Below are 111,465 nucleotides of genomic sequence, written 5' to 3'. Positions count from 1 at the left end.
CAAGCTCGGGCCGGGCGTGGTTCGGCGATCAGAACCTGACCGAAATGTCCGACCGGGCGCTGACGCAATACCGGCGCAGCCATGTCGGTTTCGTCTTCCAGTTCTACAACCTGATGCCCAGCCTCACCGCGCGCGAGAATGTCGATCTGGTGACCGAGATTTCGCACGATCCGATGGACGCGGGCGAAGCGCTGCGGCTGGTCGGGCTGGAGGGACGACTCGACCATTTCCCGGCGCAGATGTCAGGCGGCGAGCAGCAGCGCGTCGCCATTGCGCGGGCCATCGCGAAGCGTCCGGCGGTGCTGTTTTGCGACGAGCCGACCGGGGCGCTCGACAGTGTGACGGGGCGGCGCGTGCTGCAGGTGCTCAACGATGTGAATCGCGAGCTGGGCACGACCGTTCTGATCGTCACCCATGCGGCGGCGACGGCGGCGATGGCGCATCGCGTACTGCATTTCACCGATGGCCAGCTGCGCGAGACGATCGTCAACGAGACCCGCGCCGATCCCGCCGAGATCGAATGGTAAGCCGATGGCCCTGACCGTTCTCCATCGCAAGCTCTTCCGCGACCTCTGGCGAATCCGGGCGCAGGCGCTGGCGATCTCGGCGGTCGTCGCTCTGGGCGTGATGGTACAGGTGATGATGGCGGGGCTGACCGATACGCTCACCGTCACCCGCGACGCCTATTTCGAGCGGCACCGGCTTGCGCAGGTCTTCGAGCCGCTCACCCGCGCGCCCAGCTCGATGATGGAACAAGTCAACGCGATTCCCGGCGTGCTGGCCGCCGAAGGGCGGGTCAGCGGTTTCGGCCGGATCGACGCGGACGGGGGCGAGCCGATACAGGCGCGTGTCCTGTCGCTACCCGGCCCCGCAGGCCTCAACGGTATCCTGATGACGGCGGGGCGGAAGCCGATCGCGGGGCGCAGCGACGAGGTCGTGCTGCTCGACACATTCGCAGCCGCGCGCGGGATCGCGCTTGGCGATACGCTCGGCGTCACCGTCGAGGGCCGTCACCAGCGCTTGCAGGTCGTCGGTTTCGCCCGCGCGCCGGAGTTCCTGTTCATGCCCGCGCCGGGCGAATTCTTTCCCAACGACGGTCGCTTCGCCGTGATCTGGATGGAGCGCAAGGCAGCGGCCGCCGTGCTCGATCTCGACGGGGCGTTCAACGAGGTGCTGGCGCTCACCACGCGCGAGCGGCCGCGCAAGGCGGTGCTCGCCGATCTCGACAGGCTGATGGCGCCCTATGGCGGCGGCGCGGGCTTCGTTCAGGATCAGCAGACCTCTGCGCGCTTCATCGAGGAAGAACTAAAGGGCCTGCGCCAGTCGCGGCTGTTCCTGCCACCGATCTTTCTCGCAGTTGCGGCCTTCCTGCTCAACGTGACGATCACACGTATCGTGCAGGCCGAGCGGCGCGAGATCGGGCTGATGAAAGCCTTCGGTCACAGCGGGGCGGAGATCGCAGGGCATTACCTCGAAATGGCACTGATGATCGCCTTCGCCGGCGCGCTGCTCGGATCGGCTCTGGGCGTGATGCTTGGGCGGTCTCTGACCGGTCTCTACATGGAATTCTACAAATTCCCCTACCTCGTCTTCTCGATGCATCCCGGCCCCTTCGCCGGGGGCCTCGCCTTCTCCCTGATCGCCGCCGCGCTCGGGGCGGCGATCGCGTTGCGCACGGTGTTCCGCCTGACGCCCGCCGAGGCGATGCGCCCCCCGGCCCCGGCCGATTTTACCCATGGCAGGGTCGGCTTCCTCGCGATCGTCACGAAATTCCTCGACCAGCCTGGGCGGATGATCCTGCGTCAGATCACGCGGCAACCTGTACGCAGCCTCGGCACCATCGCGGGCGTGGCCGCGGGCCTCGCGCTGAACATGGCGATGCTGATGATCTATTCGGGCTTCGATCACACGATGGACGTCACCTTCGGCTTTGCCGACCGCTCCGACGCGACGGTGAGCTTCATCCACCCCGTCTCGCGCGATGGGACACATGAGATTGCGCACCTTCCCGGCGTGCTGGAGGCCGAGCCGACGCGCTACGTGCCGGTCCTCTTCCGCAACGGCGTCATCACCCATCGCGGCGAACTGACCGGCCTGTCGGAGGATGCGCAGCTCAATCGCGCGCTGCGGCCCGATCTGGAGCCGATCGCCCTGCCCGCGCAGGGCGTCGTGATCTCGCGGGGGCTCGCGGATGTGCTGAAACTTCAGCCGGGCGAAAACCTCACCGCCGAAGTCACCGAGGGCCGCAAGCGGACCCTCTCGCTGCCCGTCGCTGCGATCTCCGACACATTGCTGGGCGCTCCGGCCTATATGCGCCTCGACTCGCTGACCCGGGCCGTGGGCGAGGCGGACCGGATCACCTCGGTCTCGATCCGCACCGAAGGCGCCCCGTCGCCAGAGCTTCTGCACGAGCTGCGCGAGCGCCCCAAGGTCGCGGGCGTCTCGATAAAATCCGACAGTCTCGCCGCGTTCCGGGAGATTGCCGACGAGGGCGCGGGGCAGATGCGTTTCGTCTTCGGCGCGATCGCCTTCGTGCTGAGCTTCGGCATCGTTTACAACGCCGCGCGCAACGCCTTCTCCGAACGTGCGCATGAGTTGGCGAGCCTGCGAGTGCTGGGCTTCACCCGCGGGGAAGTGACGCTGATCCTCGCCGGAGAGATCACTGTACTCGTGGCCTGTGCGCTCCCGGTCGGGATCTGGTTCGGCTGGACACTCGCCCAGTTGATCGCGCGGGTTTTCTCCAATGAACTCTACCGGGTCAGCGTCAGCTTCGATCTACCCAGCATCGCGACCGCGGTGCTGGTCGTAGTCTCGGCGACGCTGGCCTCGATCCTGATGTTGCGCCGCGCGCTGGATCGGTTGAACATGATCTCGGCGCTCAAGGCGAGGGACTGACCCGTGACACCAAAACCCCGAACCAGATGGCTCATTCTCATCCTGATCGGCCTGATCGCGGCGGGCGCTATCGCCGCGCTGCTCTGGCCGCAGCCGCAGACCGTCGACATGGGCGAGGTTACGCGCGGTCCGATGAAGCTCGTCATTGAAGATGATGGCCGGACCCGCGTCAGCGAAAGCTACACGGTCTCGACCCCGGTCAGCGGCAGGCTACAGCGGCTCGATATCCATGTCGGCGATCATGTCGTCGCGAACGAGACAGTCGTCGCCCGGATGCGCCCCGCCCTACCCGCCGTTCTGGATGCCCGCAGCCGGGCACAGGCAGAGGCCGCGCTCGCCGAAGCGCAGGCCGCGCTCAGCGCGGCTCAAGGCGATTACCGCGCCGCCGTCGCGATGCGCGAACAGGCCGATAGCGATCTCGCGCGGTCACAGAGGCTCGCGCTTTCCGGCACGATCAGCCAGTCCAAGCTGGACCGCGATCAGATCAACGCCGATTACGCCGCCGCACAGGAAGCCGCCGCGAAAGCCGCCATCGCGATGCGCGAGGCGGCGCTGGCCTCCGCAAAATCCGTGCTGCAGAACGATGCCGCCGCGAGCAACAGCGACGGGGCCGAGCCGATCCCCCTTTATGCCCCCGCGACCGGAACCGTGCTGCAAATCCTGCAGGAGAACGAGACCGTGCTCTCGGCCGGCTCCCCGATCATGGAAATCGGCGACATCTCGGAGGGGCTCGAGGTGGTGGCCGATCTTCTGTCGCGCGACGCGGTGCGCGTACGCCTAGGCGATCCGGTGGAGATTACCGATTGGGGCGGGCCGGACGTGCTGGAAGGCAAGGTGGTCCGCATCGACCCGTCAGGCACCACGAAGGTTTCGGCCTTGGGCGTCGAGGAACAGCGGGTGGGCGTGGTCATCGCCTTCACCGGCGATGCCGCGCAACGGGCGGGGCTGGGCCATGGTTTTCAGGTGACCGCGCGGATCGTCGTCTGGCAAAACCCCGATGCGCTGCGGGTGCCGTCGAGCGCGCTATTCCGGCGCGGCACCGGCTGGGCTGTCTTCAAGGTCGAAGACGGGCGCGCGCGGGAAGTGAACGTGGAAGTCGGGACCGATAACGGCACCTATGCCGAGCTTCAGGACGGTCTGAGCGAAGGCGACCGTGTCGTGCTCTATCCGGTCGAAACGCTGGAAGATGGCGCGCCGGTGGAGGCAAGGTCCGGCGGCTGAAGTCTCCGCAGCGGACCATTGATTCCCTCGCGCGACCGACCGGATGGCCGGCCAGCCATTCAACTGCCCTGTCTCATCCCGGCGCCGCGATCCCTGCGAGCTTTCGCATATGCCACGCAAGCGCCTGGTTCGAACTGAGCACCGGCGTCCCGAGCTCCGCTCTCAACCCCGGCAAGATCCCCTGCGTGCGCAGGTTGGTGCAGGACAGGAAAATCCCGTCCAGACGCGCCTGCCCCGCAAGGCTCCGCGCAGCCTCCGCGATAGAGGCCGGGTCGATCCGCGCCACCCGTGCTTCCGCTTCCTCGCCGAAAGACAGCGTCGCGGGGACGGTGATCCCTTCAGCGACGAAGGCCCCCCGCAAAGGCTCCGCGACCGAAGCGACATAGGGCGAGACGATCCCCACCCGCTCCAGCCCCAAATCCGCAATCGCGGCCAACGCGGCGCTCAGCGGATCGGTCACATGCCGCGTCGTGACGCCCGCCATGACATTCGCCCGCACCTCGTCTGAGCCGATCAGCGCCGCGCCAGAGGTGCAGCCATAACCCACCACATCGAACTTCGCCGCAGGTGGCAGCAGCGACGCAGCACCGCTCAGGGCGCGCTCCATCTCTGCAATGCTCGACGGGGTCAGGTCGTCGCCGGAATGAACGCGCGTGACATGCATCCGCGCGTCGTCCGGCGGGATGTAGCGGCGGAACTCGTCCTCGATGGTCTCGTCCACGCGCAGCACGATCAGCCCCATCGTGGGCGTGGCGTCTTCGCGAAGACGATAGGGGAAAACGGCCATCAGCTCAGCTCCGGCAGGGTTTCGGGGGCGCGCGGCGACAGCAGCTCCGCCCCGGTCGCACGCAGGACGATGTTTTCCTCGTGGACCAGCAGGCGGCGCGGACCATCCGCAGTCTCGACCCACGCGCCGGGTTCGAGCGTCAGCACCATGCCCTCGCGCAGTTCGGTGTCGTCGCGCGGGGTGAAGGAGGGCCATTCGGTCAGCGTGATCCCCAGCCCATGGCCCAGGCGTCCGCTGCCCGCCTCAATACCGCGCGCCGCCAGCCCCTCGACCAGCAGACGATGCGCATCATGCGCCCGCATGCCGGGCCGCAGCAGCGCCATCGCCGCCTCGGTCACCTCCCAGAGCGCGGCATGGGTGCGCCGCACCGGATCCGACGCCGGACCGACCGAGAAATTGCGATCGAAATCGCAGAAATACCCGTCGCGCACCGCGCCGGTATCCAGCATCAGCACATCGCCCGCTTGCAGCGGCGCGGGACCGGCGGGCGAGATCACATCCTCATAGCCCGACGGTCCCGACGCCCCGGCGACATAGCTGACCCAATCGGCTCCTTCCTCCAGCAGCGCCGATTGGAAGGCGCGGAAGATACCGTCGAGCGGGTGCCCCTGCCCCGCGAATTCCGGCACCCGCGCGAAAGCGCGACCCGCGATGGCGCAGGCCCTGCGGATCTTCTCGATCTCCGCCGCGCTCTTGATCTCACGCACCCGCTGGATCGCGGCGGTGCCGTCGATGAAGCGGCGCGGCGCGATACGCTCCCCAAGCCGCGCGTAATCCGCGAGCGGCATCCGCAGCTGCGTCTCCAACCCCATCGGAACCCCGATCCGCGCGCTCTCGGGCAGCAGATCACAGAGCGTCTCGGCAAGCAGGCTCACGCCGTCATCCCTCGGATCGGGCGCCTCCCATGTCCGGATCTGCGTCATCCAGGTGCGGCCCATCAGTTCCGCCCCGATCGAGGGGATCACCGCGACCGGCGCACCGCTGGCCGGAACGATCACGAACCACGGGCGCGCGGGGCTTTCCCAGAACCGGGTCAGAAAGCCTGTGACGTAGAAGATATCCGCAGCCGAGGTCAGGAACAGCGCATCCAGATCCTGTGCGCTCATCTCGGCCTGAAGGCGAGCGACGCGGGTGCGAAACTCCTCGGCCGGAAAGATGAGCGAGCGCTCAGCCATCTTCGGGGCCTTCGCTGAGGATCGCGAGAACGCGCGCCTCCGGTCCCAGCGACAGCCCGGCAAGCAGAGCCGCCAGCCCGGCGCCGCCCGAAGGCGTCGTGGCCAGCCCGTGCGCGGCGAGGATATCGACGCCGGACTGCGCCTCGGCTTCGGTGATCGTGGCGAAGCGATCCGCATCGCGCGACAAACCCGCCAGCGCCACCATCGAAGGTGTCTTGCAATCGAGCCGCCCCATCGCCGAGACCGGCCCTTGCGTGGTCACCAGATGGCCTGCGCGAATGCTCTCGATCAGCGCGGGCGCTGCATCAGGTTCGACCACGATGATCTGAGGCGCATCGCCCCAGACAAGCCGCGCATGAGCCGCGACGGCTGCCGCGAGACCACCAACGCCCGCCTGCAGCAGAATATGGGTGGGCGGCGCTTGGATCTGCGCGACGGCCTCCGCCGCAAGCTGGGTGTAACCCTCCATCACCCGCAGCGGCAGATCGACATAGCCCTCCCACGAGCTGTCCGACAAAAGGGTCCAGCCATTCTCGGCAGCCGCCTGCTCGGCGGCTTGCATGCTGGCCTCGTATTCCGCACCCACCCGGACGACCTCCGCCCCGCGTGCCTCCAACCGCGCGGCGAAGGCCTCAGGCACGGTCTCGGCCAGATAGATGATCGCGCGGGCGCCGAATATCCGCGCTCCTGCCGCGACTGACAGGCCATGATTGCCTGCGCTGGCCGCGACATAGGTCTCGCCGGCGAGAGCTGTCTGAAGATCGTCGCCCTCCGCTCGCGCCGCAGCCTCCCGGGCGATCGCATGGACCGCGCCCAGCGCTTTGAAGCTGCCGAGCCCCATGCGCTCACGCTCGTCCTTGATCCAGACCTCACCGACCCCGGCAAGCCGCGCGATCTCGGGCGCCGCGCGCAGCGGGGTCTCGTGATGTGCCGGACAGCGCGCAAGCAGGCTGGCCACGCCCGCCGCATCGGCAATTGGCATGACGCCGTCCGGGTCGAGCCCGTCGCCGCGCCAAGGGTTGTCTATCGTGATCGGCATGTCGGAGCCTCGCTGCGATGGAACCAAGCCCATAAGGCAACGAGACGTCGACGCACGCAATGGCCTTTTCGGAAAGGCCATTGCGCGACATCGTGAGGCGCGTCAGTCGGCCTCTTTCACCGCCGAGAGGAATTGCTGCGTGCGCTCTTTCTGCGGATTGCCGAACAAATCGTCGGGGGCGCCCTGCTCTTCGATCTTGCCGTCGTAGAAGAAGCAGACCCGATCCGAGATGTCCTTCGCGAAGCCCATCTGGTGCGTCACCATCAGCATCGTCAGATTGTGCTTCTCCACCAGCGAGCGGATCACGTTCGTCACCTCGCCGATCACCTCCGGGTCGAGCGCGGAGGTCACCTCGTCGAACAGCATCACCTTGGGCCGCATCGCCAGCGCGCGTGCGATCGCGACGCGCTGCTGTTGACCGCCCGAGAGCCGCGAGGGGTGCTGGTCGCGCTTGTCGGACATGCCCACAAGCTCCAGCAGTTCCTCGGCCCGTTCGCGCGCCTCGGCCTTCTTCATGCCCAGCACCTGCACCGGGCCCTCCATACAGTTCTCCAGCGCGGTCATGTGCGGGAAAAGGTTGAAATGCTGGAAACACATGCCGATCTGGCTGCGCGCCTTGCGCAGATACTTGCGGTCCGCGGGCACCAGCTTCCCGTTCTTCTCCATATGGGTCAGCGGCTTGCCGTCCACGTAGATCACGCCCTCGTTGATCGTCTCGAGCGTCATCAGCATCCGCAGCACGGTCGTCTTGCCCGAGCCGGAGGGGCCGATGATCGTGACCATTTCCCCCTCGGCCACATCGAGATCGAGCTGGTCGAGCACCACCAGATCGCCATAGCGTTTGGTGACTTTCAGGAACCGCACCATCGGCACGTCGTCGCCCGTCAGTTCGAGCGGATAGTTCGAAAGATCTTCCATCATTTCAATCCGAGTTTACGCCGCACGCGATCCTCGAAGACGCGGATCAGGGCAGCGGTGGGAAGCGAGATGGCGAGGAAGATAACCCCCACCAGCGTATAGGGTTCGAGATAGCGATAGCTCGACGAGCCGATCGCGTTCGCTGTGTGCATCAGTTCGGCCACCCCGATCACCGAGAGCATCGGCGTGTCCTTGAAGATCCCCACGAGGTAGTTGCCCATCCCCGCCAGCGCGGGCGGGATGGCCTGTGGGATCACGATCCGCCAATAGGTATCGCGGGTCGACATGTTCAGCGCGGTGCAAGCCTCCCATTGGCCCTTCGGCACCGCGTCGAGACCGCCGCGATAGACCTCCGACAGGTAGGCCGAATAGTGCAGACCGATCGCGATCATGCCCGCCGTCCACGGCCCCAGCTTCAGGCCGAATTGCGGACCGACGTAATAGACGAAGAAGATCTGCAGGATCAGCGGGGTCGAGCGGATGAACTCGATGAATTCGCGAACGACCTTGGTCAGCGCCCAGTAGGGCGTCCGCTGCGCCAGCGCGAAGACCATGCCCAGCACAACCGCGATCGCATAGCCCAGCCCCGCCGCCATCAGCGTGTTGAGCGTCGCATGCATCAGCTTGGGCAGGATTTCCCAAGTGAATTCCCAGTTCCAGTTGAACCCCATGGATCAGGCCCTCCCCAGCTTGCGCCGCATGACCAGCTCGAGCCAGCGCATGAACGGCGTCACGATGAAGCGCGCGAAGATGTAGTACACGATCAGCGCCGTCCCGAAGGTCTGCGCCGAGAGGAAGGTCGAGCCATTGATCTGCTTCGCCTCGAACATCAGGTCCGACACGGAGATCAGCGCGACCAGCGCGGTGTTCTTCAGCAGTTCGATCAGCAGGTTGCCCCACGGCGGCAGCATGTTGACGAACGCCTGCGGCAGGATGATCCGCCACATCCGCTTCATCGGGCTCATCGACAGCGCATAGGCCGCCTCCCATTGCCCTTTCGGCACGGATTGGATGCCGCCGCGCACCAGCTCGGCGCCGTATGCCCCGAGGTTCATCCCCACCGCGACGAAACCCGCGGTGAATTTCGGCAGCGTCAGTCCGAACAGCGGCAGCACGAAGAAGATCCAGTAGAGCTGGACCAGCAGCGAGGTGCCGCGGAAAATTTCGATATAAACGACGGCGATGCCCCGGATCAGCCCGTTGCGCGAGAGCTTCATCAGCCCTGCGACGAGCGCGATGACGATCGCCAGAGCGGAGGCCAGAAAGAACTGCCCCGCCGTTACGAGCGTGCCGTCCCAGAAGCGCGGCCCGTACTCTTTCAAGAATTCTATGTAGCTCATTCCCGTCCCGCCCCGGCGGTGAATGTCAAAATGGACGGGCCATGCACAGGCCCGTCCATGTCTTCAGCATTTGCGCTTAGCGCATCTTGCAGACTTCAGCCGAGGTCTTGTCGCCCGGCAGGTTGCCTTTCGAGTAGCCGTACTCGCCGACCGCTTTCATCATCGCGTCCGAACCGAGATACTTCTTCTGGGCTTCGTTGAACTTGTCGACGAAGTCCTGATCCGCTTTGCGGAAGCCGATGCCGACCCAGTTCTGGGTCCATTCAGGCAGCTGGCTCACGTCCGACACCTCGACCGCGCCGTCCGATTGATCGGCAAGGTTCTGCGCGGTGAAGTAGGTCACGCCACCTGCATCCGCGCGGCCCGCTTTCACGGCGGCGAGGATTTCGGTCGGGCCCGGCACGGTCATCACGTTGCTATCCGGGATACCGCCCTTCTTGGCGGACTCCACCTGGTTATAGCCCGCGCCCGTCACGAAGGTCGCGCCAGCCTTGGCGATCTGTTCGTAGTTGTTCAGGTTCTTCGGGTTGCCCTTGGGCACGATGAACGCATCGCCGACTTTCGCCATCGGCTCGGAGAAGGCAACGTTCTGGCAGCGCGAGTTGAGGATGTAGAGACCGCCGGTGACCATGTCGAAGCGGTTCGCGTTGAGGCCCGGGATCAACCCGCCCCAATCGGTCACGACGGGGGTGATGTTGTCATAGCCCATCTCGTGGAGCACACCCAGAACATAGGCGTTCACGAAGCCCAGCGGCTTGTTGTTTTCGCCCGGGTAGGCCCACGGAACTTCGTTCGCGAAGCCGATGCGGATCGGCTCGCCCGAATTGATACGGTCCATCAGGGGGCCAGCGAGTGCGGCGCTTGCGCTCAGCGCGATGCCGATGCCGGCGGCGGCGACAGATTTCAAGATCGATTTCATGCGTCTCTCCCGTTGGTTCTTGTTGACGGGAAGCCCAAGCCTCCCGTGATTGATGTACACAACACCTATGAGTTTCTCCGGAGTGTCAAGCAGATCGCATTGATTATACTGGGGCAAAAAGCAGATGTCGTAGGCCGATAAAGAGCTAAACGCATATGTTGTGCACCAATGCCGGAGCTTTGAGCATTGAACGCGCATGTGTGTGCGCCGGTTCCGCCGAAGGCCGTCGTTTCGTGCCGATTGCGCCGCCCGGCTCTCCGCAATATCTGCGGCTGAAACGCCCCCTTGGGGGATGACGCGGCCAAGCGGATTGACCTGCGCGCCTCCGCCGCCGATCATGGCTTTGCGCGAACAGACGACAGAACTCTATGGACGACATCTCCATGATCCCCCGGCAAACCGATCCGGAGCGGCTCCGCGCCCGCGACCGCTACGATCTCATTCACGACGAAATTCGCAGCCGCATCTGCCTGCTCGATTACCCGCCGGGAATGCGCTTGTCAGAGACCGCGCTCGCGTCAGAATTCGGCATCTCGCGGACTCCGCTGCGTCGGGTGCTGGCGCGGCTCGAGGACGAGGGGATGCTGCGCTCCATGCATGGGGTCGGCACCTTCGTCACCGATGTTGATTACACCGAGCTTGGGCAGGTCTTCCGGCTGCGGCGCGAACTCGCCGTGCTGCAGACGAGCCTCGATCCGGTGCCGCCCAGCGCCGCGCTGATCGCGCGTTTCGTCACCTTTCAGGAGCGCGGCCGCGAACTGGTCGATGCACCCACCGCCAGGGCCTTCTCGGAGCTCGACCGCGACACCTTCCTCGCCTTGTTGGAGCTGACCGCGAATGCACCGCTCCGGACGATGTCGGCGGCGCTGTATTTCCGCACGGCGCGGATCTGGCTACAGCAGGTCACGGCTTCGCAGATCGACCTGATGCAGGAAATCGAGATCTACAACAACGAGCTGCGCGACATGCTGCGCGCGCTGCGGCTCGGCGATCTCGACGCGCTCGGCCATATGAGGCGCGGCCACATCTCGATGAGCTTCGCGCGGATGCCGGCATTGGTCAAAGCGTCCTGAAGGATTGTCCCCCTTTCACTGCGACGTGACGCGGGCGAAGGAAACCGGGCAGACGCTCCGGGGTTCGGGTTCTGAAGGCCAGCCCGACAGGACCGTCAATGCTGAAACGATTGCTCGAATGCCATCGCGCGCCCCATCGCCTGCCGGAGCTTCCGAGCCTTCGGCAAGTTCTGGCCACGACGGCGGGTAGCTTCCTCGGCATCGCCATCCTTTCCGGGCTCACCCGTCACGCCGGGGTCGACCTGCTGATGGCGCCCTTCGGCGCGACCTGTGTGCTGCTCTTCGCGACGCCCGACACGGCGCTCGCCCAACCGCGCAACGTCATCGGCGGGCATGTTCTCGCAAGCGCCATCGGGCTTACGGCGCAGCACCTTGCCGATCTGCACGGGGCGATCGGTCTGGCAGCCGTGGTGACGATCGCCATCGTCGCGATGCAACTGACCCGCACAGTCCACGCGCCCGCAGGGGCCGATCCGCTGGTGATCCTTCTCAAGGGCCACACGCTCGGCTGGAGCTTTCTTCTGACGCCGGTGCTGACGGGCGCCGTGATCCTCGTGCTTCTGGCCTACCTCGTGAACAATGCGCGCAACACCGAGAAATGGCCCCGCTACTGGATCTGAGCGGCGCGAGAGCACACGCACGCACACGGTTTTTTCAAGGAACTGGGGGGCGGCGCGTCCGTTCGATCCCTGAGAGGGGCGCGATATATCTCCGGGGCGACGCCCGGAAAACCGTCAAAGGACAGGCATTGCATGACCGAACGCACCGATCCCGATTCCGGCACATCCTCGAAGACCCAGCCCGATCCGAACAGCCCGCCGCTGCGCTTTCTGGAGGGCCGGCGCGGCTATCTCCCGATTGCCGATTACGCGGTGATCGGGGATACGCGCACGGCGGCGCTGGTGGCCCGGGACGGCGCGATCGACTGGTTCTGCGGGCCGGATTTCGACGGCGACCCGCTCTTCGGGCGGCTGCTCGACCAGTTTCGCGGCGGGACCTTCTATGTCGGTCCGGTGCCGGATCCAGATCGTCAGACGACCGCCCGACGCGTCTATGAAGATTACGGCCCGATCCTGACCACCACCCACGCGTCCGAGGCGGGCGGCCTCAAGGTCACCGACTTCATGAACCTGCCGGACTCGCTCGAAGAAGCGGCGAGCTTCGGGCGCTCGGTCGTGCGTCTTTTCGAGGCCACCGAAGGCGCGGCAGACGTCGAAATCTGCATCGCACCGCGCTGCAACTACGCGCTGAGCACACCCGAGTTCATCCGGCGCGGCCCGGGCAGCTGGCAGTTTACCCAAGACGGCGACATCATCCTGATCGACAGCTCGATAGAACTGGAGATCGAAGGCTCCGGCCGGTTGAACGGGCGCGGTACCCTCGCCACCGGGGAACGCGGCTATGTTACCCTCACCGTGACGCAAGGCGGGCACGGCCATGTCGGCGGAATGCAGGCGGCGCAAGAGGCGCTCGCCTCAACTCGTGAGGCTTGGCGCAAGCGGCAGTCCAAGACGGATTTCGGCGACGGGCCTTTTTCCGGAGCGCTCAAACGCTCGCTACTGGCGCTGCAGCTTCTGATCCACGCCCCCACCGGCGCAGTGATCGCCTCGCCGACGATGGGGCTGCCGGAAGTGATCGGCGGCATCCGCAATTACGACTACCGCTATTGCTGGCTTCGCGACGCCTATTTCGTGCTCCACGCCTTTCTCGATCAGGGCCTCACCGACGAGGCCGACGCCTTCTTCCGCTGGCTGATGGCAGCAACACGCGAAACGGCGCCGGAACTTGGGACGCTCTACACGGTGCGGGGCGACAGCAACGTCTCGATCTCGAGCTTGCAGACGCTCGAGGGTTATCGCCGCTCGGCCCCGGTGCAGCTGGGTAACGGCGCGGCGACACAGCTGCAACTCGACGCCTATGGCTCGATGATCATGGCCGCGCGCGCCTATGTCGAGGCCGGCGGCGAGCTGCATCCGGGCGAAGGCATCCGGCTCGCGAATTTCGCCGATGTCGTGGTCTCGCAATGGACGCGGCCCGATAACGGAATCTGGGAAATGCCCAATCCGCGCCGACACCACACTTATTCCAAGGCGATGTGCTGGGGCGCGCTGGATGGGGTGATCTCGCTGGCCGAGAACGGCGTGATCAATGCCGACACGCGGCTGTGGAAGGCGGAGCGCGCCGCGATCGAAGCCCTGATCCGGGAAGAGGCCTGGAACGAGGAGATCGGCGCTTTCACCGGTGCGATCGGCGAGGAATGGCTCGATTCGAGCGTTCTGCTGATGCCGCGTATCGGGGTGATCCCCGCAGACGACCCGAAGATGGCGGCGACCTACACTGCCATCCGTGAGCGGCTTGGCACGGGCGTTCATCTGCGGCGCTACGACGCGCAGGAAGACGGGATGCCCGGCGTCGAGGGCCATTTCAACGTCTGCGGGTTCTGGGCCGCCGACTACCTCGTGAGGGCCGGGCGGCTTGATGACGCGCGGACCCAGATCGAGGGGATGCTGAAGGCCACGACCGATCTCGGACTGATGTCGGAAGAGCACGACCCGGAGAGCGGCGCCCAGCTTGGAAACTTCCCGCAAGGGCTGTCCCATGCCGGGATGATCGCGGCGATTACCGCATATCGGGGCGCGGTGAAGGACTGATCTCGCTGCCACCTACACAAGAACAAAAACGCGCGCCACCCGGGCGCGCGTTTCTCGTTTCCTTGTCGCGATCGTCAGGCTCGCTGACGGGAGACCGCGAAGATCGCTCCCAGCATCAGCCCGGCGACGAGCGCCGCGCCGCCGCCCGCGACAAGCCGCGAGCCGCCATGCTCGGACAGCGCCATCGCGGGGGAACTGTCGCTCGCCTCGTCGGAGAAGCGCCCCCGCGCTGCCCAGTCACCGTCGACGCTGTCATAGAGATTGTCGGCCCGATCAGGATCGGCTGCCTCGCCCGTCTGCTGCCCGGACACCGCCGTGCGCGCGAGGTAGAGATCGCCCAGTTCCGGCGCGAGCTTCTCCGACAGGATAGCCTTCACCGCCGAGAAGCCCAGCCAGTATTCCCGCTTCGGATGGTAGGCCGCGTGATGGATGCCGTCTGCGATCAGCTCCGGCTCGAAGACCGGCGCGACCGGGCGCGGGCGGTTCGGCAGCTTGCTGCGGGCCCAGTCGAATTGCGGCGTATTGACCGCCGGCAGATGGCAGACGGTGATCTTCACGTCGGAATTCTCGTGGATCAGCTCGGTGCGCAGGCTGTCGGTGAAGCCCACGATGGCCGCCTTCGCCGCGCAATAGGCCGACTGCAGCGGCACCGCACGATAGGCGAGCGCCGAGCCAGTCTGCACAATCGTGCCCCAGCCCTGCTGGCGGAACCGCTTCAGCGCAGAGAGCGTGCCGTTGACCGTGCCGAGATAAGTCACTTCGGTCACGCGGCGATACTCTTCCGGGGTCATCTGCGACACCGGCGAGAGTACCGTCACCATCGCGACGTTGATCCAGACGTCGATCGGACCGAAGGCACTTTCAGCGGCGACCGCCGCGGCCTCGACCGCATCGGCATCTGCGACGTCGAGCGGCTGCACGAGCGCCTCGCCGCCCTTCTCGCGAATTTCCTGCGCCGCCGTCTCGAGCCGCGCCTTGTTGCGGGCTATCAGGGTGATGCGGTTGCCCTTGGCAGCGAAGCGGCGAGCGACGGCGCGCCCCACGCCCGCGGATGCGCCGGTAATCACGATATTCGTCATGTGCGGCTCCTTCGTTGTGAACGGTTTCGTCAGTCTGTCTCAGAGGAAGAACCGGCACGGGCGAGATCGGGTTGCAGGAGCGCGACTTCACATTCTGGTGCGTTGCGGCGGGCATCGCCTGCGCAATCGCCTGCGCAAAGGCACATGCGGCAAAGGAAAAAGGCGACCCCGTCTGCCGGGGCCGCCTTTCTCGAGAAATAGCTTTGAACGGGCCGTTACGCCGCGAGCGTCTCCGTCGAGGAGAAGAACATCGCCTGGCTGACCGCCGACTGCACCTGGCTCTCGGTGTAGGGCTTGGTGATCAGGAAGGCCGGTTCGGGCCGCTCGCCGGTCAGCAGGCGCTCCGGAAAGGCGGTGATGAAGACCACGGGCAATTCGTTGCCGAACTGCGCGAGAATGTCGTTCACCGCATCGATCCCCGAGGAATTGTCCGCCAGCTGGATGTCGGCGAGGATCAGGTCCGGTTTGTCGGTCGCGGCAAGCTCCACAGCCTCGGTGCGGGTGCGGGCGATGCCGGTGATCTGGTGGCCCATATCCTCGACGATGGCGCGAATATCCATTGCGATGATCGCTTCGTCTTCGATGATCATCACTTTACCCGCGACGGACGTTTCCATCTCGCGGATCGCGATGTCGATCAGTTCTTTCGCCTCTTCGGCATCGACCTGCATGATCGTGCCGATTTCCTCGATGCGGAACCCTTCGATCGAATGCAGCAGAAGCGCCTCACGGGTGTTCGGCGTCAGCGTCGACATGTGGTCCTGCGCGCGGGCCGAAAGCCGGTTGTCCGGCTCCCCCAGCGGCGCCCCCGCGGAGGCCCAGACCAGGTGGAAGGCGTGGAACAATGCGAGCTTCGGATCGTTGTTCTCGAAAGGCGACGTATCTTCGAGTATGGCCTCGAGCGTAGCCGCGGCGTAACGGTCGCCGCTGTCCTGGCTGCCGGTAAGCGCTCGGGCATAACGCCGTAAATACGGCAGGTTGGCTCCGATGGTGCCGGCGATGTCTTCGGACATGAAAACCCCCTTTTGCGTTTTTTCGGGAACCAAACTCTCTGGCCCCGCGTTCGGTTCCGTGCAAAATGAGTGGGATCGAAACCGGATGTATAGTGATATGGCAGACGAAAAGCCTAAGTCCAGTATCAGGGACCAGATCAATCAAAACCTGAAGAAGGTTTACGAGGAGGCGCTTCAGGAAGAAGTGCCGGATCGGTTCAAGGATTTGCTGGCGCAACTCAAGGCGAAGGAGGGCGGAAAATGACTTCGCCCTCCAACACCAATTCGTCCAAAGCCAATGCCTCCAGCGAAGCCCGCGATCCGCGTGAGGAGCTGCCCGATCACCTCGGGGCCCTGCGTGCCTTCGCGCTGTCGCTGACCCGGAACTCGGCCTCGGCCGACGACCTCGTGCAGGACACGATCGTCAAGGCGTGGTCGAATATCGAAAAGTTCGAACGCGGCACCAATCTGCGCGCATGGCTCTTCACGATCCTGCGCAACACCTTCTATTCGGACCGGCGCAAGCGCAAGCGCGAGGTCGCTGACCCTGAAGGGATTCACGCCGCATCGCTCTATGAGAAACCTGCGCATGACGGACGTCTCGCGATGAATGATTTCGTCGAGGCCTTCGATCAGCTCAGCCCGGAACATCGCGAGGTGCTGACCCTCGTCGGCGCATCTGGCTTTTCTTACGAAGAAGCTGCCGGCATGATGGGCGTCGCCGTGGGCACGGTGAAAAGCCGCGCCAACCGCGCACGCGCCCGGCTTGCGGAAATGCTCGGGCTCGAGGAAGGTGAAGATATCCTGTCCGGCACGGATCGAAATTCCCTCGCCGTGATGGGCAAATCCGGAGTTGCCGCCGCATGAATTCGGAAGCCGCGAAAGCGGCAGACGACGAGCACTACAGTGATCACGCCCCGTTCCGAGCCAGGAAACGGGGCGTCATTCCGTTTTTCGACGGGCTTGGCGTGCGCCTCGCCTTCATGTTGGCGGTTGCTCTCTTCCCTCTGCTGATCATCGCCGTGCTGCAATCGACCTCGGTAGTGCGCGAAGCGCAGGCGCGGTCCGAAGCCGCCCTCATGGGCGAGACGATGCGCGCCGTCGCCGGTGAGACGCGGGTGATTCAGCACGCGCAGGACGCCGCGCGCGTCCTCGCCAGCACGGTCCAGCCGCTCGTGGGCAATGCCGAGGCCTGCTCGAACTGGATGCGGCAGATCTCAGGGGCCTTTCCGGAGTTCTCGCTCGTCTCCTTCATCCCAGACAGCGGCAAGATGACCTGCTCGAATTCGGGCAAGAGTTACGACTTCAAGAACCAGGACGTCTTCGAGAAGATGCTGACTGCGGACCGCACCAGCTTCTACGTCAACCGCGATGCGCCGGTGTCGGGTACCTCCGTGCTCGGCGTGGCCCATCCGGTCTACAACGCGGCGGGCGATCATATCGGGATCATCGCGATCTCGATGAGCCACTCCTCGCTCTCGCTGGCCAAGGATGGACCGAAGCTCGCCGATGACCGGCCGCTGGTGATCATGACCTTCGACCGCGAAGGCACGATCCTGACCTCCTCGGACGGGCTTTCGAACACCCAGTCGCACCTGCCGGTGGACCGCTCTCTGAAACTGCTGGCGGGCAATGGCGCGGTGACTTTCTCGGGGGACTCCAACCTCGGAATAGAACGGGTCTATTCCGTCGTCGAACTGGTGCCCAACCAGCTCTACGCGCTTGGCAGCTGGCCCGCACAGGCGGCCTCGGCGCTTAGTCCCTTCGCTGATATTTCGCCTGTGCTGTTCCCGGCCCTGATGTGGATGGCGAGCCTGCTGGTCGCCTACTTCGCAATGCAGAAGCTGGTGATCGGCCATGTCCGCAAACTGTCGAGCGCGATCTCCAGCTTCGCCACCGGCAGCCGGATCGTGGGCAATCTCAATCTGTCGACCGCACCGTCGGAAATCCGCGACCTCGCCGAGGCCTATGACCGGATGACAGAAACCATCCTGCATGACGAGGCCGAGCTCGAGGACATGGTGCACCACAAGGAAGTGCTGCTCCGCGAGGTCCACCATCGGGTGAAGAACAACCTCCAGCTCATCGCCTCGATCATCAACATGCAGATGCGGCAGGCGCGCACGCCCGAAGCCAAGGGGCTTATGAAATCGCTCCAGGAGCGGGTCATCTCGCTCGCCACGATCCACCGCGGACTCTACCAGACCTCAGGCCTCACCGACATTCAGGCGCAGGAACTGCTGCCCGACATCGTGCGCCAGATCACCCGACTCGCGACCGGGCCGGGCCGCCATATCGCGGTCGATTGCAATATCGACGACATCCACCTGACCCCCGATCAGGCTGTGCCCCTCTCGCTTCTGCTGACCGAAGCGATGACAAACGCGATGAAATACGCCTCTGCCCGCGATGGCAAACCGCAACTCGACATCTCGCTGCGCAGGCTCGAAGGGATGCAGGCGCGGCTCTGCGTGCGCAATACCGTCGATAGGGATGCCCCGCCGCTGGAGGCCGTCGAAGGCACCGGGCTCGGTTCGCAACTGCTGAACGCCTTCGTGCAGCAGCTGGGCGGCTCGATCGAGATCCAGACCGACGAAGACGAGTATATGCTCAGCGCCGCGTTCGCACTGCGCCCCCTCGTCGAGAGCGAATTGCGTCACGAAGAACGCTTGAAATCCGAGACGCCCGAAACAGTTTCTGATGAGAGCCATTGAATGAGATACCAGCCGCGGCGACCACAGGTCACCCTCGCGGCCGTTCAACCCAACGAGCCGCATGGAACGTCTTAAACAAGCCGGAGTTCACGCCGAGAGCCGCGTAAAGCTGCTTTTGACCGCAGCAGAGGCCTATCCCGTGCTCGAGGATGCCTTTCTCGACGCGCGTCATTCCATTCATTGCTCATTCCGCGTCTTCGACCTCAACACCACACTGAAATCCGACCGCGGGCGCGCGATCGGCAAGACGTGGTTCGACCTGATCATTCACATGCTGAAGCGCGGCGTGAGGATACAGATCGACCTGACCGATTTCGACCCCTGCGCAAAGCCGGATCTTCACCGGATGACATGGTCGTCGATCCGCATGTTCTGCGCCGCGCGCGAACTGGCGGGCGGTCCCAAGGCGAAGCTGAAATTGCGTGCGCTGATGCACCCGGCGCAATCGGGCATCGTGCCGCGTACGATCTTCTGGCCCTATGTCTATCACAAGCTCGGGCAGCACACGTCGTGGCTCAACGACATGGACGAGGCCAAGCGGCTGACCGCGATGCGCGACATGCCGGGGCTGCGGGAATATCTTGAGGCCGGATCGGATTGCAAAATCCGCCGCAAGTTCGTCGCGACGCCGCCGAAGCTGTTCCCGGCGACACACCACCAGAAGCTCGCCGTGTTCGACGACAAGAAGCTCTATATCGGCGGGCTGGATCTCGACAACCGGCGCTTCGACACCCCCGTGCACGAGCGCGACGGCGAGATGACATGGCACGATGTGCAGCTCATGATGACCGGCCCCGTCGTCGCCGAGGCGAAGGCCCATCTCGAGAGCTTCCACGAAAGCTGCTCCGGCGAAAACCGCGCCAAACCGCCGCGCCGCCTGCTGCGCACCCTGTCGCAGCGGCGCAAATTCGCGACCTTCCGCATCGGGCCGAAGTTCTATCGGACCGAGATCGAGAACGCGCATGAGATGCTGATCGCGCGGGCGCAGAAGCTGATCTATCTCGAGAGCCAGTTCTTCCGCTCGCGCACTCTGGCGCACCACTTGGCCCGGGCGGCGCGGGAGAACCCCAATCTCAACCTGATCCTGATCCTGCCCGCCGCGCCCGAAACGCTGATGCTGGCCGATCGCCCGACCAGCGACGTGCGCTATGGCGAATATCTTCAGGTGCGCGCGCTGGATACGCTCCGCGAAGCCTTCGGCAATCGTCTGTTCATCGGCTGCCCGGCAGAGCCCTGCCTTGCCGACCCCGGTGATGAGGGGGCGCTGCGCACCGGCGGCGCGCCGCTGATCTACGTCCATGCGAAGGTCTCGATTTTCGACGAGGACGCCGCGCTGATCACCTCGGCCAATCTCAACGCGCGGTCGCTGCATTGGGACAGCGAGGCGGGTGTCTATCTGCGCCGCAACGACGGCATCCCGGCCATGCGTCGCCGCCTGATGCGCCATTGGCTGCCGCCCGCGCCCGAAGAGGCCTTCTTCGACCCGACGCGCGCAGTCTCTGCCTGGGCGGAGCTGGCCCGCGCGAATGCCACGAAAGCCCCCGAGGATCGCGAGGGCTTCGTGCTCCCCTATGACGTGGAGGCCGCGCGCAAGATCGCGCGCAAAGTGCCGTTCATTCCGGAAGAAATGGTCTGATCCGTCGCCGCGACCCGCCGGTTCAGTCGGCTTCGAGCTTCTGCTCCGGCTCGGATTTCGGGTCGGGCAAGCTGTTCGTCAGCACCAGCGCCCAGAGCAGCAGCGGGATCGCCACGATCCCGCCCAGCGGCCCCCAGAGCCAGATCCCGAAGGTCAGCGACAGGAACACCAGAAGCGGATTGAGGCGCATCTGCCGCCCGATCGCGGCAGGGGTCACGAACTGGGCTTCGGTCGCGTTCAGCACGATATAGATCAGCGGCGGCAGGATCACGCGCACCCCGTCGAACGTGGCCACGCCTGCGAATCCTAGCGCGATGATGAGCGCCGCGGGGCCGAGATAAAGGATGTAGTTGATGAGGAAGGCCACAAGCCCCCAAAGCGGCGCGTTCGGGAGCCCGATCAGCTGCATCGCGACGCCCACCGCCAGCCCGAGACCGCCATTGACCACTGTGATCGTGAGGAAGTAGCGCGACACCCGTGTCTCCGCCTTGCGCAACCGTGCAGCCGTAGCGCCGCGGCTCGAAGGCTCCGCGAGGTGCTTCGCGATCCAGTTGTAGATTTCGCCGCGCGAAAGCTGGAAGAAGAACAGCGCCCCGACATAGATCAGCGCCTGTGCGATGATGGACGGCGCCAGCATCACGAGATCCTTGGCATCCGGCACGGCGCTCTTGTCGCCATTGCCGCCGCTATCCTTGGCGCCATCCGTCGCCGGCGTGATCGCGTCGCTGACCTCTTTCGAGGCGTCCTGGATGCCTTGGAACATGTGGCGCATATGAATGATGGTGGAGCGCATGTCGTCCATCACCTTCGGCGCCTGTCGCATCAGTTCGGAGACGACCGGCTGGATCACGAGGACCAGCAGCACGGCGATCATCAGCGAGATCACGAGCGAGGTAAGCGCCCCCCAGACAGGCGACAGACCTCTTTTCTCCCATGCATCGGAAATCGGTGAAAGCACGATCCCCACGACGAGCGCGAGCACGACGGGCGCGAGTAGGCTTTCCACCTGGCTCAGCGCAGCCACGACAGCGATTACAGCGATCACGATCATGGCGATGCGCGACAGGGTCTCCAGGCGATGCATTTCGAGAATTACTTCCCTCTTGGTTTCGCGATCTAACGCCGTCGGACGATAGCGGGTTCCCTGTTTTTGTGCTGCCGTGCAGAGGAACATCGCCCCCGGCGAAACGTTGATGAGAGACGCCTGAACCCGCGTCTTCATCTTGAAAGGAGCGACGCCATGAATTGGGATCAAATAAAAGGCAACTGGAACGAAATGAAGGGCAAGGCCCGCGAGAACTGGGGCGAATTGACCGACGACGAACTTCAGGAGGCCGCAGGTCATCGCGAGCAGATGGTCGGCCTGATCCAGAAGAAATACGGTAAGACCAAGGAAGACGCCGAGCGCGAAGTCGACACCTGGTCCAGCTCGATCTGATCTTCAGAAACAGACCCTGTTTCAGCGTAAAACATGTAAACCGGCGCCGTAGAGATCGCGGCGCCGGTTTACTTTTGGGTGTCGGTCTCGCATCCCCACCGATAACCGCGCAAAGAAAAAGGCCGGGCGCGATGCCCGGCCTTTCTGCATACTGCCCCACCGTTCAGTGGGTGGCCTTCGAACTCGACGACGACGCGCTGTCCCCGCCGGTCGAGCCGGCGCCGGACGAGCCGGAACCAGTCGACGAGGTGCTCGACGAAGAGGACGAAGAATGGTTCGCCTTCACCTTCTCGGCCGCTTCGTGGGTCTTCGCCTCGGCCTTGGACGCCACATCCTCGGCTTTTGCCCGCGCGGCATCCTTGGCTTCTTGCGCCCCGGCGCGGACCTCGTCTTCGCCTTTCTGCAGCGACTGACCGACATCGCGCAGCGCGCGATTGGCTTCCTCAGCCAACTGGCGCGAGAGGCGGTCGATCAGCTGCTCTCCGGCAGCCATCGCCTGATCGCCGAAATCGCGTGCGGCGCTGCGCGCCTCGTCACCGGCCGAGCTCATCACCGAGCGGGCGGTCCGCTTCAGTTCATCGGTGAACTGGTCGGCCACCTTGCCCGCACGACGCTTCTCGTCGCGGTACAGACGCTCTGCCTCGTTGAACAGGCGGTTGGCGCGCGGCCCGAAGCTGCGGCGGCTGACATTGACGTCCGGCTTGGGCACCGCGTTGAAGATCGCGGCCCCGACGGCGAAGCCGATGGCGGCAGCGATCAGCGGGTGATCCTTGACCATCTGCTTGCTGGTCGACCCGGCATGGGTCGCCCCGTCCTGCAGGCGAATCCGGGCGGAATAGGCTCTTTCGCGGGCCCGCACCACGCGATCGCGCGCATCCTCGTTGAGGTCGCTCAGACCCGAGGACAGCGTGTTGCGCAGGTCGCTCGCGAATTTCTGCATCACCTCGGAGCGCTCCTTGACGAAGTCGCGCGCCTTGTCGGTCGAGCTGCGCTGCTCGGCTTCGAGATCTTCGAGACGGACCGAGGCGTCATGGCGCAGCGTATCGATCTCGTCGATCCAGCCGTCGGCACCCGCGTCGCTCGGCATCACGAGCGGATCGGCATCGGCCACCAGATCTTCTTCCTCGATGCTCTCCGAGTTGCGCTGGCGCAGCAGGAACCATGCGATACCGGCGCCGGCGAGGGCGAAGGCCACCGGATTCTTGCGCACGGCCTGTTCGGCGCTGCGGGCGGCAGGCGCGGCGTAATCGCGCACGGCCTGCGACACCTGCTCGGAGAGGTAATCCGGCGCGATACGCGCGGTCAGATCGCCGAGCGTCGATGCGAGATCGGCGCGGTCTTGGCGCAGTCGGTTCTCGATGTCCTGAATGGTTCTCTTCTCGGTCATTTGAAGCTCTCCTTTAGCGCCTGCGCGTCAGCAGACAGGTTTTCCTTGAGACGGGTGGGCGGGCTCGACACTTTGCGCAGCTTCGACGCGGCGATCAGCGCCGCGAGGATGGCGAGGATCAGTAGCACCGCGCCGACGATCAGCGTCGCGGGGCCCCGATCGAGGCCGGCCCATTCCAGCCCGTAGATGGCGGATTGCGTCAGGGGGAAGATCGCGCCGAGGGCGAAAACCAGGGCGACCGCACCGAGAATCGCGGCATTGCGTGCCAGACCAGCCCGGTGGGCCGCTTCAGCGCGCACCAATTCTGCTTCGGTCCGTGCGATCTCGCGCGTTTGCTCGATCACGCGGTTCAGCAAATCGCTCACCGTCCCGCGGCCTTCGTGGCCGTCAGAATTCTCGGTATCGTGGTAATTCATCGACCTCTCCCAAACATGTCGCGACTTCTCGCCGCGATTTCTGTGGTTCCAACGCGGGTTGCGGAATGCGGTTCCGTGACGGCCGCTGCCTCCACCACCCCCGATTTCGTCATTTCGAAGCGCGCGGCCCGGCCACCAGCCAGATCAGGAAACCGATCAGAGGCAGGAAGAAGACAAGAAGCGCCCAGAGCACTTTCTTCCCGGTGCTGGAATTCGACCCGATGATCGAAACGAGCGCCCAGATATCGAGTGCCAGTAGGACGATACCCCAAAAGCCACCGAGGCCAGTCATATTCATTTCCATGTCGCCATCTCCCTTTTTCGTGAGCTCATGAATCGCGCCCCAAACGCCGGAAAGCGTTGGATGTTCCTCGGAATCACTGACCCAGGGTAATGGAACTTTCGTGAAATGCGCACGTTTGGATGCCATGAAGGCGCAGCACTCAGCGCTAATGTACGCAACATCCGAAGGAGAATACCCATGCTTGGTTGGGCTCTGACTTTTCTCGTTATTGCGCTGATTGCCGCAGCGCTCGGTTTTGGCGGCATCGCAGGCGCATCTGCCGGGATCGCACAGATCCTCTTCGTGGTTTTCCTGATCCTGTTCGTGGTGGCCATGGTCGCCCGTGCGGTAAAAGGCAAACCGCCGGTGTAAGTGCGAAGACGCTAGGAATATTTCAGGCCGCTCCCACCGGGGGCGGCCTTTTTCATGCGCCGCGCGCCGCGCTCGCGCGCGCCTGCGCCAGCATCGCGTCGAGATTGTCGGCGATGACGCGGGATATCTGCGCGGTTTCCGATTCGCCGATTTCCGTCCAGCCCATCTTTCGGCGCACGATTTCCGCGCCGAGCCGGAAATTGAGGACCTGACCACTCATCGCAAAAACCCTGAGCGCTGCGTCAGCGAGGCCCCGAAAAAGCAAGCCGCACGGGCGACCCATGCGGCTTGGCTTCACGTGACTCGTAGGAAGCTTTGTCCCGATCAGAAGGGATCCGATCAGAACGGGAACGTCACCCGACGGGTCAGCATCAACGAGACCGAACTCTGTTCGCGCGAGCCCTGCTGCACGATCGGGCTGTTCGCCGCATCGCCCTGCAGGCGGTCGTAGTTCAGCTTGCCTTCCACCGCCCAATTATTGCCGAGCTGATAGGTCGCCGACAGTTCCAGACCGGTCGATACGAGGCCGCCATCGGGCGAATAGGCTGCCAGACCGCTCGCCGTCGATTCCGACGGGCTGATGCCGAAATAGGTGCGGTTGTAGAGCCCGGAGCCATAGAAGATGCGCGGGCCGATGCTCAGCTTGAAATTGTCGGTCTTGATCGGCTTCCAATCGGCGCCGATTTCCGCGACGACGGCGTTATGCCCGACCACGCCGTAGCGCATATCCGCGAAAGCGCCCCATTGCGGCGCCTGGTAGCCAAGCCCGAGACCCAGTTCGAGCGAGGTGTCGACATCGTCGAGACCCGCGATTTCGGAATAATCGCTGGAATTGCGCCCGCCGACGAGCCGGAAGGAGCCATGCACGTTCGGGCCCAGCTTTTCGTAATTCGGATCGTCCGAGCCGAACCGCATCCCCTGCAGCGTGAAGCTGTTGAGCTTAACCTTCGCGGTGGGCTTGGTGTCGTAGTGATCCGCGCCGAAATAGGACGGCGCATAGCGCGCGCCCGCACCGATGGTGAAGGTCACGCCACTTTCTGCCTGCGCGCTCGCCGCGGTGCAGACAGCAGCGACCGCGATGGCGGCGCTTGCGGAAAGTTGGCGGATGACTTTTGCCATGGTGGCGCTCCCGAAAAAATGTCCCGATTTGTGCGAACACTGCCAATTGACGGCGAAAAACGCAATCGGCCGGCGCAGATTGCTGCCGATTAGCGGCGCTTATACCACGGCTGGGCGATTTCCTCGATGCCTGTCGGCTGATCCTGCTCCAGTTCACGCCAGACCGTGCCGTCGACCGGGGCGATGGTCGCATCGCGGCCTTGGGTGAAACTCTGGTCGCGCACGATCATCCGGTAGGCTGCGTTCAGCGCATCGGCACGCTCCGGCGAAGGCAGGATCAGCGGGCCGATATCCTCGGCCAAGGCCGCCTCTTTCTCGGGCGGCAACTTGCCCGCTTTCAGCCACGCCTCGATCACTTCGGCATTGGCGCGGAACTCGTCCCCTGCCCCGTTGGTGCGCAGGTAATGGGCGTAATCGCCGCTGCCGTCGGCGCGCGCCCGGTCGGGGGTACCCGCGAGTCCCTTCTGCGTCCAGTGATACCAGCCGCCGCGATAGGCCTCCTTGCCCAGCTTGCGGGCGAAGGCGAAGGTGGAGTCGTCGTTCACGCCCAGCGTGCCGTGACAGCCGACGCAGAACACGGTCTCCTCGAAGCTCTGCGGGCGCAGATCGCCCGTCGCATCCTCGATGAAGCCCTGCAGCCGCCAGCCGAACGTGTTGGGCACGCCGGTCTCGGAACTGCCGAAGAACTGCTTGGTGCGATCCGGAAAGGCGTTGTCTTCCTTCAGCTCGGCCAACGCGGTCTCTTCCAGATCGGCATAGGTTTCCCAATCCGTCTTGACCATGTAGCGGAGCTCTTTCAGCCGCGCGGCCATCTGGATGCCCTCGGGGGTCGGGTCGATATAGCGCACGGAATGCACGAATTCGGTGCCCTCCGGGTAAAGCCCGGCGGCAAGCTCGGCGCCGTCCACGCCCGCGCGCCCCGCCCAATGCATCGTGATCCCGTCGAGCGGCGCGAAGGCGAATTTCACCACCTCCGCCTGCCCCATCTTACCGTCGCGGTCCAGATCGACGCCCATTGCGGCCTCATCTGTCGGCTCGATCGCGACATCCACGCGGGTGATGAGCGCCTGCACGATCGCGAGGTTGGTCTTGTAGGTGGCAATATCCTCGACCCCGTCGGCATTCTGACGGAACACCTCCGGCAGACGGATCATCACGTCGTCTGTCGAGCCGTTGGTCGGCCAGAACGTGCCGGGCAGCGGCTGATAGGCGAAGGCGCGCCAGCCGGTCAGGCTACCGTCGGGCCTGCGGTCAAAGCCCTCGTCGTCGAAGGCGAATTGCACGTCGGGGATATAGCCGTCCCACGCCCCGTTGCCATTCACGTCCCAATCCGCGGGCGGATCGGCGAGCTTGGCGGCCAGGGCGATCCCGCCCGCCGCATCGTGGTAATTGTCCTGCCGCACATAGGCGCGGATTTCCGCGCTGTTCGTCGCGGCCAACTCGGCGCGGCGATCTACGAAGAGGTTGCGCCACGGGTTCTCTAGCGCCGGGCCCGGAAACGCATATTCGGTCTGCAGATCGGCATCGCGCACGTAATTCGGATGGCGGGGATAGGTGTGACAGGTCTGGCACGGGTTATGCACCGCGCCCGCCTTGTCTTCCGTCTTGGTATAGCATTGCGGAGGAATATAGGCTGTCGGATTGCCCAGCACCGTGGTCTTCAGATCGACCGCCCCCGCCATCGTGGTCATGCTCAACAGCGCCAGTATCGAAATCCGCAGCATCCGTCAGTCCTCGGTCTTGAAGGAAAGGCGAGGCCCGGGTTGCCGCCGGGCCTCGCCAGAAGTGTCTCGCGAGCGCCCGTTACTGGGTCTTCACGGTGTCATCCATTTGCGGGAACGGGCCGACATAGCCGACATAGGCACGAGCCTGCGCCGGGTCGGTCAGCTTGTCTTCGTCGCTCTCGCCGTAGGGGTGCTGGATCACCGCCATCAGGTAGCCGTGGCCGTTGACGTTCGGGTACCAGTAGGTGGAGGTGGTTTCCGAACCGTAGGGCGTCGACAGGATGCGGGTAAGCTCCTTGGTGTCGGTGTTCATTGCCCAGATCACGTCGTTCTGGTGGCCCGAGCCGGTGTCCTCACCGATGATCAGCGTGTTGTAGCCCGGCATGTAGGTGATGTTGTCCGGGTTCGCGATGCCGTCGATATCGCAGCTGTTGTTCTCGGTCTTCTTCGGCATGCCCGAGATGAAGCCCGAGATTTTCGTCGCGTCGTAGTTGTCGTCGAGCGACAGCGCGTAGACCGTGCCGCACTTGTTCTGCGGCAGGCGGATCGCGTTCATCCCGCCCATGTCCTGCTTGGCGCCATCTTCCATGCCTTTCTCGACCGAGGACATCGAGAGGTACATCTGGTGCTTGTCGGAGTCGTAGGTGATGCCTTCCATCTTCCGGAACTCGGTCGTGGCACCCTTCATCGAGGCGTAGCGACGGGTTTCCAGACGCGAGGCGATCGCATCCATACCGTCCTTGACCTTCAGGCACTCGGCATTGCCTTCGGCGTTCGCGGCCGAGAAGCCCGCCGGGCAGGAGCCGTCCTCACCGATTTCGGCGGTCTCGAAGAGGTCCGAGAACCGGGTGCCGGCTTCGATCGCCTTCTGGATCGTCGCATCGTCGGCATGGCCCAGATCGACCCATTCCAGATCGGCAGCGCCGCCATCCTGATCCGAGGTCTGGTTCCACTTGGCCGCGTAGAGCGTACCGGCGCTCAGGTCGCCTGCCTTGTCGGCTTCGAAGCGGAACAGGCCGACATTGGTGCCGTCATCCGAGATGTAGGCGGTTTTCTGGTCGGGCATGACATAGGCCAGCTCGACAGCCACGCGGCCCATTGCGAAATGCTTGTCGGCCTTGGCCGACCCGTCTTCCGAGACGGTGATCTCGGTCGGATAGCCGTAGCGATAGGGCTTGTAGGCGTCGCGGAACTGCTCGAGCGACATGCCCTCGGGGTTCACGCCCGCATAGCGCACCATCGGGAAATCGTAGTCGTCGATTTCGTCGAGCGAGGTCGCCGCTTCGATCGCGCGTGCATCGGCCGGGTATTCTTCCGAACCCAGATGCGTCTCCCACGGCGTCACCGAACCCGCGCAGGGCACCCAGAGACCGTGATATTCAGAGAAGTCGATCGGCTTGGTGGAGACCAGCTTCAGGTTGCCATCGGCATCCTGGCTGACTTCGCTGAGATACATCGCACCGGGGCGCGACTCGAAATGCGTCACCGAGTAGAGCTTGTCGCCCTGACGTATGAGCGAGGTGAAATCGGCGGATTCGGAGATGTGCTCGGAGCCGTCGGCCGACTTGACCGGCTTGCCGTCCTTGTCGGTCAGCAGCGCGAAGGTGTTGTCACCGATCTTGTCGCCCGAGCGCGCCATCACGTGATAGCCGATCTTGTAGTCCTTGCCGTTGACGGTGACCGTGTCGGAGGCGATCGCCTCACGCTTGGCGGCGTCGTCCTTGGCGAAAGGAACGGACGAGAAGGAGATATCGCCGGCATGCGCCGCGAGCGGCAGCACGGCAATTGCGGTGGCTTGGAGGAGGGTGGTGCGAAGCGACATGGCTGATCCCTTGGCTAGTTGCGTTCACGACGCTCCTAACGGCGAAGTGATTCCCTTTTGTGACAATGTCGCGTTTGCGTGAACGGGCGCGCCGCCATTCGCCGGGGGCGCGCGGGGCGTCAGCAGCACCGGCGGCCCCGGCACCAAAGCAGACCCTATTCCACCCTGTTTTCCGCATTTCGCCTCCCCCTCGCCCTAGGCATGCCCCGCCCGCGCAACGCCAAGCGCCTGTGGCGCAACAGCTTTCAGCAAAGCGCGGGCCGCGCGTTGCGATCACGCGGGGCTTGCGCGATGGTGGGTGAAACGAGGAGTGGCGCGTGAGAGAAACGGCGAAATTCGCGGTCAGCCTGTTCGGGCGGCTTTTCGAGTCGAATATCACCCTCGTCTCGGCGGGGGTCGCCTTCTATTCCATGCTCGCGATCTTCCCCGGCATCTCCGCAACGATCGCATTGTGGAGCGCCTTTGCCGATCCGACGGTAATCCGCACCTATCTAAACGTGGCCGACGATTTCATACCGCCCGAAGCCTATGGGCTGCTCAACGAGCAGATCCAGAGTTGGCTGATCGGGCCGCGTGCATCAATCGGATTGGGCGTCGTGCTCTCGGCCGCCGTGACCCTGTTCTCCGCCCGCGCGGGCGTCGCGGCTTTGGTGCTTTCGCTCAACGTGATCCACGGCACGCGGCCCCGCGCGACGATCTGGAGCTTCATCATGGGCTACCTGATGACGATCGCGCTTGTCGGCGTGATGCTGGCCGCGATGGCAACGGTCGTCGTCGTGCCCATCGTCATCAATTTCCTGCCGTTCCACGAATATTCAAAGATCCTGCTCTCGGGCTTGCCCTGGGCGGCGATGCTTTTGCTGATGCTCACAGCGCTTGGCATCCTCTATCGCTACGGTCCCAATACGGTGGGCAAGCGCGATCCGATCCTGACGCTCGGCGCGGTGTTGGCAACGGCGCTCTGGGGGCTGAGTTCGATCGGGCTGACCTTCTACCTGTCGAATTTCGGCAATTACAACAAGATCTACGGCTCGATCGGGGCGGTAATCGCCTTGCTCATCTGGCTCTATCTGAGCGCCTTTTCGGTGCTGATGGGGGCTGCGCTGAACGCCGAACTCGCCGCCTTCCGCAAGCGCCGCACGCAGGAAAAATTGCGCGACGCGATCGAAGGCGACGCCGAGCCCGGGGGCGAGTAGTCATGGGTTTCACTTATTTCCCGGGGCGGAAATGAAGCGAAACTTATCGCTCAGTAGTTCTTCTCGAAATAGAGGCCGATCCCGCTCTTGCCGTCGGAGCCGACGGTGCCGCGCGCGGTGAGGCTTTTGGTGACATCGAGATTCAGGTTGATCTGCGAGGTGCCGTCGCCGCCCACCGTGACATCGGTATAGATATTGTCCGACAGGTATTTCCCGACCTTGAGCTGGGTATTGCCCTGCGCATCGGTCGAGACGTCGAAATCGTCCAGCCCGAAATTCTTCCGCAGCTTGCCGATGATCCCCTCGCCACCCTTGCCGGCGAGCGTCGCGACCGCCGAGGCCAGTTGCGCCGCCTGCAGAGGCGAGAGATTGTCGATCGAGCGTCCGAAGATAAGCCGTGCCAGAACCTCATCCTGCGGCAGCTCCGGAGAGGAGGTGAAGGTCACCTTCGGCTCGTTCGCCTGTCCCTGAATGTTGATCGAGATCGTGTAGTCGTTCTGCGTCGTGGTCGCGGTGAAGTCGATATAGGGCACCAGCGCGCCCTGCAGCGCGATCCGGCCCTGATCGAGCGTGAAGCGTTGCCCGAGAATGTCGAGCCGTCCGCGCACGAGCGAGAACTGCCCGATCGGGATCACGTTCGACGTGGTGCCCGAGACCCGCAGCGAGCCGCCAAGTTCCGCATCCAGACCGCGGCCGCGCACGAAGATGCCGCGCTCCGAGGCGATGGTGACGTCGAGCGGATACGACGGGCCCGAAGCCTTGGCGCCGCCGCTCGCATCGCTCTGGCCGTTGTTCAGCAGGTTGGCGCGCTTGAGCGTCTGGCGCACCGCGCCGCTTTCGCCGACATGCTCGATCCCGGCGGGGACCGAGGCGCCGCCGCCGACGCCCGAAGACGGCACCCGCAATTCGGTATCGCTCAGCGTGATGCGCCCGGCGATCTTCGCACCGCCCGCAAGCGGCCCATCCATCGTGATCGTGCCCGAAGCGCGCGTGTCGTAAAGCTCCGGATCCTTCAACCGCGCGCGGTCGAAACGGATCGTCAGGTTGCCGTTGTAGGGCGCCGACAGGTTGATCGGCCCGTTGACCGTGATCTGCCCACCCGTGCCGAGCCGGCCGGTCAAACCGAGCTGCGCGGCGCCGTTCGACAGCTGCACTTGGGTATTCACATCCTCCAGCACCATCCCGAGGTTCGGAGCAACGACCTTCGTGCCATTCGCCGAGACCGTGCCCGACAGCGCCGACAGCCCCGGCTTGCCGTTCAGCCGCAGATCGAAGCTGAGCGGGCCCTGCACCGAGCGCGGCTCGATGAAGCTGTTGGCGAGCGCGGTCTGTGCCTGTCCGGTTATCGAAAGATCGGCATCGCCGAAATTCGACGCCACGCGGCCGGAGACTTTCGCATCGGTGCCACCCGGGCCGGTGCCCGAAAGGTTCAGCTGATAGCCGCTGCCGTCATCGACCACCGTGCCCGACACCGTCACCGGCCCCGGAAAGCCCGGCGCGAACAGGGCCGCATTCGCCAGACGTGCGTTCAGGTCGATCTTGCGCGACCTCTCGCCCGCCGTCCCTTTCGCCGAGACGTCGAGCTGCGGGTTGCTCAGTTTGAGGCTTTGCACCTCGACCGCGCCGTTGGCGTAGCTCGCCTGAAGGTCGAGATTGGTTGTGCCGGCCAGAAGCTTGTCGGCCTCGGGCTGCCCGATCGCGAGGGATTTGCCGGTGCCCTTCAGCGTCACCCCGTAGCGCTCTCCGTTCAGCGTCACCGTCGCATCGGCCGCCAGCGCGCCGCGATAGCCGCCGCCCAGCACCGAAAGATCGTTGGTGTCGAGCGTGGCAGTCAGCTTGCCATCCTGACTGGCCAGCGTGCCCTGCGCCTGAAGCGTGCCCGCCCGCGTCTGCACGTTAAGCGAATCCAGCGTCACCCCGGTCTCGTCGCGCTTGGCCGAGATCGCGATCTCCGACCGGCCCGCCAAGGCCCGATCCGCCTGCGGCTGGTCGATCGAGACGTCCTGACCGACGAGGTTGAGATTGGCGTCGAAGGCGCCGCTGAGGACGGTGTATTTCCCCGCGACCGTCATCCGCGCCGAACCGCCGAGCTTGCGCCCCGCCAGATCGGACAGCATCGCGAGGTTGGAATGGTCGATCTGCGCCGCGCCCTCGACGGTGATACCTTCGCTGATATTGTCGATCGTCAGGTTCGAATTCAGGCTGTAACCGGTGCCTTTCAGCGCCAGTTGCGACAAGCGCAGAGGCTTGTCCTGCTGCCACGAGAACACGGTGCGCAGGGTTACGGCGCTGCCGGCCGCCGCGCTCAGCTTCGGGTCGGAAAGCTCCAGCCCGTTGATTCCCAGCAGAACCGTGCCACCGACCGAGGGTGGCGAGGCCTGCCGGATACGGCCCGAGCCCGAGAGATTCGCGGTCAGCATCTTTGTGCCATCTTCGCGGCGCAGCTGGTTCAGGCGGCCCGAGAGTTTCCAGCCGTCGCCCTCTGCCTTGTCATAGCCGAGGTCCAGCTTGCCCGATTGCACGTAGGTTTTCGGCCCCGAGATCGGAAGCAGCACTTCCTGCCCGTTGCCCAGTCCGAGGTCAGCCTTCAGGTCGAATTTCACCGGCATGTTGGTCGCGCCGATCTGCGCCGAGCCGTTCAGCTGCAGCGCGCGCGATTTAAGATCGAGCGTGCTGAGCGTGGTCTGCCCCGAAGCCGTGCGGGTGCCATCCGCGACCAGCGCAACCTCGTTGCCGAAGAACTCGTGGTAATCGGGTGGCAGAAGCGGGCGGATATCGCCGCCCAACGCGACGGAGAATGTCGTGACCGGCGGACTGCCCGCCGGAGCGCCGTCGGGCGTTTTGCTGCCTATGGAGACCTGCCCCGCCAGACGCTGCTGGCCATCGGTGCTCAGCACGATGTCGGAGGTGAAATCGTCGAGCGGCCCGCTTCCGGACACTGCAAGCGTCATCGCCGGATTGCCCGGCAGGCCGATCTTCTGGACGATGATGCCGTTCTTGCCCTCATCCACCAGCAGATCGAGGCCTAGATCGCGGGTGCCGTTGTCGTAAGACGCGGTGAGGGAGAACTTGCCCTTCTTGGTGTCGATCCGGGTGATATCGAGCTTCGCCTTGCCTTCGCCGCCTGCGAGCGACATCGACCCGGTGACTTTCACCGTCGCCTCCTGCCCGAGGATCGGCTCGCCGAGGATCACCTTCTGCGCGTCGATCTTGCCGATCTTCACCGAGACCGGGAGGTCGGGAAGCTGGAAGGGCTTGGCCTCCGGGCTGGGGGCGGTCGAACTGCTCTGGGATGTCGGCAGGCGTGGCAGGTCGATCTCGGCGGCGGAGAGCTCATCGATCTCGATCTTGCCGGTCAGCAGCGCCGAGCGGTTCCATTGGATCGCGCCATCCTTGATCGTGATCCATGCGCCATCCTTGTCGGAGATCGTCAACTGATCGAAGGTCGCGCGCGAACTCAGCGCGCCCGAAAACCCGTCGAGCCGCACGGTGCGCCCGGCGCCCGAGAGGTTATCCTCGATCAGCCCCGTCAGGTAAGAGCGGTCGCGCTGCGTCTGCTGTTCTGTCGCGGCCCCTGCCCCGTCCGCAGCTTGCGGCGAGTTGTCCTGCGCCGCAGCCATCAGAGGCGTCAGGCAGAAAGCGAGAAGGATGGCGAAACGTTTCATCAGAAGGCCTGCCCAATACCGATATAGAGTTGCGCCCCCGATCCGGTGCCGCCCGAGACCGGGAAGCCGACGTCGAGACGGATCGGGCCGATGCCCGTCTTGTAGCGCAGGCCGAGACCTGCGCCTGCCTGCGAGCCCGATTGCCCGCCGCCTGCGACATAGCCGTAGTCATAGAAGGCGACCGCGCCAATCTTGTCGGTGATGCCGATGCGCGCTTCACCCTGGAAACCCACGAATTCGGTGCCGCCGGTTTTCAGCGTACCGCCTTCGAGCACTTCAACGCCGAGCGACTGGTAGGGCTGGCCGCGCACGGTGCCGCCGCCGCCCGAGTAGAAAAGGTAGTCGCGCGGGGTGTTCTCGAGGTTCGAGCCGTAGACGCCGCCCAGTTGCACGCGGCCCGCCAACACGAAGCGATCGTTCTGCCCGAAGCCCTTATAGGCGCGCAGATCGCCCGTGACCTGTGCCCCGGTGCCGGTATCGCCGCCGATCCCCACGAAAGGCGTCACCCCGGCCTGAATGTAATAGCCTTTGGTCGGGTCGAGCGCGTTGTCGCGATCGTCCCAGGTGAGTTTTGTCGGCAGATAGACCTGCCGGAAATAGGTCTCGCCGGAATCGTCGGTCACCTTGGACCAGCCGTAATTGATCGAGACGTCGCCAGTCAGCTTGTCGTTGAATATCCGTGTCAGACCGAAGCCGATATCGAAGGCGTTCTCGGTGTAATCCTCTTCGTTCTTCTGGCTGATCTCGGTGGTGATGTAGGCGCTGGTTTCCGGGTTGAAGGTGGCCGGGCGGTCGATCCGCGCGCCGATCGAGTAATCCGTGCCGCCCGTCGCGCCGCCGATGCCCGAAATGCCCGCATCCACGCGAAAGCGCTCGCCGCCGCCGAAGAGGTTTCGATGCAGCCAGTAGCCGTTGAGGCCGAGCCCGTCGCTGGAGCTGAGTTCCGCGCCGAGGCCGATCTTGCGCTTCTTCTGCTCGACCACGGCGAGATTCACGTCGAGACTGTCATCGGGGTTGAGCGTCTTCGCCTCGGTAATCGCGACAGAGGAGAAAATCCCGGTGCGCTGCAGCCGCGACTGGACCTGATCGAGCTTCTTCGGATCATAGACCTCGCCCTTGGGGAAGCCCGCTATCTCGCGCAGGCGTTTCGTGCGCAGGCGCTTGTTGCCGGAGGTCTCGAGCCGGCCGAAGGTTACCAGCGGCCCCGGAGCCAGGCGCACATCGGAGGCCAACTGATTGGCGCGATGATCCGCGACGATGTTCTGATAGGAGACTTCGGCCTTCGCGTGACCCGCATCGCGCCAGCCGGTCGTGGCGGCGCTCGCGGCATCGACGATCACGCCCGATTTCGCGACCTTGCCGACCTTGTAGCCCTCGGGCAGATCGGTTTTCGGCGCGACCGGCGCGATATCGGCGCGCGAGAAGGTGAATTCGGGGCCGGGCGTCACGGTTACGACGACGTTGTTCACCGTCGAAGGCGCATCGAGCGGCGGGATCGAGGCCGCCTCGCGCCCGTCAAGCTTGATCGACACGGTGCCGGAATAGCGCCCCTCGCCGAACAGCGCCGAAACGATACGGTTGTAGTCGGCCCGCGCCTCGGCAAGCACGTCCTGCGCGTCCTTGCTCTTGTCGTCTGCGGATTGCGCCAGAAGCAACGCGCCCTTGATCGTGTTGCGCAGATCGTCGGATGCGCCGGGAGTATTGAACTTCAATGAATATGCGAGTGCCGGGGTCGCGAGGATCGCAAGCGCCGCCACGCTCAGATGAAATACTCGGATGGTCTTCGGTCCCATTACTCATGCCCCCGCCCAATCGGAAGCAGAGTTACAGGTAAGCGAAGTGAAAGCTAGGGCAAGCGCGGAATTCCGCGTAGCATCTGAAGGTGATCGGCAGAAATCCCCGCCGCTCAGCAGATCAGTGCGGGCAGAATGCGGGAGACATGTTCTTGCATGTAGAACCGCAGCCAGCGCGAGAACCGCTCGGGATAGCGTTTCACCTCCGCACCGAGATCGTAAAGGCTTAGCCAGCGAGTCTCCGAGACAAGCTCTGGATCGGGGGTCACGGTAAGGCCACGCTGCGCATAGGCGATGTAGATGTCGGTCACCTCGTGCTCGATCAGGCCGTCCCCGATATCCATGCGGTATTCGATACGATCTGCATGAGCGGGATAGAGCCCATCGATGCCCAATTCCTCGCGCAGCCGCCGCCGCGCGCAGGTTTCGGGGCGCTCCCCCCAATCGGGATGGCTGCAGCAGGTATTCGACCAGAGACCGGGGGCTTGCAGGCAATGCGTCGAGCGCTTCTGCAGGAGAAGCTTTTCGCCATCCATGACAAAAATGGAGACCGCCCGGTGGCGGAGCCCCTCGCGATGTGCGTCCATCGCGTCGACGGGGGCGAGCGCGCCCCCGATCCATGCCTGAATCTGGCCCATGAGTCCTCTTTTGCATCCGGTGATCCCGCCCGGCTTGCAGGCGGGTCACGCAGTGCAAAATGGAGCCGTGACCGGACAGAGTCACGGCGTCAGCTTGTCCCTGAGGCACGATGCCGCGCCCCAGGCCTGCTTGACGGATCAGGCCGTCGTCGGCGCCTCGGTCTGCTGACGGCGCGCCAGTTCGTTGCGATAAAGCGCGACGAAATCGACGATCTCGAGGTTGAAGGGCGGGAAGCCACCATCGCGCGTCACGTCCGAGACGATCCGGCGCACGAAGGGGAACAGCTGGCGCGGGCATTCGATCAGCAGGAAGGGATGCAACTGATCTTCCGGCACGCCCTCGACGTGGAAAATGCCGCCGTAATCAAGCTCGAGCAGGTAAAGCGTCGCCCCGTCGGATTTGTTGTTCGCGGTGATCTTGAATTTGGTGATCACCTCGTACTGGTTCTCGACGCTGCGCTTCTTGGCGTCGAGCGAAACCTGCACCTGCATCTCGGGCTGGATGTCGCTGGTTTGCACGCCCTTGGTGGCGACATTGTTCTCGAATGACAGGTCGCGCGTAAATTGCGCGAGGATGTTCATGCGGAGCCCTTGTTGCTCTTGCTGCGGATCCGCGGCGCCGTTGGTCTCGCCATTTGCTTCGTCAGTCATCGACCTCTCCCAAAATTAATTGTGCGAGGTTTAGCACCGGCTGGGAGAAGCCTCAATTCTCAATGACGCGTCCAGCCGGACGGCCCGTCGGAGGGCTTGCCGTTCGGGTGGTCGCGATGGGTCATTTCCTCGACCTCGTCAGCGTCGAGGATCTCCGGATCGCGCGGACGGCGCGGCGCATCGCGGCGGGGGTCGTACTGGTTTGACCGGTAGGCGCCGCCCATCTCGAAGCGCTGCACCTTCACCCGGCTGCCCACGGCCTTCATCAGCGCGTCGCGAATGCCAGGGATCAGCAGCAGGATACCGACCGTATCGGTGAAGAAGCCCGGTGTCAGCAGCAGCACCCCGGCAACGAGAATCATCGCACCATGCGCCAGCGGCCGCGAAGGATCGCGCAATTCATTGAGCGAGCTGCGCAGATCGTCGAGCGCCCGCGCGCCTTCCCGACGCACCAGCGACGTACCGACGATCGCGGTCAGCAACACGATCCCCAGCGTCGGCCAAAGGCCGATCAGCCCGCCCACTTGAATGAACAGACCGATCTCGATCAGCGGCACGGCCACAAAGGCCAGAAAGATCCACATGGCATCCTCTTTTATCGCGTCTTCCGGCAAGCTGCGCCGGTGGACTTGAACTGGTTGACGCCTTACATAAGTAGCGATTGACCTAGAAACAAACACGAAGCCAAACACAGGGGTCTCGATGTCCGGTGCCGTCATTCAGCTTATCGTCCTCGCGGCGATTGCGATCTTCCTGATTTTCAAGCTGAAAAGCGTGCTCGGGACCCGTGAAGGCTATGAAAAGCCGGTCGCGCCGGAAACGCCCGCGACGCCCGCACCGAAGCGTGACTTCGACGTGATCGAGGGCGGGCCTGATCACGACATCATCGATCATGTTCCCGAAGGCTCGACCTCCGCCGTGGCGCTGGCCGCGATGAAGCGCGTCGAGCCCAGCTTCTCGGTGTCGCAGTTCCTGCAAGGCGCACGTGGCGCCTATGAGATGATCCTGATGGCCTTCGAGACCGGCGATCTGGAAAAGGTGCGCCCCTTCCTGTCGCCCGAAGTCTACGAGGCCTTCGAAGGTGCCGTGGAAGCGCGCAAGGAGAAGGGCCTCGACGTTCAGGCGGAATTCCTCGGCCTGCGCGAACTGGTGCTGAGCAATGCCGATTTCGACCATTCCACGAACGAGGCAGAGGTGACCGTGCGCTTCGGTGCGGAGATCATTTCGGTGGCGCGCGATGCCTCGGGTGAGGTCGTCGAGGGCGATCCCAAGACGCCGCGCAAGCAGCGCGACATCTGGACATTCGCACGCAAGATGGGTGCGAAAGACCCGAACTGGCAGCTCGTCGCCACGGGCGGCTGAGGCTAGTGCTGTCCTTCGAAGATATTCCCGGCTGGGCCCGGGACGATCACGCCGCCGCTTGGGCGGCGTTTTGCGTTACGGCCGATCTCTACGGGATGGACACCGCCGGGCTGGACGACGCCCGAGCCGCTTTCGAGACCTATTTCGCCCCCTATGAAATAGCGCCAGAGGGCGCTGCCCATTTCACTGGGTATTACGAACCCGAACTGCCCGGCGCGCGCGAGAAATCCGCCCGCTTCGCCTGGCCGCTTTATGCGAAACCGGCTGAAATAGGGTCTAATTCGCCTTGGTACACCCGCGCCGAGATCGCCGCGGGCGATCTGCTGGCGGGGCGCGAGCTGGTCTGGCTCGAGAGCCCGATCGAGGCCTATCTCGCGCAGGTGCAAGGCTCGCTGCGGGTGCGGTTTGCGGATGGCGACAGCCTGCGGCTCGGCTTCGACGGCAAGAACGGGCATCCCTACCGCTCCATCGGCAAGGAGCTGATCGCGCGCGGCGCGGCCCCGGCCCAGGAGATGACGCCCCAGTTCATCCGACGCTGGGCCGCCGAGAACCCCGATCAGTTGCAGGAGCTGCTGAACCACAATCCGTCTTTCGTGTTCTTCCGGGTGCTGGATATCCCGGGCGATACCGGCCCCCTGGGCGCGATGGGGCGTCCGGTCAACGCTGGACGCAGCCTCGCGGTAGACCCCGAGATCGTACCGCTGGGCAGCCCGGTCTGGATCGACTGCCCCGGCTTCGGGCAGCGGTTGATGGTGGCGCAGGATGTGGGCTCTGCGATCAAGGGCGCGGGACGCGGTGATCTCTTCATCGGCACCGGCGCGGATGCCGGGCGCATCGCAGGCGCGATCAACACCAAGGGCCGGATGATCGGCTTGCGGAGGCGCGCATGAGCCGCAAACGCAAACTCAGCCCCGAGGAGCGCGCGCTTTGGGATCGCGTGGCGGCGACCACCGAGAATTACCGCCCCAAAAAGGCCGATCGAGCCGAATTAGAGTCTTTTCTTGCGCCCAAACCCAAGCCGAAACCGAAGGCCGAAGGTCTACGCAGCTTCGAGCTGGGTCAGCACGCAAAGCCTTCGTCCAGCCGTCACGATCTGGCCCCGGAGCCGGGCGAGCATCTTGCGCGCCAACCGGTCACGATGGACCGCAAGGCGCATAAGGCGATGACCCGCGGCAAGCTGAAACCCGAAGGGGTGCTCGACCTGCACGGGCTGACTCTGGCCGAAGCGCATCCCGAACTGATCCGCTTCATCCTGAATTCGCAAAGCCACGGCAAGCGGCTGGTGCTTGTGATCACGGGCAAGGGCAAGCGGGGCGACGATGACGGCCCGATCCCGCGGCGGGTGGGGGTTCTGCGCCATCAGGTGCCGCACTGGTTGCGGATGATGCCGCTCGCGCCCGCTGTCATGCAGATCAGCGAGGCGCATCTGAAACATGGCGGCGCGGGTGCCTATTACGTCTATCTGCGGCGAATGCGCTAACCGCCCGAAATCGGCGCGAGGATGATCTGCGTCGTGTTTTCGACCGTCAGCACCACCGCATCCCCCAGCCCCGTGCGCCCCAGCTGTTCCACCTCGAGCACCTGCGCCACCTGCTGCGCGCTGTCGAGCAGCCGGATCAGCGCGGGCGACGTGACGACGTTGAAATGGCCGTCCCCGGTATTGAAGGCCGAGACGTTGATCACCGTCACCCTGTAGCGTGCGATGCGGGAGACATCTTCGAGATTGCCGAGCCGGTCACGCTTGCCCGTCAGCCGCGCCGACAGCTGCAGCGCTCTGTCCTTCGAGGAGGTGAAGATTATGAACGGCGTCGGCAACGTGCCGATCGCGTCGGCCTGCGTCTTGAAAACATCCACCGCAATGTCGGGCGAGATCAGGACCACCCCGGAAATCGTCGAAAATCGACCCTGTTTATGCGCAATCGCCTCCTGACGCAGCACCTCCATCACCAATTCCGAGCCCAGAGAATGCGCCACGATCAGGATGCGTTTCGCCCCCGCCGCGTTCAGATCGTCGATCAATTCCTCCAGCCCGTCGCGCGCGAAGAGCACCGAGTCCCGGTCGTAGGCATAGCCCAGCACATTCGCCCGCGACGGCCAGGAGTAATGCACCATCACGCCGGGCAGATCGAAATCCGCGCCCATCTGCGCCATCCGGTACAGGCCTTCGGCGAAGGAGTTGTTGAAACCGTGGACGAACAGCACCGCCTGTCCGTCATGTTTGCGCAGCGCCGTGCGCAGCTCCGACTGGAAGGCGGATCGAGGCATGTCGATCTCGGATTGCGAGACGAGGAACTGCTTGTCAGGGTCGACCGGCGAGGTGTCGGTCATCGGATAGGCGATCTCGGCCACCTTGCGATCCGGCGGCGTGGCCACGTCGAAGCGCGCGAGCCGCAGCTGCTGACTGCGCGCGGTGCCGAAGGGCTGGCCGGTCTGTGGATCGGGCGCCCGTGTCGAGCCCACGAAAATCGCGCGTGCATCGGCGACCGGGTGATCGAGATAGGCAAGCCGCCCGCGCGGTGCGCAGGCGGCCAAGCTCAGCATCAAGATTACGATCAGAAACCGCGCCATCGCCCGTGCCTTGCATCATCCCGCAGGAGGATACCAGAGCGCGCGCGGGGTGCCAGTGCCCTAGAGGACGTAGCGGCTCAGATCGGTGTCGCGGGTCAGATCGCCGAGCTCTTTCTCGACGAAACCCGCGTCGACGGTGACGCTTTGTCCGCCACGGTCGGGCGCGGTGAAGGACAGCTCCTCGAACACGCGTTCCATGACGGTATAGAGCCTTCTGGCGCCGATATTTTCGACCGAGCGATTGACCTCTGCCGCGATCCGGGCGAGCGCCGCGATGCCATCCTCCGTGAAGGCGACCTCGACCTCTTCGGTCTTCATCAGCGCCTGATACTGCCGGGTCAGCGCGTTGTCGGTCTCCGACAGGATGCGGGTGAAGTCCTGCTCGGTCAGCGCCTGCAACTCCACGCGGATCGGCAGACGACCCTGCAATTCAGGCAGCAGGTCGGACGGCTTTGCGATATGGAACGCGCCCGAGGCGATGAACAGGATATGGTCGGTCTTCACCGGGCCGAGCTTGGTCGAAACGGTCGTCCCTTCGATCAGCGGCAGCAGGTCGCGCTGCACGCCTTCGCGCGAGACGTCGGCCCCGCGCGCATCCGAGCGCGCCGTGACCTTGTCGATCTCGTCGATGAAGACCATGCCGGAATGCTGAACGGCTTCGAGTGCCGCGGTCTTCACCGTCTCGTCGTCCAGAAGCTTGTCGGCCTCTTCCGAGATCAGCACCTCGTAGCTTTCCGAGACGGTCATCTTGCGCCGCGTGGTGCGGTTGCCGCCGAAGGCTTTGAACAGGTCCTGAAGCCCCTGCATCTGCTGCTCCATGCCCGGCTGACCGCCCATCATCCCGAGCGGCATCCCACCGGACTGATCGGCCACGTCCAGCTCGATGATCTTGTCGTCGAGCTCGCCGTCGCGCAGCTTCTTGCGGAACATCTCGCGGGTGCTTTCGCGCGCATCGGTGCCGGCAAGCGCGGCGATCACGCGATCCTCGGCGGCTTGATGCGCCTTCGCCTTCACCTCTTCGCGCATATATTCGCGGGTCTGCACCATCGCGACATCGGCCAGGTCGCGGATGATCTGCTCCACGTCCCGGCCGACATAGCCCACTTCGGTGAACTTCGTCGCTTCGACCTTCAGGAACGGCGCGCGGGCCAGTTTCGCCAGACGGCGCGAGATCTCGGTCTTGCCGACGCCGGTCGGGCCGATCATCAGGATGTTCTTCGGATAGACCTCTTCGCGCAGATCGTCGGGCAGTTGCTGACGGCGCCAACGGTTACGTAGCGCAACGGCGACGGCGCGCTTGGCGTCTTTCTGGCCGATGATGAAACGGTCGAGTTCCGAGACGATTTCGCGGGGGGTCAGATCGGTCATGGATTACTCCGTGGCATAGGGCGGCAGGCGATGCTTGCCGGGGAAATTGGGAAGCACGCGCATCAGGCGCGTGCGCAGCTCGGTCCAGAACGAGCCGAGCGCGGTGAGAAAGAGGCCGATCAGGATCAGCGTGATCCACCAGCTGCGCGGATCGGTGGCATTGCCGAAGGCATAGAAGCTGAGAAAGATCATGTAGCCGATCCCGGCCGTGAAGAAGGAGCGCCGGTCGATGATCAGCGCCAACGCGGCGAACACAGCCAGCGTGGCGAGCAGCAGCACATAGCCCGTCCCCGGCCCCATCTTGTAGAAGGTCAGCGCGAGCGTGTTGACCAGCGCGGGGGCTGCCAGAACGTGCAGCCAGAAGCCCGAGGCCGATTGCCGACCCAGCCGATGCGGGTCGCGCATGTCGAACCAGATGCCACCTGCGAGCGCCAAGAGCCCGAAGACCAGCATCGCCAGCGACAGCGCCGAGCCGTTGGACAGATCGAACAGGTCGACCGTTTTTGAGATCGGCGCCTCGGGGTCGAAGCCCTTCGCGAAGGACAGCAGCAGGCCCAGCCCGCAAAGCCCCACGAGGAACATCGAGAACGGCACCCGGTAGCGCAGGAACCACGCGATCAGCGCCACGGCGGTCGCGACCAGTGCGAGATCGAAGTTCGGGTCTTGGGTGACAAAGCGCATCCCGAGGATTGGAATCCCGAGGAAGCTCGCCAGAACTGCCCCGCCCAGCGTGAGCGTCAGCAGGATCGAGGGCAGCACCATCCGGCGCTTGCGGGTGAAATATTCCCCCAGCAACGCAATCAACGGGATCAGCATCGCGTAACCCAGCTTGCCGCCCGCGAAGAGGAGGAAGCCGAACGACCCGAAGATCAGGATGCCGAGGCCGACGGTCACGAAGATTTCGGCAAAGCCTTTGAACAGCTCGAAGGGTTCGTCCTCTGCGGGAAGGGCCGCGCGACCGGCGAGGCGGTTGCTCGCCAGCGCCATCACCGAGGCGGCCTGCGCCTCGCTGATATGGCCAGCCGCGACCGCCGCACGCAGATCGTCGCGCGTCAGCTCAGCCACCGATGCTCTCCACCGTCAGGTTGCCATTGGTGTAGACGCAAATGTCCGACGCGATCTCCATCGCCTTGCGGGCCACCGCCTCGGCGTCGAGATCGGTTTCCATCAGCCCGCGGGCCGCGGCGAGGGCGAAGTTGCCGCCCGAGCCGATCGCGGCGATGCCGTGTTCCGGTTCCAGCACGTCACCCGCGCCGGTCAGGACGTAAAGATCCTTGCCATCGGTCACGATCAGCATCGCTTCGAGATTGCGCAGATATTTGTCCGTGCGCCAATCCTTCGCGAGTTCAACGCAGCCGCGCATCAGCTGACCGGGCGAAGCCTCGAGCTTCTTCTCGAGCCGCTCCAGCAGGGTGAACGCATCTGCGGTCGAGCCCGCGAAGCCCGCGACGATGTCGTGACCGCCGGGGCTCAGGCGGCGCACCTTGCGCGCCGAGCCCTTGATGACGGTCTGGCCAAGGCTGACCTGCCCGTCGCCCGCGACCACCACTTTACCACCCTTGCGGATGCCGATGATCGTCGTGCCGTGCCAGCCCGGGAATTTCTCTTCGGCCATAATAGTCCTCCGTTTGCGCCAAAGATATGTAACCCGCAGGCCGGGGCTGCAACCCCGCTTGCCGGTGCGGGAGCCTGCGGCTAGCGTCCCCGCATGAGCGCGCAGCACCTTTCGATCTATCTCGATGACTGGATTCTGGAGCAGGTCCGGGCTGGCGAACACAATTTCTTCAAGCGGCTGATCGGGGCGGTGGAGGCGGCGGATTGGACCGTTAGCCTGCATCGGACCGGCCCCGAGGCGCGCGCTGCGGCCCCCGCGCGCGAGGGCTATGCGCTCTACCGGATGGAGCCGCCGACCCATGCGCGGGCGCTGACCTGCCGACGGACCTATGTGGGGGCGTTCTGGCACGTCGAGGCGGAGGCGGAGCGGTGGACCTGGCCGGTCGCTCAGGCGGCGTTCGATGCCGATGAGGTGGATGGAGACGCCGCCGCGCAATTCTTCTTTTCCACGCGAAACAGGCTCTATCCCGGCGTAAAACCGTCCGATGAGGAGGATCTGGCCTTCATTCCGCTGCAAGGGCGACTGCTGGACCACCGCTCGTTCCAGTCGGTGAGCCCGGTGCAGATGATCGAGGAGGTGCTGGCCCGTCATTCCGGCCCGGTCGTGGCCACGCTGCACCCGAACGAGGATTACACAGCGCGCGAAATCGAGGCGCTGGAGGCGATCGCGGCCCGTCACCCACACTTTCGCTTCCAGTCCGGCGGTTCCCCCGAACTGCTCCGCCGCTGCCGCTTCGTCGCCACCCAGAATAGCGCGCTCGCGCTGGAGGGGTTCTTCCTGCGCAAACCGGCGATCCTGTTCGGCCTGTCGGATTTCCACCACATCGCCGGATCGGTGCCGCGCGACGGGATCGAGGCCGCTTTCGAGAATCTGCGCGAGAGCCCGCCCGTGGCGCGATACCTCTACTGGTTCCTGCAACTCCAATCGCTCAACGCAGGCCGCCCCGAATTCGAGGACCGTCTGCGCGCAAGGCTGCGCCATTTCGGCTGGCCGATATGAAAAAAGGCGCCCGAGGGCGCCCTTTTCCGTCAAACCTGATCCGCAGATCAGATCGATTCGTTGATCCAGCTTTGCAGCGCCGCTTTCGGGGCTGCGCCGATCTTGTTCGAGACGACCTCGCCGTCCTTGAACAGGAACAGGGCGGGGATGCCGCGCACGCCCAGCGTCGCCGGGCTGTCGGGGTTCTCGTCGACGTTCACTTTCACGACCTTGATCTTGCCGGACATTTCCTCGGCAATCTCTTCGAGCGACGGGCCGATCATGCGGCAGGGGCCGCACCATTCAGCCCAGAAATCCACCACGACGGGAACGTCGGACTTACGCACTTCCTGATCGAAAGTGGCGTCGGTAACAGCAACGGTAGCCATGTCAGCCTCCTGAATATTGGGTCGGCAAGGAAGGTAAGTTCCGCCCCCGGCGGCGTCAAGATACAGTGGGCGTGCGCAAGCTCCCGTCTAGCTGTGCATCTGCGAGCGGCATGATCGTTCCGTCCTGTGTCCACAGGATCGCGCAGGTAATCGTGCGTCCGGGGTGAATCTGGCGTAGCGCCGCGCGATAGGCGGCCATCTGTCGCACGATCCCGTCGGGCACCTGATCGGGCGACGGGGGGACGATGCGGTTGGATTTGTAATCGAGAATGTGAACCCCTTCGGCATCAATCCGCAGACGGTCGAGGAAACCGTGAATCCGCTGGCCGCCGAATTCCTCCAGCGCGGCGGTGATCTCGACCTCCGCCAGACAGTCCGGCCCCAGCCAGGCCGCCATGCCCGGCGCTTCGAGAACGCGGGTCGCTTCGGCCAAAACAGGCTCTATTTCACCCGGAAGCAGCGCATCCTCGCCCTCGGACAGCAAGAGTTCGGCAAGGTCTTCCCACTGGTCGCGCGGCCGTTCCGGCAGATGCTCGAGAAGCCGGTGCAGGTTGCGCCCGTGACGCAGCGCCTCGTCTTCGTCCATCGTCTCGCCATCACCGAACAGAGCCTTGGCTCCGCCCAGATCGGAGGGCGAAAGCGGGCGCGGCGGGGGCTCGATGGCAGCTGCCGGCGTTAGGCTCCATGCGGGTAGATCCAGTCGCGTGACCTCCTCCGCGGCTGCTGGCGCCGCAGCGTTTTCCGGCCATGCGCCGGTCGCGTGGCGTGGAAACTCGCCCAGTTCTTGCAGCGGTTTGGAAAGGCCCGTGACGTCCTCGGTCCCGGCAGCTTCGAGGCCCGATTTCATCCGGCTATACCAGGTCTCGTCGCCCTCGCCGACCTCGCCCGCTGCGGCCACGATCAGCCATTTCTCCGCCCGCGTCATCGCGACGTAGAGAAGTCGCTGCGCCTCTTCCGCGCGGGCGGTCGTCTCTTTTCCTGCGGCGGAAAGCTGGGCCTCCGGCGCGTCCGGTGCGGGCTGCCGCAGCCCCGCGACGCCATTGTCCAAACGCAGGATTTTAGGCGGATTAGGCTCTTTTTTCTTCGCCGTATCGGGCAGGATGACGATCGGTGCCTCCAGCCCTTTCGAGCCGTGGACCGTCATCACCCGGATCGCGCGCCCTGCCCCGTCCAGCTGCCGCTTCACCTGCACGTCATCCGCATCGAGCCAGCCGAGGAAGCCGGTCAGGCTCGGCACTTCATTGCGCTCGAACGCCAGAGCCTGCGAGATCAGCTCGTCGATTCCGTCCTCCGCTTCGGGACCAAGCCGCGCCAGAAGCCGCTCGCGCCCGCCATGCCGGGTCAGCAGGCGTTCGATCAGCTCGAATGGCCGCAGGAAATCCGAGTGATCGCGCAGATCTTTCAGCATCTCCTGCGTATCAGGGCGCATCTCGCCACGGCGGAGCGCCTCCCAGAGATAGCCCTTCCGGGGCTGCGCGAGTTGGTAAAGCTCCTGCTCGGACCAGTTCAGCAGCGGCGAGCGCAACGCCTCCGCCAGCGACAGATCGTCCTCCGGCGTCGCGAGGAAGCTCAGTAGCGAGCGGATGTCACGCACCGCAAGCTCCGCACCGAGCTTCAGGCGATCCGCCCCCGCCACCGCGAGCCCGATCGACTTGCAGGCGCGAATGATCTCGGAAAACAGTTCCGAGCGGCGCCGCACGAGGATCAGAAAATCGCCCTCATGCACCGGGCGGGCGCCGCCGGGCGCCTCGTGATCGGGGATTTGCACACCTTGCGCGATCATCGCAGAAATCTCGGCGGCGATCATGCGCGACAGCTGCGAAATCGCAGATTCCGCGCTGGTCAGATCGACCGGGCTCTCCCAATCGTCCTCGTCATCGGTCTTTACCGACTCGATCGCGGGCCACAGATCGACGCGGCCCGGAAGCGCCTCGTGGAAGGCGATATGCGAGGGCGCCCCGCCCAGGCCCTGCTCGGCCCCGCGCGCGAATGCTAGGTCCACGGAACGCAGCACAGCGGCGGATGATCGGAAGGAATGTTCCAGCTCCAGCGGCGCGAGCGAACGTCCGATATCCGCGAATTTTCGGGCAAAATGGGCGCGCATTTCCTCGAATTGCTGAAGGTCGGCGCCTTGGAAGGAATAGATCGACTGCTTGCGGTCGCCCACCACAAACAACGTGCGTTCGCCCTCATGCGCGCCTTCGCCGGAGGTGAATTCCTCGGCGATCCGCTCGATCACCCGCCATTGCCGGGGGCTCGTATCCTGCGCCTCGTCGACAAGGATATGGTCAATCCCACCGTCAAGGCGGAACAGCACCCATTGCGCCACCGACGGCTCATCTAGGAGCGCCGCCGCGCGGTCGATCAGATCGTCGAAATCGAGCCAGCCGCGCGCGGCCTTATAGCCGTCGAGCCGCGGCAGGAAGACCTGCGCGAACCGGTGCAACGCATGGGCGCGTTTCGCCGCGACGAAGGCGAGGCGGCGGGGACGGTTCTCGGAGACGCGCTCGGACAGATCGGACAGCGCCGCCATCGTGCCGTCGCCCAGCGATTTCGCAAGCGCCTTGGTGGCGACCTTGTCGAGCTTGGGCTGATAGGCCGGGCCCTCCTTCGGTTTCTTGACGCAAAGAACGTCTTCCAGCGCCTGCACAGCGTCCAGATCGCGGGTACGCGCCGCCGCCAGACCTGCGCCGACGCGCTGATCGTTCTTGGAGCTTGCAAGGAACGCAGGCGCGACGTCGCCGATCATTTTCAGATCGCCGTCGTCGAAGACCGCAGAGAGCAGCGCCTCTTCGGTCATATCCCGCGGCAGATCGTAGGCTTCCAGCAGATCGGGCAAGCCCAGATCGCCTGCAAAACCGACCCTATTCCGGCTTATATCGGCGGCGAGCGACGTCAGATCCTCACCGGAATAGACGCCCAGCAACGCATCGAGCCGGTCGCAATCCGGGCCGGTCGCGATCTCCTCGAGGATATCCTCACGCATCAATTCGCCGGCGCGGTCGTCCATCTCGGAAAAGCCCGGCGAGACTTTCGCCTCGAGCGGGAAGCGACGCAGAAGCCCGGCGCAGAAGGCGTGGATGGTCTGGATCTTCAGGCCGCCCGGCGTCTCGATCGCCTTGGCGAACAGCCGCCGCGCTTTCGCCAGATCCTCGGCCGACAGCGCCTCGTCGGCACCCAGCGCCCGCAGCTTCTCGCGCAGCTTCGCCTCGTCCATCATCGCCCAGCCGCCCAGCAAACCGAGCAGACGGTTCTGCATCTCCGCCGCGGCGGCCTTGGTGTAGGTCAGGCACAGGATGCGTTGAGGCTCTGTTCCGGCCAAAAGCATGCGCGCGACGCGGTCGGTCAGCACCTTGGTCTTGCCCGAGCCCGCATTCGCGGCAAGCCAGACCGAGCTGTCCGGTTGCGACGCCTGATGCTGTCTTAGGCTGGCCGGATGGGTCATGACACGTCCTCCCCCTCGGCCTCATCGGTGACATCCCATTCCCCGAAGCGCGAGACCTGATCGTAATCCGACCGCGCGCGGGCCTTCTGCGGGGCGCGCCGCGCGGTGAAGCCCTGCGTCGGCTCGAAATAGCGCGCGATCAGCTTGCGGAATTTCTCCCAGCTCTCCTCGGGCGTCTCGCTGCGATCCCCGGATTTGCCCTTGATCTGCGTGGTGGCGCCGTCGCCGCCCAGCCGCACATAGGACATGCCCGCGACCTCGCGCGGTCCGATCGCCTCGAAGGCCCCGCGCCCGACCATCGCCGCCTCCAGAAGCATCTGTTTGTTGAAAGCCATCACCTCTCGCTCGGAAGGTGGCGTGCCGGTTTTGTAGTCGTAGATCCACGCGCGCCCGTCCTCGAGAATGTCGATCCGGTCGGGCTTCGCGGTCAGAGTGAAAATCGGCTTTTGCAGTGAAACAGAGCCTTTTTTCTCTATCACCATGGGCGCGCCTTGCGCGCGCCGCTCGGCCTCGGCCCGGCAGAAAGTCTCGGCGATCCCCCGGACCCTTGCGAGCCAGATGCGCTGCGCACTGGGCCACGGAATGTCCCGGGTCATAACCTCCTCGGCGATCTCCATCAGACGCGCCTGCGCCGCCTCGATCGTGGCCGCCTCGTCATAGGTCTTCACGAAGGTTTCGACGATCTGGTGCAGCACCTGTCCCCGCAGCAAGGCATCGGGCTCGGGGCGCAGCGGATCGAGCACTCGCAGCTTCAGGATGCGCTTCGCGTAAATGTCGTAGGGGTCGCGGATCAGGGTCTCGATCGCGGTGACAGGCAACTCGCGCGGGCGCACGTCGACCGGCGGACGTGGCGACGGGCGTTTGGCAGGCTGCAGCGTGATCCGCGGCGTCTCGAGCGCGTCCGCCAGGTCGAGCCAGCGCTTGCCGCGCCCGCGCATCTCGGCCAGCGCCTCGGTGCCGCCTTGATCGGGCAGGCCGTCGACTAGGTTCAAAAGTCGGTTGAGCCAGCGTGACGGGATCGTCTGCGCCTCCGCATCCCGCGCGCATCTCGACAGGATTACTTGCGGCCCGGCGACCGCTTGCTGGAAGTCGTGCGCGGACAGGCCGACCTGCCTTTCGGGCAGCAATAGACCCGATTCCAGCCGCATTTGCCGGCTGAACCATGGATCGGGAGCTGGCGCCTCCGGCCAGCTTCCCTCGTTCAGCCCGCCACAGATCACCAGTTCGGCCCCCTGCGCGCGCGCTTCCAGCGTCCCCCAGATCGCGATCAGCGGGTGCGCGGCGAGCGTGTGCCGCACGAGCCCGCTCTGGAGGTGCCGGTTGACAAGATCGGCGTAATCGAGCGCGCCGAGATGCCCGCCGAAGCCGGACTGGCTACGCAGGTCTTCCATCAGGCGGCGCGCCTCGCGCCCTGCGGCCTCGCGCCACAGCTCGCTGGTCTCGGTCGCGGCACTCGGGCCGGCCGCGATCCGTTCAGCGAGACGGAAATGCTGCTCCACATGATCGGACAGCGCGGCCGCAGAAGGTGCGGCGAAATCCTCGAGAATATCGCAGAGCCAATGCGCCCAGGATTCCCGTGAATCAGGGTCTTTTTCAGCCCATTTCGTGAGACTGTCCCGATCCGGGAAAGCGGGCCCGTAGCGGCGCAGGCGAAGCTCCAGTTCGCGCGTGTTGCGCAAGTGCGGCCCGCGTTCCGCATCACCGGTCGCGGTCAACGGATGTTTCAGCAGCGCGATCAGATCGGCGATCCCGACGGGACGCGCCCGCATCGCCGCGACCTGACGCAGGAAGCGCCCCGCCGCTGTCTGCTGCAGTGGCTGACCCGCACTGTCGTCGGGCACCAGGCCCCATCGGTCGAGCGCCGCCGCCACGCGGCGCGCCAGAAGACGGTCCGGCGTGATCAGGGCCGAACTGACACCACGCTCGACCGCATCGCGCAGCGCGAGCGCGATCGCCAGCGCCTCATGGCGCGGATCGCGCGCTTCGATCAGCGACAGCCCCTGACAGGCTGGAACGAGCGGCCCCAGCCCGGCGCCTTCGCGCCGCCATTGGTCGGTAACCGGCGCCGGTCGCAGCGCCAGCGAAAGGAGGCGATTGCGGTCCGGGTCCGGCGCGGAGATCTCGTCCCAATCGACGACGTCCTCCGCCGAGAGCCCGAGCTTATCGAGCAAGCTGCGATAGCGGAACTGCGGGTGGTCCTCGAGCGGAAATGGGCCGGAATAGAGACTATCCCACGCCGCCTGCGTCATGTCGCGGTCGAAGCCGGGGAGCACGATCGACCCGTTTTCCAACCGCGCGACCGCCTGCATGAAGAGCGAGGTCGCCCCATGCGAACCAGTCGATCCCGCGACGATCACCGGATCCGCAGGCGGGCTTTCGCGCCAGCGCTCGATTACTGCCTCGACGACCATCCGCTGACGGCTCTCGCGGTCCAGTTCGACTTCGTTGTCGAAATAGCGCGCAATGATCCGGATGAAGCGCAGGCTCTCCTGCCAGTGCCGGGCATGGGTCTCGGTCAGTTCGAGCTGATCGAGATCGTCGATATGGACGCCCTCGCTCTTCATCTCTGCGAGGAGAGAATAGAGGCTCTCGGCCAGCGCGAACTGGCTCGCGCCGGCTTCGAATTCAGGCATGGCGCGGGTGAGTTGCTCGACGAACTGGGCCAGTTCCAACTTGCGGCGCAGCGGGGGCACGGGCAGCGGCAGACCCGCGAGCGGATCTGCCCCGAGATCGCTCACCAATAGCAGACGCGGCAGGTAGAGCGCGCCGCTTTCGAGGAAGATCTCGCGCACACGGCGGCGCATCCGTCCGGAGTTTAGATAGAGCGTGACACGCGCCAGTGCCTCGGGCGGCTTGTCGGCGAAGCGCGCTCGTAGGCCCGCTACCAGCGCACGGGGGAAATCGACGCCGGGCGGGAGAGCGTAGACGGAGGCAGCGCCGTCACTCATCGAGCATCGCCTCGGCCAGCGGAATAGACTCGGGTCGTCCGACATCGCACCACCCCCCGTCATGCACGAGCCCGAAGACACGCCCCGCCGCGATCATCTCATCCCAAAGGAGGTTCAGCGAGAATTTCTGCTCGGAGATCGACCCTATTCCAGCAGGATTCAGCATCTGCGCGCCGGTATAGACATAGCCCGGCCCGCGTCTCAGCCGGCCGGTTTCATCCATTGCGAAATCGCCCGCACCCGCATGGCCGCGGGCATTCTCTGGCCGCACCAGCATCAGAAGCGCCGACATGTCCTCTGGTTGCCAGGCTTCGCGCAGCCGGGCCACGGGGTTCTCGCCGGTCCAGACCGCATCTGTATTTAACGTCATCACCGGCCCTTCGCCCAGCAGCGGCAGCGCCTTGCGCAGCCCGCCGCCGGTTTCCAGAATCTCGTCGCGCTCATCCGAGATCGCGACGTCCTGACCGGCCAGATGCGCGATCACCTGATCAGCAAGGTAATGGACATTGGCCACGAGCCGCCGCGCCCCGCCTGCCCGCGCAAGGTCGAGCGCGTGATCGATCAAGGGACGCCCCGCGACTTCGACCATCGGTTTCGGCCGGTTTTGCGTCAGCGCGCCCATTCGCGTGCCGAAACCGGCGGCGAAGAGCATCAAGGCGTCTGGCTGGTCGGGCATTTTCGTCTCAAATCAGCAATCAAATTCGGGTCGGGCGCAGGATAGGCGGCGTGGAAGAGCTCTGCCAGCTCCGCAAGAGCGGGACTGGAGAGGTTACGCGAGATATAGTCGTAGACGCGCGGCATAAACTCAAGATATTGCGGCTTCCCATCCCGGACACAAAGCCGCGCGAAGATTCCAAGAATGCGCATGGCACGTTGCAGACCGAGCAGCCGGTAGGCGAGGTGGAACGCGCCAGTGTCGGCCTCGGTCAGCGCGCAGTAGTGGGCAACTTCGGCTTCCTCGACCTGCGGGCTCACATCGCGGCGCGCGTCCTGCAACGCGGAGACCAGATCATAGGCGGGATGGGCGCGCAGCGCGTCCTGATAGTCGAGAAGACCGAGGCGACGCAGGCCCGGACGATCCAGCAGAATGATATTTTCCGCATGGAAATCTCGCAGGCACAAAACCGGCGTCCACGCTGGAATAGTGTCGAATTTCCGAGTGATCGCCTGTTGCAACCTATCCGCGGCGGCGCGGTCGGTGCAGGGATAGAACTCCGGCACCAGATCCAGCAGTTCGGCCAGTGCCGACCCGTCCAGCAGCGGCAGGTCTGCGGGCGGCGCGTGGTGGCGCAATTCGGCGAGGAATTCTGTGATCAGGGCATAGAGCGCGGCCTCATCCTCGGGTGTCGCATCAAGGTGACGGGCCGCGAGCGCGTCGCCGAAATCTTCGAGCAACAGCAGCCCCGCCGCATCGTCGCGCGCGAGCACCCGCGGAGTCGAAAACCCCGCCTCCGCAAGCCAATCACCGATCCGGGTGAAGCGCGCGATCTCGGAGCCGTTCGGGGCCTTCATCAGCACGGCGCGATCTGCGCCGCGGGTCAGGCGTTCGTAGCTGCGGGCGGAGGCATCTCCGGCGAGCGGGCTGCGCGCGGCCTCCCGCCATCCGGCGGCGGCGAGGAAGCTATGAACCTTGGCTTCGTCAGCCATTCCATGCCTCCAGAACTTCCTGCGCGAGAGGCGTAACAGTCTCGAAACAGACCCTTCGCGCCGCGCCGTCTTCGGTTTGCTCGAAGCGCAGCCGAAGCGCCCCTTTCGGAGCCGCCGAGCCCAGCCGGTCGGGCCATTCGATCAGGCAGATCGCGCTGTCGAACGCCGCATCCAGCCCGAGTTCGAGAACTTCGTCGGGGTCGGTGAGCCGATAGAGGTCAGCATGCCAGATTTCGCAATCGGCCTCGTAGGTCTGCACCAGCGTGAAGGTCGGCGAGGGCACGTCTTCGGCCACGCCGAGCCGCGTCTGGATCAGGGCCCGCGCGAAATGGGTTTTGCCGGCGCCGATCTGGCCATCGAGGAGCAGCACATCGCCCGGCACGGCGAATTCGGCAAACAGCGCGCCAAGCCGCTCTGTCGCCTCGGGATCAGGGAGATCGAGACAGGGCATTTCGGTTGAAACGGGGGCGTGCGTCGGCGCGGGCATGGGTTGCTTCTAGCGCGCGCATCGCCCTTTTGCCAAGCGGCTAGCCTTGCTGAGCGATGATGGCCTCGGCCTTACGTGGCGGCGGCGTGTCGGAAGTCTCAACAACAGCGAAACGCAGCAGGAACGCCCCGCCCGAGAGCGTCTCGAGTCGGCAGGTTACCCGCCGACCGTCGAGCAACGTAATCTCTTCGGTCAGGTTCTCGCGTGCGCCGATTTCGCGCGCGAGGTTTTGCAGCCACGACCAGAAAGCGCTGGGTTCGGCGCAGGCCTGCCATTGCTTTACAGCATCGAGTAACGTCACCCGGCCCAACGTCGCCTCGGGATCGACGCCCCAGAGCGCTCCATAGGCAGCATTCGATATCGCCAATTCGCCGGAAGGACGGAACACCGCGATCGCGTCCCCGATCCTGTCCAAGATCTCCTGAGACATTTCGATTTCACCGCGAAACTGCCGGGTTAGGGACGCTTCCGAGGAGATGTCTTCGAACAGGAACGCTACCGCCCCGTCCGGATGCGGGCGTCCGGTGACGCGATAGGTCTGCCCGCCCGGCAGGTTCCATGTTTCGGCGTGGAACCCCGAGGCGGCCGCCCGCTCCAGCTCGGTCATTTCCTGCCGCCAGCTTCGGTAGTCCTTCGGCTCGGGCACCATTTTAGTCTCGCGCAGCCTGTCGAGAAATGCGTAGAGCGTAGGGCGCGTGGCGAGGAATTCCGGGCCAAGCTGAAGCAGGTCGCTCAGTGCGGGATTGAACAGCCTCAGCTGGCGGTCCCGGTCGAAAATGGCGAGGCCGGTCGGGAGATCGGCAAATGTCTTGGTCAGGGTCTGGACGAAATCACGCAGCGCCTGCTCGGCCCGGACGGCAGCCTCGGCGGGGAGCGCGAAATGTAGCGTACCACCTTCGAGCACGACGGAATGACAGTCGAACCAGGTCGCGACATCCGAAGCTCCTGGCGCGGGCGAGGTCAGCTCGAGCCGGTGGGGCCCGCCGCCGCTGAACGCGTCCGGCGGCAGCGTGAACAGCTTCGGCAGCGGCCAGCCGAACCCCTCTTCATCCGCGTCGAAGGCGCCTGCGCGCAGGAGGTAGGCTCTGTTCGCCCAGGTCAGCTCGCCATTTTTCTCGATCCGCCAGATCAGAACGGGGGAACGGTCGAGCGTGGCGCGCATCATCTCCAACTCGTCCTCCATCGCCCGGAGCGAGAGGTTGTCGACGCGCTGGCCCTGCCCTTCGCCCTCCGGATCGATGAGGGTGATCCGCGCCAGGCCGCGCAGGTTTTCGGCAGTCAGGCGCAGCCGCGGTTTCTCGCCGCGGGTCGCGGTTTCTGTCATCTCGAGCCGCGCGAACTCGGAGAGCCGCGCGATCCGGGACTGAAACTCCGGAAACCGCGGCGCGGCGAAGGCGGTGAAACGGGCCCAATCGGTCACCCCGACGGGCATCGTTTCCAGCAAGCGCCGCGCCGGCGGTGTCGCATCCACAAGCGCCTCATCATCGAACAGTAAGGCCACCTCCTCGACGTCCTCCCGCGCGGCGGGGGTGAGCTTGCGCCTCGGCCCGCGCCCCACGGCAATCCATGTCAGCAGCAATCCGACCAAAGCCGCGCCCACCGAGGTAAGCGCGATCATCGCCGCCTCGAGCCATGCAGTCCTCATATCCTTCGGCCTTTCAAACCTGTCGCGAGGTCGAAGGTGCGGGAGAATCGTTAAGCCGACGTTAACTCACGTCGAGCATGCAGGCGTCGATGGGGATCAGACCGCGATCGGTTGGTTCAGGCCAAGCCCTGCCTCGTCCCGTGCCAGAAGGCGGGTAGCGGGCCAGACAACCTCCACAACCGCGCCGGAGCGCACAGGCGCTGCGGCGCGGGGCGCAAAGGGTACGTCCCCGTTGGAAAAGGTGAGCCGCCCGCCGGTCCTCTCGATCAGGGTCTTCGCGATGAACACGCCAAGCCCCATCCCCTCGTAACCTTTGCGTTCCGCCGCGTTTGCCCGCGGTTGCAGGAAGGGATCGCCGATCCGGTTGAGCACGCTCGCTGGATAGCCTCTGCCGTCGTCACTGATCCGCACGGTGATCTCTTCGTCATCCCATTCCGCCTCAACCCAAACGGTGGATTGGGCAAAATCGACGGCGTTCTGGATGAAATTGCGCAGCGCGTGGATCAGTTCGGGATAGCGGTAGATCGTCGGCTGACGCTCCAGCCCCTCGACAATCGGATGGGCGTCGAAATGAATTTCGATCCCGCGCTCCATATGCGGGTCCGCCGCTTCGCGCAGAACGGCGACGATCGGCGCACTGCGCATATGCAGATCGTCCTTGCCGATCCGACCCATGGAATGGAGGATGTCGCGGCACCGATTGGCCTGCTCGCGGATCAGGAGCGCGTCGTCGCGCAAATCGGGGCTGTCTTCGAGCTCGTCGGCCAACTCCGAACTGACCAGCTTGATCGTCGCAAGCGGCGTGCCCAACTCATGCGCGGCGGCCGCGACGACGCCGCCGAGATCGGTCAGCTTCTGCTCGCGCGCCAAGGCGAGCTGCGTCGCGCGGAGCGCATCGCCCATGGAGCGCACTTCGCTCGCCACCTTATGGGCATAGGCCCCGAGGAAGGCGACGCCGATGATGATCGAAAGCCAGTAGCCGAATTCGAACACGTCCGGCACCGCGATCACCTCGCCGGTCTTGCTGACCAAAGGTAGGTAGACCACGGCGACGATCGAGATCATCACCATTGTCGCAAGGCCGAGAAGGATCGTGGCCGATCTCTCCAGTGCGGTCGCCGCTATGGTGACGGGCACCAGAATGAGCAACGCGAAGGGGTTGTTCATCCCGCCAGTAATCGACAGCAGCAGCGCGAGCTGCGCCATGTCGAACATCAGCGTCGCCGCCGCTTCGGGCTGGGTGAGGCGCTTGGTGTCGGGAAACAGGAAAATCGCCACGAGATTGGCCGCGATCGCTGCCGCCACCGTGGCGAGGCACAGCGCCAGATCCAACGCGATATCATAAACGAAATAGGCCACGAAAATCGCGCCAAGCTGTCCCACGATCGCGGTCCAGCGCAGGAAGATCAGCGTCCGGAGGCGCACCCAGTCGTGGTGAATCTCGGCCGGGCCGGGTTGGGCCTCGAGGCGTTGAGCCATGTCGTCTCCCGCGTCCAAAGCGCACATCGCCGGAATTGGCGGCATGAAAGCATTGATAATCGCCGCCCGCCGCGCGATCAATGCAGCCGTGAGAGGAGTGACAATATGAACCGTATTGCGAAAATTTCCGCCATCGGCGCTTCGGCGATCGTGGTCATCGGCCTTGGCGTTACCTGGTTCGCGGCGACCCGCAGCCAGGACGACGATATTTTCGCGCAATGCCGCCAGAGTGTCGTCGCAGGCGGCGCGGGCGAGATTGGCGGTCCTTTCACGCTGACCGACGAGAACGGTAAGGAGGTGACCGATGCGGATGTCATCACCGAGCCGAGCATTCTCTATTTTGGCTATACCTACTGCCCCGATGTCTGCCCGCTCGACAGCGCACGCAACGCCGAGGCCGTGAGCCTCCTCGAAAAGCGCGGATATTCGGTGACGCCGGTCTTCATCTCGGTCGATTCCGCGCGCGACACGCCGGAGCTTATCAAGGAATTCACCGATTTCATGCATCCGAAAATGATCGGACTGACCGGCACGCCGGAGCAGATCAAGAAGGTCTCGCAGGAATATCGTACCTATTTCAAAGTGCAGGATCCTAACGACCCCTACACGCTGATCGACCACTCGACACAGAGCTATCTGGTCTTCCCCGATTCCGGTTTCGCGGAATACTACAACCGCGACACCACGCCGGAGCAGATGGCCGACAGCGTCGCCTGTTTCGTCGACGCATGGAAAAACGCCAATCCCGACGGCGCAGCCGGAAATTGACCGAGTAGGCGCGCGCGTCTAAAACCAATCAAACGTTAAACTCGACGACAGGGAGTTACGATAATGGCTGAAGACATCAGCGCGGATATCGGTCCGGACAAATCGCTTCTGATCGTCGATGATGATGTACCGTTTCTCACGCGGCTGGCGCGCGCGATGGAGAAGCGCGGCTTCGAGACCCAGACGGCCGAAACCGTGGCTGCAGGCCGCGCCATCGTGCAATCGAACCCGCCCGCCTATGCGGTGATCGACCTGCGGCTCGAGGACGGAAATGGGCTCGATGTGGTCGAGGCGCTTCGTGAAAAGCGTGCCGATGCTCGAATCGTGGTCCTGACCGGATACGGGGCGATCGCGACCGCGGTGGCCGCCGTGAAAATGGGGGCGACCGATTATATCGCGAAGCCTGCCGATGCCACTGACGTCACGAATGCGCTATTGGCGAAAGGCGAAGTCGCCCCGCCGCCGCCGGAAAACCCGATGAGTGCGGATCGCGTGCGTTGGGAACATATTCAACGTGTGTACGAACTTTGCGACCGGAATGTCTCGGAAACCGCGCGCCGTTTGAATATGCACCGCCGGACCCTTCAGCGGATTTTGGCCAAACGGAGCCCCCGCTGACGTTTTGGTCAGGTTGTTAATTAATTTACGTTTCTATTTAATGCTTCGGAATATGCAATTCGGAGCATTAAAATGAATCTAGATGATATGTCCCTCGACGAGCTCAAGGCTCTTCGCAAGCAAGTCGACAAGGCGATCTCCAGCTACGAGGATCGCAAGAAGAAAGAAGCGATCGATCAGCTTGAGCGCGCGGCACGCGATATGGGCTATTCGTTGGCGGAATTGACCGGTTCGGGCTCGGCCAAGCCGCGCCGCACCGTGCCGCCGAAATACGCCAATCCCGACAATCCCAGCGAAACCTGGACCGGCCGTGGCCGCAAGCCGCGTTGGGTGCAAGCCGCTCTCGATAATGGAAAATCGCTCGACGATCTGAAGATCTGAGTCTCGAATTGGATACCTTTATGCAAGGCCTGCCGAAATGGCAGGCTTTTCGCATTACAGCTCTGCCAGAAGCGCTTCGTGGCGTGCGGTATAATCAGCGCGCACTTCCGACGGTGGCCGCAGGTGTATTTTAAAGGTCTCGGCATATTCGGGCGCGAGTTTGCCGAAAACCTTGTCGGATTCCGCCTTGGAAAATCCGGCGATCTGTTCGGCCTCCAACCGCGCCGAAACGATATCCGCCTTTTTGATCGCGCGTTTGATTCGCACGGGAAGCGCCGCGGGTAGACCAAACCGTATATGCACCGCCGCAATCAGACGATTATCGAGCGCGCCGTAGCCTTCGCCGATCGCCGCTTTCACCGGGCTGATCATATCGCCCAGTACATATTCCGGCGCGTCGTGCAAAAGCGCCGCCAATTTCCATTTCGCCGCGATCCTAGGATTCTGGTGGCAGAAAATCTGCTCCACCAGCAGCGAATGCTCGGCCACCGAATAGGGCCAGTCACCGAAGGTCTGCCCGTTCCAGCGGGCCACGAAAGCCAGACCATGCGCGATATCCTCGATCTCGATATCGACGGGCGTCGGGTCCAGCAGGTCGAGCCGGCGTCCCGAGAGCATCCTTTGCCAAGCGCGTTTCATGTGATCACCGTATAGTCGTCGGGAGAACGCGCGAGATAGCGCGCCATCTTGTTTCTGTTGATGAGACGCCGAACGAGCATTTTCTTCATCAGCTTGCTGCCCGGCCAAAGCGTGGCTGCGGCGTCTCGGGTCGCGCTTTACACGGTTTCGTCGGGCCGGTGTCATCCGCAAAAATCTGCGGGAGCATCTGCCGCACATACATGCCCGAACCGCGTCCGCGATCCGTCGAAAAGCCCGCGAATATCGGCTCCGGATCGAAACTGCACAGCGAATCCGGAAGCGTGACCGGCTCGGCGCTCACGATGCAGATGTCGAAATCCCGATTCGGATGGAGCGCGGCAATCTGGGCGGCCGCATGCGCCGCATAAGGCGGGTAAGCGCCGTCGCAGCAAAACGCGATCGCATTGCGGTGCTGCGCCGGTTTCGAGCAGGCCAGATCGATCTCCATTCGCTCCTCTCATGCAGCGCGTATCTGTGACTAGCCAAAGCCAATCCGGCTGTAAACGTCACATAAAGAGGAACATTTCCGCCCATGGCGAGTTCTCGGGTTGACACGGAGAGAAAAAGGGGACGCGAAAATGCAAACCTCGAAAACCACGTTTCTTACCGCCGGGATCGCCATCATTTCGATCCCCGCGACCATCGCCATCGCGGCCGTGCGCAGCGACGAGGCTGTGACGCCTGCCCAGCATCCCCAAGCGGCGCGGCAGGTCATGCTCGACGGCTACGAGGGCAACGGGCGCCCGATGGAGGATATCCCCTCCGAAATTCCCTATGGCGATCTTTCCGCCTTCGACGACGTCACCGCGATCGGCGAGGCACAAAGCCCCAACCAACCATATTGCGACAAGCGCGCGAAGCTGGTGGATTCCCTCAATCACGATTTCGCGGAGAAGCCCGCGATGACGAAACAGCTCGGCGATCACCGCAAGGTCGAGCTTTACGCCTCGAGCCTCATGGGCACCTGGACTGCGGTCTATACCCGCGCCGACAACGTCTCCTGCATCGTATCCTCGGGCACCGACTGGAAGCGTGGCAAGAACCCGGTGGCGCTTCTGCATCGCGAAGGGATTCTTCCCGCCACCTGATCGTGATCGGCCTTCATTGCCGCTTTACGGTCCCGGTGCTACATAGCTCCCAAATTCAGATTGGGAGCCGCGCATGGCCGATTACGTCATCAAGGATATAGCTCTGGCCGAATATGGCCGCAAAGAGCTCGACATCGCCGAAACCGAAATGCCGGGCCTGATGGCCTGTCGCGCAGAATTCGGCGAGAGCAAACCGCTGAAAGGCGCGCGCATCGCGGGGTCGCTGCACATGACAGTGCAGACCGCTGTGCTGATCGAAACACTGAAGGCGCTTGGCGCCGATGTGCGTTGGGCCTCGTGCAACATCTTCTCGACGCAGGATCACGCGGCCGCGGCTATTGCTGCGGGCGGCACGCCTGTCTTCGCGATCAAGGGCGAGACGCTCGCGGAATACTGGTCCTATACCGACCAGATTTTCCAGTTCGAGGAAGGCACCTGCAACATGATCCTCGACGACGGCGGGGATGCGACGCTCTACATCCTGCTCGGCGCGCGGGTCGAGAACGGTGAGACCGACCTGATCGAAGTGCCCACCTCGGAAGAGGAAGAGGCGCTGTTCGCTCAGATCAAGAAGCGCATGAAGGAAAGCCCCGGCTGGTTCACCAAGCAGCGCGACGCGATCAAGGGCGTCTCGGAAGAGACCACGACCGGCGTGCATCGCCTTTATGATCTGCACAAGAAGGGGCTGCTGCCCTTCCCGGCAATCAACGTGAACGACTCGGTCACCAAGTCGAAGTTCGACAACAAATACGGCTGCAAAGAGAGCCTCGTTGACGGCATCCGCCGCGCGACCGACGTGATGATGGCCGGCAAGGTCGCCGTCGTCTGCGGTTACGGCGATGTGGGCAAAGGCTCCGCCGCTTCGCTGCGCGGTGCAGGTGCTCGTGTGAAGGTCACCGAGGTCGATCCGATCTGCGCGCTGCAAGCTGCGATGGACGGGTTCGAGGTCGTCGTGCTGGAAGACGTGGTCGACAGCGCCGACATCTTCATCACCACCACCGGCAACAAGGACGTCATTCGGATCGAGCATATGCGCGAGATGAAGGACATGGCGATCGTCGGCAATATCGGCCATTTCGACAATGAAATTCAGGTCGCGAACCTGAAGAACCACAAATGGACGAACGTCAAAGAGCAAGTGGACATGATCGAGATGCCCTCTGGCTCGCGCATCATCCTGCTGTCGGAAGGCCGCCTGCTGAACCTGGGCAACGCCACCGGCCACCCGAGCTTCGTGATGTCGGCGTCGTTCACCAATCAGGTGCTGGCGCAGATCGAGCTGTGGACCAAGGGCGATGACTACGCGCCGGGCGTCTACATCCTGCCCAAGCACCTCGATGAAAAGGTCGCCCGCCTGCATCTGGACCGGATCGGCGTGAAGCTGACCCAGCTCAAGCCCGATCAGGCGGAATATATCGGCGTCACGGTCGAAGGCCCCTTCAAGCCCGAGCATTACCGCTACTGACCGGATCACATCGCGATTTCGAAGGCCGCGCGGCAAGGCGCGGCCTTTTTACGTGCAACGCGGGCGATGATCGGTTTTCCTTGGGACAGGAGGAGAGCGATGACACCCGAAGACCTTGCCGCGCGTTTCAAACCGCAGTTGGAAGCGGAGCTGGCAGAGCTGCGCACCGCCTCGCAGGACACCGCGCAGACCCGCAAACCCGTCGAGCTGGACCAGCAAAGCGTCGGTCGGCTGTCGCGCATGGACGCGTTGCAGAATCAGGCGATGGCCAATGCGGTCGACGGTCGCCGCAAGCATCGGATCACAGCGATAGAGGCCGCGCTCCAGCGTATCGAAGAGGACGAATTCGGCTATTGCGACAGCTGCGGCGAGCCGATCCCCGAGAAGCGCCTCGAACTCGACCCGACCTTCACACAATGCGTTTCCTGTCGAGGCGGAGGCTGAGGTGCGACAGGTCCGGGATTTACACTTTGTAATTTCCCTATCTGGGCTTAACCTGCGCCTGCCTTCATTTCTGGGCAAAGCAACCTGATAGGTGGGACAGATGGGTAAAAGAGACGAGCTGATTGAGAAATACGCCGAGGATCTGAAATCCAAATGCGGCATGGCCCCTGACATGGAGCTTCTGACCAAGGTGACGATCGGCTGCGGCCCCTCGATCTACGATGCGGATGCATCGACCGTCGCGGCCACAGACAAGGGGGAGCTGGAAACCGTGAAGGACAACTTCCTCGTCAAGAAACTCGGCCTCTCCGACGGCCCCGAACTGATGGATGCGATCGACAGCGTGATCGAGACCTACGGCCGGTCCGAGCGCAACAAGTATCGCGCCGTGATCTATTACATGCTCACCAAGCATTTCGGCAAAGAGAGCGTGTACGCCTGATCGCGACAGCCTCGCGTAGAATGTGACGCCCCGCGGCCCGGCCTGTCCGGGCCGTTCGCTTTAGCGGATCAGCGCCTTGATCCCCGCGACATGCGCAGCCCGCGCACCCAGCGCATCGGCAGCGAGCGTCGCGACCGTTTCGTCCAGCGTCTCGCGCGGCACGATCCGGTCGATCAACCCCCAGCCCAAGGCCTCTTCGGCCTCGATCTTCTGCCCCGCCATCAGGATCATCTTGGCCCGCGCGGGCCCGACCAAAGCGACCATGCGCGCCGGGTCCGAGGGCTGCGGCAGGAAGCCGAGCTTCATCACCGGGTAGAAGAATTTCGCGCCCGGGACGGCGATGCGCAGATCGCAAGCGAGCGCCATGCCCATCGCGCCCCCGGCCAAAGTGCCGTTCAGCGCCGCGATCGTCAGGCAGGGCAGCGAAGCGATCGCGCCGGAAAGCCGTTCCCAGACCGGGTCGGTCGCGAGCGTTACCGTCTTCGCCTCTGCCAGATCGGCCCCGGCGGAGAACACCTTGCCGGTCCCGGTCAACACGAAAGCCCGCGCCTCCTCGCGCCCCGCACGCTCGGCCAGATCGGCGATCTCGCCCAACATCGCGCCGGTCAGCGAGTTGGCTTTTTCAGGCCGGTCGATGGTCACGCGCCACAGCCCGTTCTCGATCTCGTGGCAGATCATTCCCAGCCTCCTCACAACTCCCGTGAAACCCCTCTAGCAGCCCCGCGAAGGCTTGACCATCGGCCTGACCCAAAGGAGGATGGCCGCGACTTGGTTCTCAGTGGAAAGGTACCCTCTTATGGCATGGCTCAAAACCGTCGGTTCCGGCGCCGTCGTGGTTTCGCTGCTGTCCACCACGGCCTCTTTCGCGGATGTAACCGCGGAGCAGGTCTGGCAGGCGTGGCAATCCGAATACCAGACCTACGGCTACGAGGTGATGGTCGGCGGTCAGAACCGAGAGGGCGACACGCTCATCGTCTCCGACGTGAAGATGGTGCGCAATGTCGACAATATGAGCCTCACGCTCGACGTTCCCGAACTGAAGCTGCGCGACCGCGGCGACGGCACGGTGGAGACCATTTTCCCCGAGAAGATGACCGGTGACATGACCGGAAAGCCGGGCACCGACACCTCGGACGTCGCCATGAAGATGACGATGACCCAGACCGACAGCAAGATCATCGTTTCCGGGTCGCCGGGCGATCTGACCTACGATATCGACGCGCCGAAACTGACCGTGGATCTCGACCAGACCGTCTCCGCCGAGGGGCAGGATGTTCCGATCAAGATGTATCTTGCGCTGAAGGACACCAAGGGCAATTACCACGTCGTCGACGGCGATATGCATTCGGTCGACTCGAAGATGGCGATCGGCACGCTCGACCTCACCGCCTCCGGGGCCGATCCCGAGGGCAGCGGCACGTTCAACATGAACGGCCAGATGAACGATCTCTCCTACGAGGGGAGTTTCGCGATGCCCAAGGACGTCTCCTCCGAAAAGCTCGACGAAGCGCTCAATGCCGGTGCGAACCTCGATCTGACGATGACCTATGCCAGCTCGAACTGGGCGACCACCGCCGACGGACCCAACGGCAAGGTCGATCAGAAGACCACCGACGAGGGCGGGAAATTCGACGTCACGATGTCGAAGGACGGTCTGTCCTTCGGCGGTCAGAGCAACAACGGCCACATCGAGATCGCCACGCCCGATCTGCCTTTCCCGATCACCGCGGATATCCAGTCGGCGGACATGACATTCGCGATGCCGGTCGCAAAAGCGGATACGGCGCAGGACTACAAGGCGAAGCTCGGCTTCAACGGCGTCTCGGTCTCCGACAACATTTGGGCGATGTTCGATCCGAACGGCGATCTGCCGCATGACCCGGCGACGCTGCAGGTGGATCTCTCGGGCAAGATGAAGCTCACCGAGGATCTGTTCAGCCCCGCCGCCGCCGCGATGGACTCGCCCCCGATGGAGGTCCAGACCGTCGACATCAACAACATCAAGCTGTCGATGGTCGGCGCCGATCTGAACGGCAAGGGCGCGCTGGAGCTGAAGAATGGCGGGCCGATGCCGATGCCCACGGGCAAGATCGATCTGACGCTGACCGGGGCGAACGCGCTGATGGACAAGCTGGTCTCGATAGGCCTCGTGCCGCAGGATCAGATCATGTTCGGGCGGATGATGCTGGGCCTCTACGCCAAGCCCACGGGCGACGACGCCTACGCGTCGCAGGTCGAGTTCAAGGATGGCGGGGAAATCCTCGTCAACGGCCAACGCGTCCAGTAAACACCGAAACCCACGGCGCGAAGCCGTCCGGATCTCCGGGCGGCTTCGCGTTTTTCTCACGAGGTGGAAATGACCAAGCCCTCCCTCTCCGATCTGACCCAATCGCTGCTCGAGGCCGCGAAGCGCGCAGGCGCCCCGGCCGCCGATGCCATTGCAGTCGATGGGCGTTCGGTTGCGATCGATGTACGCGAAGGCCGTCTCGAACAGGCCGAGCGGTCCGAGGGCGTCGAGATGGGGCTGCGTGTCCTCCTCGGTGGCAAGCAAGCCTGCGTTTCCGCCTCCGATATTTCCGCGCGCACCTTCGAGGAAATGGCCCAGCGCGCGATTGCGATGGCCCGCGAAGCGCCGGAAGATCCGTTCATTGGCCTCGCCGATCCCTCTCAGTTGACCGACCGTCGCGATGCCGACGGAATGGAACTGGCCGATCCGAGCGCCGAACCCTCCGCCGAGGCACTGCAAAGCGACGCGCTCGAAGCCGAAGCAGCCGCGCTCGGTGTCGAAGGCGTCACGCAGGTTCAATCCGCCTCCGCCGCCTATTCCTATCGGCGTGTCCATGTCGCCGCCTCCAACGGTTTCGCGGGCGGCTACGACCGCAGTTCGCGCGTTGTCTCCGCCGTCGCGATTTCCGGCGAGGGGCTTGGGATGGAGCGCGACTGGGCCGCCGAGAGCCGTGTTTTCCAGTCCGACCTGCCAACTGCGCAAGAAATCGGGCGCCTGGCGGGCGAACGCGCTGCGGCCCGTGCCAATCCGCGCCGCCCGAAAACCGGTGCCTATCCGGTGCTGATCGACGAGCGCGTCTCGGGCAGCCTGATCGGGCATCTGCTGTCCGCGGTGAACGGGCAGGCAATCTGCCGCGGAGCCTCGTGGCTGCGCGACGCTCTGGACGACCAAGTGCTGCCCGACGGCCTGTCGCTGATTGAGGAGCCGCATCGCAAACGGGTCTCCGGCTCGCGCCCCTTCGACGCGGAAGGGCTCGCTACCGCGCGCCGCGCCATCGTCGAGAACGGCGTGCTGAAAAGCTGGACGCTCGACCTCGCCTGCGCGCGCAAGCTGGGGCTGCAATCGACGGCAAATGCCAGCCGCGGCACCTCTTCGCCGCCCTCGCCCGGCATCGGTAACGTGACCCTGACCCAAGGCGACAAGACCCGCGAGGAACTGATGGCCGAAATGGGCACCGGACTTCTGGTAACCTCCTTCATCGGGGCGACGATCAACCCCAATACCGGTGATTACTCGCGCGGGGCCTCGGGCTTCTGGGTCGAAAACGGCGAGCCGGTCTATCCCGTCAACGAGTGCACTATCGCGGGCAACCTGCGCGACATGCTCCGCAGCATCCGACCCGCGAATGACGCGCGGATGCATCTGAGCCATATCGTGCCCTCGCTTCTCCTCGAAGGGATGACGCTTGCCGGAGACTGATCTTCCCCTGCTCATCGAGACCGCCAAAGAGGCCGGTGCGCTCGCGCTCACATACTGGAAAAAAGCGCCCGAAGCCTGGGACAAAGGCGACGGGGCCGGTCCGGTGTCCGAGGCCGATCTAGCGGTGAACGCGCTGCTGGAAGAGCGCCTGCGCGGCGCCCGGCCCGATTACGGCTGGCTGTCCGAGGAAAGCACCGACGATCCGGCCCGTCTTGAGGCGCGCTCGACCTTCATCGTCGATCCGATCGACGGCACGCGCGCCTTTCTCGCCCATGATGGCGGCTTCGCACATGCGCTGGCCGTGGTGCGCGATGGCGCGGTCGTGGCGGGCGTGGTGCATCTGCCGGTGCACGATCTCACCTATTCCGCATCGATCGACGGTCCGGCTTGCCTGAACGGGGAGCCGCTGCGGCCCGGTGCACAAGAAGTGCTGTCCGGCGCGACGGTTCTGACCTCGAAACTCTCCGACAATCCAAGCTTCTGGCGGCACGGTCAGCCGGATTATCAGCGCCATTTCCGCTCGTCGCTGGCGTGGCGGCTGTGTCTGGTGGCCGAAGGGAGGTTCGACGCGACGATCTCGCTGCGTCCGGCGTGGGAGTGGGACATCGCCGCCGCGAGCCTGATCGCCCAACGCGCCGGGCTTCTGGCAACGGATCGCAATGGACGCGCGCTGCGGTTCAACCGCTCCCCTCCGCAATCGAGCGGGCTGGTCGTCGCCAACCCGGTCCTGCATGAGAAATTCATCGAGAATCTGGCGTTTTGGCCTGATTAGGGTCTACCAGCGCAACACGCGCTTCCCGAGCAAAGCACCCACAAGCATCACGACGACGATCCCCGCGCCATACCACGTGACGTAGAAAAGCGGGCTGTCCTCGGTGCAGTGCAAGGCGTAGATCGCGGTACCCATTCCTCCGGCGGCGAGCCCCGCGAGCGCCCCGGCCCGCGCCGGGCGCGTCACCGCCCCTTTGCGCAGGCTCACGAGAAGCGCGCCCAACGCCGGGAAGGACAGCATCGGAACGGAGATCAGACAGGGCAGGATCGTCTCTCCCTTGAAATCCGCCATCCGCTGCCCGTCGGGCGTGGTCAGGTAAGCATAGGCCAAAAGCGCGGCGCCGAGTGCCGGGAAGATCCAGAGCCACCCGGTCGACACCTTCGCCGTGGGCTGCCCCAGGCGCACTGCCATCGGCGTCACGAGCACGGCCAAGACCAGCGGCAGGTAAAATTTCGGGGCGATTTCCGGCGTCATAAGGGTCTGTTGCAGCGGAAACCGCAAACCATAGACCGAAATCACGAACAGCGCTGACAGGAAAAGCGCCGGCACAAGCCAGCGGCCCAGCACCTGTTTCGGGCGGGGTTCGTGCAACGTGTCCTGTTGCAATACGGATATCAGGTCTTCGGTCTTCATATCTCGATCAGCCTCTCGCGAAGCGCGGCCAGTTTTTTCAACGAACGATGCAGCATGACCCGCACCGCTCCCTCACTCATATCTAACGCATCGCCAGTTTCCGCGATGCTTTTCCCTTCGAGCCCGATAGCGCGCACCAGTTGCGCTGCGCGGGGCTCCAGATGGGTCAAAAACGTCTCTATATCGGCCTTTTCTGTAGGATCCGCCTCAGGCGCGGCGGGCAGCACCTCGGCGAAGTCCTCGACCGGAAGATGGAAACGTCGCCCGCGTTTGCGAAAGGCGTCGACCACCTTGTGCCGGGCGATTGCGTAACACCACGGCGCAGCAGGCTCATCTTCGCGCCAAGTGTGACGCTTCAGATGGATGGCGAGCAAAACCTCCTGCACAACGTCCTCGCAATCAGCCTCTGACAACCCTCCGCCACGCGACCGCACCACCGAGCGAAGCACGGGGGTCACGGCTTGCAGGAACAAGCCATAGGCGCGCTTGTCGCCCGCATTCGCAGCCCGCAGGAGCTGCGACCAATCTGCCCGCCGATCATGCATCATCGCCGTCCCTTCGTTCGCGATCATGCCTTCGTTACAGCCGGAGCGAAAAACTTTTTTCTTCACGCTGGCGTGAGCATCGTAACGACGCCGTGACCTCTCGCGAACGGTGATCAGGGCCGCAAGAGGCCCCAACCAATCAGGGAGACTACCATGAAGACCGAAACTACCCTTGGCTTTGCCGCTGCTCTGACCTGCGCGATGGGGTTGGCCAGCGCCGCCCATGCCGAAGATCAGGCGATGGAGAAATGCTACGGCGTCGCGATGGCCGGGCAGAACGATTGCGCCGCCGGCCCCGGCACCACCTGCGCCGGCACCGCGACTATGGATTATCAGGGCAACGCCTGGAAACTCGTCCCGGCAGGCACCTGCACCTCGATCGAGACGCCGCACGGCATGGGCTCGCTCGAACCGAAAGAGATGTGACCCCAAGCGGGGCGTGCGGTCGGCGTGCGCCCCGTTTTCTCATCCATGGAGGCTGCCATGACACTGCCACGCAAAGCGGGCCTCGGCTTCAAGCCAGAGCACTTTCCCGCCATATCAGAGACGAAACCGGACCTCGGGTTCTTCGAAATCCACGCGGAAAACTATATGGGCGCGGGCGGGATGCCGCATGCGATGCTGGAGCGGCTGCGCGCGGACTACGCGCTTTCGGTGCATGGCGTGGGCCTCTCGATCGGCGGGCCCGATCCGCTGGATCGCGACCACCTCGCGCGGCTCAAGGCGCTCTGCGACCGATACGACCCCGAGAGCTTCTCGGAACACCTCGCCTGGGCAAGCCATGGTGGCGTCTGGATGCACGATCTGCTGCCCCTGCCCTACACTGCGGAAACGCTGGCGCTGACCTGCGATCACGTCGATGAGGTGCAGGAGCATCTCGGCCGCCGGATGCTGCTCGAAAATCCGGCGACCTATGTACTCTTCGACAATTCCGAGATCCCCGAGACCGAGTTTCTGACCGAGATCAGCCAGCGGACCGGCTGCGGATTGCTGTTGGATGTGAACAATGTCTTCGTGTCCTGCGTGAACCACCGACAGGATCCTCGCGCCTATCTCGAGGCGTTCCCGCTGAACCGTGTCGGCGAGGTCCATCTGGCAGGTCATGAAGAGGAAGAGCTGCCCTCCGGGCCCCTGCTGATCGACAGCCACGGGCGCGAAGTCGCTGAACCGGTTTGGGCGCTTTACGCCGAAACAGTCTCTAACACTGGACCGCTACCGAGCCTTATCGAGTGGGACAACGACGTGCCGGACTTCGCTACTTTAATGGCCGAGGCCGAGCGTGCGTCGATGATCCTGTCGGGTGACCACCATGCCCTCGCATCGTGACTTCGCCCGCGGTTTCCGCGAGGGCCTGGCCGGAGGGCCCGCGCCGCAAAACGCTACCGCCCAAGATCCAGCCGAGATCGAGCGCCGCTTCGACGTTTACCGCAACAACGTGGCGCATGGGCTGACACAGGCCCTCGCGCGGCATTTCCCGGCGATCGAGCGGCTTCTTGGCGCGGATTGCTTCAGGGGGCTCGCCCGGGCCTATATCGCCGAGCACCCGCCGCACACGCCCGTTCTGACCGAATGGGGCGGCGCGTTTCCGGCCTATCTGGCAGATGAACCTTCGCTGCAATCGCTAAGCTATCTGCCCGACGTCGCCCGCATCGAATGGGCGCGCAGCCGGGCCTATCACGCAGCCGATTCAGAGCCTATTGCGCGGGAATGCCTGCAAGAGACAGCCAAACGCGCGGGCACTCATCTGTGTCTCGATCTGCATCCGTCGGTGCAGGTTCTTCAGCTCCTGACGCCTGCGGGTTCGATCTGGGCCTCGCAACAACCAGGTGGCCCCGCTCCACCGCGGGCGACCGAATGGAGGCCGGAGACACTGCTGATTGCGCGGCGCGGGATCGCTCATGTAATCACGTCCGTCGTTCGTAGCTCGACCGGTCGCTTCATCTCGACCCTGTGTGCAGGCGAAACCGTCGCCCGCGCACAAGACCGCGCGGGAGCGGATTTTGACCTCAACGCAGCGCTTCTGCTGCTGCTGGAGAATGCGCTGATCGTCGGCGCGGGCATCGAAAAAGGAGACGCCTCATGACCGACGCGATCGAGATCAAAACGTCAAAACAGGGTCTATTCAGGCTGTATCATAGGTTTTCCGATCTAGCCCAGCGCCTACCGGAGGAGATTGTTCTGATCGGAGCGCGGCTCTTTCCAGCGATGGTGTTCTGGATGTCCGGGCGGACGAAGGTGGAAGGGTTCATGATCAAGGATTCCACCTTCACCCTCTTTCAATACGAATACGACCTGCCCCTCATTCCGCATCAATGGGCGGCGGTGCTCGCGACATTCTCGGAGCATTTCTTCCCACTTCTGCTGATCCTCGGCCTTGGCAGCCGACTTGCAGCGCTCGCGCTTCTGGCAATGACGCTGGTGATCCAGATCTTCGTCTATCCCAGCGCATGGGTGACGCATGGGCTTTGGGCAATCGCGCTTCTGACGGTTCTGATGAAGGGCCCCGGGCGGCTTTCTTTCGACAAGCTCCTTGGATTGGAACGCTGAGCCTTGCTCTCCCCGCCTGCACGATTATGTGTGAGCGCAAAGGAGAGCGGATGCGCGAGAGCGACGATATCGAAGCGGCCATGAACCATGCCGAAAGCGACGGTCGCGGCCACCAGCCCGATCCGGCGAATACGCGGTTGTTGCGCGATGCGCTCGCGCAGTTCGCGACCGGTGTGACCGTCGTCACCGCCTGCGCGCATGACGATACGCCGGAGCCCGTCGGGATGACGGTGAACAGCTTCGCCTCGGTTTCGCTCGATCCGGCGCTGATCCTTTGGTCGGCTGCGCGTTCCTCGTTCAGGCATGCGCATTTCACTGCAACCGATGCCTTCGCGGTGCATGTGTTGCGCTACGATCAGGAAGCGCTGGCAAAGCGGTTCACGAAGCGCGGCGAGGGGTTCGAGGGGCTATCCTACAGGCTGAACGCGGCCGGTGTACCGCTGATCGACGACACGCTCGCCCGGTTCGAATGCGTCACCGAGGCGCGCCACGACGGCGGCGATCACACGATCATCATCGGCCGCGTCACCCGCTTCGTTAAAGGCGCAGGGACTGATCCGCTGCTCTTTGCGGGCGGCCAGTTCGGGCGGTTCCTTCCCGATCAGCGTAGCTGAGCGATCTGCCGCGCAAGCTGCGTCACCGCCGCGCTGTTCGCTTTTGCGATGGCCTGCGGTTCCTGAGAGCCGACCGGCACCGTGAAATCGAACCGACGCACCGTTTCGCCGCTGCGCTCATAGCCGTTCGCCGAGACGAAATAGACGCCCGAGACATGCAGCAGACCATCGGCGCCCGGCAGCATCTGCTCGATCCGGACCTCGATCTTGCGCGTGGGCGGATCGGCGAGCGGCCACGGCTCGGAGATCACCGTCGCGCCGGAGAGAGACGAAATCTGCCGCGCCAGCGCCAGCGTCACCGAACGCGCGGGATCATCCGCCCAGAGGTTGTCCGGGTTCGAGCGCAGCGCCCCGTCGGGGGTCTGGAAGGCGATCTCCTGTCCGCCCGCGTAGTCCGGAAGCGACACCTCGCGCAGTTCGGCCCGGCCAAGCCGGTTCGGCAGCGCCTTTTCCGCGGTCGGCGGGTCGATCGGATAGCGTGCGATCTTCTCGGGATCGGAACAGGCCGCGAGGCCCAGGAGGCATAGCGGGATCAGGCTCAGAGCTTTCATCGTCATCTCCTGTTAGCGGCCCAGAATGAAGGACTGCGGATTTCGTTCGATCATACGCGCGAGCGAGCCGATGTTCGAGATCGCCCGACGCAGCTCACGTAGTGTGCTGAGGGTTTCGTTCGAGAAGTTGGATCCACGGCCATAGGTCGCGACGAGCGCCTGCGCCTGATCGACCAGCGATTGCAGCTTCTGCGTCAGTTCCGGCAGGCGGTCCGAGGCTTTCGACACCGAATTCGCGGCGTTCTGCGCCGCATCGAGTGTCTGGTTCAGCTTGTCGGCGGCATTGGCCTCCTTCAGCTGGTTCAGGATCGCCGCCGTCTGCGTCAGCGTATCGTTGAGCGATTGCGGCAGGTCCTGCGTGCCGGGCTTGTTCAGCAGCGCGTCGATACTGGCGAGGATCGTGTCGAGCTTGTCGCCCAGGTCCTTGAGCGGCATATCCGCGATCGCAGAAGCCGCGCGATCCGCGGAAGCGAGCGTCTTGTCGAGACCCGAGATTTCTTCAAGCACCGAAGAAGCAGCCTCTGTCACCCTGTCGAGCGCGGATACCGTCTTGTCTGCGGCATCCTTGTTGTTCAGATCGGTCGCGAAGGTCTTGAGCTGCTCCAGCAGGCCGGACAATTCGCGCGGCACCTTACGGGTGTCTTCGCTCTCGGCCACGGCGGAGATCGAGTCGAGTGTGCGGATGGCAGAGTTCATCACTTCCTCGATCGGCAGGCCTTCGATGCGCTTGAACACCCCTTTCGCCGATTTCGCCAGATCGTTCTCGGCCGCAGGCGCGGTCGGGATCGTCGGATAGGGATCGGCATCCAGATTCATCTCGGCATTCGGTAGATCCGGCACATCGGTCAATTCGATCACCATGGTGCCGCCCAGAAGGCCGGTATTCGCGATACGCGCCCGCAAGCCGTTCTGGATTTCGCCCTGCAGGAACTGGGTCACGGCCTCTTCGCCGGCGTCGCGCGACAGCCCGAGCCGGTCCGGCGACAGGGCGATCGTCAGCTGTTGCTGCGCGTAGCGCTGACCGGTGCTGTCCTTGCGGATCTTGATCGCGAGCGCGGTGACCTCGCCCGCCTCGACGCCCCGGAACTGCACTTTCGAGCCGACTTCGAGCCCTTGCACAGGGTCGTCGAAGAGCAGCGTGTATTTTGGCGGATCGACCACATCGGACTGGAAGACAGAGTTTTCCGCAGTGTCTTTGCTGTCATAGAGCCGGAACGCTTGTTGATCTTCGACGATCCCGCCGCCGCTGGTGAAGGTGTCGAACTCCACCCCGCCCTGTACCAGCGTCGCAAGCGAGCGCACGTCGAGGCTGAGACCCGAGGTATCGAATTTGACGGAGAAGCCCGACGTGTCCCAGAACCGGGTCTGGGTGGTGAGCAGCTTGTTATGCGGCGCTTCGATGAATGCGTCCACGATCACGCCGGAGCCGTCGTCGTCGAGCCGCAGGTTCTGAAGATGGCCCACGGTCAGCCCGTGATAGAGAACCGGCGCCCCATCTACGATCCCGCCCGCGTCCTTCGCACGCAACTCGATGATGGTGCCCTTGCTCGGATCGGGAGAGACCGGCGGCTTGTCCAGTCCCTGAAACAGGGTCTGCGAACCGTTGGGCTTGTTGTTCCAGAAGCCCTCGATATAGGTGCCCGACAGCACCGTCCCAAGGTTCTGAATACCACGCGCCGACACTTCAGGGCGGACCAGCCAAAATTTCGCATCCTGATCGACGTAAGGTGCGACCTCGTTGTCGAGGCGCACGCCGAGCCGCACCTGCTCCAGATCGTGGGTGAACGAGACGCTCTCGACCTTGCCGACCTCGACCTCGCGGAACTTCAGAGGCGTGCCCACCTCGACCCCGGTCGCGTCCTTGAAATCGATATGGATCAGCTCCCCGCGATCCGCGACCGTCTTCCAGGCGACACCAAGCGTGATCAGCAATGCGATCAGCGGTACGATCCAGACCACGGAAAGCCGCGTCCAGATCGGGCGCGGGGCGTTGGAGGTTTCCAGTTCTGCCGGGCCGGTCTCGGGGGTGTCGTTCATGAACTCACTCTGTCAGGGCCGCGCCAGATCAGGCGCGGGTCGAAGCTTTGTGCGGATAGCATGGTGAATGCAACCGAGAGGGCGAAAGACGCGGCGGCAGGGCCGGGATGGATCGAGGCCACGAAGCCAAGCTGCACCAGCGCGGAGAGGATCGCCACAACGAAGACGTCGATCATCGACCATCGACCGATGAACTCCACCACCTCGTAGAGGTGCAGATGAGGATGACCACCCTTGCGGCGCTCGTTTCCGACCGCGATGGCGAGATAGGCGATGGCGATGAATTTCCCGATCGGGATCATCACAGAGGCCCCGAAGACGATCAGCGCCACGCCGTAATTGTGATGCCGCCATAGCTCGATCGCGCCGCCGACGATGGTGTTTTTCTGCTCGTGGCCTAGCGTCGCGGTGACCAGCATCGGGTAGAGGTTGGCCGGGATGTAGAAGATCAGCCCCGCGAACCACCATGCCCAGACCCGCTGCAGCCCGGTCTTGTCGACCTTGTGAAGCGTCGCGCCGCAGCGCTCGCAATGCGCATGATCAGGCGTCCAGACCCGACCGCAGCGGGTGCAGCCGATCAATCCGGCATCGGTGGCGGTCAGCACGTTCATTTTCGCTCGATCGCGTCCCATATCGTCCATTTGCTGACAAAGGAGTTCTTGAGCGCGATCACGATGATGAGCACGCAGAAGGCCCAGAAGGCGGGCCCGAGCGACACCTTGGCGAGACCCCCGAGTTTCACCAGCGCCACCGCTGTCCCGATGATGAAGATCTCCGCCATCGCCCAGGGCTGACTCTCTTCGGCGAGGCGAAACATGGTCGCGGCGTGTTTCCATGCGGGCTTGCCATTGGCGAGCGGCCAGAGCGTGTAGATCAGCGCGACGAAGCGGAAGATCGGCAGCGCCACGATCATCGACAGCACGAAGAAAGCCAGAGGCGCGATCCAGCCGTCGGAAAACGCCATCGCGACGCCGAAGATCGAGCTCTCGTGACTCAACCCGCGGGTGGAGATTTCGAGGAAGGGGAAGAAGATCGCCCCGATCATCAGGATCATCCCGGTGAAGGAGAATGCGACGACGTGCAGAAAGGACCTCTCGCGCGGCGAGATCAGAACGGTTCCGCAGCGCACACAGGTCGCCCGCTTGCCGTCGGGCAGATGCGTGGCGCGGTACAGCGCGTCGCATTGCGGACAGGCAATCAGATCGGCCGGGTCAACGTTCATTGTGTTCGGGTCCCCATCCATCCGCTAAATCTAGCGACTGCCAGCGCCACGACAAGGGAAGACGCCGATAGCGCGCTTTTTATCCATCAATCACCTGTTAACACGCGACCACTATAGCGGACGCGGGTGAAAAGAGGTGGTGGAATGAGCAACCGCGAAAACGCCGCGCCAATTATCATCAAGCGCAAGAAGGTCACTGGCGGCGACGGACATCATGGCGGGGCGTGGAAAGTCGCCTACGCTGATTTCGTCACTGCGATGATGGCGTTCTTCATGCTGATGTGGTTGCTGAACGCGACGACCGAGAAACAACGCAAGGGCATCGCGGATTACTTCAATCCGACGATCCCGATCAACCGGATCTCCGGTGGCGGCGAAGGGGCTTTCGGCGGCGATTCCGTCTTCTCCGAGGATCAGATCGCGCAGACCGGCACCGGCGCCATCTCGCAGCGCCCGACCGAAGAGCGTCAGGCCCGCGGCGAGAAATCCGCCGAGGACAAGCAGAACAACGACATGGCCGCTTTCAAGGAGGTGGCCCGGGCCATCGAACAGGCGCTGATGGGCGTCGGCGGAGAGTCGATGGTCAGCGAGCAGCTCGCCCGCCACATCGTGACCCGGGTGACCGACGAAGGTCTGATCATCGAGATCTCCGATCTACCCGACGCGCCGCTGTTCGTCGGTGACACGGCCAAGCCGCAGCCGGTGCTCACCGATCTGGCGAAGATCCTGACGCGGGTCTTCTCGATCGTCGCGAATAACGTGGCGATAAACGGCTACACGAAATCCTATCCGAAAATGTTGGCCAAGGACCCGGTCTGGGAGCTTTCGGCCGCGCGTGCCCAAGCGATGCGTGAATTGCTGAACGGGGCCGGGTTCCCTCCCGAGCGCATGCAGCGCGTAAGCGGCTTCGCCGATCGCAAACCGAAGGTCGCGCGCGCGATGGACCTTCGCAACAACCGTCTCGAAGTGATCGTTCTGCGCAATGGCCGGTAAGGCGCCCTTAGCGAAGAGGTAACCACAGAGGTAAAAGGACGGACTCGTTAGGGCGATCTTAAATACCCGCGCGCAAAGGTAAGGGGAATTTCGGACTTAGCAGCAGAAAGGCGCATCCATGTCCATTTCTTCCTCGCTCAATGCGGGCGTGGCCGGCTTGGCCGCGAATGCCACCCGCCTTGCAACGATCTCGGACAATATCGCCAATTCGGGCACCTACGGCTACAAGCGCGCCGTCACCGAATTCGAGAGTATCGTCATCAATCAGGCCGCGAAGACCGGCTCCTATTCCGCCGGTGGCGTCCGCGCAGCCACGAGCCGCTTGATCGAGGAGCGTGGCTCGCTCGTCTCGACATCGAACGCGCTCGATATAGCGGTGTCCGGCCGCGGCATGCTTCCCGTGATGACTGCGGTCGCGCTCGACAATTCGACGGGAGACGAGCCGCTGAAGATGACGACGACCGGCGCCTTCCGCAGCGATGTGAACGGAACGTTGATGACAGAATCCGGGCTCGTTCTCCTCGGTTGGCCCGCCAGCGCGGACGGGACGATCCCGACCTTCGCGCGCGACACGATGTCGGGCCTGGAACCCGTCGTGATCAATGCCAACCAGACCGCCGGCGACCCGACCACGACACTCAATCTCGGCGTCAACCTTCCCGCCACCGACACGGAGGCCGGGGCGAGCGGCGATACGCTGCCGCTCTCGGTCGAATATTTCGGCAATCTCGGAACCTCCGAAACGCTCGATATCACCTTCCATCCGACGGTCCCCGCAACTGGCTCCTCCAACGAATGGGCGATGGTCATTCGGGACAGCGCGACGGTCGATGATCCCGGCACCGCCGGAATCGATGAAAGCGTCATCGGGCGCTACGTGCTGACCTTCGACGACAGCCGCAGCAGCGGCGGCACCCTCGCCTCCGTCAATGTCATCGATGGTGGCTCCTACGATTCCGCAACCGGCACGCTCGATCTCACCGTGGCAGGCGGACCGCTCAGCGTCACGATCGGCAAGATCGGTGATACCAACGGGCTGACCCAGCTATCCGACAGCTTCTCGCCCACATCGATCACGAAGGATGGCTCGCCAGTCGGTAATCTCACTGCGGTCGAGATCGACAAGGACGGCTATATCAAGGCGACCTATGACACCGGCTTCATCCGCACCGTCTACCAGATTCCGCTCGTCGACGTGCCCAATCAGAACGGCTTGATCGCGCTCGACAACCAGACGTTCGAAGTGTCGTCGAAGTCGGGCTCCTTCTTTCTCTGGAATGCTGGCGACGGTCCCACAGGCTCGATCGAGGGATACGCCCGCGAAGGATCGACAGTCGACGTCGCAGAGGAGTTGACCAATCTGATCCAGACGCAGCGCGCCTATTCCTCCAACGCCAAGGTGATCCAGACGGTCGACGAAATGCTGCAGGAAACCACCAATATCAAACGCTGATCCTGATCGGACCGGCTAAAGGAGGTCAAAATGGGAATCTCGCAAACGCTGTCCAATGCCTTGTCGGGTCTCACCGCGGCTTCGCGTATGGCAGAGGTCGTCGCCTCCAACACCGCGAATGCGCTTACCGAAGGTTACGCGAGGCGCGAGGTTTCACTTGGCGCCCAGATGGTCGGCCGGCAAGGCGCCGGAGTCCGCGTTCTGAGCGTGGATCGTATCGTCAACGAGAGTCTTCGAAGCGATCTTCGCCTCTCCGAGGCCGCAACACAAAACGCGTCGCTCCGCTACGATTTCCTGTCGGCCTTCGAAGCCCGTATCGGCACGCCAGAGGACGCGAGTTCCCTGGCGTCCAAATTTGCGCAGCTTGAGGCTTCACTCGTTGAAGCTGGCAGCCGCCCAGAAAGCGAAGCCCGCCTAGCCACTGTGCTGGACTCCGCCCGGGCCGTCACGGATCACTTGAATGCGCTTTCGGCGCATCTGCAGGACAGCCGAATGACTGCAGACCGTCAAATCGCGGCACAGGTCGACACCCTGAATACCGCCCTCTCGCAGGTCGACGAACTCAACGCTACGATACTGGCTGGAAAGGCCGCGGGCCACAACACGAATGCGCTCAAGGATCAACGCCAAACATTGGTCGACCAGATCTCCAGCATCGTCCCCATCCGGCAAGCCACCCGCGAAAACGACCAAATCGCCCTCTTTACCACGGGCGGCGCCGTTCTTCTCGAAGGGAACCCCGTAGAAATCGGTTTCACATCAACCGGCATTATCACACCGGATATGACCTACGTCGGAGGCACCCTCTCCGGCTTGACCCTCAACGGAAACGCCGTCTCAATCGACGAGGGCGGCTTCCTCGGCGGCGGATCACTGGGTGCTCTCTTCACGATCCGTGATACGCTCGCCCCAGACCAGCAAATCCAGATAGATGCACTCTCTCGCGACCTCATTGAGAGGGTCAGCAATCCGGCGATCGACCCGACACTCAGCGGCGGCACAGCAGGGCTTTTCACCGATGATGGAGGCCCGCTCGATCCGCTCGATCCGCTCGATGAAACCGGCCTCGCCGGCCGGATCGCTATCAACCCGCTTGCGGACCCTGAACAAGGCGGCGCGCTCTCCCTGCTGCGCGACGGGCTCGGTGCCGCCTCCCCCGGCCCTGTGAGCAACGCGGAAAATCTTTTTGCCCTCGCCTCCGCCTTCACGACCCCATCCGCGCCCAGCTCTGGCAATTTCGGTTCCTCGCGTCATTCGAGCGCGGAACTTTTCGCGAGCTTTCTCTCCCAAGTGACGAGCGACCGACAACGCAATGAAGCGACACAAACCTACGCAAAAACCCGCTACGATACATTGAAAGAACAGGCGCTCGCGGATGGTGTCGATACAGATCACGAAATGCAGAAACTTCTGCAAATTGAAGAGCTTTATAGCGCCAACGCGCGGGTCATCCAAACCGCGGACGCGCTGATCAAACAGCTTCTGGAGATTTGAGATGAATTATCTCTCGGTCGGAGACATGGCGCTGAATTTCCAGATGCGACGCCACAGCGCCGCGCTCGATACGAGACTGGCAAGCCTTACCCGAGAAGTGACGTCAGGCGTAAAATCCGACCTCGGCACCGCCGTTGCGGGCGATTTCAGCGCGCTCACTGCGATCAATCGAAGCCTCAGACTGTTCGATGCATTCGCTCTCGCTACCAGCGAGGCGCGCCAATACACCGAAGCGATGCAAAGCAGCCTCGAGCGTGTTGCCAACCTCGACGATGGCGTCAGCATGGCACTCATGTCCGCGGCGACAACCGCCAGTAAGACAATGATCGACACAACCGTAGCGTCTGCTGCCGAAAAGTTTGACGCCTTGATCGCAACTCTCAACACGAATTCAGTCGGGCGATACATATTCGCGGGCGACAGCGGCGACACGCCCCCGCTGCCCGATTCAGAAACGATTCTCGTCTCCCTTTCCACGGAGATCGCGGGAGCGACCAGTGCGACGGACGTGCTCATGACGCTCGATGTTTGGTTCGACGATCCCGCCGGATTTAGCGCAATCTTCTATCAAGGCGGCGAAGCGCGAGGTAAATTTCACATCGCAGAAAGTGAGACCGCGACAATTGACGTCACCGCGGAGGATCCACGCATCAAAGATACGATCAAAGGCTACGCCATAGGCGCGCTTCTGGACCGCGGGTTATTTGACGGAGATCTAGTCCAGCGAAGCGCGCTCGCAAAGGGGGCGGGCGAGAGAATTCATTCGGGATCTCTCTCGACTGTCGAACTGGCAGCGAAAGTCGGCTCTGTCGAAGGCAAGATCGCCTCGGCCGCTACGCGAAACGATGCCGAACGCGCCAGTCTTGAAATCGCACGAACGACACTCATCGGGGCCGACCCCTACGAGTCCGCGACCGCACTCGAAGCGGTACGGTCTCAGATCGAGACGCTCTACCTTCTGACCAGCCGGCTCTCTAACCTCTCGATGACGGGTTACATGTGATGTGGCGCTGTTTTCTTATTGCGCTTTTGATCATTCCGCAGCTCGTCCTAAGCGCACCGATCCGGATCAAGGATCTCGTCGAGTTCGATGGCGTGCGCGGAAATGACCTCGTCGGCTATGGGCTCGTCGTTGGGCTGAACGGAACGGGCGATGGGTTGCGCAACGCTCCCTTTACCGAAGAAATCATGTCAAACATGCTCGAACGGCTGGGCGTTAACGTTACCGGGGAGCAGCTTCGGCCGAAAAACGTCGCTGCCGTCATGATCACGGCGAGCCTGCCGCCCTTTGCCCGCGCAGGAAGTAAAATCGACATCACGGTCTCAGCAATTGGCGATGCGAAGAGTCTCCTCGGCGGCACCCTCGTCATGACCCCCCTGAAGGCGGCGGATGGAGAGATTTACGCGGTGGCGCAGGGCGCCATCATTGCCGGCGGAGCGGTAGCACAAGGGAACGGCGCTTCGGTGACTCAAGGGGTGCCGACCGCGGGAAACATTCCTTCCGGCGCGCGCGTCGAACGTGAAATAGCGTTTGAGATAAATGATCTGGAGACGGTGCGCCTCGCGCTACGCACGCCAGACTTCACCACCGCAGCCCGGATAGAAAACGCAATCAACCGCGAATACGGCCGGCGCGTCGCGGAAATGCTCGATGGCGGCACAGTCGCATTGCACATCCGCGAGACGCGCGCGCGCTCGGTCGCACATGCAATCGGGCGAGTGGAGAATCTCAGCGTCGAACCGGAGCAGCGCGCTCGGGTGGTGGTCGACCAGCGATCGGGCACGATCGTCATGGGCCGCGACGTGCGGATATCGCGGGTCGCCGTCAGCCAGGGAAACCTGACCCTCAAAGTGGAAGAAAGTCCCCTCGTGGTGCAGCCCAATCCGTTTTCACAAGGTGATACGGTCGTGGTGCCCAGATCGCAGGCAACGCTGACGCAAGAGCCCGGCATTCGTATGGCTGAGGTCGCGCAGGGCAGCTCGCTATCGGAAGTGGTGGCGGGACTGAACGCGCTCGGCGTCAGTCCGCGCGATATGATTGACATCCTCAAAAGCATCAATGCCGCGGGGGCATTGCATGCTGAGTTTGTGGTAAATTGATCGAAAGACACTCGAAAAACGAGGCGGAAACAAGCGAGGCGGAACCTTGCGGTTCCGCCTTTGCGCCTGAACTTTCAGGAAGTGGTGCCGGTGATAGGACTCGAACCTACGACCCCATCATTACGAATGACGTGCTCTACCAGCTGAGCTACACCGGCACTCTGGCGGGCGATTACCATGCTCTTTCGGGGATGTGTAGCCCCAAAATGATCAAGCTGTCGCAGTTCGGCTTTGTGCCTCCTTCGATGCGCCTGCAGCGTCGCCCTCATCCTTCGGCGGGTCGACGATTTCAGCGTCCTGAATGGCAGCGTCCTCCGACTGATCCTCCTCCTTCGACGCGGGCTCCGCAGCCGGTTTGCCGACGATCAAGGGCAGCATCTCCGCCCCATGCGGCAGCGGCGATTGCGCCTGTTGGGGCTCGCGCCAGCTGAGCGTGTCGAAACCGTTGCAGTTATCACAGATCGGTGTCCATTCGGATTGGATGTTCTGACACTTGTCGCAACACCATTGCGGACCGCGCGGCGCGGTCAGGGCGCGGGCCAACCAGCCGCGCACGACGACATCTTCCGCCCCTTCGCCACGCTCGACCGCGGCCATGATCGTCAGCGACCGCGCCGTCGGATGCGTCTCGACGAGATCGCCCAGCGCCCGGCGCGCCGCCGGGAAATCCTCGGCCGCGATGTTCAGTTCGGCTTTCAAAAGCCGCGTTTCCTCATGGTCGGGACGACTCGAAAGCAACTTCGAGAATCGCTTCAACCGTGCATCGGGCGACTCGTCCGGGGCGATCTCGGCGAAGGCGGTGGCAAGATCTGGATGCGGCTGAACTTCCCACGCCTTGCGCAGGATCCGCTCCGCCGCGCCCTTCTTGCCCTTGTCGATATAGGCGCGCGCCGCCATCACCACGGCCGGCACCAGATCGGGCGACGCCTTGGCGGCCGAAATCGCGGCCTCACGCGCCTCGACGCTCGCTCCTTCTTCCCAAACACCCTTCGCCTCTTGCAGCGCGAGCACCGCGTCGCGGCGTTTATGCACATCACGCGGCAATTCGCCCTGACGCATCTTCGCCTGAAGGATCTCGCGCGCACCTTTCCAGTCGCCCGTTTCGGTCTGCAGGCTCAGAAGCGTATCCTGAACCTCGCGATGGCGCGGTTTGATCGCATAGGCTTTCTGCGCGAGCTTCAGCGCGGTTTCGGTGTCACCCGCTTCGAGCTTCTGCCGCAGCAGCCCCCTAATCCCGACGAACCGCGTGCGATCATCCGCCAGAAGCCGCTTGTAGACTTCGGTCGCTTTCTTCGAGTCGCCCGAGGCTTCGGCAGCCTGCGCGGTGAGAAGGTTGGTCAGCTCCGGGCGTTGCAGATAGCGTTCGGCCTTCGCCGCTTTCGACATCGCGAGCTTGCCCTCGCCGGACGCCGCCGCGAGCAACCCTTCGGACAGCGCCTGATAGCCTTTGCGTTCGCGATGGCGGTCGAAGTAGCGGGTAATCGCGGTTTCGTCGCCCGCCAGGAAGCGCAAGAACGCCACCACCAGACCGACGATACGGATCACGATCCAGATCGCGATGAACAGGACAATCGCCGCGATCACCGCCTGAAGCGGGCCGAGGGTGAATTCCATGCCGAGCGTGGTGATCCGAAGACCGCCCGTCATCTCGGCGAGATGCGCGAGGCCCAGCGTCGCGGCGGCGACGACAATCAGAAACAGCGCGATTTTGATGAATGACCAGATCATGTCTGTCTCCTTATTGCGTCGCGCCAAGCTGGTTGGCCGCGTCGATCGCCGCCATCCGCGTTTTCGCCCGGTTCACCCAGTCGGACATCGCCTCCTGCGCCGGGTCGGGCAGCTTCGCGATCTCGTCGAGCGCATCGGAGAGCGCGCCGCGATCGACATCGGCCTGTGCCCGCGACAGCACCGCATCCGCCCCGTCGCCCTCTTTAGGCGCTACCGACCGGGCCCCGGTCTGCGCCAGAAGGAAGGCGCCAACTCGATCGCTGATCGAGCCGCCCGTCTCGGTCCGGCGCGCCGCCTGAAGCGCGGCTCGCGCGGCATCCGGGAAACTCGATTGCAACGACTGAAGGCTCGGGATGTCGCCGTTGAGCGCCGCCGGAATGTCGACACCCGCGTCGCGCAGATCGGCCAGCGGCGCGTCGAGCGACGTTCCCGCATCGAGCGCCGCTTTCACGCGCGCTGCCGCAGCCTGCGTCATCGCTGCCTTGGCCGCCGCCTCGCTTTGCGATTTCAGACTCTGGGCCTGCGCTTCGGCCTCTTTGATCCGGGCCTCGGCGGCTTTCGCTACCGCCTCGATTTCGGCCTGAGCCGCGCTGCCGCCATTGTCGCTTTGCAGGGACGCGATCTGCGATTTCAAGTCCTCGAGCGCCGATTTATTCGTCCGGATATCCGCGTTGACCTGATCGAGCGCGCTCTGCACACCGGACAGATCCGGCGCCGGCGGTTGCGATGATTTCAGGGTCGCGAGCTCTTCCGAGAGCTGGCTGATCTGTTTCGATTGATCGTCTAGCTGACTTTGAATGGCGGCCCCATCGACCGGGGCCGGCGCGTTCGGAAGCCATCCCGAAAGCTGCGGCGGCAGGTTCGGGATCGCCCAGATCGCGACGCCGGCCCCAATCACGGCAGCAATCACGCCTCCGAGGAAAGCAGAGCCGAACCCGCCCCGCTTTTCGATCACAGGCTGAGGCGACGCGCCGGACGTTGCCGTATCGCTTTTGGGCGAGGTCTTGTCGGCGTTCGAGCTGCTCGTCGAGCTCGTCGCAGTCGCCGGCTTCGTGGTCTGCGACTTATTCTCCGAGCCGCTCGCTGTCTCGCTTTTCTTCGGCTCGATCTCCGCCTTTGCGCTGCTCGTAGCCGGAGTCGAAGTCGTCTCAGCCTTCGCAGGTGTAGAGCTGGACTTCGACGCCGCATCCGATTTTGCGGGGGTGTCGGATTTGGTCGCTGGCGCTGAGGTCGGAGTGGAGGTCGACTTGGCGGCCTCATTCGCGGTCTTGGATGTATCCGTTTTGGACGAAGACGTAGAGGTGGAGGACGGCTTCGCCGACGCGCTCGATTTCGCAGCGGTGTCCGTTTTACTGGCGGCAGCCGTGCTCGGCTTATCTTTCGCCTCGGGCGACGCCGCCGCCTTGGTGTCCTTCGACGAGGTTTGAGAAGTGGCGGCGTCGGTTTTGGCCTCGGACTCGGCGGTCGATTTCGCGTCTTCCGGCTTACTCGTCTCGGAAGATTTTCCGGTTGTCCGTTTCGCCATCGTCTAAGCCCTCCGCTGCCGCACCAAATTGCGCGTTCATATCAACTTAGAAGTCCGCCCGCGCCTGCTCAACCCGCCTTTTGCCTTTGCAGCAAGACGGCAAGCGCATCGAGCATCCCTTGCGCGTCAGGATGCCGAGCGACTTCCAGATGGCACAAGCTAGCGCTTTTGAGGCGAGACGCCACTGCCTCGCTCATGGCTGCGACAAAGAGCGGCGGGTGCGGTGCCTGCGGCAGCGCATCAAGGAAGCGGTCCGCCGCATTCGGCGAGAAAATCGGTGCCAAAACAGGGCGCGATGCGCGCAGAACCGCCTTCGCCTCGGCGCTCAACGGACGCGGAAGCTGGCGGTAGAGGATCGTCGATTCAGTCTCTATTCCGGCGGAATTCAGCCGTTCCTCAAGGTCGTAGGCAATCTGCTCCCCTCTCAGGAAGAGCAGTTTTCCGCCGAGTTGCTGCCGGGCGATCAATTCGCTCAGAGCCTCGGCATCGCCCGGCCCGGCGATCGCGTCGAACCCGGCCTCGCGCGCCGCTCGTGCCGTGCGCAGCCCCACACAATAGGCTTGACGGCCTCTTCCCTGCGCCATCCGATGAAACGCGGCCACCGCATGTTGCGATGTGAAGATCGCTGTCTGGAACTCGGGGATCGGCGTGTCCAGCAACTCGATCTCGGTCAGTGGCGAGATTACAGCCGGCCAATCGGCGCCAAACCTGTCGCGAAAGGCCCGAACGAATCCCTCTGCCGCAACAGCGGGTCGCGTAACGAGGAGAATCGGTCTCTCAGACTGGCTGTCCATGCACCGCCCCGGGATTGTGCGAACGCTTCCCCGGTGTTACCTGCGTTGGATAACCCACGCAACAGGCACCCGGATGACCGACACGCTGACCTTTCTCGGGCTTGAATCGAGCTGCGACGATACGGCGGCGGCGATCGTGCGCCTCACGGATGGCAAGCCGGAAATCCTCTCGAGCGTCGTCGCCGGGCAGACCGATCTGCATGCGGCCTTCGGTGGCGTGGTCCCCGAAATCGCCGCGCGCGCCCATGCGGAGAAGCTCGATCTCTGCGTCGAAGAGGCGCTGGAGCAAGCCGGGCTTGGGCTCGGCGCATTGGATGGCATCGCCGTGACGGCGGGTCCGGGGCTGATCGGCGGGGTGATGTCGGGGGTAATGTGCGCCAAGGGGCTCGCAGTTGGGGCAGGTCTGCCTTTGGTTGGCGTCAACCATTTGGCGGGCCATGCGTTAACCCCGCGCCTGACCGACGGGTTGGAGTTTCCCTATCTCATGCTGCTCGTCTCCGGCGGGCACTGCCAGTTCCTGATCGCGAAGGGGCCGGAAGATTTTTCGCGGCTCGGCGGCACGATCGACGACGCGCCAGGCGAGGCCTTCGACAAGGCAGCGAAACTGATGGCACTGCCCCAACCCGGCGGCCCCTCCGTCGAGGCCGAGGCGCGCAAGGGCGATCCCAAGGCTTTCGCCTTCCCGCGGCCCCTTCTGGATCGGCCCGGCTGCGATATGTCCTTCTCCGGGCTGAAGACGGCACTGCTGCGCGCCCGCGATCAGGTGGTCGCGGAGCATGACGGGCTGCCGCGCCAGATCCGCGCCGATCTTTGCGCCGGTTTTCAGCAGGCAATCGCGGATGTTCTCATCGAGAAATCGCGTCGTGCCTTGGCAGAATATCTAAAGCTTTCGCCCACCAATCCCGGTTTCGCGGTCGCAGGTGGCGTCGCGGCAAATCAGGCTATTCGGGCCGGATTAGAGACTGTTTCACAAGAAATGGGCGCCGAATTCGTGGCCCCTCCTTTAAAGCTTTGCACCGATAACGCGGCGATGATCGCGTGGGCCGGGATCGAGCGGTTCCGCAGCGGCGCGCAGGACGGGATGGATCTGGTCGCCCGCCCGCGCTGGCCGCTGGACCGCAGCGCCGCGCCGCTTCTCGGATCGGGAAAGAAGGGGGCGAAGGCATGACGATTTCGGTCTTGGGCGCGGGCGCTTTTGGCACCGCGATGGCGGTGAGCCTCTCTCAAAACGGACCGGTGACCCTCTGGGCGCGCGATGCCGAGCAGGTTCGGACCATGCAGGCAAGCCGGGAGAACTCGCGCCGCCTTCCGGGTGTGAAGCTGCCCGAAGACATCACTGTTTCGGCAGACATCGAGGACGCACTCGCCGCCAAGACGCTGCTTCTCGCGATGCCAATGCAGAAGATGGCCGGGTTTCTCGATGCCCATTCCGAGACGCTCGCGGGCAAAACCCTGGTCTCCTGCTCCAAAGGAATCGACCTCTCCACTGGCCAAGGGCCGACGGCCCTGATCCGCGCCAAGGTGCCCGGCGCCCGCGCCGCCGTGCTGACGGGGCCGAGTTTCGCAGCCGATATCGCGCGCGGTCTGCCGACCGCCCTGACGCTTGCCTGCGCCGATCATTCCGAGGAATTGCAGGCCGAGCTGTCGACGCCGACGCTGCGGCTTTACCGCACGACCGATACGACCGGGGCGGAACTCGGCGGTGCGTTGAAAAACGTCTACGCGATCGCCGCGGGCACCGTGATCGGCGCGGGGCTCGGGGACTCCGCGCGCGCCGCGCTGATGACCCGCGGCTTCGCCGAAATGTTGCGGATCGCGACGGAACTGGGTGCGCGGGCCGAGACGCTGTCGGGTTTGTCGGGCTTCGGCGATCTGGTGTTGACCTGCACCTCGACGCAGTCGCGCAATTTCCGGTTGGGCTGCTCGATCGGGTCCGGCGAAGGCTTCGATCCATCGATCACCGTCGAGGGCGTCGCGACCGCCGGGGCCCTGAACAAGCTGGCGCATAGGCGCGGGCTGGAAATTCCCGTAGCCGCGATGGTTCTTGCGCTTACCGAACGAACAATCAGCGTGGACGAGGCGATGCAGGCCCTGCTCGCCCGCCCCTTGAAGGAGGAATGAGATGTATTTTGCCGTGATCTGCCGCGACAAACCCGGCGCCCTGCAAACCCGGTTGGACAATCGCGAGGCGCATCTCGCCTATATCGAAGAGACCGGCGCGGTCTTCATGGCGGGCCCGTTCATCGAGAATGAACAGATGGTGGGTTCACTCGTGATCCTCGAAGTCGAGAGCCTCAAAGCCGCGCAGGATTGGGCGGCGAACGATCCCTATGCCAAAGCGGGCCTGTTCGAGGATGTGCAGGTCAAGGCGTGGAAAAAGGTGATCGGCTGATGCGGTACTGGCTGTTCAAATCGGAACCCAACAAGTTTTCCTGGGACGATCTGGTCGCCAAGGGCGATGCGGGCGAGGAATGGGACGGCATCCGCAACTATCTCGCGCGCAACAACATGCGCGAGATGAAGATCGGCGATCGCGGCCTGTTCTATCATTCGAATATCGGCAAGGAGGTCGTCGGCATCTGCGAAGTCGTCGCCGAGAGCCATCCGGATTCGACGACCGACGATCCGCGCTGGGATTGCGTGGATCTCAAGGCGGTGCGGCCGTTCACCAAGCCTGTCACGCTGGCCGATGTGAAAGGCGAGCCGCGCCTGTCGGAGATGTCGCTCGTCACCTCGATGCGGTTGTCAGTTCAGCCCGTCACCGAAGAAGAATGGAAGATCGTCTGCGACATGGGCGAGACCGATCCGAACTGAGCAGGAAAAACTGGAGGGTTCCGGCACCTCGGCCAGAACCCTCCGTCACCCCGCGCGCACCCCTGCGCACCACGTGAAACCAAATCTCGGGTCTGGCCGTCCTAGCCTCTCTGATCTCCGTATATCCAAAGAAATGCTCGTGCAAATGGCATCTGCGGACAATACTCTTAAAATTCATAGCGTTAATGCAAAATTCACGCGGGAATCGGGCAGTTGCCAAGGGACGCCACCGCGCTAATCTAAGCCCATGCAACCGGTCATTCTCGTCGCACATGGATCCCCGTCAGAGCCTGAAACTCAGGAAAAGGCCCTGCTGTCCTTGGCCGAAAAGGTTGCAGCACAAAGCTCCGGGCGCTCGATAGACGCGGCGACGCTCGCGAATCCGGGGGCTTTGGAGGCCGCTTTGGCGCGGCACGAAAACCCTTTGATTTATCCCTATTTCATGGCCCAGGGATGGTTCACAAAGACCGAACTTCCGCGACGGCTGGCGGCTGCGGGATCTGATGCGCGCCAGCTCGATCCGTTCGGCGTCGATCCGGCGCTGCCAGATCTGCTGACCAAGGTCATTTTCGAGGCGCGTGAATCAGAAAATGTCCCGACCGACTCGCCGGTGATTCTCGTGGCGCACGGGTCGAAAATCTCGCGGAAATCGCGCAATTCGGTTTACGACATGGCGGAAACTCTGGTCCGGAATCCGCTCATGCCGGAGATTCATGTAGCCCTGATCGAGGAGCCGCCCTACCTTGAAGACGTGGCCCGCGCACACCCGGATGGCGTGTGTTTGCCGTTCTTCGCGCTGCGGGCAGGACATGTGACAGGCGATATTCCTCAGGCGTTGCAGGCGGCTAGCTACCGGGGGAGCCTTTTGCCCGAAATCGGGGCGCATCGTGAGGTTCCCGTCCTGATTGCACAGGCGATTTCGCGAGGCTGATCACGATCCTTCACGGACTCGTAGATTGTCACATAGCTGTTACATAATGTTTGCATAAGCGTCACCGAAGACGCCTAGGACCGCGCTGAGGCCACACGACGGCCCAAATTTCAGAACACTGGGAGTGATCTATGAAATCGTTCAACCTCGCCGCTTCCGCGATCGCGATCGTCGCCGTTTCGGGCACCGCCGCCATCGCGCGTGACAACATCCAGGTCGCCGGTTCCTCGACCGTGCTGCCCTACGCCTCCATCGTCGCCGAAGCTTTCGGCGAAAACTTCGATTACCCGACCCCGGTCGTGGAATCGGGCGGCTCCTCGGCTGGCCTGAAGCGCTTCTGCGAAGGCGTTGGCGAAAACACGATCGACGTCGCGAACGCTTCGCGCAAGATCAAGGACAAGGAAGTCGCGACCTGCGCCGACAACGGCGTCACCGACATCATGGAAGTCCGCATCGGCTATGACGGCATCGTCTTCGCGTCGCAAAAAGACGGCCCGGCCTTCAACGCGTTCACGCCCTCGGACATCTTCAACGCGCTCGGCGCGAAGGTCCTGAAGGACGGCAAGATCGTCGACAACGGCTACGCCAAGTGGAACGAGTTCAACTCGGACCTGCCGGATGCCGACATCGTCGCTTTCATCCCGGGCACCAAGCACGGCACCCGTGAAGTCTTCGAAGAGAAGGTTCTGGAAGCTGGCTGCGAAGCCACCGGCGCCAAAGAAGCCTTCATGGCTTCGGGCATGGACGACAAGGCTGCCAGCAAGGCCTGCATGGAAGTCCGCACCGACGGCAAGGCTGTCGATATCGACGGCGACTACACCGAGACCCTCGCCCGCATCGGTTCGAACCCGAACGGCATCGGCGTCTTCGGTCTGGCGTTCTACGAGAACAACACCGACAAGCTGAAAGTTGCGACCATGTCGGGCGTCGAGCCTTCGACCGAGACCATCGCGTCGGGCGACTACCCGGTGTCGCGTCCGCTCTACTTCTACGTCAAGAAAGCGCATATCGGCGTGATCCCCGGCCTGAAGGAATACGCTGAGTTCTTCGTCTCCGACGACATGGCTGGCCCCGACGGCCCGCTCGCTCAATACGGCCTCGTCGCCGACCCGGAACTGGCGAAGACCCAGGAAGCCGTGGCGAACGAAGTGACCATGGGTTCGGGCTCGTAATCGAGACCGCTATCTTCAGGGGGCGGCATATTTCGCCGCCCCCTTTTTCCTTTTTGGTAATTTCCAACTGGTGGGGCTGAAATGCCTGTTTTGTGGATCGTTGTGATCGTGGTCGTGCTGGCGGGGGTCGGCTTCGTGATGGGTCGAATGCGCGCGCTGCATTCGGCGGGCGAAGACCGACGTTCCCTGCACAGTTTGCCGAATTATTACGGCTTCAACGTCGCGATGTTCACCGCGGTCCCGGCGCTTCTTCTCCTTGTGGTCTGGATGGTGGCACAGCCGCTGATCGTGAATGCTCGCGTCTCAGCCGAGATTCCGGGAACGTTGCTGGAAGGCTCGAACATGAGCCTCGTGATGTCGGATGTCCGGCGCGTCGCCGACGGGCTCGATATCGCGATTTCGGAAGGCGCGCTGAGCGCACGACAAGCCGCGAATCTTGATCTTCAGACCACGGACCTGCGCGACGTTCTCGGCTCGGTCGGTGTCGCGCTCGGCTCCAATGTCGATCCGGCGACGCTGAAGGCGGCACAGACCTATCGCGATATGACCTCGACCGGTGATCTGGCGATGACGATCTTCGTCCTTCTCGCCGCAGCCGCGGGTTTCGCCGTCACCTATATACGCACGAACAAGGATTTTCGTGCCCGCAACACGGTGGAACACGGGGTACGCGTTCTTCTGATCGCCGCCGCCTCAATCGCGATCCTGACCACGATCGGTATCGTCCTCTCGCTTGTCTTCAATACGATCGAGTTCTTCCGCCTCTATCCCATCACCGATTTCTTCTTCGGCACCACCTGGTCGCCGAGCTTCGGCGGCGGGTCGGAGCTGGGTATCCTGCCGCTTCTCTGGGGCACGCTCTACATCTCGCTCGTGGCGCTTCTCGTGGCGGTTCCGATCGGGTTGTTCGCGGCCGTCTACCTGTCGGAATACGCGACGAAATCGGTGCGTAGCGTCGTGAAACCGCTGCTCGAAGTGCTCGCCGGGATCCCCACCATCGTGTACGGCCTTTTCGCCCTGCTGACCGTCGGGCCTTTCCTGCTGTCGATCTTCGGCCCCTCGGGTCCGACCGCTACGATGGCAGATGGCGGCTGGATGCATGCGGGCACGGCGGTGATGACCGCGGGTCTGGTGATGGGCATCATGCTGATCCCCTTCGTCTCCTCGCTGTCCGACGACATCATCAACGCGGTGCCGCAATCGCTGCGCGACGGCTCCTACGGCCTCGGCGCGACGAAATCCGAGACGATCAAGCAGGTAATCCTGCCCGCCGCCCTGCCCGGCATCGTCGGCGCGGTGCTCCTCGCGACCTCGCGCGCCATTGGCGAGACGATGATCGTCGTTCTGGGTGCAGGCGCCGCCGCGCGCCTCAGCATGAACCCGTTCGACGCGATGACCACCGTCACCGCCAAGATCGTCTCGCAGCTCACCGGCGATGCCGATTTCGCTTCCCCCGAGGCGCTGGTCGCCTTCGCGCTCGGCATGACGCTGTTCGTCCTGACGCTGGGGCTCAATATCTTCGCGCTCTACATCGTGCGCAAATACCGGGAGCAATACGAATGAGTGATGCGACCCAACACGGCGCAAGCCAGCCCGCGACACGTTCGCTGCATCATGTCGATGCCCGCACGAAGCGCCGCAACGCCTCCGAGAAGCGTTTCAAAGCGCTCGGCATCGGTGCGATCGGGATTGGTCTCGCCTTCCTCGTGATCCTGCTGGTGACGATCGTCTCCAACGGTGCAACCGCATTCCAGCAGACCTTCATTCAGGTGCCGGTCTACCTAGACGCCGCGAAGCTCGACAAGAAGGGCAACCGCGACCCGGCGGATCTTAAGAAGGCGACGACCTTCACCTACAAACCGCTGATCGAGAAAGGGCTTCTCGACGCGGTGGAGAAATCCGGCGCGACAACCGATCTCGCCAAGGCGAAGGACATGAAGAACCTGATCTCGGCCTCTGCCGCGAGCCAGGTGCGCGATACGGTCCTCGCAGACCCATCGCTGATCGGCCAGACGGTGAATTTCGAGATACTCGCATCCTCGCGGGTCGACAGCTACCTCAAGGGCCGGGTGCATCGCGACGAGATCGCCAAGGACAAGAACATCACCGTGGCGCAGCTCGACCTCGTCGATCAGCTTCGCAGGGCGGGCATCATCCACAAGAGCTTCAATTGGGATTTCATCTTCGGCGCCGACGCTTCGGACAGCCGCGCCGAGCAGGCCGGAATCGGGATCTCGATGCTGGGCTCGTTCTACATGATGCTCGTGGTGCTCGTTCTGGCCCTGCCGATCGGTGTCGCCGCCTCGATCTATCTCGAAGAATTCGCACCGAAGAACCGCTTCACTGACCTGATCGAGGTGAACATCTCGAACCTCGCCGCAGTGCCGTCGATCGTCTTCGGTATCCTCGGCCTCGCGGTGTTCATCCAGTTCGCACATCTGCCGCAATCGGCCCCGCTCGTCGGTGGCCTCGTGCTGACGCTGATGACCTTGCCGACGATCATCATCTCGACCCGCGCCGCGCTGAAAGCCGTACCGCCGTCGATCCGCGACGCGGCGCTCGGCATCGGCGCGTCTAAGATGCAATCGGTATTCCACCACGTTCTGCCGCTGGCGATGCCCGGCATCCTGACCGGCACGATCATCGGTCTGGCGCAAGCCTTGGGCGAGACCGCGCCGCTCCTGCTGATCGGGATGGTCGGCTATATCGCAACGAACTCGCCGGACGGGTTCTGGGACGGCTTCGTCTCTCCCAACTCCGCCATGCCTGCGCAGATCTACGAATGGGCCAAGCGCGCCGACCCGGCATTTTACGAACGCGCCTGGGGAGGTATCATCATTCTACTGATCTTCCTTTTGGGCATGAACATCATCGCCATCATCCTTCGCCGCAAGTTCGAGCGCCGTTGGTAAGGGAGTGCGAGACATGGAAGACATGAGCCTGACGGAGAGAGCCGTGACCACTGACGACATCAAGATCACCGCACGCAACGTGCAGGTCTACTACGGCGACACCCACGCGATCAAAGACGTCAATGTCGACATCCTCGACAAGACTGTCACCGCCTTCATCGGCCCATCTGGCTGCGGGAAATCGACCTTCCTGCGATGCCTGAACCGCATGAACGACACGATCGACGTCGCCCGCGTCGAGGGAGAAATCCTGCTCGATGGCGAGGACATCTACGACAAGCGCGTCGATCCGGTGCAGCTGCGCGCCAAGGTCGGCATGGTGTTCCAGAAACCGAACCCCTTCCCGAAATCGATCTACGACAACGTGGCCTACGGCCCGAAAATCCACGGCCTGACCAAAAACAAGGCCGAGCTGGATCAGGTGGTCGAGGATTCGCTGCGCAAGGCCGCGCTGTGGAACGAAGTGAAGGATCGCCTCCACGCTCCCGGGACCGGGCTTTCCGGCGGCCAGCAACAGCGCCTGTGCATCGCGCGCGCCGTCGCGACCTCGCCGGAAGTGCTGCTGATGGACGAGCCCTGCTCGGCGCTCGACCCGATCGCGACCGCGCAGGTCGAGGAACTGATCGACGAACTTCGGGCGAATTTCTCGGTGGTGATCGTGACGCACTCGATGCAGCAGGCCGCGCGCGTCAGCCAGAGAACCGCGTTCTTCCACCTCGGGAATCTCGTCGAATACGACGATACGGACAAGATATTCACCAACCCGTCCGACAGCCGGACGGAAAGCTACATTACCGGCCGGATCGGCTGAGGAGGCAAATAATCATGAGCGAGCATATCCTTTCCGCCTTCGACCGCGACCTTGAAGCCGTGCAGGCCCTGGTCGTGAAGATGGGCGGCCTCGTCGAGGAACAGATCCTCGAAAGCGCCCGCGCCCTCGAAGTGCGCGACCTCGAACTGGCCGAGCAAATCCGCGCCCGCGACCGTGCGGTCGACGAACTGGAAGAGAAGATCAACGAAGAAGCCGCGCGCCTGATCGCCCTGCGCGCACCCGCCGCGCGCGACCTGCGCATGGCGCTCTCGGTCATCAAGATCTCGGCGAGCCTCGAGCGCGTCGGCGATTACGCGAAAAACATCGCCAAGCGCACGCAGGTTCTGTCCGACGGCCCGCAGATTACCGGCACCGCCACCGCGATCCGCCGCATGGCGGGCACCACGGAAGCGATGCTGAAGGACGCGCTCGACGCCTATATCCAGCGAGACGCGAAACTGGCCGCCGATGTGCGCGAGCGCGACCTCGAAGTCGACCAGATGTACAACGCGCTGTTCCGCGAATTCCTGACCTACATGATGGAAGACCCGCGCAACATCACGCCCTGCATGCACCTGCATTTCATCGCGAAGAATATCGAGCGGATGGGCGACCACGCGACGACGATCGCCGAACAGGTGATCTATCTCGTGACCGGCGAAATGCCGGAGGATGCGCGTCCGAAAAGTTCCAGCGTGGCCTGACCGGAGACCCTGAAAAATGTCGCCAGCCCAACAGCCCTGCGTCCTCGTGGTCGAAGACGAAAACGCCCAGCGCGAAGTTCTCAGCTACAACCTCGAAGCCGAAGGGTTTCGCGTCGTGATGGCGGAGAACGGCGACGAGGGCCTGCTGTTCGTGAAGGAAGAAAAGCCCGATCTGATCGTGCTCGACTGGATGCTGCCCAACGTTTCCGGCATCGAGATCTGCCGCCGCGTGAAGGCCAATTCCGACACGCGCAACATCCCGATCATCATGCTCTCGGCGCGCTCGGAAGAGGTGGACCGGGTGCGGGGTCTGGAAACCGGCGCAGACGACTACGTCGTGAAACCCTACTCAGTGGTCGAGCTCATGGCGCGGGTGCGCACGCAACTGCGCCGCACCCGCCCCGCCACGATGGGTGAACGGCTGAGCTTCGAGGACATCATCCTCGACGCCGAGGAACACCGCGTCTTCCGTAACGGCCAGCCGCTGAAACTCGGGCCGACAGAGTTCCGGCTGCTGTCCACGATGATGGAAAAACCGGGCCGCGTCTGGACCCGCGACCAGTTGCTCGACCGGGTCTGGGGACGCGACATCTATGTCGACACCCGGACCATCGACGTCCATGTCGGGCGGCTCCGCAAGGCACTAATGGCGAATGGTGGAGATGATCCGGTGCGCACGGTGCGCGGCACAGGTTACGCGCTCGGATAAAGCGACAAAGGCGCGCGGATCACCGCGCGCCTTTTTCAAATCATTCCTTCAGGCAGAGCTTGCACGCGGTGAGCGCCGCCATGTTCAGGATATCGTTCACCGTCGCGCTCGTGGAACAGAGCTGCACGGCATGGCTCGTCCCGGTCAAGATCGGTCCGATCACGGTCGCGCCCGCCATTTCCTGCATCAGCTTAACCGAGATAGACGCCGAATGCCGCGCGGGCACGACGAGGATATTGGCTGGGCCGGTTAGACGGCAGAACGGATAGTTCTTCATCTGCTCCATATTGAGCGCCACATCGACGGTCATCTCGCCATCGTATTCGAAATCCACGCCGCGCTGGTCGAGGATTTTCGGTGCGACATGCATCTTCGTGGCGCGCTCCGAAACCGGGTAGCCGAAGGTCGAAAAGGAGCAGAACGCCACGCGGGGTTCGAGCCCGAGCCCGCGCGCCACATGCGCCCCCGCCGTCGCGATATCCGCCAGATCGTGCTCGTCGGGCCATTCATGCACCAGTGTATCGCCGATCAGCACGACGCGGCCTTTGTTCAGCACGGCGGTGATCCCGACCGCGCCATCCGAAGGCCGCGCGTCGATCACCTTGTTGATCAGTTCCAGCACATGCGCCGATTTGCGCGTCGCCCCGGTCACCATCCCGTCGCCATGGCCATGGACCAGCATCAGCGCCGCGAAGACATGCCGGTCACGCGTCGCCATTTTATGCGCGTCCTGCCGGTCGATGCCCTGCCGCTGCAGGCGTTTGTAGAGGAAATCCTTGTAGGTCTCAGTATGCTTGGAATTGGCCGCATTCACTACGCGCAGCTCGCGATAGGCATCGCCCAGACCTGCCGCTTCCAGCTTTTCCTTCACGTCCTGCTCGCGGCCCACGACCAGCGCCTCGCCCATGCCGGAGCGCTGATAGGCCACGGCAGCGCGCAGCACCCGCTCGTCATCGCCCTCGGCAAAGATCATCTTCGCCTGCGCCTGACGCGCGCGGCTGTGGATGCCCTGCAGGATCGAGGCGGTCGGGTCCATCCGCGCCTTCAGGCTTTGGGCATAGCCTTCCATGTCGATGATCGGACGGCGCGCCACGCCAGTATCCATCCCGGCTTTCGCGACCGCCGGCGGGATCACGTGGATCAGCCGCGGATCGAAGGGCGTCGGAATGATGTAATCGCGCCCGAAGCTCAGCTTGCGCCCATAGGCCATCGCGACCTCGTCGGGCACGTCTTCGCGCGCCAGCTCCGCCAGGGCGTTCGCGCAGGCGATCTTCATCTCATCATTGATCGCACGGGCGTGAATGTCGAGTGCGCCACGGAACAGGTACGGAAAGCCGAGGACGTTGTTCACCTGGTTCGGATAGTCCGACCGCCCCGTCGCCACGATCGCATCGGGACGCACCGATTGCGCCTCTTCCGGGGTAATTTCCGGGTCCGGGTTCGCCATCGCGAAGATAACCGGGTTGTCGGCCATCGACTGAACCATCTCGGGCGTCACAGCCCCCTTGGCCGACACGCCGAGGAACACGTCGGCATCCTTCATCGCCTCTTCCAGCGTGCGGGCATCGGTCACCGCCGCATGGGCCGATTTCCACTGGTTCATGCCCTCGGTGCGGCCCTGATAGATCACGCCCTTGGTGTCGCACATGATGCAGTTGTCGTGCTTCGCGCCCATCGCCTTCACGAGTTCCAGACAGGCGATGCCCGCAGCCCCCGCGCCGTTCAGCACGATCTTGCAGTCCTCGATCTTCTTGCCCGACAGCTCCAGCGCGTTAATCAGACCCGCCGCACAGATCACCGCCGTGCCGTGCTGATCGTCGTGAAACACCGGGATGTCCATCAACTCCTTGAGCCGCTGCTCGATGATGAAACATTCCGGTGCCTTGATATCCTCGAGGTTGATCCCACCGAAGGTCGGCCCCATCAGCTTCACTGCGTTGATGATCTCGTCGGCATCCTCGGTATCGAGCTCGATATCGATCGCGTTCACATCGGCGAAGCGCTTGAAGAGAACCGCCTTGCCCTCCATCACCGGTTTCGAGGCGAGCGCCCCGAGATTGCCAAGCCCCAGAATGGCCGAGCCGTTCGAGATCACCGCGACCATGTTCCCCTTCACGGTGTAGTCGTAGGCGAGCTCGGGGTTATCCGCGATCGCCTCCACCGGCACGGCAACGCCGGGGCTGTAGGCCAGCGACAGATCGCGCTGCGACGTCATGGGCTTCGACGCCGTGATGTCGTATTTCCCCGGATGCGGGTCGAGGTGATAGGCCAACGCCTCTTCGGGCGTGATACGGTTCTTGCTGGGCATTGGGCCGGTGCTCCTCCTGCAGGTCCGAACCGGTTTAACGTCCCGTGATCCGTCACTCAACGGAATTGCGCCCGAATCCGGGGTTTTGTAGGGTCGCGCGACCAGCAAATGGGGGGCACATGGCCAAGCCGACCGTCACACCGATGATGGAACAGTATCTGGGGATCAAGGAGGCCAATCCGGGCGCGCTCCTGTTCTATCGGATGGGTGATTTCTACGAGATGTTCTTTCAGGACGCGGTCGATGCCGCAGCCGCGCTCGACATCGCGCTTACCAAGCGTGGTCAGCACATGGGCGAGGATATCGCGATGTGCGGCGTCCCCGTGCACGCGGCCGAGGGCTATTTGCTGACGCTGATCCGCAAAGGCTTCCGCGTGGCGATCGCCGAGCAGATGGAAGACCCTGCCGAAGCTAAGAAGCGCGGGTCCAAATCCGTCGTGAAACGCGATGTGGTGCGGCTGGTCACGCCCGGCACGCTCACCGAGGAAAGCTTGCTGGAGGCGCGCCGCCACAACTTCCTCGCTGCTTGGGCCGAGGTGCGCGACGAAGCCGCGATTGCGTGGGTCGATATCTCTACCGGCGAGTTCCGCGTGACGCCCTGCCCGCTGTCGCGGCTAGGCCCCGAGCTTGCCCGGCTTGCGCCTCGTGAAGTGCTGGTCAGTGAAGCGAAAGAGGCCGATTGCGCCGAAATAGTCTCTGATATGCGAGCCGCAATGACGCCCTTGTCGCGGGCGAGCTTCGACAGTCAGGCGGCCGAGACGCGGCTTCTGTCGCTCTATTCCATCGGCTCGCTCGATGCGTTCGGCAGTTTCACCCGCGCCGAGATGGCCGCGATGGGGGCGATTGTCGATTACCTCGAGATCACGCAGAAAGGGAAACTGCCCCTCCTGCGCCGTCCCGTGCATGAAGACAGCGGCGCAGCGATGCAGATCGACGCCGCGACGCGCCGCAATCTGGAATTGACGCAGGCACTTTCGGGCGGGCGCGACGGCTCGCTCCTGAATGCCATCGACCGCACCGTTACGGCAGGCGGCGCGCGGCTTCTGGAACGCCGGATCTCCGCCCCGTCCCGGAGTCTGACCGAAATCCACGCGCGGCACGATTCCGTGCGTTTTCTGCTGGAACAGGGTCGATTTTCTGAAGATATCCGCGCCGATCTGAAGCGCTGCCCCGATATGGATCGAGCGCTTTCGCGCCTCGCCCTCGACCGCGGCGGCCCGCGCGACATGGCCGCGATCCGCAACGGGTTGGCGCAGGCCGAGCGGATCGCCGAAGCGGTGTCCGCCGTCGAGGCCCCGCCGCTGCTCGCCGCTGCCACCAAGGCACTGATGGGCCATGACGACCTCACCGCCCTTCTGGATGCGGCGCTCATCGCGGAGCCCCCGCTTCTTGCGCGCGACGGCGGCTTCATCGCGGCAGGCTACGACGAAGATCTCGATCAGACGCGCCAGCTGCGCGACGAGGGCCGTGGCGTGATCGCGAAAATGCAGGCGGAATATATCGAGGCCACGGGGATCAATTCGCTCAAGATCAAGCACAACAACGTGCTGGGCTACTTCATCGAAACCACCGCCACCCATGCCGAGAAGATGCTCGCCCCGCCGTTGTCGGAGCGCTTCATCCACCGTCAGACCACTGCGAACCAGGTGCGCTTCACGACGGTCGAACTGAGCGAGATCGAGACCCGCATTCTGAACGCCGGAAACCATGCGCTGGAGATCGAAAAAAGGCTCTATTCCGGCCTAAGACAAGCAATTCTCGACCGCGCGGGTCCGATCAACGAGGCCTCGCGCGCACTTGCCGAAATCGACCTCGCCAGCGCTTTCGCGACGCTCGCGCGCAACGAAGACTGGGCAGAACCCACAGTCGATGACAGCCACGCTTTCGAGATTGAAGGCGGGCGGCATCCGGTCGTCGAAGCCTCGCTCAAGAAATCCGGCGAGCCGTTCATCGCGAATGACTGCGAACTGACCGAAGGCGCGACCCCCGCGATCTGGCTGCTCACCGGTCCGAACATGGCCGGTAAATCGACCTTCCTGCGCCAGAACGCCCTGATCGCGCTTCTCGCACAGGCAGGCAGCTTCGTTCCGGCGAAATCCGCCCATATCGGTCTTGTGTCACAACTCTTCAGCCGCGTCGGCGCGGCGGACGATCTGGCGCGGGGCCGGTCGACCTTCATGGTCGAGATGGTGGAAACCGCCGCGATCCTCAATCAGGCCGATGACCGCGCTCTGGTGATCCTCGACGAAATCGGCCGCGGAACGGCAACCTATGACGGGCTCTCGATCGCCTGGGCGGTCATGGAGCATCTGCACGCGTCCAACCGCTGTCGAGCCCTCTTCGCGACCCATTACCACGAGATGACCGCGCTGTCGGCCAAGCTCGACGGCGTCGAAAATGCGACTGTCGCGGTGAAGGAATGGGAAGGCGAAGTGATCTTCTTGCACGAGGTTCGCAAAGGCGCCGCCGACCGCTCCTATGGCGTTCAGGTCGCACGGCTCGCCGGGCTTCCGCATTCCGTCGTGGAACGCGCGCGGATCGTCCTTGATGCGCTGGAGAAGGGCGAACGCGAAGGCGGTGGCAAGAAACAGGCGGTGATCGACGATCTGCCGCTATTTTCAGTGTCTAACACACCGCAACCCGCCGCCCCGCCAACCGGTCCGTCTCCGCTGGAGGAACGCCTGAAATCGCTCATTCCGGACGACATGACACCGAAAGACGCGCTCGACGCCCTCTACGAGCTTCGCGCGCTTCTCACGGAGTAGTCTTCCTCTTCTTGATGGAAATATCCCAGGGGTCTGGGGGCAGTGCCCCCAGCCTTACCGATCAGGATTTCGGAGTGGAGCTGACGCCCACTTTCGCCGGCCGCAGAAGCCGGTCGTGGATCATGAAGCCGTTCTCCATGACCTGGATGATGTCGCCGGCCTTGGTGCCGGGCGCGGGCGCTTCGAACATCGCTTCATGCATCTGCGGGTCGAACTTCTCGCCGACTTCAGGCGCAACGGTGGTGATGCCGTGACGAGCAAACACGTTGAGCAATTCGCGCTGGGTCAGTTCGACCCCTTCGAGGAACGGCCCGGCCTGCGAACGCACGTCCTCATTCGCGGCCTCGAGCGCACGCGACAGCGCGTCGAACACCGGCAGCATGTCGCGCGCAAGACGCGTCCCGCCGTAATTCGAGGCTTCCTGACGCTCTTTGTCGGCCCGTTTGCGTGCGTTCTCGGCATCTGCCAGCGCACGCATGAAACGGTCGCGATAATCGTCGCGCTCCGCACGCAACGCCTCGAGCTCGTCGGCTTCATAAGACATCACGTCTTCAAAACTCTCGTCGATATGCGCCTGATCCTCGGCAATCTCGTCTTTTTTCTCGCTCATGCCATTCATCCTTTGCCCTGGCCGGAGATCATCCGCCCGACCAGTTGCGCTGTGTAGTCCACGATCGGCACGATGCGCCCGTAGTTGAGCCGGGTCGGCCCAATCACGCCCACCGCACCAATGATCTTTCGGTCAGCGTTCATATATGGAGAGACAACCAAAGAGGAACCCGAAAGAGAGAAAAGTTTGTTCTCTGAGCCAATAAAAATACGCACACCTTCGCCATCCTCGGCCAGATCGAGGAATTCGGCGATGTCGCGCTTCCGCTCGAGATCGTCGAATAGCGAGCGGATGCGGTCGAGATCGTCTTCAGAGCCCAAGAGGTTGGCGCGACCACGCACGATCAGCCGTTCGTAGCGCTCGCCCTTGTTCTCCCAAGCGGCCAGACCGCTGTCGATCAGTTCAGTCGCGAGCGAATCGATTTCGTTACGGTGATTTGCAATCTGGCGGGCGATGTGGCCCCGCAGCTCGGACAGGGTTCTTCCCTCCGCCATCGCGTTGAGGAAATTGGCGGCCTCCCGCATCGACGAAGGCGTCTGTCCCAGCGGCGGCGTGAAGACGCGGTTCTCTACCTGCCCGTCCGCGAAGACGAGCACCACCAGTGCACGGTCGGGCGCCAACGAAACGAATTCGATATGGCGGATCGGGGCCTCGTGTTTGGGCGTGAGAACGAGGCTCGCGCCCTGCGTCATTCCCGAAAGCGCGCTCGACACTCGGTCCAACAAAGACCCTACATCGCCTGAATTCGCGCCCATCGTTGCATCGAGCGCCGCGCGGTCCTCGTCCCCGAGGTGGCTCACTTCCATCACCCCGTCGACGAACAACCGCAGACCCATCTGGGTCGGAACGCGCCCCGCAGAGACATGCGGGCTGTCCAGAAGCCCGAGATATTCGAGGTCCTGCATAACGTTGCGGATCGTCGCCGCCGAGACCTTCTCGTTCATCTCTCGGGTCAGACTGCGCGAGCCCACGGGACCGCCAGTCGTCAGATAGCCTTCGACCACCCGGCGAAACACTTCGCGGGAGCGGTCGTTCAGTTCGGAGAGAATATCGTTCTGGTCACTCATCGCGCTTCATCCAAGCTGACTTAAAGCCGCGCGAAGCCGAAGGTCAATCTCGGCTCGGGGGTTGCATCGCTGCGCATGGGCGATCAAATGGGGTGAATTCAGTAGAAAGGACCCCACGATGCGCCCTTCCGGCAGAGAGTTAAGCGAACTTCGCCCGATTTCAATCGAGACCGGGGTTACGAAACACGCAGAAGGGTCATGCCTCATCAAAATGGGCGACACCCATGTGCTGTGCACCGCCACCATCGAGGATCGCGCCCCGTCGTTCCTGAAAGGCTCCGGCCTTGGCTGGGTGACCGCAGAATACGGTATGCTGCCGCGCGCGACCAACACGCGTAACCGTCGCGAGGCCGCGGCGGGCAAGCAAGGCGGAAGAACCGTTGAAATTCAACGACTTATCGGACGCGCTCTACGCGCTGGCGTAGATCGTTCGGCGCTTGGCGAGCGTCAGATCGTAGTCGATTGCGATGTGATCCAGGCCGATGGCGGCACGCGTTGCGCCTCGATCACCGGCGGTTGGGTCGCGCTGCGTCTCGCAGCGAACAAGTTGATGAAATCGGGCGCCTGCACCTCGGATCCGCTGCTCGACCATGTCGCAGCCTTGTCCTGCGGCATTTATGCGGGCCAGCCGGTGGCCGATCTCGACTATGCCGAGGATAGCGAAGCGGGCACCGACGGGAATTTCATCATGACCGGGCGTGGCAAGCTCATCGAAGTGCAGATGTCGGCCGAAGGCGCGACCTTCTCGCGCGAGCAGATGGATCGGCTTCTCGATCTGGCTGAGGAAGGCGCGGCGAAGCTCGTCGAAGCGCAGAAAGCGGCGATCGGATGAGGAGCTTCACCGAGAAGAAGCTGCTGGTCGCGACCCATAACGCTGGGAAGCTCGAGGAGATCAAAGCTATCCTCGCGCCTTTCGGCGTCGAGGTGGTCGGCGCGAAGGAAATGAACCTACCCGAGCCGGAAGAGACCGAGAGCACCTTCGTCGGCAATGCCCGGATCAAGGCGCACGCCGCTTCCAAGGCGACGGGCCTGCCCGCCTTGGCTGACGATTCCGGGATTGAAGTGGACTGTCTCGACGGGGCGCCGGGCGTTTATACCGCCGATTGGGCGACGACCCCGAACGGTCGCGATTTCACCATGGCGATGGAGAAGACGTGGAAGGCTTGCGACGATATCGAGGCCCCCTCGCCACGGACTGCGCGGTTCCGCTCGACCCTGGTTCTCGCCTGGCCCGACGGGCATGACGAAGTGTTCGAAGGCCGCGCCGAGGGTCAACTGGTCTGGCCGATGCGCGGCGCGCTTGGCCATGGCTACGACCCGATGTTCCAGCCCGAGGGCTACGATCTCACCTTCGCGGAGATGGACCCCGCGCAGAAGAACGAGATTTCGCACCGTGCGGACGCTTTCCGCAAATTCGTTACGGTATTCGAGGCGAAATGACCGAGGATTGGCGGCACGGGGGGTTCGGCCTCTACCTTCACTGGCCGTTCTGTGCCGCCAAATGCCCTTATTGCGACTTCAATTCGCATGTCGCGACCTCCATCGACCAAAAACGATGGCTGTCTGCTTATCTCAGCGAACTCGACCGCTATGCCGCTCAGACCGAAGGCCGGGTTTTGAACACGGTTTTCTTCGGCGGCGGCACTCCATCGCTAATGGATCCCGAGATCGTCGCCGCGATCATCGAACGCATTCGCAGAAACTGGCAAACCAGAAACGATTTCGAGATTACCCTCGAAGCAAACCCCACAAGTGTCGAATCCGGGCGGTTTAGAGCCTTTTCCAAGGCTGGCGTGAACCGCGTCTCGATGGGGATGCAGGCGCTGAATGACGAAGATCTGCGTCGTTTGGGCCGGATGCACTCGGTCGCAGAAGGCCAGAAAGCCTTCGACATTGCGCGCAAGCAATTCGACCGTGTGAGCTTCGATCTGATCTACGCGCGCCAGCACCAGTCGATCGAAGATTGGAAGTCAGAGCTGGACGAGGCGCTGCGAATGGCAGTCGACCACCTCTCCCTCTATCAGCTGACCATTGAACCCGGCACCGTGTTCGGTGCGCGGCACGATGCAGGCAAGCTCCGCGGCATTCCGGAGGACGATATCTCCGCCGAAATGTATTTCGCGACGCAGGAAATCTGCGAGAAGCACGGCCTCCCCGCCTATGAAATCTCGAACCACGCGCGCCCCGGCGCCGAGAGCCGCCACAACCTGATTTACTGGCGTTATGGGGACTATATCGGCATCGGTCCCGGCGCGCATGGGCGCCTGACCGAAAATGGTGTCCGTCACGCCACCGATACGCTCAAACAACCCGGCGCCTGGCTTGCGCAGGTGGAAAAAACCGGTGCCGGAGAGAATGAACGCGCCGCCCTGCCCCGCGAAGAGCAGGCAATCGAGTATCTTCTATTCGCGCTACGCCTCTCCGAAGGGCTCGAGATGGAACGGTTCAACACGATCTCGCGTTCACCGCTCGACGAGGCGACGATGCGCCATCTTGAGGATATCGGCATGATCGAGAGAGAGAACGGATTTCTGCGCGCGACGGATCAAGGCCGCCCGGTCCTGAACGCCATCATTCGCGACCTGATCCCCTGATGCGCATCGTCTGGCTCACGCTTGGCATCGTCTCGACCGCCATCGGTATCATCGGGCTGTTTCTGCCGCTTGTCCCTACCGTTCCCCTGATGCTTCTAGCGACGTTCTGCTTCGCGCGGTCCTCCGATCGCCTGCACAACTGGATCATCACCCATCCGCGTTTCGGGCCACAGGTCATCGACTGGCAGGAACGGCGTGCTATCGCGAAACGCGCAAAAATCGCGGCAACAGTGTCTGTTTTCGCGGCTTTTGGCCTGTCGTTAGCCTTCCGGTTGCCAGTCGGCATCCTAGCGATTCAGGGGATTACGCTGCTCGGCGTTCTGATTTTCATCTGGACCCGCCCGAATAGCTGATTAGCCGTTGCTGAGCATTTGGCAAAGACGGTCGAGCTCCTCCAGATCACCGTAGGAAATCGTGATCTTACCGCTTCCGTTGCTCGTGTGATCGATCGCGACCTTCATCCCGATCGTCGCGGAAAGATCGCCTTCGAGCGCGCGCGTATCGGCATCCTTCTGGGGCTTCGGACGCGCCTTGCGCTCTTCCCCACCCTGCTGCTTTTTAGCGAGCTTTTCGACATCGCGCACCGACAGCGTCTTTGCCACGGCTTGCCGGGCCAGACCGACCGGATCCTCAGCGGTAATCATCGCCCGCGCATGACCAGCGGAGAGCTTCCCCTCACGCAGGTAGCCCTGCACTTCTTCGGGAAGTTGCAGCAGACGCATCAGGTTGGCGATATGACTACGGCTTTTCGACAGCGCCTCGGCCAGCTTTTCTTGTGTGTGGCCGAAGCGGCTCATCAATTGCTTGTAGGCCAGTGCTTCTTCCAACGCGTTGAGGTCGGCGCGCTGAATATTCTCGATAATCGCGACTTCAAGAACTTCCGTGTCGTTGAACTCGCGAATGATGACCGGAAGCTGGTGCAGCTTGGCCATCTGCGACGCGCGCCACCGGCGTTCACCGGCCACGATCTCATAATGATCCGGCTTCGTCGGGTGTTTGCGCACGATAAGCGGCTGAATCACGCCTTTTTCGCGGATCGACGCCGCCAGTTCTTCCAGGGCGGCGGGCTCGAAATCGCGACGCGGCTGGTCCGGGTTCGGCTCGATCTTCTCGACCGGCACATATTGCTCCGGCCGGCGCGGCGATGCCGTCGTCTCAGCCGGGTTCAGATCGACATCCGCCATCAAAGCCGACAAACCGCGTCCCAATCCACGCTTTTCGCGTTCTTTCGCCATGCTCACACCGCCTTTGCCAATTCGTGCCGCGACATCAATTCGCTCGCCAGGTTTCGATAGGCCACCGCCCCGCGCGAGCTGCTGTCATAGTTTAGCACCGGCATCGCGTAGGAAGGCGCCTCGGAGACCCGCACGTTCCGGGGAATCATCGTACGGAAAACCAGCTCACCCAAGGTCGCGCGCGCATCCGCCTCCACCTGCTGCGAGAGATTGTTCCGCACGTCATACATTGTGAGAACGATCCCTTCTATCCGCAGGTTTCGATTTGCGCTGAGCCGGATCTCCCGGATCGTCAGCATCAGCTGCGAAAGCCCTTCGAGCGCGAAGAATTCCGCCTGAAGCGGCACCAGCACCGAATGCGATGCGACCATCGCGTTGATGGTCAGCAGGCTAAGGCTAGGCGGGCAGTCGATCAATATATAGTCGAAGCCATAGGTATCGACATCAGGATGTCGTAGTGCGTCATGCAGAAGAAAGCTGCGCTTTTCGGTCGAAACGAGCTCCATATCGGCCGAGGACAGGTCCGTTGTCGCTGGACAGAGGTAAAGACCGTCGATTTCCGTCTTGTGCAAGACTGACGAAACCGGCGCATCCTCGATCAGAAGATCATAGGTCGTCAGTTCGCGGTCATCAGGTTCGATTCCGAGCCCCGTCGACGCGTTCCCCTGCGGATCCAGGTCGATAAGAAGCACCTTCCGCCCGGCCTCGACGAGCCCGGCAGCGAGGTTGATCGCCGTTGTCGTCTTGCCCACGCCGCCCTTCTGGTTCGCAATCGCAATAATTTTCGGTTCGTTTGCGCGAATTGGGTCAGACACGCTCGGCTCCGTGGATTTTCAGGACAACACTGTTTGGATCGCTGAGGCTTTCGATCGCCTCGTGGTCAAAGGACCAGCTTTCCCGCGCCTGCGCAAGTTCTTCCTGCCAGCGTGCGCCTTTCGGAAAGAGAGCCGTCCCGTCCGGCTTCAGATGTGGCGCGGTGAATTCCAACAATTTTGGCAGGCTAGCGAGAGCACGGGCAGAAACGACGTCCGCGTCCAGCGGAGCGATTTCTTCGATTCTCTGCGCGATAACGCGGGTATTGAGCGACAATTCGCGACTGACCGTCGACAGAAAAGCAGATTTGCGAAGATCCGACTCGACGAGAACCACTTGCCTCTCGGGCTTTTTTTCTGCTGACAAAACCGCGATCATCAGGCCGGGAAACCCTCCCCCTGCCCCGAAATCCGCCCATATCTGCGCATTTTCAGGCGCCATCGCGAATATTTGGGCCGAATCGAGGAAGTGGCGCGACCACATATCCTCCAAGGTCGATTTCGCGACGAGGTTGATCGCCGGGTTCCATTTCTTCAGGAGGACTTCGTAGGCTAGGAGCTTATCCAGTGTTTCACGTGAAACATCGAATCGCTCCGCAAACTCCTCGGCTTCGGGCGTCGTCATGCAGAGCGTTCCCGCTTTGACTGCCGCAGGCGCGCTAAGATCAAGGTTAGCGCAGCCGGCGTCACTCCATCTATACGCCCCGCCTGACCTAAAGTCTTGGGCATCGCGCGCTGAAGCTTCCCCTTCAGCTCGTTCGAAAGCCCTTGCAAAGAATCGAAATCGAAATCTTCGGGGATTTCCCAGCCCTCATCGCGCTTGAGAGAGGCCGCGTCGACCTCCTGACGCGCCACGTAATTCGCGTAAAGCGCATCGATCGACAATTGCCGCGCGGCATCTTCGGAAAGATTTTTCAGTTCCGGAAGCGCCTCCTGCAATGCGGGCATTGTGATATCCGGGAAGGACAAGAGATCGAACGCCGTCCGGCGAGTCCCATCCTCGTTAACCTTGAAACCCTTCTCCTTCGCTTCCTTCGGCGTAAGCGAAATCGACCGCAATAATTCGCCGCCAGCCGCAAGCTCGGCGGATTTCTTTTCAAACTGCGCACGGCGCGCTTCGCCAACGCAGCCAATCTCGATCCCCATCCCGGTCAGACGTTGGTCGGCGTTATCAGCCCGCAGCGACAGGCGGAATTCGGCGCGCGAGGTAAACATCCGGTAAGGTTCGGTAACGCCGCGTGAGGTCAGGTCGTCAATCATCACGCCGATATAGCTTGAGGTCCGGCTGAATTGCACCGGTTCGCCCGACTTGGCGGAAGACGCCGCATTCAACCCCGCGACCAAACCTTGGGCGGCGGCTTCCTCATATCCTGTGGTTCCGTTTATCTGTCCCGCAAGATATAGGCCGGGCACGGCGCGCAACTGCAGCGTGCCGTCCAGTGCCCGCGGATCGACATAGTCATATTCGATCGCGTAACCGGGTTGCAGAATCTTCGCCTTTTCCAGACCGAAGATCGAATGGACGTAATCTTCCTGAACATCGACAGGTAGCGAAGTCGAAATTCCGTTCGGATAGACCGTGTCGTCGTCCAGCCCTTCCGGTTCAAGAAAGATCTGATGCGAATCCTTGTCGGCAAAACGGACGACCTTGTCTTCGATAGACGGGCAATAGCGAGGGCCAACCCCAGAAATATGCCCGCCATACATTGCTGAGCGGTCGAGATTGCCCCGGATGATGTCGTGAGTCCGCCCATTCGTATGGGTGATCCCGCAGGAGATCTGCCGCACTTCGGGCGACCGGTTAAGGAAGGAAAACATCACCGGATCGTCATCGCCCGGCTGGCTCTCCAATTTTTCCCAAGCGATCGTCTTCCCATCCAGCCGCGGCGGCGTACCGGTTTTCAGACGGCCCATCGGCAGCTCCATCGCATAAAGCCGCTCTGCGAGTGCACGCGACGGCCTATCCCCGATGCGACCTCCTGGACGCTGCTGATCGCCGATATGAATCACGCCATTCAGGAACGTTCCCGAAGTCAGGATCGCCGAATGACAGCTAAGCGCTACACCATCTGCAAGCATCACGCCGGTCACACGACCGCCTTTGACGCTCAGGTCGGTCACTTCCCCTTCGATCACCTCAAGATTGGGTTGCGCCGCAGTCACCCTCTGGGCGGCCTCACGGTAGAGTTTACGATCCGCCTGAGCGCGGGGACCCTGCACCGCTGGCCCTTTACGTCTGTTAAGAAGGCGAAATTGAATCCCAGCCGCATCGGCGAGCCGCCCCATAACGCCATCCATCGCGTCGATCTCGCGCACCAAATGGCCTTTTCCAAGCCCACCAATCGCGGGATTGCACGACATTACCCCGATCGCATCAGCGCGCAGGGTCACCAAGGCCACCTGCACGCCCATCCGGGCGGCCGCGTGGGCTGCCTCGGTTCCGGCGTGCCCGCCTCCGATCACGATGACGTCGTAATGTTTCACGTGAAACACTCCTTACTTTCCGATGCAGAAGCTCGAGAAAATCTCGTCCAACAGGTTCTCGACATCCACCCGCCCGAGCAACGCTTCCAGCGCCCAAGCTGCTTGGCGCAGTGATTCCGCTGCCAGCTCGCTCCGGTCGGACCCGCGCAATACCTCATCTCGCGCCGATTCCAAAGCCCCGAATGCACGTTGCATTGCAACCCGGTGTCGCTCGCGCGTCATCACACCGGCACCCTCACCAAGCCCGGACAGCCTTTCTTCGATTGCGGAGATAAGTTCTGCCAGACCTGCTCCTGTTTTCCCGGACACGTTCAGCCCGTCATGCTCGGCGATATCCGATTTGCCATGCACCACCAGATCGCCCGGTTCCGGCGCGATCAGCGGTACTTCTTCGCCGTCGAGCAGGAACACGCGCAGGTCGGATTGCCGGGCGCGTTCCAGAGCCCGCTCCACCCCGATCGCTTCCACGACATCGTCGGTTTCGCGCAGGCCAGCGGTGTCGAGCAAGGTCACCGCCTGCCCGCCGATCTCCATTCGCACCTCGATGACGTCGCGCGTCGTGCCTGCGACTTCAGAGGTGATGGCCGCTTCGCGCCCTGCGAGCGCGTTGAGTAAGGTTGATTTCCCGGCATTCGGACGCCCGACAATCGCGACCTCAAACCCTTCGCGGATCCGTTCTGCCGCACCAATCCGGCGTAATTCATCGCGAATTCCGGCTGTGACCGCGTCGATCAGCTCCAACACCTCGGGCGAAACATCGACCGGAACTTCCTCATCAGCGAAGTCGATCGTCGCCTCGACCAATGCCCCCGCCCGGATCAGTTTCGCCCGCCAATCCTCTACCAGAGCGCCAACCGCGCCTGACAAAACCTTCAACGCTTGTTTGCGCTGCGCCTCTGTCTCAGCCTCGATCAGATCGGAAAGTCCTTCGACCTGTGCCAGATCGAGCCGTTCGTTCTCTAACGCCCGCCGGGTAAATTCACCAGGTTCCGCAAGCCGCAACCCGTCGATCTGTCCAAGCGCACGCAAGACAGCCGAGACCGTCGCGATCGCCCCGTGGATATGCAGTTCCGCGACCTCCTCGCCGGTAAAGCTGGCCCCATTCTCAAAGCACAGCACCACCGCCTCGTCGAGTTCCTCACCCGCGAGCCGCAGCCTGCGCAGCCCGGCGATGCGCGGTTCCGGCAAGGTTCCCGCCAGTTCCCGCGCCGCAAACCAGGCTTGCGGTCCTGAAATACGAATGACGGCCACGCCCGCTTTTCCGCGGGCCGTGGCCAGAGCATAGATCGTGTCCATAGCAATCCTCTTCCGAGCGGAAGATAGGACGGCCTCAGCCGTTCATCGAGTCGAAGAATTCCGAGTTCGTCTTGGTCTGCTTGAGCTTCGAGATCAGGAACTCGATCGCATCGGTCGTACCCATCGGATTCAGGATGCGGCGCAGAAGGTACGTTTTCTGAAGATCCTTCTGGTCGACGAGCAGATCCTCTTTCCGGGTGCCGGATTTGAGGATGTCCATCGCCGGGAAGACACGCTTGTCGGCAACCTTGCGGTCCAGCACAATCTCCGAGTTACCGGTGCCCTTGAATTCTTCGAAGATGACCTCGTCCATCCGCGAGCCGGTATCGATCAGCGCGGTCGCGATAATGGTCAGCGAGCCGCCCTCTTCGATGTTCCGCGCAGCCCCGAAGAACCGCTTCGGACGCTGCAGCGCGTTCGCATCGACACCACCGGTGAGCACCTTGCCCGAGCTTGGCACGACGGTGTTGAAGGCGCGGCCCAAGCGGGTAATCGAATCCAGCAAAATAACGACATCGCGCTTATGCTCGACAAGGCGCTTGGCCTTTTCGATGACCATATCGGACACCGCAACGTGGCGCGTCGCCGGTTCATCGAAGGTCGAAGAGATCACCTCGCCCTTCACCGAACGCTGCATGTCGGTGACCTCTTCCGGTCGTTCGTCGATCAGCAGAACGATCAGGTAGCATTCCGGGTGGTTACGCTCGATCGACGTCGCGATGTTCTGCAGCAGAACCGTCTTACCGGTCCGCGGCGGGGCGACGATCAGCGAACGCTGGCCTTTCCCGATCGGCGCGACGAGGTCGAT

At 63.4% G+C, this 111,465-nt stretch carries 109 protein-coding genes and 1 tRNA gene (2 of these 110 only partly in view); 54 read left to right on the top strand and 56 right to left on the bottom strand.

Features of this window, described 5'->3' with window-relative positions; genetic code table 11:
* The 3 genes in view from BMG03_RS02500 to BMG03_RS02490 are tightly spaced (at most 4 nt apart) and all read left to right on the top strand, a layout consistent with a single transcriptional unit that may run on beyond the window.
* Positions 1-527: the 3' portion of an ABC transporter ATP-binding protein gene (locus tag BMG03_RS02500; RefSeq protein WP_099049346.1), read on the top strand. Its footprint begins 178 nt before the window's first position; the window shows 527 of its 705 coding nt (coding positions 179-705); its start codon lies off the left edge, out of view; the stop codon is at positions 525-527.
* A 4-nt stretch (positions 528-531) separates the two neighbouring features.
* Positions 532-2,895 carry an ABC transporter permease gene (locus BMG03_RS02495; protein ID WP_075776638.1) on the top strand — a complete coding sequence of 788 codons (2,364 nt, stop codon included), beginning with the start codon at positions 532-534 and terminating at the stop codon, positions 2,893-2,895.
* A 3-nt stretch (positions 2,896-2,898) separates the two neighbouring features.
* Complete coding sequence (locus BMG03_RS02490) at positions 2,899-4,116, top strand: efflux RND transporter periplasmic adaptor subunit (protein ID WP_075776639.1); 1,218 nt, start codon at positions 2,899-2,901, stop codon at positions 4,114-4,116.
* Positions 4,117-4,189: 73 nt separating this feature from the next.
* On the opposite strand, the gene BMG03_RS02485 is transcribed toward BMG03_RS02490, so the two are convergent.
* The 7 genes from BMG03_RS02485 to ehuB all read right to left on the bottom strand — a co-directional run bounded on the left by BMG03_RS02485 (position 4,190) and on the right by ehuB (position 10,294).
* On the bottom strand, positions 4,190-4,903 hold the full coding sequence (locus BMG03_RS02485; protein WP_075776640.1) for a maleate cis-trans isomerase family protein: 714 nt from the start codon (positions 4,901-4,903) through the stop codon (positions 4,190-4,192).
* Complete coding sequence (locus tag BMG03_RS02480; protein ID WP_075776641.1) at positions 4,903-6,078, bottom strand: M24 family metallopeptidase; 1,176 nt, start codon at positions 6,076-6,078, stop codon at positions 4,903-4,905. The genes BMG03_RS02485 and BMG03_RS02480 overlap by 1 nt, the downstream gene beginning before the upstream one ends.
* Positions 6,071-7,117: a pyridoxal-phosphate dependent enzyme gene (locus tag BMG03_RS02475; protein WP_075776642.1), complete on the bottom strand. Its 1,047-nt coding sequence runs from the start codon at positions 7,115-7,117 to the stop codon at positions 6,071-6,073. The genes BMG03_RS02480 and BMG03_RS02475 overlap by 8 nt, the downstream gene beginning before the upstream one ends.
* 102 nt (positions 7,118-7,219) lie before the next feature.
* Complete coding sequence (gene ehuA / locus BMG03_RS02470) at positions 7,220-8,035, bottom strand: ectoine/hydroxyectoine ABC transporter ATP-binding protein EhuA (protein WP_075776643.1); 816 nt, start codon at positions 8,033-8,035, stop codon at positions 7,220-7,222.
* Positions 8,035-8,706, bottom strand: a complete 672-nt coding sequence (gene ehuD, locus BMG03_RS02465) for an ectoine/hydroxyectoine ABC transporter permease subunit EhuD (protein WP_075776644.1) — start codon at positions 8,704-8,706, stop codon at positions 8,035-8,037. The genes ehuA and ehuD overlap by 1 nt, the downstream gene beginning before the upstream one ends.
* A 3-nt stretch (positions 8,707-8,709) precedes the next feature.
* A complete protein-coding gene (gene ehuC / locus BMG03_RS02460; RefSeq protein ID WP_075776645.1) occupies positions 8,710-9,375 on the bottom strand; it encodes an ectoine/hydroxyectoine ABC transporter permease subunit EhuC in 666 nt (221 codons plus the stop codon).
* 76 nt (positions 9,376-9,451) lie between these two features.
* On the bottom strand, positions 9,452-10,294 hold the full coding sequence (ehuB, locus tag BMG03_RS02455) for an ectoine/hydroxyectoine ABC transporter substrate-binding protein EhuB (protein ID WP_075776646.1): 843 nt from the start codon (positions 10,292-10,294) through the stop codon (positions 9,452-9,454).
* A 368-nt stretch (positions 10,295-10,662) separates the two neighbouring features.
* On the opposite strand from ehuB, the gene BMG03_RS02450 reads away from it, so the two are divergent.
* The 3 genes from BMG03_RS02450 to BMG03_RS02440 all read left to right on the top strand — a co-directional run bounded on the left by BMG03_RS02450 (position 10,663) and on the right by BMG03_RS02440 (position 14,018).
* Positions 10,663-11,367: a GntR family transcriptional regulator gene (locus tag BMG03_RS02450; protein ID WP_233243069.1), complete on the top strand. Its 705-nt coding sequence runs from the start codon at positions 10,663-10,665 to the stop codon at positions 11,365-11,367.
* A 98-nt stretch (positions 11,368-11,465) separates the two neighbouring features.
* On the top strand, positions 11,466-11,987 hold the full coding sequence (locus tag BMG03_RS02445; RefSeq protein WP_075776647.1) for an HPP family protein: 522 nt from the start codon (positions 11,466-11,468) through the stop codon (positions 11,985-11,987).
* Positions 11,988-12,119: 132 nt separating this feature from the next.
* Positions 12,120-14,018 carry a glycoside hydrolase family 15 protein gene (locus BMG03_RS02440; protein WP_077701064.1) on the top strand — a complete coding sequence of 633 codons (1,899 nt, stop codon included), beginning with the start codon at positions 12,120-12,122 and terminating at the stop codon, positions 14,016-14,018.
* A gap of 74 nt (positions 14,019-14,092) precedes the next feature.
* On the opposite strand, the gene BMG03_RS02435 is transcribed toward BMG03_RS02440, so the two are convergent.
* Together BMG03_RS02435 and BMG03_RS02430 are read right to left on the bottom strand one after the other, a co-directional pair.
* Positions 14,093-15,097 carry an SDR family oxidoreductase gene (locus BMG03_RS02435; RefSeq protein ID WP_075776648.1) on the bottom strand — a complete coding sequence of 335 codons (1,005 nt, stop codon included), beginning with the start codon at positions 15,095-15,097 and terminating at the stop codon, positions 14,093-14,095.
* Positions 15,098-15,312: 215 nt separating this feature from the next.
* Complete coding sequence (locus BMG03_RS02430) at positions 15,313-16,110, bottom strand: response regulator (protein ID WP_075776649.1); 798 nt, start codon at positions 16,108-16,110, stop codon at positions 15,313-15,315.
* Positions 16,111-16,207: 97 nt separating this feature from the next.
* Between BMG03_RS02430 and BMG03_RS02425 the strand changes: the two genes are divergently transcribed.
* From BMG03_RS02425 to BMG03_RS02410, 4 genes are all read left to right on the top strand, one after another.
* The gene (locus BMG03_RS02425; RefSeq protein ID WP_075776759.1) at positions 16,208-16,354 is read left to right on the top strand and encodes a NepR family anti-sigma factor; all 147 of its coding nucleotides are present in this window, start codon (positions 16,208-16,210) and stop codon (positions 16,352-16,354) included.
* Entirely contained in the window at positions 16,351-16,956 is a 606-nt protein-coding gene (locus BMG03_RS02420) for an RNA polymerase sigma factor (protein WP_075776650.1), read from the top strand. Before BMG03_RS02425 ends, BMG03_RS02420 begins: the two co-directional genes overlap by 4 nt.
* Positions 16,953-18,803: a sensor histidine kinase gene (locus BMG03_RS02415; protein WP_077701063.1), complete on the top strand. Its 1,851-nt coding sequence runs from the start codon at positions 16,953-16,955 to the stop codon at positions 18,801-18,803. Before BMG03_RS02420 ends, BMG03_RS02415 begins: the two co-directional genes overlap by 4 nt.
* Positions 18,804-18,864: 61 nt before the next feature.
* Entirely contained in the window at positions 18,865-20,439 is a 1,575-nt protein-coding gene (locus tag BMG03_RS02410) for a phospholipase D family protein (protein ID WP_075776651.1), read from the top strand.
* A 22-nt stretch (positions 20,440-20,461) separates the two neighbouring features.
* Here BMG03_RS02410 and BMG03_RS02405 read toward each other — a convergent pair whose 3' ends face one another.
* On the bottom strand, positions 20,462-21,523 hold the full coding sequence (locus BMG03_RS02405) for an AI-2E family transporter (RefSeq protein ID WP_075776652.1): 1,062 nt from the start codon (positions 21,521-21,523) through the stop codon (positions 20,462-20,464).
* Between the two features lie 156 nt (positions 21,524-21,679).
* On the opposite strand from BMG03_RS02405, the gene BMG03_RS02400 reads away from it, so the two are divergent.
* Positions 21,680-21,877 carry a CsbD family protein gene (locus tag BMG03_RS02400; RefSeq protein WP_075776653.1) on the top strand — a complete coding sequence of 66 codons (198 nt, stop codon included), beginning with the start codon at positions 21,680-21,682 and terminating at the stop codon, positions 21,875-21,877.
* 163 nt (positions 21,878-22,040) lie between these two features.
* Here BMG03_RS02400 and BMG03_RS02395 read toward each other — a convergent pair whose 3' ends face one another.
* The 3 genes from BMG03_RS02395 to BMG03_RS02385 form a co-directional block, all read right to left on the bottom strand.
* Positions 22,041-23,264 carry a hypothetical protein gene (locus BMG03_RS02395; RefSeq protein ID WP_075776654.1) on the bottom strand — a complete coding sequence of 408 codons (1,224 nt, stop codon included), beginning with the start codon at positions 23,262-23,264 and terminating at the stop codon, positions 22,041-22,043.
* Positions 23,261-23,680 carry a phage holin family protein gene (locus BMG03_RS02390; RefSeq protein WP_075776655.1) on the bottom strand — a complete coding sequence of 140 codons (420 nt, stop codon included), beginning with the start codon at positions 23,678-23,680 and terminating at the stop codon, positions 23,261-23,263. Before BMG03_RS02390 ends, BMG03_RS02395 begins: the two co-directional genes overlap by 4 nt.
* 109 nt (positions 23,681-23,789) lie before the next feature.
* The gene (locus BMG03_RS02385) at positions 23,790-23,984 is read right to left on the bottom strand and encodes a PLD nuclease N-terminal domain-containing protein (protein ID WP_088719999.1); all 195 of its coding nucleotides are present in this window, start codon (positions 23,982-23,984) and stop codon (positions 23,790-23,792) included.
* A gap of 177 nt (positions 23,985-24,161) precedes the next feature.
* On the opposite strand from BMG03_RS02385, the gene BMG03_RS02380 reads away from it, so the two are divergent.
* Positions 24,162-24,335, top strand: coding sequence for a DUF1328 domain-containing protein (locus tag BMG03_RS02380; protein ID WP_075776656.1), 174 nt, complete (start codon positions 24,162-24,164; stop codon positions 24,333-24,335).
* Positions 24,336-24,387: 52 nt separating this feature from the next.
* On the opposite strand, the gene BMG03_RS02375 is transcribed toward BMG03_RS02380, so the two are convergent.
* From BMG03_RS02375 to BMG03_RS02360, 4 genes are all read right to left on the bottom strand, one after another.
* A complete protein-coding gene (locus tag BMG03_RS02375; protein ID WP_077701061.1) occupies positions 24,388-24,618 on the bottom strand; it encodes a CerR family C-terminal domain-containing protein in 231 nt (76 codons plus the stop codon).
* A 56-nt stretch (positions 24,619-24,674) separates the two neighbouring features.
* Complete coding sequence (locus tag BMG03_RS02370) at positions 24,675-25,454, bottom strand: MipA/OmpV family protein (RefSeq protein WP_075776657.1); 780 nt, start codon at positions 25,452-25,454, stop codon at positions 24,675-24,677.
* 89 nt (positions 25,455-25,543) lie between these two features.
* Complete coding sequence (locus tag BMG03_RS02365; protein WP_075776658.1) at positions 25,544-27,178, bottom strand: hypothetical protein; 1,635 nt, start codon at positions 27,176-27,178, stop codon at positions 25,544-25,546.
* 79 nt (positions 27,179-27,257) lie between these two features.
* A complete protein-coding gene (locus tag BMG03_RS02360) occupies positions 27,258-29,000 on the bottom strand; it encodes a PhoX family protein (RefSeq protein WP_075776659.1) in 1,743 nt (580 codons plus the stop codon).
* Positions 29,001-29,317: 317 nt separating this feature from the next.
* Here BMG03_RS02360 and BMG03_RS02355 point away from each other — a divergent pair, with 317 nt between their 5' ends.
* Positions 29,318-30,196, top strand: a complete 879-nt coding sequence (locus BMG03_RS02355) for a YihY/virulence factor BrkB family protein (protein WP_075776660.1) — start codon at positions 29,318-29,320, stop codon at positions 30,194-30,196.
* 50 nt (positions 30,197-30,246) lie between these two features.
* Here the strand turns inward: BMG03_RS02355 and BMG03_RS02350 are convergent, their stop codons facing one another.
* From BMG03_RS02350 to BMG03_RS02330, 5 genes are all read right to left on the bottom strand, one after another.
* Positions 30,247-33,861: a translocation/assembly module TamB domain-containing protein gene (locus BMG03_RS02350; RefSeq protein ID WP_077701060.1), complete on the bottom strand. Its 3,615-nt coding sequence runs from the start codon at positions 33,859-33,861 to the stop codon at positions 30,247-30,249.
* Positions 33,861-35,654: an autotransporter assembly complex protein TamA gene (locus tag BMG03_RS02345; protein WP_075776661.1), complete on the bottom strand. Its 1,794-nt coding sequence runs from the start codon at positions 35,652-35,654 to the stop codon at positions 33,861-33,863. Before BMG03_RS02345 ends, BMG03_RS02350 begins: the two co-directional genes overlap by 1 nt.
* Before the next feature lie 113 nt (positions 35,655-35,767).
* A complete protein-coding gene (locus BMG03_RS02340) occupies positions 35,768-36,292 on the bottom strand; it encodes an isopentenyl-diphosphate Delta-isomerase (protein ID WP_075776662.1) in 525 nt (174 codons plus the stop codon).
* A gap of 138 nt (positions 36,293-36,430) precedes the next feature.
* Positions 36,431-36,943: a protein-export chaperone SecB gene (gene secB, locus BMG03_RS02335; RefSeq protein WP_075776663.1), complete on the bottom strand. Its 513-nt coding sequence runs from the start codon at positions 36,941-36,943 to the stop codon at positions 36,431-36,433.
* A gap of 59 nt (positions 36,944-37,002) precedes the next feature.
* A complete protein-coding gene (locus tag BMG03_RS02330; protein WP_075776664.1) occupies positions 37,003-37,527 on the bottom strand; it encodes an FxsA family protein in 525 nt (174 codons plus the stop codon).
* Between the two features lie 118 nt (positions 37,528-37,645).
* Here BMG03_RS02330 and BMG03_RS02325 point away from each other — a divergent pair, with 118 nt between their 5' ends.
* The 3 genes from BMG03_RS02325 to BMG03_RS02315 are packed head-to-tail and all read left to right on the top strand — an operon-like array spanning position 37,646 to position 39,785.
* Complete coding sequence (locus BMG03_RS02325; protein WP_075776665.1) at positions 37,646-38,305, top strand: Tim44/TimA family putative adaptor protein; 660 nt, start codon at positions 37,646-37,648, stop codon at positions 38,303-38,305.
* A 5-nt stretch (positions 38,306-38,310) separates the two neighbouring features.
* On the top strand, positions 38,311-39,195 hold the full coding sequence (mltA, locus tag BMG03_RS02320; RefSeq protein ID WP_244270981.1) for a murein transglycosylase A: 885 nt from the start codon (positions 38,311-38,313) through the stop codon (positions 39,193-39,195).
* A complete protein-coding gene (locus BMG03_RS02315) occupies positions 39,192-39,785 on the top strand; it encodes a Smr/MutS family protein (protein WP_075776667.1) in 594 nt (197 codons plus the stop codon). The genes mltA and BMG03_RS02315 overlap by 4 nt, the downstream gene beginning before the upstream one ends.
* On the opposite strand, the gene BMG03_RS02310 is transcribed toward BMG03_RS02315, so the two are convergent.
* The 4 genes from BMG03_RS02310 to hslV are packed head-to-tail and all read right to left on the bottom strand — an operon-like array spanning position 39,782 to position 43,856.
* Entirely contained in the window at positions 39,782-40,873 is a 1,092-nt protein-coding gene (locus BMG03_RS02310) for an alpha/beta hydrolase (protein ID WP_075776668.1), read from the bottom strand. The genes BMG03_RS02315 and BMG03_RS02310 overlap by 4 nt on opposite strands.
* Before the next feature lie 60 nt (positions 40,874-40,933).
* Positions 40,934-42,241 carry an ATP-dependent protease ATPase subunit HslU gene (gene hslU, locus BMG03_RS02305; protein WP_075776669.1) on the bottom strand — a complete coding sequence of 436 codons (1,308 nt, stop codon included), beginning with the start codon at positions 42,239-42,241 and terminating at the stop codon, positions 40,934-40,936.
* Positions 42,242-42,244: 3 nt separating this feature from the next.
* A complete protein-coding gene (locus tag BMG03_RS02300; protein ID WP_075776670.1) occupies positions 42,245-43,306 on the bottom strand; it encodes a hypothetical protein in 1,062 nt (353 codons plus the stop codon).
* Positions 43,299-43,856, bottom strand: coding sequence for an ATP-dependent protease subunit HslV (hslV, locus tag BMG03_RS02295; RefSeq protein ID WP_075776671.1), 558 nt, complete (start codon positions 43,854-43,856; stop codon positions 43,299-43,301). Before hslV ends, BMG03_RS02300 begins: the two co-directional genes overlap by 8 nt.
* 93 nt (positions 43,857-43,949) lie before the next feature.
* On the opposite strand from hslV, the gene BMG03_RS02290 reads away from it, so the two are divergent.
* Positions 43,950-44,855: a hypothetical protein gene (locus tag BMG03_RS02290; protein ID WP_075776672.1), complete on the top strand. Its 906-nt coding sequence runs from the start codon at positions 43,950-43,952 to the stop codon at positions 44,853-44,855.
* 47 nt (positions 44,856-44,902) lie between these two features.
* Here BMG03_RS02290 and trxA read toward each other — a convergent pair whose 3' ends face one another.
* The 8 genes from trxA to regB all read right to left on the bottom strand — a co-directional run bounded on the left by trxA (position 44,903) and on the right by regB (position 56,874).
* On the bottom strand, positions 44,903-45,223 hold the full coding sequence (trxA, locus tag BMG03_RS02285) for a thioredoxin (protein WP_075776673.1): 321 nt from the start codon (positions 45,221-45,223) through the stop codon (positions 44,903-44,905).
* A 55-nt stretch (positions 45,224-45,278) separates the two neighbouring features.
* Positions 45,279-48,668, bottom strand: a complete 3,390-nt coding sequence (addA, locus tag BMG03_RS02280) for a double-strand break repair helicase AddA (RefSeq protein WP_075776674.1) — start codon at positions 48,666-48,668, stop codon at positions 45,279-45,281.
* Entirely contained in the window at positions 48,665-51,616 is a 2,952-nt protein-coding gene (gene addB / locus BMG03_RS02275; RefSeq protein WP_075776675.1) for a double-strand break repair protein AddB, read from the bottom strand. Before addB ends, addA begins: the two co-directional genes overlap by 4 nt.
* The gene (locus BMG03_RS02270; protein WP_075776676.1) at positions 51,609-52,292 is read right to left on the bottom strand and encodes a nucleotidyltransferase family protein; all 684 of its coding nucleotides are present in this window, start codon (positions 52,290-52,292) and stop codon (positions 51,609-51,611) included. The genes addB and BMG03_RS02270 overlap by 8 nt, the downstream gene beginning before the upstream one ends.
* Positions 52,268-53,263, bottom strand: coding sequence for an aminoglycoside phosphotransferase family protein (locus tag BMG03_RS02265; protein WP_075776677.1), 996 nt, complete (start codon positions 53,261-53,263; stop codon positions 52,268-52,270). Before BMG03_RS02265 ends, BMG03_RS02270 begins: the two co-directional genes overlap by 25 nt.
* A complete protein-coding gene (gene tsaE, locus BMG03_RS02260) occupies positions 53,256-53,750 on the bottom strand; it encodes a tRNA (adenosine(37)-N6)-threonylcarbamoyltransferase complex ATPase subunit type 1 TsaE (RefSeq protein WP_077701059.1) in 495 nt (164 codons plus the stop codon). The genes BMG03_RS02265 and tsaE overlap by 8 nt, the downstream gene beginning before the upstream one ends.
* A 40-nt stretch (positions 53,751-53,790) precedes the next feature.
* Complete coding sequence (locus BMG03_RS02255; protein WP_075776678.1) at positions 53,791-55,395, bottom strand: PAS-domain containing protein; 1,605 nt, start codon at positions 55,393-55,395, stop codon at positions 53,791-53,793.
* A gap of 96 nt (positions 55,396-55,491) precedes the next feature.
* Complete coding sequence (gene regB, locus BMG03_RS02250; protein ID WP_075776679.1) at positions 55,492-56,874, bottom strand: sensor histidine kinase RegB; 1,383 nt, start codon at positions 56,872-56,874, stop codon at positions 55,492-55,494.
* A 105-nt stretch (positions 56,875-56,979) separates the two neighbouring features.
* Between regB and BMG03_RS02245 the strand changes: the two genes are divergently transcribed.
* The 3 genes from BMG03_RS02245 (at position 56,980) to BMG03_RS02235 (ending at position 58,641) form a co-directional block, all read left to right on the top strand.
* The gene (locus BMG03_RS02245; RefSeq protein WP_075776680.1) at positions 56,980-57,642 is read left to right on the top strand and encodes an SCO family protein; all 663 of its coding nucleotides are present in this window, start codon (positions 56,980-56,982) and stop codon (positions 57,640-57,642) included.
* A 63-nt stretch (positions 57,643-57,705) separates the two neighbouring features.
* On the top strand, positions 57,706-58,260 hold the full coding sequence (locus BMG03_RS02240) for an ActR/PrrA/RegA family redox response regulator transcription factor (protein WP_075776681.1): 555 nt from the start codon (positions 57,706-57,708) through the stop codon (positions 58,258-58,260).
* A gap of 66 nt (positions 58,261-58,326) precedes the next feature.
* The gene (locus tag BMG03_RS02235) at positions 58,327-58,641 is read left to right on the top strand and encodes an H-NS histone family protein (protein ID WP_075776682.1); all 315 of its coding nucleotides are present in this window, start codon (positions 58,327-58,329) and stop codon (positions 58,639-58,641) included.
* A gap of 54 nt (positions 58,642-58,695) precedes the next feature.
* Here BMG03_RS02235 and BMG03_RS02230 read toward each other — a convergent pair whose 3' ends face one another.
* Both BMG03_RS02230 and BMG03_RS02225 read right to left on the bottom strand, forming a co-directional pair.
* Positions 58,696-59,280 carry an HD domain-containing protein gene (locus BMG03_RS02230; RefSeq protein WP_075776683.1) on the bottom strand — a complete coding sequence of 195 codons (585 nt, stop codon included), beginning with the start codon at positions 59,278-59,280 and terminating at the stop codon, positions 58,696-58,698.
* Between the two features lie 88 nt (positions 59,281-59,368).
* Positions 59,369-59,728 (bottom strand): hypothetical protein, encoded by a 360-nt coding sequence (locus BMG03_RS02225; RefSeq protein WP_075776684.1) that lies wholly within the window; start codon positions 59,726-59,728, stop codon positions 59,369-59,371.
* Between the two features lie 130 nt (positions 59,729-59,858).
* Between BMG03_RS02225 and BMG03_RS02220 the strand changes: the two genes are divergently transcribed.
* The 4 genes from BMG03_RS02220 to BMG03_RS02205 all read left to right on the top strand — a co-directional run bounded on the left by BMG03_RS02220 (position 59,859) and on the right by BMG03_RS02205 (position 62,719).
* A complete protein-coding gene (locus BMG03_RS02220; protein ID WP_075776685.1) occupies positions 59,859-60,368 on the top strand; it encodes a hypothetical protein in 510 nt (169 codons plus the stop codon).
* Between the two features lie 73 nt (positions 60,369-60,441).
* Positions 60,442-61,833, top strand: a complete 1,392-nt coding sequence (ahcY, locus tag BMG03_RS02215) for an adenosylhomocysteinase (protein ID WP_075776686.1) — start codon at positions 60,442-60,444, stop codon at positions 61,831-61,833.
* Positions 61,834-61,932: 99 nt separating this feature from the next.
* Positions 61,933-62,277: a TraR/DksA family transcriptional regulator gene (locus tag BMG03_RS02210; RefSeq protein ID WP_075776687.1), complete on the top strand. Its 345-nt coding sequence runs from the start codon at positions 61,933-61,935 to the stop codon at positions 62,275-62,277.
* A 100-nt stretch (positions 62,278-62,377) separates the two neighbouring features.
* Positions 62,378-62,719, top strand: a complete 342-nt coding sequence (locus BMG03_RS02205) for a DUF2853 family protein (protein ID WP_075776688.1) — start codon at positions 62,378-62,380, stop codon at positions 62,717-62,719.
* Positions 62,720-62,779: 60 nt separating this feature from the next.
* On the opposite strand, the gene BMG03_RS02200 is transcribed toward BMG03_RS02205, so the two are convergent.
* Positions 62,780-63,397, bottom strand: coding sequence for an enoyl-CoA hydratase/isomerase family protein (locus BMG03_RS02200; protein ID WP_075776689.1), 618 nt, complete (start codon positions 63,395-63,397; stop codon positions 62,780-62,782).
* 118 nt (positions 63,398-63,515) lie between these two features.
* Here BMG03_RS02200 and BMG03_RS02195 point away from each other — a divergent pair, with 118 nt between their 5' ends.
* From BMG03_RS02195 to BMG03_RS02185, 3 genes are all read left to right on the top strand, one after another.
* On the top strand, positions 63,516-65,006 hold the full coding sequence (locus tag BMG03_RS02195; RefSeq protein WP_075776690.1) for a DUF2125 domain-containing protein: 1,491 nt from the start codon (positions 63,516-63,518) through the stop codon (positions 65,004-65,006).
* Between the two features lie 69 nt (positions 65,007-65,075).
* Positions 65,076-66,425 (top strand): TldD/PmbA family protein, encoded by a 1,350-nt coding sequence (locus tag BMG03_RS02190; protein ID WP_075776691.1) that lies wholly within the window; start codon positions 65,076-65,078, stop codon positions 66,423-66,425.
* Positions 66,412-67,197, top strand: a complete 786-nt coding sequence (locus BMG03_RS02185; protein WP_075776692.1) for a 3'(2'),5'-bisphosphate nucleotidase CysQ — start codon at positions 66,412-66,414, stop codon at positions 67,195-67,197. Before BMG03_RS02190 ends, BMG03_RS02185 begins: the two co-directional genes overlap by 14 nt.
* A gap of 3 nt (positions 67,198-67,200) precedes the next feature.
* On the opposite strand, the gene BMG03_RS02180 is transcribed toward BMG03_RS02185, so the two are convergent.
* Both BMG03_RS02180 and BMG03_RS02175 read right to left on the bottom strand, forming a co-directional pair.
* Entirely contained in the window at positions 67,201-67,830 is a 630-nt protein-coding gene (locus tag BMG03_RS02180; protein ID WP_075776693.1) for an NrsF family protein, read from the bottom strand.
* Positions 67,827-68,510, bottom strand: coding sequence for a sigma-70 family RNA polymerase sigma factor (locus BMG03_RS02175; RefSeq protein ID WP_244270980.1), 684 nt, complete (start codon positions 68,508-68,510; stop codon positions 67,827-67,829). Before BMG03_RS02175 ends, BMG03_RS02180 begins: the two co-directional genes overlap by 4 nt.
* 18 nt (positions 68,511-68,528) lie before the next feature.
* Here BMG03_RS02175 and BMG03_RS02170 point away from each other — a divergent pair, with 18 nt between their 5' ends.
* The 5 genes from BMG03_RS02170 (at position 68,529) to BMG03_RS02150 (ending at position 71,536) form a co-directional block, all read left to right on the top strand.
* Positions 68,529-68,801 carry a BufA1 family periplasmic bufferin-type metallophore gene (locus BMG03_RS02170; protein WP_075776694.1) on the top strand — a complete coding sequence of 91 codons (273 nt, stop codon included), beginning with the start codon at positions 68,529-68,531 and terminating at the stop codon, positions 68,799-68,801.
* Positions 68,802-68,858: 57 nt separating this feature from the next.
* Positions 68,859-69,701: an MNIO family bufferin maturase gene (gene bufB, locus BMG03_RS02165; RefSeq protein ID WP_075776695.1), complete on the top strand. Its 843-nt coding sequence runs from the start codon at positions 68,859-68,861 to the stop codon at positions 69,699-69,701.
* Positions 69,685-70,458 carry an HvfC/BufC N-terminal domain-containing protein gene (locus BMG03_RS02160; RefSeq protein ID WP_075776696.1) on the top strand — a complete coding sequence of 258 codons (774 nt, stop codon included), beginning with the start codon at positions 69,685-69,687 and terminating at the stop codon, positions 70,456-70,458. The genes bufB and BMG03_RS02160 overlap by 17 nt, the downstream gene beginning before the upstream one ends.
* Complete coding sequence (locus tag BMG03_RS02155) at positions 70,455-70,922, top strand: DoxX family protein (RefSeq protein WP_075776697.1); 468 nt, start codon at positions 70,455-70,457, stop codon at positions 70,920-70,922. Before BMG03_RS02160 ends, BMG03_RS02155 begins: the two co-directional genes overlap by 4 nt.
* Positions 70,923-71,002: 80 nt before the next feature.
* On the top strand, positions 71,003-71,536 hold the full coding sequence (locus BMG03_RS02150) for a flavin reductase family protein (protein WP_075776765.1): 534 nt from the start codon (positions 71,003-71,005) through the stop codon (positions 71,534-71,536).
* On the opposite strand, the gene BMG03_RS02145 is transcribed toward BMG03_RS02150, so the two are convergent.
* From BMG03_RS02145 to BMG03_RS02130, 4 genes are read right to left on the bottom strand one after another with little or no spacing between them, the layout of a single operon-like run.
* On the bottom strand, positions 71,524-72,087 hold the full coding sequence (locus BMG03_RS02145) for a PqiC family protein (protein ID WP_075776698.1): 564 nt from the start codon (positions 72,085-72,087) through the stop codon (positions 71,524-71,526). The two genes, BMG03_RS02150 and BMG03_RS02145, sit on opposite strands and share 13 nt — an antisense overlap.
* 12 nt (positions 72,088-72,099) lie before the next feature.
* On the bottom strand, positions 72,100-74,124 hold the full coding sequence (locus tag BMG03_RS02140) for a PqiB family protein (RefSeq protein ID WP_077701054.1): 2,025 nt from the start codon (positions 74,122-74,124) through the stop codon (positions 72,100-72,102).
* Positions 74,121-74,735, bottom strand: a complete 615-nt coding sequence (locus tag BMG03_RS02135) for a paraquat-inducible protein A (RefSeq protein ID WP_233243066.1) — start codon at positions 74,733-74,735, stop codon at positions 74,121-74,123. Before BMG03_RS02135 ends, BMG03_RS02140 begins: the two co-directional genes overlap by 4 nt.
* Positions 74,732-75,346, bottom strand: a complete 615-nt coding sequence (locus tag BMG03_RS02130; protein WP_075776767.1) for a paraquat-inducible protein A — start codon at positions 75,344-75,346, stop codon at positions 74,732-74,734. The genes BMG03_RS02135 and BMG03_RS02130 overlap by 4 nt, the downstream gene beginning before the upstream one ends.
* Before the next feature lie 144 nt (positions 75,347-75,490).
* On the opposite strand from BMG03_RS02130, the gene BMG03_RS02125 reads away from it, so the two are divergent.
* From BMG03_RS02125 to BMG03_RS02105, 5 genes are all read left to right on the top strand, one after another.
* Entirely contained in the window at positions 75,491-76,339 is an 849-nt protein-coding gene (locus BMG03_RS02125; RefSeq protein ID WP_075776700.1) for a flagellar motor protein MotB, read from the top strand.
* A gap of 118 nt (positions 76,340-76,457) precedes the next feature.
* Entirely contained in the window at positions 76,458-77,792 is a 1,335-nt protein-coding gene (locus BMG03_RS02120; protein WP_075776701.1) for a flagellar hook protein FlgE, read from the top strand.
* Between the two features lie 30 nt (positions 77,793-77,822).
* Complete coding sequence (gene flgK / locus BMG03_RS02115) at positions 77,823-79,286, top strand: flagellar hook-associated protein FlgK (protein WP_075776702.1); 1,464 nt, start codon at positions 77,823-77,825, stop codon at positions 79,284-79,286.
* Between the two features lies 1 nt (position 79,287).
* A complete protein-coding gene (locus BMG03_RS02110; protein WP_075776703.1) occupies positions 79,288-80,289 on the top strand; it encodes a flagellin in 1,002 nt (333 codons plus the stop codon).
* The gene (locus BMG03_RS02105; RefSeq protein WP_075776704.1) at positions 80,289-81,386 is read left to right on the top strand and encodes a flagellar basal body P-ring protein FlgI; all 1,098 of its coding nucleotides are present in this window, start codon (positions 80,289-80,291) and stop codon (positions 81,384-81,386) included. Before BMG03_RS02110 ends, BMG03_RS02105 begins: the two co-directional genes overlap by 1 nt.
* A gap of 82 nt (positions 81,387-81,468) precedes the next feature.
* Here BMG03_RS02105 and BMG03_RS02100 read toward each other — a convergent pair.
* From BMG03_RS02100 to BMG03_RS02090, 3 genes are all read right to left on the bottom strand, one after another.
* Positions 81,469-81,544, bottom strand: a tRNA-Thr gene (locus BMG03_RS02100).
* A 52-nt stretch (positions 81,545-81,596) separates the two neighbouring features.
* Positions 81,597-83,114, bottom strand: coding sequence for a heme biosynthesis protein HemY (locus BMG03_RS02095; protein WP_075776705.1), 1,518 nt, complete (start codon positions 83,112-83,114; stop codon positions 81,597-81,599).
* 10 nt (positions 83,115-83,124) lie between these two features.
* Positions 83,125-84,024, bottom strand: coding sequence for a COG4223 family protein (locus tag BMG03_RS02090; RefSeq protein WP_157771537.1), 900 nt, complete (start codon positions 84,022-84,024; stop codon positions 83,125-83,127).
* A 94-nt stretch (positions 84,025-84,118) separates the two neighbouring features.
* Between BMG03_RS02090 and BMG03_RS02085 the strand changes: the two genes are divergently transcribed.
* Complete coding sequence (locus tag BMG03_RS02085; RefSeq protein ID WP_157771536.1) at positions 84,119-84,541, top strand: hypothetical protein; 423 nt, start codon at positions 84,119-84,121, stop codon at positions 84,539-84,541.
* A 166-nt stretch (positions 84,542-84,707) separates the two neighbouring features.
* Here BMG03_RS02085 and BMG03_RS02080 read toward each other — a convergent pair whose 3' ends face one another.
* A complete protein-coding gene (locus BMG03_RS02080; protein ID WP_075776708.1) occupies positions 84,708-85,433 on the bottom strand; it encodes a uroporphyrinogen-III synthase in 726 nt (241 codons plus the stop codon).
* A gap of 73 nt (positions 85,434-85,506) precedes the next feature.
* Here BMG03_RS02080 and tsaD point away from each other — a divergent pair, with 73 nt between their 5' ends.
* The 11 genes from tsaD (at position 85,507) to phoB (ending at position 95,486) form a co-directional block, all read left to right on the top strand.
* Positions 85,507-86,601, top strand: coding sequence for a tRNA (adenosine(37)-N6)-threonylcarbamoyltransferase complex transferase subunit TsaD (gene tsaD, locus BMG03_RS02075; protein ID WP_075776709.1), 1,095 nt, complete (start codon positions 85,507-85,509; stop codon positions 86,599-86,601).
* Positions 86,598-87,554: an NAD(P)H-dependent glycerol-3-phosphate dehydrogenase gene (locus tag BMG03_RS02070; RefSeq protein WP_075776710.1), complete on the top strand. Its 957-nt coding sequence runs from the start codon at positions 86,598-86,600 to the stop codon at positions 87,552-87,554. Before tsaD ends, BMG03_RS02070 begins: the two co-directional genes overlap by 4 nt.
* Before the next feature lies 1 nt (position 87,555).
* Positions 87,556-87,825, top strand: coding sequence for a YciI family protein (locus BMG03_RS02065; RefSeq protein WP_075776711.1), 270 nt, complete (start codon positions 87,556-87,558; stop codon positions 87,823-87,825).
* Positions 87,825-88,247: an EVE domain-containing protein gene (locus BMG03_RS02060; RefSeq protein WP_075776712.1), complete on the top strand. Its 423-nt coding sequence runs from the start codon at positions 87,825-87,827 to the stop codon at positions 88,245-88,247. Before BMG03_RS02065 ends, BMG03_RS02060 begins: the two co-directional genes overlap by 1 nt.
* A gap of 319 nt (positions 88,248-88,566) precedes the next feature.
* Entirely contained in the window at positions 88,567-89,178 is a 612-nt protein-coding gene (locus BMG03_RS02055) for a CbiX/SirB N-terminal domain-containing protein (RefSeq protein ID WP_157771535.1), read from the top strand.
* 131 nt (positions 89,179-89,309) lie between these two features.
* On the top strand, positions 89,310-90,350 hold the full coding sequence (locus tag BMG03_RS02050) for a PstS family phosphate ABC transporter substrate-binding protein (protein ID WP_075776714.1): 1,041 nt from the start codon (positions 89,310-89,312) through the stop codon (positions 90,348-90,350).
* Positions 90,351-90,431: 81 nt separating this feature from the next.
* A complete protein-coding gene (gene pstC / locus BMG03_RS02045; RefSeq protein WP_075776715.1) occupies positions 90,432-91,913 on the top strand; it encodes a phosphate ABC transporter permease subunit PstC in 1,482 nt (493 codons plus the stop codon).
* Positions 91,910-93,262 carry a phosphate ABC transporter permease PstA gene (gene pstA, locus BMG03_RS02040; RefSeq protein ID WP_075776716.1) on the top strand — a complete coding sequence of 451 codons (1,353 nt, stop codon included), beginning with the start codon at positions 91,910-91,912 and terminating at the stop codon, positions 93,260-93,262. Before pstC ends, pstA begins: the two co-directional genes overlap by 4 nt.
* 13 nt (positions 93,263-93,275) lie before the next feature.
* A complete protein-coding gene (gene pstB, locus BMG03_RS02035; RefSeq protein ID WP_075776717.1) occupies positions 93,276-94,073 on the top strand; it encodes a phosphate ABC transporter ATP-binding protein PstB in 798 nt (265 codons plus the stop codon).
* A 14-nt stretch (positions 94,074-94,087) separates the two neighbouring features.
* Complete coding sequence (phoU, locus tag BMG03_RS02030) at positions 94,088-94,777, top strand: phosphate signaling complex protein PhoU (protein WP_199224649.1); 690 nt, start codon at positions 94,088-94,090, stop codon at positions 94,775-94,777.
* 16 nt (positions 94,778-94,793) lie between these two features.
* On the top strand, positions 94,794-95,486 hold the full coding sequence (gene phoB, locus BMG03_RS02025) for a phosphate regulon transcriptional regulator PhoB (protein WP_075776718.1): 693 nt from the start codon (positions 94,794-94,796) through the stop codon (positions 95,484-95,486).
* Between the two features lie 40 nt (positions 95,487-95,526).
* On the opposite strand, the gene BMG03_RS02020 is transcribed toward phoB, so the two are convergent.
* Positions 95,527-97,794, bottom strand: coding sequence for an NADP-dependent malic enzyme (locus BMG03_RS02020; protein ID WP_075776719.1), 2,268 nt, complete (start codon positions 97,792-97,794; stop codon positions 95,527-95,529).
* A 119-nt stretch (positions 97,795-97,913) separates the two neighbouring features.
* On the opposite strand from BMG03_RS02020, the gene mutS reads away from it, so the two are divergent.
* Positions 97,914-100,559 carry a DNA mismatch repair protein MutS gene (gene mutS / locus BMG03_RS02015; RefSeq protein WP_075776720.1) on the top strand — a complete coding sequence of 882 codons (2,646 nt, stop codon included), beginning with the start codon at positions 97,914-97,916 and terminating at the stop codon, positions 100,557-100,559.
* Positions 100,560-100,620: 61 nt separating this feature from the next.
* On the opposite strand, the gene BMG03_RS02010 is transcribed toward mutS, so the two are convergent.
* Together BMG03_RS02010 and hrcA are read right to left on the bottom strand one after the other, a co-directional pair.
* Positions 100,621-101,169, bottom strand: a complete 549-nt coding sequence (locus tag BMG03_RS02010) for a nucleotide exchange factor GrpE (protein WP_075776721.1) — start codon at positions 101,167-101,169, stop codon at positions 100,621-100,623.
* A gap of 5 nt (positions 101,170-101,174) precedes the next feature.
* On the bottom strand, positions 101,175-102,236 hold the full coding sequence (gene hrcA / locus BMG03_RS02005) for a heat-inducible transcriptional repressor HrcA (RefSeq protein ID WP_075776722.1): 1,062 nt from the start codon (positions 102,234-102,236) through the stop codon (positions 101,175-101,177).
* 118 nt (positions 102,237-102,354) lie between these two features.
* Here hrcA and rph point away from each other — a divergent pair, with 118 nt between their 5' ends.
* The 4 genes from rph to BMG03_RS01985 are packed head-to-tail and all read left to right on the top strand — an operon-like array spanning position 102,355 to position 105,183.
* Positions 102,355-103,068, top strand: coding sequence for a ribonuclease PH (gene rph, locus BMG03_RS02000; protein WP_075776723.1), 714 nt, complete (start codon positions 102,355-102,357; stop codon positions 103,066-103,068).
* On the top strand, positions 103,065-103,676 hold the full coding sequence (gene rdgB / locus BMG03_RS01995; protein WP_075776724.1) for an RdgB/HAM1 family non-canonical purine NTP pyrophosphatase: 612 nt from the start codon (positions 103,065-103,067) through the stop codon (positions 103,674-103,676). The genes rph and rdgB overlap by 4 nt, the downstream gene beginning before the upstream one ends.
* Complete coding sequence (gene hemW / locus BMG03_RS01990; RefSeq protein ID WP_075776725.1) at positions 103,673-104,830, top strand: radical SAM family heme chaperone HemW; 1,158 nt, start codon at positions 103,673-103,675, stop codon at positions 104,828-104,830. The genes rdgB and hemW overlap by 4 nt, the downstream gene beginning before the upstream one ends.
* Positions 104,830-105,183, top strand: coding sequence for a YbaN family protein (locus tag BMG03_RS01985; protein WP_075776726.1), 354 nt, complete (start codon positions 104,830-104,832; stop codon positions 105,181-105,183). The genes hemW and BMG03_RS01985 overlap by 1 nt, the downstream gene beginning before the upstream one ends.
* Here the strand turns inward: BMG03_RS01985 and BMG03_RS01980 are convergent, their stop codons facing one another.
* The 6 genes in view from BMG03_RS01980 to rho are tightly spaced (at most 34 nt apart) and all read right to left on the bottom strand, a layout consistent with a single transcriptional unit that may run on beyond the window.
* A complete protein-coding gene (locus BMG03_RS01980; protein WP_075776727.1) occupies positions 105,184-106,065 on the bottom strand; it encodes a ParB/RepB/Spo0J family partition protein in 882 nt (293 codons plus the stop codon). It abuts the gene before it with no gap.
* 2 nt (positions 106,066-106,067) lie between these two features.
* Positions 106,068-106,880 carry a ParA family protein gene (locus BMG03_RS01975; protein WP_075776728.1) on the bottom strand — a complete coding sequence of 271 codons (813 nt, stop codon included), beginning with the start codon at positions 106,878-106,880 and terminating at the stop codon, positions 106,068-106,070.
* Positions 106,873-107,502, bottom strand: a complete 630-nt coding sequence (gene rsmG, locus BMG03_RS01970; protein WP_075776729.1) for a 16S rRNA (guanine(527)-N(7))-methyltransferase RsmG — start codon at positions 107,500-107,502, stop codon at positions 106,873-106,875. Before rsmG ends, BMG03_RS01975 begins: the two co-directional genes overlap by 8 nt.
* Positions 107,499-109,361 carry a tRNA uridine-5-carboxymethylaminomethyl(34) synthesis enzyme MnmG gene (mnmG, locus tag BMG03_RS01965; RefSeq protein WP_075776730.1) on the bottom strand — a complete coding sequence of 621 codons (1,863 nt, stop codon included), beginning with the start codon at positions 109,359-109,361 and terminating at the stop codon, positions 107,499-107,501. The genes rsmG and mnmG overlap by 4 nt, the downstream gene beginning before the upstream one ends.
* 12 nt (positions 109,362-109,373) lie before the next feature.
* The gene (mnmE, locus tag BMG03_RS01960; RefSeq protein WP_075776731.1) at positions 109,374-110,657 is read right to left on the bottom strand and encodes a tRNA uridine-5-carboxymethylaminomethyl(34) synthesis GTPase MnmE; all 1,284 of its coding nucleotides are present in this window, start codon (positions 110,655-110,657) and stop codon (positions 109,374-109,376) included.
* A gap of 34 nt (positions 110,658-110,691) precedes the next feature.
* Positions 110,692-111,465, bottom strand: the 3' portion of a protein-coding gene (gene rho, locus BMG03_RS01955; protein ID WP_075776732.1) for a transcription termination factor Rho. It continues 498 nt past the right edge of the window; 774 of the gene's 1,272 nt are visible here — the last part of the coding sequence; the start codon falls outside the window, past its right edge — the gene reads right to left on this strand; the stop codon is at positions 110,692-110,694.

The sequence above is a fragment of the Thioclava nitratireducens genome (assembly GCF_001940525.2).
Taxonomy (GTDB): Bacteria; Pseudomonadota; Alphaproteobacteria; order Rhodobacterales; family Rhodobacteraceae; genus Thioclava; species Thioclava nitratireducens.
The sequence above is the reverse complement of the archived record's forward strand: the minus strand, read 5'-3'. Positions and strand labels throughout refer to the sequence as shown.

Excerpts from the sequence above, each read along its gene's own strand:
- BMG03_RS02495 (WP_075776638.1), top strand. The coding sequence starts at position 532 with ATGGCCCTGACCGTTCTCCATCGCAAGCTCTTCCGCGACCTCTGGCGA.
- BMG03_RS02485 (WP_075776640.1), bottom strand. The coding sequence starts at position 4,903 with ATGGCCGTTTTCCCCTATCGTCTTCGCGAAGACGCCACGCCCACGATG.
- BMG03_RS02480 (WP_075776641.1), bottom strand. The coding sequence starts at position 6,078 with ATGGCTGAGCGCTCGCTCATCTTTCCGGCCGAGGAGTTTCGCACCCGC.
- BMG03_RS02475 (WP_075776642.1), bottom strand. The coding sequence starts at position 7,117 with ATGCCGATCACGATAGACAACCCTTGGCGCGGCGACGGGCTCGACCCG.
- ehuA (WP_075776643.1), bottom strand. The coding sequence starts at position 8,035 with ATGGAAGATCTTTCGAACTATCCGCTCGAACTGACGGGCGACGACGTG.
- ehuD (WP_075776644.1), bottom strand. The coding sequence starts at position 8,706 with ATGGGGTTCAACTGGAACTGGGAATTCACTTGGGAAATCCTGCCCAAG.
- ehuC (WP_075776645.1), bottom strand. The coding sequence starts at position 9,375 with ATGAGCTACATAGAATTCTTGAAAGAGTACGGGCCGCGCTTCTGGGAC.
- ehuB (WP_075776646.1), bottom strand. The coding sequence starts at position 10,294 with ATGAAATCGATCTTGAAATCTGTCGCCGCCGCCGGCATCGGCATCGCG.
- BMG03_RS02450 (WP_233243069.1), top strand. The coding sequence starts at position 10,663 with ATGGACGACATCTCCATGATCCCCCGGCAAACCGATCCGGAGCGGCTC.
- BMG03_RS02445 (WP_075776647.1), top strand. The coding sequence starts at position 11,466 with ATGCTGAAACGATTGCTCGAATGCCATCGCGCGCCCCATCGCCTGCCG.
- BMG03_RS02440 (WP_077701064.1), top strand. The coding sequence starts at position 12,120 with ATGACCGAACGCACCGATCCCGATTCCGGCACATCCTCGAAGACCCAG.
- BMG03_RS02435 (WP_075776648.1), bottom strand. The coding sequence starts at position 15,097 with ATGACGAATATCGTGATTACCGGCGCATCCGCGGGCGTGGGGCGCGCC.
- BMG03_RS02430 (WP_075776649.1), bottom strand. The coding sequence starts at position 16,110 with ATGTCCGAAGACATCGCCGGCACCATCGGAGCCAACCTGCCGTATTTA.
- BMG03_RS02425 (WP_075776759.1), top strand. The coding sequence starts at position 16,208 with ATGGCAGACGAAAAGCCTAAGTCCAGTATCAGGGACCAGATCAATCAA.
- BMG03_RS02420 (WP_075776650.1), top strand. The coding sequence starts at position 16,351 with ATGACTTCGCCCTCCAACACCAATTCGTCCAAAGCCAATGCCTCCAGC.
- BMG03_RS02415 (WP_077701063.1), top strand. The coding sequence starts at position 16,953 with ATGAATTCGGAAGCCGCGAAAGCGGCAGACGACGAGCACTACAGTGAT.
- BMG03_RS02410 (WP_075776651.1), top strand. The coding sequence starts at position 18,865 with ATGGAACGTCTTAAACAAGCCGGAGTTCACGCCGAGAGCCGCGTAAAG.
- BMG03_RS02405 (WP_075776652.1), bottom strand. The coding sequence starts at position 21,523 with ATGCATCGCCTGGAGACCCTGTCGCGCATCGCCATGATCGTGATCGCT.
- BMG03_RS02400 (WP_075776653.1), top strand. The coding sequence starts at position 21,680 with ATGAATTGGGATCAAATAAAAGGCAACTGGAACGAAATGAAGGGCAAG.
- BMG03_RS02395 (WP_075776654.1), bottom strand. The coding sequence starts at position 23,264 with ATGACCGAGAAGAGAACCATTCAGGACATCGAGAACCGACTGCGCCAA.
- BMG03_RS02390 (WP_075776655.1), bottom strand. The coding sequence starts at position 23,680 with ATGAATTACCACGATACCGAGAATTCTGACGGCCACGAAGGCCGCGGG.
- BMG03_RS02385 (WP_088719999.1), bottom strand. The coding sequence starts at position 23,984 with ATGGAAATGAATATGACTGGCCTCGGTGGCTTTTGGGGTATCGTCCTA.
- BMG03_RS02380 (WP_075776656.1), top strand. The coding sequence starts at position 24,162 with ATGCTTGGTTGGGCTCTGACTTTTCTCGTTATTGCGCTGATTGCCGCA.
- BMG03_RS02375 (WP_077701061.1), bottom strand. The coding sequence starts at position 24,618 with ATGGGTCGCCCGTGCGGCTTGCTTTTTCGGGGCCTCGCTGACGCAGCG.
- BMG03_RS02370 (WP_075776657.1), bottom strand. The coding sequence starts at position 25,454 with ATGGCAAAAGTCATCCGCCAACTTTCCGCAAGCGCCGCCATCGCGGTC.
- BMG03_RS02365 (WP_075776658.1), bottom strand. The coding sequence starts at position 27,178 with ATGCTGCGGATTTCGATACTGGCGCTGTTGAGCATGACCACGATGGCG.
- BMG03_RS02360 (WP_075776659.1), bottom strand. The coding sequence starts at position 29,000 with ATGTCGCTTCGCACCACCCTCCTCCAAGCCACCGCAATTGCCGTGCTG.
- BMG03_RS02350 (WP_077701060.1), bottom strand. The coding sequence starts at position 33,861 with ATGAAACGTTTCGCCATCCTTCTCGCTTTCTGCCTGACGCCTCTGATG.
- BMG03_RS02345 (WP_075776661.1), bottom strand. The coding sequence starts at position 35,654 with ATGGGACCGAAGACCATCCGAGTATTTCATCTGAGCGTGGCGGCGCTT.
- BMG03_RS02340 (WP_075776662.1), bottom strand. The coding sequence starts at position 36,292 with ATGGGCCAGATTCAGGCATGGATCGGGGGCGCGCTCGCCCCCGTCGAC.
- secB (WP_075776663.1), bottom strand. The coding sequence starts at position 36,943 with ATGACTGACGAAGCAAATGGCGAGACCAACGGCGCCGCGGATCCGCAG.
- BMG03_RS02330 (WP_075776664.1), bottom strand. The coding sequence starts at position 37,527 with ATGTGGATCTTTCTGGCCTTTGTGGCCGTGCCGCTGATCGAGATCGGT.
- BMG03_RS02325 (WP_075776665.1), top strand. The coding sequence starts at position 37,646 with ATGTCCGGTGCCGTCATTCAGCTTATCGTCCTCGCGGCGATTGCGATC.
- BMG03_RS02315 (WP_075776667.1), top strand. The coding sequence starts at position 39,192 with ATGAGCCGCAAACGCAAACTCAGCCCCGAGGAGCGCGCGCTTTGGGAT.
- BMG03_RS02310 (WP_075776668.1), bottom strand. The coding sequence starts at position 40,873 with ATGGCGCGGTTTCTGATCGTAATCTTGATGCTGAGCTTGGCCGCCTGC.
- hslU (WP_075776669.1), bottom strand. The coding sequence starts at position 42,241 with ATGACCGATCTGACCCCCCGCGAAATCGTCTCGGAACTCGACCGTTTC.
- hslV (WP_075776671.1), bottom strand. The coding sequence starts at position 43,856 with ATGGCCGAAGAGAAATTCCCGGGCTGGCACGGCACGACGATCATCGGC.
- BMG03_RS02290 (WP_075776672.1), top strand. The coding sequence starts at position 43,950 with ATGAGCGCGCAGCACCTTTCGATCTATCTCGATGACTGGATTCTGGAG.
- trxA (WP_075776673.1), bottom strand. The coding sequence starts at position 45,223 with ATGGCTACCGTTGCTGTTACCGACGCCACTTTCGATCAGGAAGTGCGT.
- addA (WP_075776674.1), bottom strand. The coding sequence starts at position 48,668 with ATGACCCATCCGGCCAGCCTAAGACAGCATCAGGCGTCGCAACCGGAC.
- addB (WP_075776675.1), bottom strand. The coding sequence starts at position 51,616 with ATGAGTGACGGCGCTGCCTCCGTCTACGCTCTCCCGCCCGGCGTCGAT.
- BMG03_RS02270 (WP_075776676.1), bottom strand. The coding sequence starts at position 52,292 with ATGCCCGACCAGCCAGACGCCTTGATGCTCTTCGCCGCCGGTTTCGGC.
- BMG03_RS02265 (WP_075776677.1), bottom strand. The coding sequence starts at position 53,263 with ATGGCTGACGAAGCCAAGGTTCATAGCTTCCTCGCCGCCGCCGGATGG.
- tsaE (WP_077701059.1), bottom strand. The coding sequence starts at position 53,750 with ATGCCCGCGCCGACGCACGCCCCCGTTTCAACCGAAATGCCCTGTCTC.
- BMG03_RS02255 (WP_075776678.1), bottom strand. The coding sequence starts at position 55,395 with ATGAGGACTGCATGGCTCGAGGCGGCGATGATCGCGCTTACCTCGGTG.
- regB (WP_075776679.1), bottom strand. The coding sequence starts at position 56,874 with ATGGCTCAACGCCTCGAGGCCCAACCCGGCCCGGCCGAGATTCACCAC.
- BMG03_RS02245 (WP_075776680.1), top strand. The coding sequence starts at position 56,980 with ATGAACCGTATTGCGAAAATTTCCGCCATCGGCGCTTCGGCGATCGTG.
- BMG03_RS02240 (WP_075776681.1), top strand. The coding sequence starts at position 57,706 with ATGGCTGAAGACATCAGCGCGGATATCGGTCCGGACAAATCGCTTCTG.
- BMG03_RS02230 (WP_075776683.1), bottom strand. The coding sequence starts at position 59,280 with ATGAAACGCGCTTGGCAAAGGATGCTCTCGGGACGCCGGCTCGACCTG.
- BMG03_RS02225 (WP_075776684.1), bottom strand. The coding sequence starts at position 59,728 with ATGGAGATCGATCTGGCCTGCTCGAAACCGGCGCAGCACCGCAATGCG.
- BMG03_RS02220 (WP_075776685.1), top strand. The coding sequence starts at position 59,859 with ATGCAAACCTCGAAAACCACGTTTCTTACCGCCGGGATCGCCATCATT.
- ahcY (WP_075776686.1), top strand. The coding sequence starts at position 60,442 with ATGGCCGATTACGTCATCAAGGATATAGCTCTGGCCGAATATGGCCGC.
- BMG03_RS02210 (WP_075776687.1), top strand. The coding sequence starts at position 61,933 with ATGACACCCGAAGACCTTGCCGCGCGTTTCAAACCGCAGTTGGAAGCG.
- BMG03_RS02205 (WP_075776688.1), top strand. The coding sequence starts at position 62,378 with ATGGGTAAAAGAGACGAGCTGATTGAGAAATACGCCGAGGATCTGAAA.
- BMG03_RS02200 (WP_075776689.1), bottom strand. The coding sequence starts at position 63,397 with ATGATCTGCCACGAGATCGAGAACGGGCTGTGGCGCGTGACCATCGAC.
- BMG03_RS02195 (WP_075776690.1), top strand. The coding sequence starts at position 63,516 with ATGGCATGGCTCAAAACCGTCGGTTCCGGCGCCGTCGTGGTTTCGCTG.
- BMG03_RS02190 (WP_075776691.1), top strand. The coding sequence starts at position 65,076 with ATGACCAAGCCCTCCCTCTCCGATCTGACCCAATCGCTGCTCGAGGCC.
- BMG03_RS02180 (WP_075776693.1), bottom strand. The coding sequence starts at position 67,830 with ATGAAGACCGAAGACCTGATATCCGTATTGCAACAGGACACGTTGCAC.
- BMG03_RS02170 (WP_075776694.1), top strand. The coding sequence starts at position 68,529 with ATGAAGACCGAAACTACCCTTGGCTTTGCCGCTGCTCTGACCTGCGCG.
- bufB (WP_075776695.1), top strand. The coding sequence starts at position 68,859 with ATGACACTGCCACGCAAAGCGGGCCTCGGCTTCAAGCCAGAGCACTTT.
- BMG03_RS02160 (WP_075776696.1), top strand. The coding sequence starts at position 69,685 with ATGCCCTCGCATCGTGACTTCGCCCGCGGTTTCCGCGAGGGCCTGGCC.
- BMG03_RS02155 (WP_075776697.1), top strand. The coding sequence starts at position 70,455 with ATGACCGACGCGATCGAGATCAAAACGTCAAAACAGGGTCTATTCAGG.
- BMG03_RS02150 (WP_075776765.1), top strand. The coding sequence starts at position 71,003 with ATGAACCATGCCGAAAGCGACGGTCGCGGCCACCAGCCCGATCCGGCG.
- BMG03_RS02145 (WP_075776698.1), bottom strand. The coding sequence starts at position 72,087 with ATGAAAGCTCTGAGCCTGATCCCGCTATGCCTCCTGGGCCTCGCGGCC.
- BMG03_RS02140 (WP_077701054.1), bottom strand. The coding sequence starts at position 74,124 with ATGAACGACACCCCCGAGACCGGCCCGGCAGAACTGGAAACCTCCAAC.
- BMG03_RS02135 (WP_233243066.1), bottom strand. The coding sequence starts at position 74,735 with ATGAACGTGCTGACCGCCACCGATGCCGGATTGATCGGCTGCACCCGC.
- BMG03_RS02130 (WP_075776767.1), bottom strand. The coding sequence starts at position 75,346 with ATGAACGTTGACCCGGCCGATCTGATTGCCTGTCCGCAATGCGACGCG.
- BMG03_RS02125 (WP_075776700.1), top strand. The coding sequence starts at position 75,491 with ATGAGCAACCGCGAAAACGCCGCGCCAATTATCATCAAGCGCAAGAAG.
- BMG03_RS02120 (WP_075776701.1), top strand. The coding sequence starts at position 76,458 with ATGTCCATTTCTTCCTCGCTCAATGCGGGCGTGGCCGGCTTGGCCGCG.
- flgK (WP_075776702.1), top strand. The coding sequence starts at position 77,823 with ATGGGAATCTCGCAAACGCTGTCCAATGCCTTGTCGGGTCTCACCGCG.
- BMG03_RS02110 (WP_075776703.1), top strand. The coding sequence starts at position 79,288 with ATGAATTATCTCTCGGTCGGAGACATGGCGCTGAATTTCCAGATGCGA.
- BMG03_RS02105 (WP_075776704.1), top strand. The coding sequence starts at position 80,289 with ATGTGGCGCTGTTTTCTTATTGCGCTTTTGATCATTCCGCAGCTCGTC.
- BMG03_RS02095 (WP_075776705.1), bottom strand. The coding sequence starts at position 83,114 with ATGATCTGGTCATTCATCAAAATCGCGCTGTTTCTGATTGTCGTCGCC.
- BMG03_RS02080 (WP_075776708.1), bottom strand. The coding sequence starts at position 85,433 with ATGGACAGCCAGTCTGAGAGACCGATTCTCCTCGTTACGCGACCCGCT.
- tsaD (WP_075776709.1), top strand. The coding sequence starts at position 85,507 with ATGACCGACACGCTGACCTTTCTCGGGCTTGAATCGAGCTGCGACGAT.
- BMG03_RS02070 (WP_075776710.1), top strand. The coding sequence starts at position 86,598 with ATGACGATTTCGGTCTTGGGCGCGGGCGCTTTTGGCACCGCGATGGCG.
- BMG03_RS02065 (WP_075776711.1), top strand. The coding sequence starts at position 87,556 with ATGTATTTTGCCGTGATCTGCCGCGACAAACCCGGCGCCCTGCAAACC.
- BMG03_RS02060 (WP_075776712.1), top strand. The coding sequence starts at position 87,825 with ATGCGGTACTGGCTGTTCAAATCGGAACCCAACAAGTTTTCCTGGGAC.
- BMG03_RS02050 (WP_075776714.1), top strand. The coding sequence starts at position 89,310 with ATGAAATCGTTCAACCTCGCCGCTTCCGCGATCGCGATCGTCGCCGTT.
- pstC (WP_075776715.1), top strand. The coding sequence starts at position 90,432 with ATGCCTGTTTTGTGGATCGTTGTGATCGTGGTCGTGCTGGCGGGGGTC.
- pstA (WP_075776716.1), top strand. The coding sequence starts at position 91,910 with ATGAGTGATGCGACCCAACACGGCGCAAGCCAGCCCGCGACACGTTCG.
- pstB (WP_075776717.1), top strand. The coding sequence starts at position 93,276 with ATGGAAGACATGAGCCTGACGGAGAGAGCCGTGACCACTGACGACATC.
- phoU (WP_199224649.1), top strand. The coding sequence starts at position 94,088 with ATGAGCGAGCATATCCTTTCCGCCTTCGACCGCGACCTTGAAGCCGTG.
- phoB (WP_075776718.1), top strand. The coding sequence starts at position 94,794 with ATGTCGCCAGCCCAACAGCCCTGCGTCCTCGTGGTCGAAGACGAAAAC.
- BMG03_RS02020 (WP_075776719.1), bottom strand. The coding sequence starts at position 97,794 with ATGCCCAGCAAGAACCGTATCACGCCCGAAGAGGCGTTGGCCTATCAC.
- mutS (WP_075776720.1), top strand. The coding sequence starts at position 97,914 with ATGGCCAAGCCGACCGTCACACCGATGATGGAACAGTATCTGGGGATC.
- BMG03_RS02010 (WP_075776721.1), bottom strand. The coding sequence starts at position 101,169 with ATGAGCGAGAAAAAAGACGAGATTGCCGAGGATCAGGCGCATATCGAC.
- hrcA (WP_075776722.1), bottom strand. The coding sequence starts at position 102,236 with ATGAGTGACCAGAACGATATTCTCTCCGAACTGAACGACCGCTCCCGC.
- rph (WP_075776723.1), top strand. The coding sequence starts at position 102,355 with ATGCGCCCTTCCGGCAGAGAGTTAAGCGAACTTCGCCCGATTTCAATC.
- rdgB (WP_075776724.1), top strand. The coding sequence starts at position 103,065 with ATGAGGAGCTTCACCGAGAAGAAGCTGCTGGTCGCGACCCATAACGCT.
- hemW (WP_075776725.1), top strand. The coding sequence starts at position 103,673 with ATGACCGAGGATTGGCGGCACGGGGGGTTCGGCCTCTACCTTCACTGG.
- BMG03_RS01985 (WP_075776726.1), top strand. The coding sequence starts at position 104,830 with ATGCGCATCGTCTGGCTCACGCTTGGCATCGTCTCGACCGCCATCGGT.
- BMG03_RS01980 (WP_075776727.1), bottom strand. The coding sequence starts at position 106,065 with ATGGCGAAAGAACGCGAAAAGCGTGGATTGGGACGCGGTTTGTCGGCT.
- rsmG (WP_075776729.1), bottom strand. The coding sequence starts at position 107,502 with ATGACGACGCCCGAAGCCGAGGAGTTTGCGGAGCGATTCGATGTTTCA.
- mnmE (WP_075776731.1), bottom strand. The coding sequence starts at position 110,657 with ATGGACACGATCTATGCTCTGGCCACGGCCCGCGGAAAAGCGGGCGTG.